We start from the raw sequence: 81,640 nt of genomic DNA, 5'->3' as shown, positions 1-81,640 counted from the left end.
GACCCCTCGGCCCGGCCCGCGCCGGACCCCTCGACCCGGCCCGCGCCGGAGGGTGCGGCCGGCGCCCCGCGCGCCCGGCCCCGGCCGCGTCCGACCGCCGCCGAGCGTCGCGCGACCGCCTGAGACCGCCGCCCGCCGGTCAACCCGCCGCGGCGACCAGCTCCGCGATCCGGGTCAGCGGCTCGGCGTACGCGGGCCAGTCCAGGCCGTCGACGCTGACCTCGGCCCGCCGGCGTACGCCGTCCACCGCGCCCGCCCGGGTCACGATCTCGGTCAGCACGGCGTACGACCACTCGGGGCGGAGCAGGTCGCGTAGGGCGGGCACCTCGGGGCGCAGCAGCGCCAGCGCACCCACCAGCGCCGCGGCGGCCCAGTTGGACGTGCCGCCGACGAGCAGCGCGTCGCAGCCGACCACGCAGTGGATCCGCTCGCCCCGGTCCACCACCCGGCCCACCAGCTCGGCCGGCAGTCGGCCCATGCCGAGCTCGTTGCCACCGTCGCCGATGCCGATCCGGTAGCCGGAACCGGCGGCGTAGAGCCGGTCCAGCGGCGCGGTGTGGGCGCCGATGTCCTCGCCCCGCATGTTGCGCGGGCACCCGTCGAGGCAGGGGCCGACCCGCTCGCAGGCGATCAGGTGCGAGAGCGCGGCGTAGCGGGGCAGGACGGTGCCGGCCCAGTCGTCGTACCCCTGGACCGGCGCCACGTCCAGCGGCACGTCCGGTGCGGCGGCCTCGAGCGCGGCGGCGACCACCGGCGCGCAGGGGGCGTCGGTGACCAGCCGGACCTCGCCGCCGAGCGCCCGCAGCGCGGCGGCGAGCTGGACCGCCCCGATCGGACCGTCGGTCTCCGCCGCGGGTGGGTCGGCGGCGGGAATGTAGAACCCGGTGAGAACGGCGGCGTCGGGCGCGGCGGCGAGCGAGCGGGCGGCGGCGAGCAGGCCGCCGGCCGCCGGTACGGCCAGCCGCTCGCTGCCCCGGCCCACCTCCCGCGCGGCCGTCCGCTCCAGCTCCGCGATGGTCTGCGCCAGCCGCATGTCGGACCTCCTGCCACCCGGGGGACCGGCCCAGCGTAGGGCGAGCGGTCCAGCCGGCCGCCGCCCTGCGGAATGAGTCGCGGATCGGTCCGATGTCCACCGAAAGGGCTGCGAAGGAGGAGGTCCGCCCCGGAAACCGCACCGGGCAGGTTGACGCGCTGTCAGGCCGCCACCCCGGCTGGGCTACACAGTGACAGTTGTCCCTGTCGTCGGCTGGTGGAAGCGTGCGAGGAACGCGAATCCGCCGCCGCTGAAGGGTGCGACGATGACCTCCGACGACCTGCTGGCCCGACACCGGGCCGTGCTCCCGTCCTGGATGCCGCTCTACTACGCCGAACCGATCGAGCTGGTGTCCGGCTCGGGTCGCCGGGTGACCGACGCGCAGGGCCGGACCTATCTGGACTTCTTCGGCGGCGTGCTGACCAACATGATCGGCTACGACATCCCGGAGATCCGGGAGGCGGTGGAGCGCCAGCTGCGCACCGGCATCGTGCACAGCTCCACGCTCTACCTGATCCGCCAGCAGGTGGAGCTGGCGGAGAAGATCGCCCGGCTCTCCGGCATCCCGGACGCCCGGGTCTTCTTCACCAACTCCGGCACCGAGGCGAACGAGGCCGCCCTGCTGGTCGCCACCAACCACCGCCGCTCCCACCAGATCCTGGCGGTGCGCAACAGCTACCACGGCCGGTCGTACGCGGCGATGGGCGTCACCGGCAACCGCGGCTGGTCGGCGAGCGCGCTCAACCCGCTCCAGGTGGCCTGGCTGCACTCCGGCGAGCGGCTGCGCGGCCTGCTGGCCCGCCTCGACGCCGACGACCGGATCGACGCGGCGGTGGAGGACCTGCGCGAGGTGCTGGCCACCCAGACCGCCGGCGACGTGGCCTGCCTGATCGCCGAGCCGATCCAGGGCGTGGGCGGCTTCGTGGCCCCGCCGGACGGGCTCTTCGCGGCCTGGAAGAAGGTCCTCGACGAGCACGGCATCCTGCTGATCTCCGACGAGGTGCAGACCGGCTGGGGGCGTACCGGCGAGCACTTCTGGGGCTACCAGGCGCACGGCGTCACCCCGGACCTGCTCACCTTCGCCAAGGGTGTCGGCAACGGCTTCGCCCTCGCCGGCGTGGTCGGCCGGGCCGACGTGCTGGAGTCGGTGCCGGCGATCAGCTTCTCCACCTTCGGCGGCAACCCGATCTCCACCGCCGCCGGCAACGCCGTCCTGGACTACCTGCGCGACCACGACCTGCAGGCCAACGCGGCCCGCACCGGCGCGATCCTCGCCGACGGCCTGCGCGCCGCCGTGGCCGGCCTCGACTGCGTCGCCGAGGTACGCGGCAAGGGGCTGATGCTCGGCGTCGAGTTCGTCCGGCCGGGCGGCACCGAGCCGGACCCGGCGCTGACCACCCGCGTCTTCGAGGCGTGCCGGGCCGGTGGGCTGCTCGCCGGCAAGGGCGGCCTGCACGGCAACGTGCTGCGGATGGGCCCGCCGCTGACGCTGACCGAGGACGAGGCCCGCGAGGGGCTGGCCATTCTCGTCGACGCCATCCGCTCCTGCGCCTCGGCGGAGGTGGCGGCATGAGCGGGACGGACGACGTGACGGTCATCGGGCACTTCGTCGACGGCAAGCGGGTCTCCGGCGGCTCGCCGCGGCGCGGGGACGTCTTCGACCCGGCCACCGGCCGGCGTACCGGGGAGGTGGAGCTGGCCTCGGCCGCGGACGTCGCGGTCGCGGTGGAGGCGGCCGAGCGCGCGGCGCGGGCCTGGCGGGACGCGTCGCTGGCGAAGCGCACGGCGGTGCTGTTCGCCTTCCGGGAGCTGGTGCACGCCCGCCGCGACCGGCTCGCCGCGGTGATCACCGCCGAGCACGGCAAGGTGCTCGCGGACGCCGCCGGCGAGGTGCAGCGCGGCCTGGAGGTGATCGAGTACGCCTGCGGCATCCCGTCCGCGCTGCGCGGCGGCTTCAGCGAGAACGTCTCCACCGAGGTCGACTCGTACAGCCTCCGGCAGCCGCTGGGCGTGGTGGCGGTGATCTCGCCGTTCAACTTCCCGGTGATGGTCCCGCTGTGGTTCGTGCCGGTGGCGGTGGCCTGCGGCAACGCGGTGGTGCTCAAGCCGAGCGAGAAGGACCCGAGCGCCGCGCTGCTGCTGGCCGAGTGGTTCGCCGAGGCGGGCCTGCCCGACGGCGTGCTGAACGTGGTCAACGGCGACAAGGAGGCGGTCGACGCGCTGCTGGACCACCCCTCGGTGCGGGCGGTGTCGTTCGTCGGCTCCACCCCGGTCGCCCGGTACGTGCACCAGCGCGGGTCGATGGCCGGCAAGCGGGTGCAGGCGCTCGGCGGGGCGAAGAACCACATGGTGGTGCTGCCCGACGCCGACCTGGACCTGGCCGCGGACGCGGCGGTCAACGCCGGCTTCGGCTCGGCGGGGGAGCGGTGCATGGCGATCTCGGCGCTGGTCGCCGTCGAGCCGGTCGCCGACGCCCTGGTCGCGAAGATCGCCGAACGGATGTCCGGGCTGCGCACCGGCGACGGGCGGCGCGGCTGCGACATGGGTCCGCTGGTCACCGCCGCGCACGCCGAGCGGGTCCGCTCCTACGTGGCGTCCGGCGTGGCGGCCGGCGCGGTGCCGGTGGTCGACGGCCGGGACGTCACCCCGGACGGGGACTCCGGCGGTTTCTGGCTCGGGCCGACCCTGTTCGACCGGGTCACCCCGGACATGTCGATCTACACCGACGAGATCTTCGGCCCGGTGCTCGGCGTCGTCCGGGTCGGCTCGTACGACGAGGCGGTCGAGCTGGTCAACGCCAACCCGTACGGCAACGGCACGGCGATCTTCACCGACGACGGCGGCGCCGCCCGCCGCTACCAGCACGAGGTCGAGGTCGGCATGGTCGGGATCAACGTGCCGATCCCGGTGCCGATGGCGTACTACTCGTTCGGCGGGTGGAAGTCGTCCCTCTTCGGCGACCTGCACGCGCACGGCGAGGACGGGGTGCGCTTCTTCACCCGGGGCAAGGTGGTCACCAGTCGCTGGCTCGACCCGCGCCACGGCGGGGTCAACCTCGGCTTCCCCACCCAGACCTGAGCAACCGCAGCACGCCCGCCCCGGCCAGGTACGTCACCAGCGCCGGGACGGGCGTGCCGAGCGGCTCCGGGGCGGCCTTCGGGGTGGCGCTGTTGACCAGCAGCCCGCCGATGACGGCGGCGTACCCGGCAACGGTCAGCACCGCGCGGACCCGGCCGGCCCGGCGAATCCGCCGCCCGGTGCGGTGCCGGGCGCTGCGCGTCTCGATCGGGCCGAAGACGGCGACCAGCACGGCCAGCACCACGGCGAGCAGCAGCAGCCAGGGCACCCGCCAACCCCACCAGGCGGCCGAGCCGACCGGCGGGGTGGGCAGCAGGCCGACGGCGTCGAGCAGCCCGATCAGCAGCACGGCGGCGGTCAGGTGCCAGAGGAATACCGTCAGTACCACCAGGTTGACCCCGATCACCACCCGCCACGGTCGGGGCCGGCCCAGCCAGCGCCGCGCCGGGGCGCGCAGCAGCAGGATCAGCCCGAGCTGGGCCGCGGCGAGGGCGAGCAGCGCCAGGCTCGGCGGCGAGGCGTTGTCCAGCCGCTCGCCGGGCACTTTCAGCATCGCCACCGGCCACGGCCCGACGACGGTGAGCAGGATCAGCGCGGTCAGGCCCCCGACCAGCAGCGCCAGCGCCACCGGCCGGGAGGTGGGCAGGCGTCGCCGGCGTACCCCCGGCCGGTCGGACCCCGACGCCGGGTGCGGCACGGCCGTCTCTGCCGCGGGTGGTGCGGTCTCGGACGGCTCCGAAGGCCCGGACGGCGGCCCGGTCGCGGGGGTGCGGGCGTCGTACCAGGCGAAGCCGAGCTGGTGCACCGCCAGCCAGCCGAAGAGGTAGTTGCCGGCGGCCAGCGTCGCCGGCCCGGTCAGCCGGCCGAGGTCGCCCAGCGCCACCAGGGCGACGAGCGCCAGCGGCACGGCGAGCCCGTAGCGGCGGTGCAGCGCGTACATCGGCGGGGTGAGGGCCACGACCACCAGGTAGGCGACCAGGAACCACAACGGGATGGTGGCGTACCAGATCACCGTGCGCAGGTGGGTGAGGTCGGTGCCGCGCAGCCGGCCCAGCGCCGCGGCGACGGTGAGCACCAGCAGCAGCGCGCTGGTGGGGCGGACCAGCCGGGCGCTGCGGTCCAGCAGCCAGCCGGCCGCGTCGCCGCCGCGGGCCCGGTGGCGGGTCAGGGACGCCGCGTTGGCGTAGCCGCCGACCAGGAAGAAGACCGGCATCACCTGGGCCAGCCAGGTGAGCGGGTACGCCCACGGCAGGTCGGCGAGCGCGGAGTGCCCGGTCGGCCGGCCGGCCGGGTCCCGGCCGAGCACGGTGGCGCCCCAGTGGCCGGCGACGACCATGGCGATCGCGAGCGCGCGGAGCAGGTCGACGTAGCGTTCCCGTCCGGCCGGGGTCCGCTCCGCGAGCTGGCCCAGGCGGCGCATGCGCTCAGGCTATGCCAGCCCGGTCCGGCCGGTGGTGATAACGGATCGGCCGCCGGGTCTTGAAGTCGGCGCGCTCCTGCCGTAGAAATTCTTCAGCAACAACAGGCAAACTGAAGAGAATCAACGTGCCTCGACCGGCGGACGCCACCGGATGTCATCGGCGATCCGCCCCACCCGAACCGAGGAGAGCTGATGAACAGGCGTGAGATCCTGCGGCGTACCGCCGCCGCCGGCCTGCTGGCCACCCCCGCGGCGGGCCTGCTCGCCGGCTGCGCCACCGGCGGTGGCGACGACAAGGCCGACGGCGGCACCTACCAGGGCACCAAGAGCGAGCAGAACCCCCTCGGGGTCAAGGAGGACGCTCCGCTCGAGGTGGTGATCTTCAACGGCGGCTTCGGCGAGGAGTACGCCAAGGCCCACGAGGCCATGTACAAGGAGAAGTACCCGAAGGCCGAGATCAAGCACTCGGCCACGCAGGAGATCAGCAAGACCCTCCAGCCGCGCTTCGTCGACGGCACCCCGCCCGACGTGGTCAACAACTCCGGCGCCGGCCAGATCGACTTCAACGGCCTGGTCTCGCAGAACGCCCTCGCCGACCTCGGGGAACTGCTCGCCGCCCCGAGCCTCGACATCCCCGGCAAGACCGTCAAGGACACCCTGCTGCCCGGCGCGGTCGAGGTCGGCTCGTACGACGGCAAGTTCCTGGTGTTCAACTACACCTACACCGTCTACGGCATCTGGCACTCCACCAAGCTGTTCGGCGAGCGCAACTGGTCGTACGGGAAGACCTGGGACGACCACATCGCACTCTGCAAGCAGATCAAGGCCGCCGGGATCGCCCCCTGGACGTACGCCGGCCTGCACCCGCGCTACATGAGCTGGCCGCTGATCTCCACCGCGATCAAGTTCGGCGGACCGTCGGTCGCCACCGCGATCGACAACCTGGAGCCGAACGCCTGGAAGTCCGACGCGATGAAGGCCGCGGCCGACGCCTGGCACCAGATCGTCAAGGACAAGTACATCCTGGAGGGCTCGCCCGGCCTGGACCACAAGCAGTCGCAGACCGCCTGGTGCCAGGGCAAGGCCGCCTTCATCTCCTGCGGTTCCTGGCTGGAGAGCGAGCAGAAGGACGTCACGCCGGCCGGGTTCAACATGACCGTCCAGCCGACGCCCAGCCTGGGCAGTGGCGACAAGCTGCCGTTCGAGGCGGTCCGGGGCACCGCGGGTGAGCCGTTCATGGTGCCGGCGAAGGCGAAGAACGTCGCCGGTGGCCTGGAGTACTTCCGGACCATGCTGTCCAAGAAGGGCGCCCAGGACTTCACCAAGAAGGTCTCCAGCCTCACCGTGGTCGCCGGCGCCACCGACGGCGTCGAGCTGCCGTACGGGCTGAGCACCGTGGTGAAGGCGCTGGACGCCTCCGGCACCAACGGCTTCAACTGGGTCTACAACAACTACTACCGCAAGCTGGAGCGCAACCTCGTCGACGCCGCGTGCGGCGAGTTCTTCAGTGGCCGGATCGGCCCGGCGGAGTTCCTCGACCAGTGCCAGAAGGGCGCCGACTCGATCGCCCAGGACAGCTCGGTCAAGAAGTACAAGCGCACCGCGTGACAACCCGGCCGGTGGGGACCGTCCACGGTCCCCGCCGGCCGACCGCCGGGAGTTGGGGCCCACCGTGAAACATGGCAAGTACCCGCTGATCGTCACCTTCCTGGTGCCGCCGGTGCTGCTCTACGTCATCTTCGTCGTATCGCCGTACCTGCAGGCGTTCCAGATCTCCACCACCGACTGGCTCGGCTACTCCGCCGACGCCAACTCCGTCGGGCTGGCCAACTTCCGTGCGCTCTGGCACGACGACTACGTCTGGAACGCGCTGAAGAACAACGCGATCCTGCTGGCCCTGGTGCCGGTGCTGACGATCGTCCTCGGGCTCTTCTTCGCCACCATGCTCAACATGGGCGGGCGCAAGGGCCGGGCCGGGGTGACCGGGGTACGCGGCAGCGCCCTCTACCGCACCGTCTACTTCTTCCCCCAGGTGCTCTCGGTGGTGATCATCGCGCTGCTCTGGAAGGAGGTCTACCACCCCAACAAGGGCCTGCTCACCAGCGCGCTGCACGGGGTGGGGCTCGGCTCGCCCACCTGGCTCGGCGACCCGCGGACCGCCTTCTGGTGCGTGCTGGCCGTGATGGTCTGGAGCAACGTCGGCTTCTACGTGGTGCTCTTCGGCGCCGCGATGTCGGCCGTGCCGAAGGAGATCTACGAGGCGGTGCTGCTCGACGGGGCGTCCCGGCTGACCACCCTGCGCCGGGTCACCCTGCCGCTGCTCTGGGACACCGTCCAGGTCGCCTGGGTCTACCTGGCCATCTTCGCCCTCGACGGGTTCATCCTGGTGCAGCTGATGACCAACGGCGGCCCCAACTTCTCCACCGACGTGATCGGCGTGCGGATGTACGACACCGCGTTCGGCAGCGAGACCAAGTTCGGCTACGCCTCGGCGATCGGCGTGGTGATGTTCTTCCTGACCCTGTCGGTGGCGGTGCTGTCCCTGCGCGCCGGCCGACGCGACCGAATCGAGTACTCTTGACCACCCTGGACGAGGCCGCCCCGGTCGCCGCGACGACCGCGCGCTCGGCCGACCGCCCGGTCCGCCGCGAACTCGGCGTCGCCAACGTCTTCTCGCATGGCTTCCTGCTGGTCTGGACCGCGCTGACGGTGCTGCCGCTGCTGTGGATGTTCGTCAGCTCGTTCAAGAGCAACGGCGAGATCCTCGGCGACCCGTGGGGGCTGCCCGAGACGCTGCGCTTCGACAACTGGGCCCGGGCCTGGACCGGCGCGCACATCGGCCGGTACTTCCTCAACAGCCTCGTGGTGGTGGCCGGCTCGGTCAGCCTGACCATGCTGATGGGCGCCACCGCCGCGTACGTCTTCGCCCGGTACGAGTTCCGGGGCCGGCAGTTCGTCTACTACCTCTTCGTCGGCGGCCTGATGTTCCCGGTCTTCCTCGCCCTGGTGCCGCTCTTCTTCGTGGTCCGCAACGCCGGGCTCTTCGGCACCTGGACCGGCCTGATCCTGGTGTACGCGGCGTACTCGCTGCCGTTCACGGTCTTCTTCATGACCGCCTTCTTCCGCACCCTGCCGACCTCGGTGGCGGAGGCGGCGCTGGTCGACGGCTGCGGCCACTTCCGGCTCTTCTTCCGGGTGATGCTGCCGATGGCCCGTCCGGGACTGATCAGCGTGGCGATCTTCAACTTCCTCAGCCACTGGAACCAGTTCCTGCTGCCGCAGGTGCTGATGCAGGGCGACGAGTCGAAGTGGGTGCTCGCCCAGGGGCTCTTCGCGCTCTCGGTCAGCCAGGGTTACGCCGGTGACTACGCCCGGCTCTTCGCCGGCCTCACCATCGCGGTGCTACCCGTGCTCGCCGTCTACGTGGCCTTCCAGCGGCAGGTCCAGTCCGGCCTGACCGCCGGTCAGCTCAAGTGACGCCTGTCCGATACCGATCATGATGAACGGCGACCCTCGGCGGAAGGTGCGCGGCCCGGTCGCCGCCACCCCTCCCGACCCCCGGCTTGACCGGTAGGAAAAGTCCTACCTATGGTGGGCGCATGACCGTGACCCATGTGCAGCTGCTCTCCGTGCCCGTCAGCGACCAGGACCGGGCCCGTGACTTCTACGTCGACGTCCTCGGCTTCGACCTGGTGTGGGACAACCCGATGGGCCCGGGCGGGCGCTGGGTGCAGGTGGCCCCGAAGGGCGCCGCCACCGCCCTCACCCTGGTCACCTGGTTCCCGACCATGCCGCCCGGCTCGCTCAAGGGCCTGGTGCTGGAGACCGACGACCTCGACGGCGACGTGGCCACCCTGCGCGACCGGGGCGTCGACTTCGAGAGCGACATCCAGGTCGCCCCGTGGGGGCGCTACGCCACCTTCCACGACCCGGACGGCAACGGCATCGTGCTCCAGTCCACCCGTGTCTGAGACCGACGTCTTCGCGGCACTGGCCAACCCCACCCGCCGCGAGGTGCTCCGGCTGCTGCGCGAGCGTGGCGAGCAGCCGGTGCAGCGGCTCGCCACCCACTTCGACATGCGCCGGCCCAGCCTGTCGGAGCACCTGCGGGTGCTCAAGGACGCCGGCCTGGTGACCGAACGCCCCGTCGGCCGGCAGCGGCTCTACGCGTTGCGCCCGGAGCCGCTGCGCGAGGTGGCCGACTGGCTCACCCCGTACGAGCGGTTCTGGCGGGCGAAGCTGGCCGAGCTGCGGGACGTCCTCGACGGGCTGCCCGATGACTGAGCCCACCACGACGATCCGGGTCGATGAGTTCCTGCCGCACCCGCCGGCGAAGGTGTGGCGGGTGCTGACCGAGCCCGACCTGCTCGCCCGCTGGCTGATGCCGAACGACGTCGCGCCGGTCGTCGGGCACCGGTTCACGTTCCGTACCGAGCCGCGGCCGGCCCAGGGCTTCGACGGCGTGGTGCACTGCGAGGTGCTGGAGGTGGACCCGCCGCGCCGGCTGCGCTGGGCCTGGCGCGGCGGGCCGCTCGACACCGAGGTGAGCTGGACCCTCGCCCCGGAGGGGCGGGGCACCCGGCTCTTCCTGGAGCACAGCGGCTTCGATCCCGACGACCCGGTCCAGCAGCGCACGGCCACCCTGCTCGGCGGCGGCTGGCGCTCGCACGTCTGGCGCCGGCTGGAGGAGATCCTGGCCGCCGACTGACGGGCGTGGTTCCGGCTGCGCGGTGCGCGGGACGCCCTCGGCGGCCGGCCCGCGTCGATAGGAGGTGGGCCGGCCCGGCCCGCGTCGAGCCGAGGCGGCGGGGTCAGGCGGTGGCGGGGACCAGCAGGGCGTGCAGCGCGACGGGATCGGTCACCTCGGGCAGCTCCCGGGCGGCGAGCCAGGCCGCCCCGGCCGCCCCGTCGCCGGCCGGGCGTACCGGGGCGTCCGGCCAGTGCCGGTGCGCCTCGGCGCGGACGGCCGCCGCCAGCGGGGTGTCCTCGGTGAGCAGTCCGCCGCCGAGCACGATCGGCGTGACCGCGCCGTCCGGCCGGATTCGCCCGGCGCTCTCGACCAGGTGCGCGGCGGCCCGTTCGATCAGTGCGACCGCCGCCGGCTCGCCCTCGACGGCGGCGGCCACCACCAGCGGCGCGACCCGGGCCAGCTCGACCGGGGGCCGCCGGGTCACCGCCTGGATGAGCGCGTCGACGGTGTCGCGGGGGCGCTCCGCCACCTCGGCGGTGCCGAGCAGTTCGGTGAGCAACCGGCGGCCCAGCGGGCCGGGTGCCCCGGCGCTGTCCAGGGTCGCCAGCAGCCGGCGGACCGCCTCCCGGCCCAGCCAGAAGCCGGAGCCGGCGTCGCCCAGCAGCCAGCCGTGACCGTCGGCGACCCGGTCCAGCCGCAGGTCGCGTACCTGGGCGGCGATCGCGCCGGTGCCGGCGATCAGCACGGTGCCGTCCGGGGCGGCGGTGCCCGAGGCGTACGCGACGAGGGCGTCGCCGTGCACCGCGTACGGGCAGCGCAGGCCGGCCTCGGCCCAGGCCCGGTCGAAGGCGGCCCGCCCCGCCGGGTCGGCAAGCAGGCGGGCGGCGCCCGCGAGGCCGATCGTGCCGGCGCGTACCCGGGCCGGGTCGACCCCGGCGAGCGCGCCGCGCAGCGCGGTCAGCAGCTCGGCGGCGGCGCGGTCGGCGCCGTGACTGGTCGGGTTGCCGCCGCCGGCCCGGCCGGTGCCCAGGCGTGCGCCGCCCAGGGTCAGCGCGGTCGCGCGGGTGGACGTACCTCCGACGTCGAGACCGACCACGACGGTGTCGGACATGCTCACGGGCCTCCCGGTGCGGCGGTACGGGTGGGTTCATGCTGGTCCGATCCGGGCCCGCAAGGCAAGATCGGCGGTCGGCGCGGCCGGTGTGCGCCAGGTAACAGTTTGAAAACTTCGCCCACGCTATTGACACGGAGGGGCCTTCAGTAAGAACTTTTACCACTAACAGTAAACACTCTTTTCCGAAAGGCGCTCCGATGGTGGATCATGAGGTGGACACTTCCGCGGGGACCGCGGTGGTCGACGCCGACACGGTCGACCGGCGGGGCGCCGACGGGGTGCTGGCCCGGGTCCGGGCCGGCGCGGGTGAGCTGACGGGGGCGTTGCGCCGGGTCGCCGAGCACGTGCTCAGCGACCCGGAGGCGGCCGCCCGGGCCACCATCGTCGAGCTGGCCGAGCGCAGCGGCACCTCGCCGGCCACCATCACCCGGTTCTGCCGCGCCATGGGCTTCGACGGCTACGCCGACCTGCGGCTCGGCATCGCCTCCGAGACCGGCCGGGCCCGGTCAGCCGGGTGGACCGTCGACATCGGCCGCGAGATCCAGCCCAGCGACCCCCTGGAGCGGGTGCTCGGCCAGATCATGGCCGCCGACACCCGCGCCATGCACGACACCGCCAGCCTGCTCGACCTCGCCGAGGTGGAACGGGCGGCGGTGGCCATCGCCGGCGCGTCCCGGGTGAACATCTTCGGCGCCAGTGGCAGCGCCCTGGTCGGTGAGGAGATGCAGTTCAGCCTGCACCGCATCGGCGTGGCCGCCTGGGCCTGGAGCGACGTGCACGAGGGGCTGGCCAGCGCGGCGCTGCTCGGCGTCGGGGACGTCGCGCTCGGCATCTCGCACACCGGGCAGACCCGGGAGACCATCGAGATGCTCGCCGAGGCCGGCAGCCGGGGCGCGACCACCGTGGCGCTGACCGGCTTCCCGCGCTCGCCGCTGGCCGAGCTGGCCGACATCGTGCTGGTCACCGCCAGCCAGGCCACCACCTTCCGGCCGGACGCGCTCTCCGCCCGGCACCCGCAGCTCGTCGTGCTCGACCTGCTCTACATCGCCGTGGCGCAGCGCACCCACGACCGCGCCCACGCGGCCTTCCGGCGTACCGCCCAGGCCGTCGACGGGCACAAGGCCGCGAAGGGGGCCGCCTCATGATCAGCGCTCAGGGGTACGCCGAGGCGGTCCGCCCGGTGCTCGACCGGGTGGTCGACTCGCAGACCGAGGCGATCGGACAGGCCGCCGACCTGATCGTGGCCAGCCTGCGGGCCGGCGGGGTGCTCCAGGCCTTCGGCGCCGGGCACTCCGAGGCGTTCGCCGCCGAGCTGGTCGCCCGGGCCGGCGGGCTGGTCCCCACCAACCGGCTCTCCCTGCACGACCTGGTGCTGCACGGCGACGCGCCGCGCGACCTGCTCGCCGATCCGAAGCTGGAGCGCGACCCGGCCGTCGCCCACCAGCTGTACGCCCTCGCCGACCCGCACCCGGCCGACGTCTTCGTGGTCGCCTCCCAGTCCGGCATCAACGGCTCGGTCGTCGAGCTGGCGCTGCTGGTCAAGTCGGGCGGCCACCCCTTGATCGCGGTCACCTCGGTCGCCCACACCGCACGGGTGGCCCCGCGCCACCCGTCCGGCCACCGGCTCGCCGATCTCGCCGACGTCGTGCTGGACAACGGCGCGCCGTACGGCGACGCACTGCTGCCGCTCGAGGGCGGCGGCGCGGTCTGTGCGGTCTCCTCGGTCACCACCGCGCTGCTGGCGCAGCTGTTGACCGCGGAGGTCGTACGACGGTTCCACCAGGCCGGAGAGGTCCCCCCTATCTACCTCTCCGCCAACGTCCCCGGTGGGGACGAGCACAACCTCGCCCTCGAGTCGCGGTACGCCGGGCGTCTCCGGCGAACCGCCTGACCCGACACACAAGGAGAGACGACGATGTCATTTACCCCCGAAACCCCCGGCGACCTCAACCGCCGGACCCTGCTGCGGCGGGCCGCCGCGGCGGGCCTTCTGGTCACCCCGGCCGCCGGCCTGCTCAGCGCCTGCGCCGGCAGCGAGCCGAGCAAGTCCGACAACGGCGGCACGGCGAAGAGCAAGGACAACCCGTTCGGCGTGAAGGACGGCAGCGCCGTCAAGGTGGTCGTCTTCAACGGCGGCCTGGGCGACCAGTGGGCCAAGGAAGACAAGGTCATCTTCAACGCCAAGCACCCGAACATCACGGTCAACATGTCTTCCACCCAGAAGATCAAGACCGAAGAGCAGCCGAAGATGGCGACGCAGCCGAGTGACCTGGTCATGAACTCGGGCGCCGACATGATGGACCGCAGCACGCTGATCAACGAGGGTGCCATCGAGCCGCTCGACGACCTGCTCACCGCACCCGCCTGGGACAGCGAGGGCACCGTGGCGGACTCGCTCCTGCCGGGCACGGTCGGCGACGGCACCCAGAACGGCAAGTTCTACGTCGTGAACGTGGCGTACACGGTGTGGGGCAACTGGTACAACGCGGCGCTGTTCAAGAAGGAGGGTTGGCAGGCGCCAACCACCTGGGAAGAGTTCTTCGCCCTGGCCCCGAAGATCAAGGCCAAGGGCATGGCACCGTACGTGCACGACGCCGTGCACGGCTACTACCCGCGCTGGGCGCTCATGGCCAGCATCTGGAAGACCGCCGGCAAGCAGGTCGTCATCGACATCGACAACCTGAAGGAGAACGCCTGGAAGGCCGACGGCGTGCTCAAGGCGCTGGAGCCGTGGGAGAAGCTGGTCAAGGACCGGCTGCTGCTGCCGGGCAAGCTCGACCACACCCAGTCGCAGCAGGCCTGGCTCGACGGCAAGGCGGCGTTCATCCAGGTCGGCACCTGGCTGAAGAACGAGATGTCCGCCACCATCCCGCCGGGCTTCGAGATGACCCTGTCGGACTACTGGCACAACGCCGACGACAAGGCGCCGAAGGACGTGTTCGCCGCGTCGGGCGAGGGCTTCGTCGTGCCGAGCAAGGCCCCGAACAAGGAGGCCGCCAAGGAGTTCCTGCGGGCGATGCTGTCGAAGGCCGGCTCCGCCAAGTTCGCCGAGCTGACCAAGTCGCTGGCCTCCACCAAGGGCTCCGGCGACAACGTGCAGGACACCGCGCTCTCCAGCGCCAACACGCTGATGAAGAACGGTGGCAGCGAGCTGATCTCGGTCAAGTTCCAGGACTTCTACGCCGACCTGGACAAGGAGAGCCAGAACCTCTCCGAGGAGCTGATGGCCGGCCGGCTCACCGCCCAGCAGTTCGTCGACAAGATGCAGGCGGCCGCCGACAAGGTCGCCAAGGACTCGTCGATCAAGAAGCAGACCCGCACCGCCTGACCGACGGAGAGAGTGAGTCCAATGCGGCACGGAGTCGCGCGTTTCGTCACGGGCTTCCTGGCCCTGCCCGTTGCGCTGTACCTGTTCTACGTGGTGTGGCCGTTCGCGCAGGCGGCGGGATACTCGCTGACCGACTGGGGAGGGTACTCGGATTCCCAGCGTTTCGTCGGGCTGGACAACTACGTCCGGCTGTTCTCCGACGAGCTGATCAGGAAGGCGTTCTGGCACAACGTCTTCTTCCTGGTCACCGTGCCGCTGTTCACCATCGCGCTGGCCCTGTTCCTCGCGTTCCTGCTCAACGTGGGCGGACGCGAGGACAGGGCCGGCATCCGCGGGGTGTTCGGGTCGAGCATTTACAAGGTCATCTTCTTCTTCCCGCAGGTGCTGTCGCTGGTGGTCATCGCCGTCATGTGGCAGCAGATCTACCGGTCCGACCAGCAGGGCCTGATCAACGGCCTGCTGACCAAGATCGGCCTGGTCGACCCGCAGAACCCGATCGCCTTCACCGCCGACCCGGAGCCGTTCCTCGGCGTCCCGGCGGTGCTGTGGTGGCTGCTGCTGATCGCGGTGTGGAGCGGCGCCGGCTTCTACATGGTGCTCTTCTCGGCGGCCATGCAGTCGATCCCGAGGGACATCTACGAGGCGGCCCTCCTCGACGGCGCCGGCCGCTTCCACACCTTCTTCCGGGTCACCCTGCCCCTGCTCCGGGACACCATCTCGGTCGCCTGGGTCTACCTGGGCTTCATCGCCCTGGACATGTACGCCCTGGTCTTCGTCATGACGCCGAGCCAGGGCGGCCCGAACCACGCCAGCGAGATCTTCGCCTCGGTGATCCAGTTCAACGCGTTCCAGAAGGGCCAGTTCGGCTACGCCTGCGCGATCGCCGTGGCGCTGGCCATCTTCACCATCCTGCTGGCCGCCCTCCAGCTGAGGATTACCCGCCGTGAGCGGATCGAGTTCTGAGGAGGCCTGGACGATGAGCACGGTGACCCACACCTCCGGCCAGCGGCGACCCGACGCGGTGCCGCCGGCCGGTCCGGCCGCGAGCCGACGGGCGGAAGCCGCCGCCAAGAGCGTCGGCGGCCGGATATTCAACGGCTTCTCGCACCTGTTCCTCGCGGTGTGGGCGATCATGGTGGTCTACCCGCTGTTCTGGGTGGTGATGTCCGCACTCAAGACCGACTCCGAGGTGATCCGCGAGCCGCTGTCGCTGTTCCCGGAGTCGCTGCAGTGGGACAACTTCGCCCGGGCCTGGACGGCCGGGATCGACAGCTTCTTCCTGAACACGCTGCTGGTGCTCGTCTTCAGCGTGACCCTGACGATGCTGCTGGGCTCGATGGCGGCGTACGCGCTGGCCCGCTACGAGTTCCGGGGCAACCGGCTGATCTACTGGATGTTCCTGTCGGGGCTGACCCTGCCGATCTACCTCGCCGCGGTGCCACTGTTCAAGGGCGTCTACAACATGAACGTGGTGTTCCCGCTGCTCGGCCCGAACAAGCACCTCACGCTGATCCTGGTCTATGTGGCCTGGTCGATGTCGTTCACCGTCTTCTTCATGCATTCGTTCTTCCGGACGCTGCCCAACTCGATCGCCGAGGCGGCCCAGGTCGACGGGGCCTCGCACACCCGGACCTTCTTCAGCGTCATGCTGCCGATGGCCAAGCCGGGCCTGATCAGCATCGGCATCTTCAACGTGCTGGGCCAATGGAACCAGTGGTACCTGCCGACCCTGCTCATGCAGTCGGTCGCCGGCGAGCCGAAGCACCAGGTGATCGCCCAGGGGCTGATCGAGCTCTCGGTCAACCAGGGCTACAAGTCCGACTGGTCGGGGCTGTTCGCCGGCGTCACCATGGCGATGCTGCCGGTGCTCATCGTCTACGTCGTCTTCCAGCGCCAGGTCCAGTCCGGCCTCACCGCCGGCGTCAGCAAGTAACCCCGTCCCACCTCCGGTCGACGCACTTGCACGGAAAGAGTGGCTATCCCGCCGCGGATAGCCACTCTTTCCGTGCAAGAGGGAACGTGCCCGGGGGTCAGGGGTGCCAGGAGCGCCAGAGGGCGGCGTAGGGGCCGTCGGCGCGGACCAGGTCGTGGTGGGTGCCGATCTCGGTGATCCGGCCGTCGGACAGCACGGCGACCCGGTCGGCGTCGTGCGCGGTGTTGAGCCGGTGCGCGATCGCGATGACGGTGCGTCCGGTGAGCACGGCCGCGAGGGCCCGCTCGGTACGCCGGGCGGTGGTCGGGTCGAGGGCGGCGGTCGCCTCGTCGAGGATCAGCGTGTGCGGGTCGGCGAGCACCAGCCGGGCGAGGGCGAGCTGCTGGGCCTCGGCCGCGCCGAGTTGCCGGGCCCCGTCGCCGAGCGGGGTGTCCAGGCCGTCGGGGAGTGCGGCGTACCAGTCGGCCCCGACGGTGCGCAGCGCGGAGCGCATCTGCTCGTCGGTGGCGTCCGGCGCGGCGAAGGCGAGGTTGTCGCGTACCGAGCCGATGAAGACGTGGTGCTCCTGGGTGATCAGGGCGATCCGGCGGCGGCGCTCGGCCGGGTCGAGGTCGGTGACCGGGCAGCCACCGATGCTGACCACGCCCTGGCGGGGCGCGTCGATCCCGGCCAGCAGCCGGGCCAGGGTGGACTTCCCGGCCCCCGACGGGCCGACGACGGCCAGCCGCTCGCCGGGCCGGACCTCCAGGTCGATGCCGTGCAGCACGTCGTGGCCGGCGGCGTAGGAGAAGCGGGCCCCGCGTACGACGAGTCGCTCGTCGCGGGGGGTGCGCGCGGTGCCGGGCGCCTCCGGCGGCACCAGGCCGACCCCGAGCACCCGGGCGAACGAGGCGAAGCCGCGCTGCGCCTGCTCCGTCCAGAGCAGGAGCCGGTCCAGCGGTTCGATGGCCTGTTGCAGGTAGAGCGCGGCGGCGACCACCGCACCGAGCGAGACGTCCCCCCGGGCGAGCAGGTACCCGCCGACGAGCAGCGCCGCGGCGACCGGCAGCGGATAGCTGGCCTCCACCACGCTGAAGAAGACCGTCCGCAGCCCGAGCGTCGCCCGCCGCGCGGCCCACAGCCGGGCGATCCGCGCGGTGCCGCGGGCGATCCGCTCGTCGGCGAGCCGGAACGCCTCGACGGTGCGGGCGCCCTCGGCGGTGCTGGTCAGCGTCTCGGTCAGCGCGGCGGCCGACGCGCCCTCGGCCAGGTACGCGGGGCTGGCCCGCCGCAGGTACCAGCGGAGCGCCGCGCCGATCGACGGCAGCCCGGCCAGCGCCGCCAGGCCGAGCAGCGGGTGCAGCAGGAAGACCGCCCCGAACAGCAGCGTCAGCTGCACCGAGGCGATGACCATGGTGGGCACCACGTCGCGGACGGTGGTGCCGACGGTGGACACGTCGACCGAGCTGCGGGTGGCCAGTTCGCCGGAGCCGGCCCGCTCGACGACGGAGACGGGCAGTTCGAGCGTGCGGTGGACGAAGTCCTCGCGCAGCTCGGCCACGGCCCGCTCGCCGAACCGGTGGCCCGCGTACTGGGCGTACCGGGAGAGCACCGCCTGCACCAGGACCGCCCCGCCGATCGCCAGCGCCAGCCGGTCGACGGTGGCCACCCCGGCACCCCCGGTGACCCGGTCGACGATGCGGCCCAGCAGCCACGGCGGGGCGAGCCCGGCGACCGCGGCGGCGCCGTGCAGCGCCAGCACGCCCAGGACGGCGCGCCGGTGCCGGCCGAGCAGGTCGCGCAGCGCCCGACGTACGGCGCCGCGGTCGGCCACCGGCAGTCGGCTCACCGGAGGGCCCCCTCGGCGTCGGTGGGCCGGTCGACGTCCGGCTCGGCGCTGTCCCGGGCCACCAGCCGCCGGTAGCCGGGATCCCGGTCGAGCAGGTCGGCGTGGCCGCCGGTGCCGACGATCCGGCCCCCCTGCAGGTGGGCGACCGTGTCGGCCCGGCCGAGCAGCAGCGGCGACGTGGCCAGCACGAGGGTGGTCCGCCCGGCCCGCGCGGCCCGGAGCCGCTCGGCGATCCGCGCCTCGGTGTGCGCGTCCACGGCGGACGTCGGGTCGACGAGGATGAGCACCTCCGGCTCGGCGAGCAGCGCCCGGGCCAGGCGCACCCGTTGGCGCTGGCCGCCGGAGAGCGTCCGGGCCCGGGCGTCGAGCGGGGTGTCGAGCCCGTCCGGCAGCGCCTCGGCGACGTCCTCGGCGGACGCGGCGCGCAGCGCCGCCACCACCGGCTCCTCGTCGGTTCCCGGCCCGCCCCGGTCGTCCTCGCCCGGCCGGGTGCGCAGGACCTCGCGCAGCGTCCCGGCGAACAGGTACGAGTCGTGGTCGGCGACCAGGATCCGGGCCCGGACCTCGTCCAGCGCGATCCCGGTCAGCGGCACGCCACCCCAGGTGACGTCGGAGGCGACGTACCGGCCGAGCCGGTCGGCGAGCGCCAGCGCCTCGGCCGGGTCGTCCGCGGCGACCCCGGTCAGCCGCCCGGCGCGCACGGTCAGCCCGGTCACCGGATCGTGCAGGTCGGCGGGACCATCGGGCGCGGGCACCGCCGCCGGCCGGCGGGCCGCCGGCACCCGACCCGGCTCACCGGACCCGGTCCGGGGACCGCCGACGTCGTCCGGGACCAGGTCGAGCAGGGCGACGATCCGGCGGGCGGCCACCCGGCCACGGATCAGTTCGTGGCTGCCCTCCAGCAGGAACCAGACCGGCACGACGAGGGTCGCCACGTATCCGTAGACGGCGACCAGCTCGCCGATGCTGATCTCGCCGGTGACCGCCATCCGGGCGGCCAGCCACACCACCGCCGCGAGGAACAGCCCGGGGATGGCGACCGTGGCCGCGTCGATCCAGCTGTTGACGGCGCCGACCCGGTAGCCCTCGGCGCGCAGGTCGCGGGACCGGGCGGCGTAGCGGCGGGCGAACAGGTCCCGGCCGCCGACCCCGGCGAGGACGCGCAGCCCGGCGACGATGTCGCCGGAGCGGGCGGTGAGGGCGCCCTGCTGCTGCCGGTAGACCGACTCGGCGCGGTCGAGGCGGCGCAGCAGCGGCCCGACCACCAGCCCGACCGCCGGCACGCCCACGAGCACGCAGAGGGCGAGGAAGGGGGAGACCGACCAGAGCACCACGGCGATGACCGCGTAGGCGATCACCGCGCCGACCCCTGGGCCGGTCAGCGTCAGCACCTGCGCCGTCCAGTCGATGTCGGAGCCGCCGACGGTGGCCACCTCGCCCGCGGCGACCCGGCGCGGCAGCACCGCGCCGATCCGGGACAGCTGCCGCAGCAGGACGGCGGCCGAGCGGGCCTTGGCGTCCTCCCGGATGAAGGTCATCGTGCGGTGCCGCATGATGCCCAGGTAGGACAGGCCCACCCCCGCGACGACGATCGCCGCGACCCAGAGCCACAGGGCGCGGTTGTCGTGGGCGCGCAGCCCGTCGTCAACCGCGCGGGCGATCAGCCAGGGCCGCACCGACAGCCCGACCATCCAGGCCGTGCCGAGCAGGCTGCCGCGCAGCACCCGCCAGGGCTGGCAGCGGACCAGCCACCACAGGTAGCGCAACGGCCCCCTGGTGTCCGGAGTGCCGGGCTCGGAATGGGGGATCTGCGGGGGCACCCGCCCACGCTACCGACCAGCGCGAAGATCCACCGACCCGTTTATCGGCGTCCTGGCCTGCCCCGCCACCGCTTCCTGCTCGGCCGGTCGGCCAGACGCGGCAAGCCGGCTCGCCCCGCCGCTGCCTTCGCAGCCGGCCGAGGACGCCCCGCCGGCAAGGGGCTCGGCGAAGGCCCGACGCGAGGTGCGGGCGGGCGGGTCGGTCGGTGTCACAGGGGCGAGGCAGAATCGCATCCGTGCTGGTGGCGGTGGTGGCGGACGAGCGGGGCGGGGGAGTCCTCCAGCCCCTCGACGCCCAGGGGCGTCCCGTCGGCGCGGCCGGCGCCGTCGACGACCTCGCCGCCGCGATCGCCGCCCGGGAGGCCGCCGAGCACCCGCGCTGGGTCTGGGCCTCCGGCCTCGCGCTCTATCCGGCGCTGCTGCGCGCCGGGGTGCGGGTGGAGCGCTGCCACGACGTCGAGCTGACCGAGGCCCTGCTGCTCGGCCACGCCGGCCGCTGGGGCGAGCCGCGTTCGCTCGCCGCCGCGCACGCCCGGCTCACCGGGGCCGCCGTGCCGCCCGACCCGCCGCCCCGACCGCCCGCGCCGCCCGGGCACGGCCAGGGCGCGCTCTTCGACGCCGTCCCCGGGCCGCCGGGCCCGGGCATCGAAGCCCTGGTCGAGGTGTACGCCGACCAGCTCGCCCGGATCGCGGCCACGCCGCACCCGGGCCGGTTCCGGCTGCTGGTCGCCGCCGAGTCGGCCGGCGCGCTGATCGCGGTGGAGATGGGCGCCGCCGGCCTGCCCTGGCGCGTCGACGTGCACGACGCGATCCTCGACGAGCTGCTCGGCGAGGCGTCCCCGGTCGGCGGTCCGCCCCGCCGGCTCGCCGAGCTGGCCGCCCGGATCGCCGACGCCTTCGGCGTACGTCAGGTGCACGCCGACTCCCCGGCGGAGCTGCTGCGGGCGTTCGCCCGGGCCGGGGTGGAGCTGCCCAACACCCGGGCCTGGGTGCTGCGCGGCGTCGACCATCCGGCCGTGCCGCTGGTCCTGGAATACAAGGAGCTCTACCGGATCTGGACGGCGCACGGCCGGGCCTGGCGGGACGCCTGGGTCTCCGACGGCCGCTTCCAGCCGGAGTACGTCCCCGGCGGGGTGGTCTCCGGCCGGTGGGCCACCCGGGGTGGTGGCGCGTTGCAGATCCCCAAGGTGATCCGGCGGGCGGTGGTGGCCGATCCGGGCTGGCGGTTCGTGGTCGCCGACGCCGGCCAGCTGGAGCCCCGGGTGCTCGCGGCGGTCTCCGGCGACGCCCGGCTCGCGGCGGCCGGCGGGGCGGGCGACCTCTACGCGGCCCTGGCCCAGGACGCCTTCGCCGGTGACCGGGCCCGGGCCAAGGTGGCCCTGCTCGGTGCGATGTACGGCCAGACCGGGGGGTCGGCCGTCCCCGCGCTGGCGGTGCTCAAGCGCAGCTACCCGACCGCGTTCGGCTACGTGGAGGCGGCGGCCCGCACCGGCGAGGCGGGCGGCCTGGTCCGTTCCTGGCTCGGGCGTACCTGCCCGCCCGGCACGGCGGGGTTCGTCGACGGCGACGACGCGGGCGTCGACCCGGACGCCGGCGCCGACCCACAGTCCCCGCGCGCCCGGGCGGCCCGGTCCCGGGGACGGTTCACCCGCAACTTCGTCATCCAGGCCACCGCCGCGGAGTGGGCCTCGACGCTGCTCGCCACGCTCCGCGGCGAGCTGGCCGGCACCGCCGCCGAGCTGGTGTTCTTCCAGCACGACGAGGTGATGGTGCACTGCCCGGCCGAGCAGGCCGAGGCGGTCGCCGAGGTGGTCGGTCGGTCCGGCGAGCGGGCCTCGGCGCTGCTGTTCGCGGACACTCCGGTCCGGTTCCCGCTGGATCTGTCCATCGTCGACTGCTACGCCGACGCGGCATAGCGCACAAATTTTCCTATTTGCCCCGCTACCCGGTGCCGGGGGCGCTCGTTGGGTCCGATGTGCGCAACGGGCCGGGCAGCTCTGCTCGGTCCGTCTTCACGACGGAGGTGGCGCAGCTGAACCGGATCGCAGGGATGATCATCGCAGCGGGCGGGGGACGCCGGATCGGCGGACCCGAGGCGCTCCTGCACCAGGGTGGCACGCCCCTGGTGAGCCAGATGATCGACACGATGACCGAGGCGGGCTGCGAGCAGATCGTGGTGGTCCTGGGCGCGGCCGCCGACCAGGTGCGGGAAACCGCCGACCTGAGCCGCGTCACGGTGGTGGTCAACCGCGCCTGGGGCACCGGCGTCGGCTCCTCGATCCGGGCCGGCCTGGCCGCGCTCACCGACGAGGGGGTCGAGGCGGTGGTGGTCGTCCCGGTGGACATGCCGGGCCTCACCCCCGCCGCGGTACGCCGGGTGGCCGCGCTGCCGTACCCGGACGTGCTGGTCTGCGCCACCTACGACGGGCTGCGCGGCTACCCGATGCTCTTCGGCCGGCGGCACTGGTCCGGCATCGCGACGCTGGCCAGCGCCGACGTCGGCGCCCGGCCGTACCTGCTCGCGCACAAGGACCAGATCGTCGACATCGCCTGCGACTCGGTGGCCGACGGCAGCCGGGTCGACACGCCGGAGCTGATGGCGCTCTACGGCCTGACCGTCCCGCCGCAGCGCGTCGGCGTCTGAGCCGTCCCCGGCACCCGGCCCGCCGCGGCCGGCGGCCCCGTCAGCCGGTCTGGTCCTGGTGCCGCGATCCGGAGTGGATCACCCGACGGGTGGCACCATCGTTCGCTCCAGGTCGAACAGGGCGGCGGCGCCGTCCCAGCAGACCGCGCGCAACCAGTCCTCGCCCAGGTCGAGCCGGGCCAACCCGGCCAGTTGCTCGGCGTACGGGTAGGGGATGTTCGGGAAGTCGCTGCCCAGCAGCACCTTGCCGGCCAGCCCCAGCTCGCGCAGCCGGGGCAGCTCACCGGCGGGGAAGGGCACGAACCGGTCGAAGAACGGGGTGAACGCCATGGTGGTGTCGAGCCGCACCCGCTCGTACCGCTCGGCGAGGTCGAGGAAGGCGGCGTAGTCGGGCGCGCCGAGGTGGGCCACGATCGCGCTCAGCCGCGGGTGCCGGGCCAGCAGGGCGGCGAAGCCCGCCGGCCCGGTGTGCGTGGTGCCGACCGGGGCGTGCCCGGCGTGCACCACCACCGGCACGGCCGCGTCGGCGAGCAGCCCCCACACCGTGTCCAGCGCCGGGTCGGTCGGTGCGAACCCGCCGACCTGGACGTGCACCTTGAACACCCGGGCGCCGCCGTCCAGCGCCTCGGCGACGTACCGGGACGCGTCCGGCTCGGGGAAGAAGGTCGCCGAGGGCAGGCACTCCGGCGTGGCCCGGGCGAAGTCCAGCGTCCACCGGTTCAGCTCCGCCGCCATCCCGGGCCGGTGCGGGTACGCCAGCGCGCTGAACGCCCGTACGCCCATCCGCCGCAGGTGCGCCACCCGGTCGTCGTCGCTCCACCGGTACCGGATCGGCCACTCGGTACCCACCAGCGGCCCGGCCGCGTCGAAGTACGCCCACACCCGGCGCAGCAGCCGGGGCGGCAGGAAGTGCACGTGTACGTCGGCCAGCCCGGGAATGCCCAGGTGCCGGCAGAACGCCGGAACGTCGTCGTCGTCGGCCGGCACCGGCCCGCTGGTGGTCACACCTCGATATTGAACCGGTGCAGCACCGACGGTGCCACCAGCCCGACCGCGGCGAGCACGGAGAGCACGGTCAGCGCGGTGCGCAGCACGATCACCTCGGCCTTGCTGCCGGTTCGCAGCGCGATGCCGTTCGGCAGGCCGACCATCAGCCACATCCGCCGTTTGATCGGGATGGGCCAGAGGATCGGCACCCCGGCCTTGGTGATCATGTCGCCGAGGATGTGCACGAAACAGCCCACCCCGACGGCCAGGCCGATCATCGGATAGCCCCGGTCGCCGGGCAGGTTGGCGAAGGTGAACCAGGCGGCGGCGGCCGAGGCCAGCGTGACGATGACCCAGCCGGCGCGCTCGGCCCACTCGTCGAAGAGCCCGCGCAGGGCCAGACCGATCATGAAGAACAGGATGCTCACCACGGCCCACTTGCCGTACGCCGCGCAGAGCGCGGTGGTGCCCCAGCCGACGAGGACGGTGAACGGCAGGGTGTGGGTCAGCGTCCGGTGGCCGTTGTTGCGGCGCGGGTCCCGGCTCAGCTTGGTGGCGTAGTAGACGCCGAGCGAGATCTTCTCCATCACCTCGGCGATGAAGAGCGAGAAGACCCCGAAGGTGCGGGCCACCGTCGCGCCGCCCTGGTTGCGGGTGACCTTGCCGGAGAGGTCGAGGTCGGGGAAGAGCGCCCCGCCGGCGCAGACCGCGGTGCCGACGGCCAGCGCCAGCGGCGACTGGTGGTAGTCGGCGAACTGGTCCAGCGCCCACGAGCCGGTCAGCCACACCGCCGCGCCGGACAGCGCGTGGGACGGTCCCATCATGTCGCGTCGCCCTCCCCAGGTTCTTGATCGACAAAGCTACGCCACTGTGTCAGAGCCGCCGCCGGAGGGGCAATCACCCGGACGGTCCACAGGGGAGGGCGTCAGGCGGCGGGCCGGAAGCTCTGCCGGATCATCAGGAAGTATGTCGCGTTGACCTGCCAGTCGAACTCTTCTGTCAACCATGAGACGGTGTAGGCCCGGCCCGCCGCGACCGCCACGATCAAGCGGGCGGTGTGCACCTGCACCCCGGCGGCGTTGAGCCAGGAACACTCCCACAGCGCCCCGCCCCGGAACAGGTCCAGCCGGGAGATGTCCACCCGGCGGTAGCCGGGCAGCGCCCCGTCGCCGGTCAACCGTCGCTCCTCGGCCCGCCAGTGGGCGACCGGGTCCGCCGGCGCGACGCCGGGGGCCACGCTGAGCACCCGTCCGCCGCCCGGCTCCCGGAAGCAGGTCACCGGGCCGTCGGTGAAGCGCAGCCAGCGGGCCGGGGCGGCGATCCGGAAGCCGCTCGCGTCCTCGTACCAGGTCCAACCCGCAACCAGCGCGGGCTCGCCGCTCGGCGGTGGCACGGAGGGGACCGGGGTGGCGTCCGCCGGGGCGGGCGTGCCGCAGGGAAAGGCGACGGGCCGGACGGCGGTCGCGCCCCCGCCGCCGCCGGGGGAGGGCGACGCCCGGTCGCCGCCCCCGCGCAGCGCCGCCGCGACGCCGGCGCCGACCAGCAGCGTGCTCGCCACGGCGACCGCGACCAGCTCCTGCCGCCGGCGGCGCGCGCCGCCCCGGCGCGGCGCGACGACCGGGGCGGGTGCGGCGGCGGCCGACGGCACGACGGCGTCCCCCGGTGCCGGTGAGCCTCCGGCCCGCTCGCCGCCGTCCCCGGCCGGAGCGTCCGTCGACGTCGGAGCGTCCGTCGACATCGGGGCGTCCGCCGGTGTCGGTGCGCCGCCCGCCGCCGGACGGCCGGCCTTCCATGACACGGGCAGCGCGGCGGCTGGGACCGCACCCGGCCGTGTCCCGGCATCCGGAGTGGCGGGACGGGTGCCGTCGGACGCCGGCCGGTCGATCGCCGCGGGGCGCCGGCCCGCCGGCGGCAACCCGGAATCGGGGGCGGCGAGCGCCGCCCGCAGCAGCCGTTCGGCCTCGACCGCGGTCAGCCGACGCCACGGGTCGCGCTGCAACAGCCCCTCGAGCACCGGCCGGAGCGGCCCGGCCCGGCGGACCGGGTCGGGCGGCTCGGTGGCCAGCGCGCTCAGCGTCGCCATCGCGGTGGGCCGGGCGTACGGGGACTGGCCCTCCACGGCCGCGTACAACGTCGCGCCCAGCGACCACAGGTCGGTACGCGAGTCGGAGACGCCGTCCCGGGCCCGTTCCGGGGCGACGAACTGCGGTGAGCCGAACACCAGGCCCGGGCCGGTCATCAGGCCGTCGCCACCGTCGAAGGTGGCCAGCCCGAAGTCGGTGAGCATCACCCGCCCGTCGTCGGCGACCAGCACGTTGTGCGGCTTGACGTCGCGGTGCAGCACCCCGGCGGCGTGCGCGGCGCGCAGCGCGGCCAGCACCGCCAGCCCGATCCCCGCGGCCCGCCCCGGCTCCAGCGGTCCCTCGGTGGTGAGGATCTGCTGCACCGAGCGGGACGGCACGTACTCCATCACGATCCACGGGCTGTCCCGGTCGTGCACGACGTCGTAGAGCCGGACCACGTTGGGGTGGTTCAGCCGGGCCGCGGTGCGCGCCTCGCGCAGCGTCCGCCGTCGCAGCTCGTCCCGTTCGGCCTCGTCGAGCCAGTTGGGTGGGACGACCTCCTTGACCGCGACGTCCCGGTGCAGCATCTCGTCGCGGGCCAGCCAGACCCGGCCCATCCCGCCGCTGCCGACCAGGTCGAGCAGCCGGTACCGCCCGGCGACCAGCAGTTGCTGCACGACGCTCCCTCTCGGCTACCCCCGATACACGATATCCAGCGGCCTGCGGTTTCTCATCCACAGCGCGGTCCGGTCCGGGGGCCCTCAGGTCGGCGAGACCACCTCGGTGACCCGGCCGCGGAAGCTCTGCCGCACCACGGTGAACTGCCCCGTCGCCGCGGCCCAGTCGTCGTCCGCCGTGCTCCAGCCGAGCAGCCACCCGCCGGCCTCGTCGCCGGGCAGCAGCCGCAGCGCGTGCTGCCGTTCGCCGAACGGGGCCGTCCAGCGACACTCCCACAGCGCACCCCGGCCGGCGGCCGCGCCGATCCGCACCTTGGCGTACTTCGGCAGCGTGCCGGCGTCGACCAGCCGGCGCTCCTCCGACCGCAGCCAGGCGACCGGGTCGGGGTGCTCGGCGGTGACCGGCTCGACGCTCAGCGTGCGCAGACTGGACGGGTCCCGGAAGCAGGCGACCCCGTTCTCGGTGAACCGCAGCCAGCCGACCGGCACCGTGACCCGCCAGCCCTCCTCGACGTGCCAGGTCCAGCCGGCCGGTGGGCGGAAGCCGCCGTCGGCGGTGCCGGGCCGGGCGACGATCGGCTCGCCCACCGGGTGCGGCCGCAGGCAGGGGAAGGGCGGGGGGTGCGGCGGAGGGCCGCCGTCCGGCGGCGGCGGTCGGCCCGGTCCCCGGCCGTACGGTCGGTCCGGCCCGCCGTCCACGGTGGAGGCGGATCCGCTGACCGGCGTCGCGGTCGGCGAGCCGCCCGGCTCGTCGTCGACGATCGCGAAGGCGGTGCCGATCCCGGTGGCCGCCGCCACGCCCAGCGCCGTCACCACCAGCGCCACCCGGCGCGGGGCGAGCCGCAGCCAGGCCAGGACGCGCGCGAGCACGGCGCCGAGGTCGACCCGCACGGACGGACGGTCGCCGGCTGCGGCGGCGGCCTGGCCGGCGCGGGTGGCGGGGCCGTTCGCCTCCCCGGAGCCGGTGGCGGTCCCGTCGGTCGCCCGGGCCGTCGGGTCGGTGGCCGCCGCCTCCCGGGCGGCGCGGGTGGCCCCGCCCTCCGCTTCGCCGGACCCGGCCGGGCTCTCCTCGGCGGCGGGCTGCGAGGTGCCGGAGCGGCCCGGCGGGGCGTACGGCGACGACAGTCCACCGGACGATCCCGTGCCGCCGCTGCCGGCTCCCGACGGGTCCAACACGCCGGGCCAGGGCGGCGGTGGAGCCACGAGGGCCGCGGAGCGGGCGACGGAGCGCGCCACGGTGGGCGGCTCGGTGGCGGGCGGGACCGGCGGGTGCGCGGCGGCCGCGATCAGCCGGTCGGCCTCGTCGTGGCGGATCCGCCGGCGCGGGTCCCGGCGCAGCAGCCCTTCCAGCGCCGGCCCCAGCGGACCGGCGTGCGGCGCCGGGTCGGGTGGCTCGGTGGCCAGTGCCGCCAGGGTCGCCATCGCGGTGCTGCGGGCGTACGGCGAGCGCCCCTCGACGGCGGCGTGCAGGGTGGCGCCGAGCGACCAGAGGTCGGCCTCCACGCTGGACACGCCCTCGGCGGCGCGTTCCGGGGCGACGAACTGAGGGGAGCCGAGGACCATGCCGGGCCGGGTCATCAACCCGTCGCCACCGTCGAAGGTGGCCAGCCCGAAGTCGGTGAGCATCACCCGCCCGTCGTCGGCCATCAGCACGTTCTGCGGCTTGACGTCGCGGTGCAGCACCCCGGCGCTGTGCGCGGCGCGCAGCGCGGCCAGCAGCGCCCGCCCGATGCCGGCCGCGCGCACCGGGTCGACCGGGCCGGTGTCCTCCAGGACGGCCTGCAACGTCCGGGAGGGGACGTACTCCATCACGATCCACGGGTGGTCGTCGACCTGGACCACGTCGTAGACGCGGACCACGTTGGGGTGGTTGAGCCGGGCCGCGGTGCGCGCCTCGCGCAGCGTCCGCAGCCGCAGCTCGTCGCGCTCCGCCTCGGCCAGCCAGTGCGGTGGTACGACCTCCTTGACCGCCACCTCGCGGTGCAGGATCTCGTCCCGGGACCGCCAGACCCGGCCCATCCCGCCCCGGCCCACCAGTTCCACCAGGCGGTACCGGCCGGCGATCACTTCTCGCTGCACGGTTCTCCTCACCGTTGGCCGACGTACACCGTAGCCAATGGATCGGGGGAGCCCTATCCGTCGTGGGGATTCGGCGGTTCAGCAGGCCGCTTCGTCCATCGCCAGCAGGTTGCCCTCCGGGATGGGGATCCGCGCTCGCCCGCCGGCCAGCAGCGCGGCGGCCCGCCGGGCCTGGAAGGTGCCGTGCTCGCGTCGGGCGGCGGCGTAGCTGTCCGCGGTGCGGGCCGCGATGGTCGCCCAGCCGTACCGCCGGCTGACCATGGTGCGGGCGCGGCGGGCCACCCGGCGGGCGAAGACCTCGTCGCGGAGGAGTTGGTCCACCGCGCCGGCGAGGGCGTCCGGGTCGCTGTGCGGGAAGGTCACCCCGGTGACACCGGGCTCGACGATCTCGGCCAGCCCGCCGGTGCTGGCCACCGCCAGCGGCGCGCCGGCCGCCGCGGCTTCGAGGGCCACCATGCCGAACGGCTCGTAGAGGCTCGGCACCACGGTCGCGTCGGTGGCTGCCAGCACCGCCGGGAGCTGGGTGGCGTCCATGAAGCCGGCGAAGCGGACGGTGTCGCCGAGGTCGAGTCGCCGCGTCTGGTCCACCAGCTCCTCCCGGTACGGCCCGTCGCCGGCGATCACCACCCGCAGCCCCGGGTGTCGCCGGCGCAGGTGCGGCACCGCGTGCACCAGGTGCTGGACGCCCTTCTCGTAGACCAGCCGGCCGGCGTAGCCGACCAGGGGACCGTCCCCGGCGAACCGGGCGCGGGCCGAGGCGACCGCCCGGGGGCGGGCGTGCCAGGCCCGGTCGTCGACGCCGTTGGGCACCGCGTCGACCCGCCCGGCCGGCACCTCGAAGAGCCGGGTCACCTGGTCGCGCATGTAGCCCGAGCAGGCGATCACCCGGGCGGATGCGTTGCTGAGCCAGTGCTCGACGCCGTGGATGGTGCGGTTCATCTCCTCCGGCAGCCAGCCCTGGTGCCGGCCGGCCTCGGTGGCGTGGATGGTGCTGACCAGCGGGACGTCCAGGTGCTCGCGCAGGGTCATCGCGGTGTGCGCGACGAGCCAGTCGTGAGCGTGGATCACGTCGTACGAGCCGGACTCGGTGGCGCGCAGCGCGGCCCGGGTCAGGGTGTGGTTGAAGGCCATCGTCCAGGCCAGCAGGGAGCCGGTGGCCAGCGGGAAGGTCACCGGGTCCTCGGCGGCGCGCAGCACGCGTACGCCGTCGGCGTACTCCTCCAGGGGCGCGCCCTCGGCGTGCCGGGTGACGACGGTGACCTCGTGCCCGGCGGCGGCCAGGGCCACCGACAGCGCGTGCACGTGCCGGCCGAGTCCGCCGACGAGCACGGGCGGGTATTCCCAGGAGAGGATCAGCACCCGTTGGTGCCGGGCGGGGTGGATGTCGATCACGTCGGCGTCAGGTGACATGAAGGCCCCCTTGGAGTTGTCCCCCGTACGTGCGGCGGAAGGCACCCCACCGGGTGCCCGCCGTCTCGCCTGGGTCGGGGCCCATCCTGCCGACCGCTGGATAACCAGCGGAGACGCCGCCGTTGCCGGTGTGTAACGCGTGCCTATCGCGGCCGGCGGACGCGCAGCAGCTCGGCCACCGACCACGCCTGGAACGGGCAGCCGGTGGCGGCGTACGGCGGGGTGCCGTCGGCCGTCTCGCTCACCGATCCTAGGCCATAATCGCCCAAATGGCCCTCAAGCCCGACCAAAAGGTCATCGGTAGGTAGACCGCCCTTCCGGTACGCGTCGACGAACGGTCCGATCAGCCACGGCCAGACGGTCCCCTGGTGGTAGGCGGTGTCCCGCTCGGCCGGCCCGCCCCGGTGCCGGGCGGCGAAGTCGGGGGAGTCGGGGGAGAGGCTGCGCGGGCCGAGCGGGGTGAACAGCCCGGCCGCCACCCGGCGCAGCACCGCCGGGTCCGGCTCCAGCGGGGCGTACGGCAGGGACCAGGCCAGCAGCTGGTTGGGGCGCAGCAGGTCGTCGTCGTGGTGCGCCGCCCCGCCCAGCGGATAGGCCGGCGCCGGCGCGTCCACCACGTCGTGCAGCCAGCCGGCCGGCGACGGGAACCGCTTGCCGAACGCCTCCCGAGCCCGGGCGTGCAGCCGCCACAGCTCGGCCGCGTCCCGGCCGGCCAGCTCGGTCAGCTCGGCCAGACCGGCCAGGCCGTTGACCCAGAGCGCGTTGACCTCGACCGGCTTGCCGGTGCGCGGCGTCACCGGCACTCCGTAGACCCGCGCGTCCATCCAGGTGAGCGCGGTGCCCGGGGTGCCGCCCTGGGTGAGCAGGCCGTCGGCCGGGTCGACCGCGATGCCGTACCGGGTGCCGGCCAGGTGCGCCTCGACCACCCCGTGCAGCGCCGGCAGCAGCTCGGCCGCGAGGTCGTCGTCCCCGGTGCGGGTCACGTGCCGGCTCACCGCGTGCAGGAACCACAGCGTCGCGTCGACGGTGTTGTACTCCACCCGGCCGGTGTCGGCGGTGTTCGCCAGCATCCCCTCCGACAGCGTGGCCGCGTACGACCGCAGCAGCGCCCGCCCCTCGTCGGCCCGCCCGGTGCACAGGAACAACCCCTCGTACGAGGTCATCGTGTCCCGCGACCAGGCCCCGAACCAGGGGTAACCGGCCACCACGTCGGGCCCGGCACCGGTGCGCACCACGAAGGCGTCCGCGGCCAGGGTGAGGGTGGCCTCGACCGGGTCGGCCGGCTTCGCCGCCGCCACCACCGCCCGGTGCCGCCGCCGGGCTGCCGCGACCACCTCGGCCGCCGGCGGCGGCTCGTCGGCGAGGTCGCCGGCCCAGGCCAGCACCGACACCGTCTCGCCGGGGCGGTCCAGCGCGCCGGCGAAGCGGCCCGCGTACCAGAGGTCCTCCTCCGGGTGCAGCCCGCGCGCGGCCTCCGCGCGGTGGTGCACGCCGAGCCACCACTGCCCCTCGGGCGTCCAGTCCGGCCCGGCCAGTCGGAACGAGCCCTCGACCACCGCGCCGCCGTCGACCGGCTCCATCACCGGCGCCGGGCCGTCCGCGCGGCGCTCGCCGTGGGTGTCCCGCCAGGTGCACGCCGCCGAGAGCTCCAGCCGGACCGGGCCGCCGGCGACCAGCCGGTGCACCACCGCCACGCCGGGGCGGCCGTGGGTCATCGCCAGCTCCCGCTCGATCACCACGTCGCCGATCCGCCAGCGCCAGCGCGGCAGCCCGTCGACCAGCTCGAAGCGCTCCAGCAGCTCGAAGCCACGCGGGTCGACCACGCCCGAGGACCACTCGTGCGCGCCGAGCCGGACCCGCGCCCCGGTGGGCAGGGTCACCGCCGGGTCCAGGCTCACCAGTCCCACGCGGCGTCTCGCCGGCGTCTCGCCGGCCACCACCAGCAGGCCGTGGTAGCGCCGGGTGCGCAGCCCGCTGACCGTGCCCATCGCGTACCCGCCCAGGCCGTCGGTGACCAGCCACTCCCGGGTGGCCCCGCCGGCCAGTTCGCCGCAGACCTGCGGACCGAAACCGATCTCGATCAACTACTTTCCTCCTGCGGCCGCGAGGTGTGACGCGCCACGACGACAATGGCCCTTGTGGTGAAGTACCCGGGCGGCGTCGAAGATGTGCACGTGTTCACCGACTCCTCGCCCTCCGACGCACCGTCCCCCGACGCCGAGCGGCTCCGGCTGGCCCAGGCCGATGCCGGGGAGCAGGACTGGCGCGCATGGGGTCCCTATCTGTCCGAGCGGGCGTGGGGGACGGTCCGGGAGGACTACAGCGAGCACGGTACGGCGTGGGACTACTTCCCCCACGACCACGCGCGGTCCAGAGCCTACCGGTGGAACGAGGACGGCATGGCGGGCGTCTGCGACGACCGGCAGACCTTCTGCTTCTCCCTCGCGCTCTGGAACGGCGTCGACCCGATCCTCAAGGAGCGGATGTTCGGCCTCGGCGGCGACGGCGGCAACCACGGTGAGGACGTCAAGGAGTACTGGTGGTACGAGGACTCCACGCCCACCCACTCCTGGATGCGCTGGCGCTACCACTACCCGCAGGCCGCCTTCCCGTACGACGAGCTGGTCGCGGTCAACGCGCTGCGCGCGCGGGACGAGACCGAGTACGAGCTGGTCGACACCGGAATCTTCGACGACGACCGGTACTGGGCGGTGACCGTCGACTACGCCAAGGCCTCGCCGACCGACATGTGCATCCTCGTCACGGTCGCCAACCGGGGCGACGAGGCGGCCACCCTGCACGTGCTGCCGCACCTGTTCTTCCGCAACACCTGGGCCTGGGGGCTGCCCGGCGCCGACCGGGTGCCGCGGCTGGTCGGCGAGGGCACCCGGCTGGTCGGTGAGCACGGGGTGCTGGGCCAGGTCCTGCTGGAGGGCGATGGCGGGCCGACCCCGCTGCTCTGCGACAACGACACCAACGCCGAGCGGCTCTGGGGGCTGCCGGGACGGTCGCCGTACCCGAAGGACGGCATCAACGACCACGTCGTGACCGGCGCGGCCACGGTCAACCCGGCGCGCGAGGGGACGAAGGGGGCGCTGCACTACGTCCTCGACGTGCCCGCCGGCGGCCAGCGGCAGATCCGGCTGCGGCTCACCCGCACCGCCCCGCCGCCCGGCACCGCTCCGCCGCCCCCGGCGGACCTGCGCGACGGCTTCGACGCGGTGATCTGGGCCCGCCGGGCCGAGGCCAACCGGTTCTTCGCCGGGGTCATCCCGGCGGCGGCCAGCGCCGACGAGGCCCTGATCGCCCGGCAGGCCATCGCCGGGCTGATGTGGGGCAAGCAGTTCTACCACTTCGACGTCAAGCGGTGGCTGGAGGGCGATCCCGGCTCCGCGCCGCCGCCGGCCGGCCGCCGGCACGGGCGCAACAGCGCCTGGTGGCACATGAACAGCTTCGACGTGATCTCCATGCCCGACCCCTGGGAGTACCCCTGGTACGCCGCCTGGGACCTGGCCTTCCACTGCGTCAGCATCGCCCGGGTCGACCCGGGTTTCGCCAAGGACCAACTGCTGCTCCTGCTCCGCGAGTGGTACCTGCACCCCAACGGGCAGATCCCGGCGTACGAGTGGGCGTTCGGCGACGTCAACCCGCCGGTGCACGCCTGGGCGGCGCTGAAGGTGTTCGAGATCGACGGCGGGCGCGACCACGAGTTCCTGGCCCGGGTGATGCACAAGCTGCTGCTCAACTTCACCTGGTGGGTCAACCGCAAGGACACCGGCGGCAACAACGTCTTCGAGGGCGGCTTCCTCGGGCTGGACAACGTCGGCCCGTTCGACCGGTCGGCCGCGCTGCCGGTGGCCGGGGTGCTGGAACAGTCCGACGGCACCGGCTGGATGGCGATGTACGCGCTCAACCTGCTGGACATGGCCATCGTGCTGGCCGAGCACGACCACGCCTACGTCGACACCGCCACCAAGTTCTTCGAGCACTTCGCGTACATCGCGGCGGCCGCGTACTCGCAGGGGCTCTGGGACGAGGAGGACGCCTTCTTCTACGACGTGCTCCGGCTGGCCGACGGCAGCCAGGTGCCGCTGCGGGTGCGGTCGGTGGTCGGCCTGCTGCCGCTGGCCGCCACCACCCGGCTCACCGCGAAGACCCTGCAGCGCCTGCCCGAGCTGGGCGCCCGGCTGCGCTGGTTCCTCACCCACCGCCCCGAGTACGCCGACGTGATCGGCGCCCGCCGGCTCGGTCCGGACGGCCGCCAGCAGCGGCTGCTCTCCATGGTCGGCCCGGAGCAGGTGGTCCGGCTGCTCGCCCGGATGCTGGACCCCGACGAGTTCCTCTCCGACTTCGGCCTGCGTACGCTGAGCCGCGCCCATCTGGACAAGCCCTTCTCGGTGACCCTCGGCGGGCAGGAGTTCTCCGTCGGGTACGAGCCGGCCGAGTCGACCAGCGGCCTGTTCGGCGGCAACTCCAACTGGCGGGGCCCGATCTGGATGCCGACCAACTTTCTGCTGATCAGCGCGCTGCGCGACTACGCCGCGTTCTTCGGCGACGACCTCCAGGTGGAGTACCCGACCCGCTCCGGGCGCAAGTGCACCCTGGACGAGATCGCCGACGACCTGTCGGCCCGGCTGATCTCGTTGTTCACCCGGGACGACTGGGGACGGCGGCCGATCTACGGCGCCGCCCAGCTCTTCCAGACCCACCCCGACTGGCGGGACCTGATCTCCTTCCCGGAGTACTTCCACGGCGACAACGGCGCCGGCCTGGGGGCCTGGCACCAGACCGGGTGGACCGCGCTGGTTGCGGACCTCATCCTCACCCTGCGGCGCTGACCGCCCGGGGGAGAGTCGCCAATCCGTCACCGGACAGTGACCATGGGTGGCCTTCGCTAGCGTCGACCGGGTGTCGCCCACCGACGGCCCGGACGCCGAGCCGGCCGAGTCGAACGAGCCGACCGAGCCGGCTGGTTCGACCGAGCCGGCCGAGCCCACCGAGCCGGCCGAGCCGGCCCGGGTCGTGGCGGCCGCCCGGCAGCTGGCCGAGGCCGAGGGGTGGGCGGCGGTGACCCGCCGCCGGCTGGCCGAGCGGACCGGGGTCGACATCGAGAAGCTGTACCGCCGCTTCCCCGATCCGGCCGCGCTGGTGGCCGCCGTGGCCCTGCGCGGCTTCGCCGACCTGGCCGCCGCCCTCGCCGCCGCCCGGGAAGCGGCCGGCGGCGAGGGCGCCTGGCCGGCGGTGGTGACGACGTACCTGGACTTCGCGTACGCCAACCCCGAGGTGTACGACGCCATGCTCGCCCACACCCCCGACCTCACCCTCGGCCGGGATCCGGCGCCCGGCGCGCCCCGCGCCGCCTTCGCCGAACTGCGCGCCGCGCTGGCGCCGCTGGCCGCCGGCCGCGACCCCGACACGCTCGCCGAGATCGGCTGGGCCCTCCTGCACGGCACGGTCATGCTGACCCGGGGCGGCCGGCTGCGACCGGAGACCCAGGAGCAGAGGGAGGACCTGATCGCGGCCGGGCTGTTCGCCGCGCCCTGACCGGGCGGGGGCGACGACCGGGCGGGCGCCACGCGGCGGCGTAACCCGGATGACCTTCGGCGGCGGCGCGCAGTAGCGTGTCCCGGACGCCAGACCCGGGAGGGGAACCCATGGAACAGCGCCGGGACGCGGCGGTGCTCGTCTTCGACGCCGACGACACGCTCTGGGAGAACAACGTCGTCTTCGAGCGGGTGATCGACGACTTCCTGGACTGGCTGGAGCACCCGACGCTGGACCGGGCGCAGATCCGGGCGGTGCTGGACGACATCGAACGCGCCAACGCGGTGGCCCACGGGTACGGCAGCAAGGTCTTCCTGCGCAGCCTCGGCGAGTGCCTGGAGCGGCTGCGCGAGCGGCCCGCCACCGAGCGGGAGCGCCGGGAGATCGACGAGCTGGCCGCCGCGCTCGTCGCCCATGAGGTGGAGCTGATGCCCGGCGTCGCCGACACCCTGGACGCCCTCGCCGGCCGGTACGACCTGTTGCTGCTGACCAAGGGCGACCGGGAGGAGCAGCAGCGCAAGCTCGACGCCTGCGGGCTGCTGCACCACTTCGACGCCGCGCACATCGTGATGGAGAAGGACGTCGCCACCTACCGCTGGCTGGCCCGCGAACACGGCTTCGACCCGGCCCGCGCCTGGATGATCGGCAACTCCCCGAAGTCCGACATCCTGCCCGCCCGGGCCGCGGGCATGAACGCGGTGTTCATCCCGAACGACAACACCTGGGTGCTGGAGCACGACGAACTCGACCCGGCCGACGAGGGCGTACTGCGCCTGACGGAGTTCACCGACCTGCTTCGGTACTTCTGAGCGCACGCGGGCGGTAACGTCCGGTAGGTGCCCCTGACGTTTCCCTCGCACCTGGCGCCGGTGCTGCCGCTCAAGCTGTGGCGACCGCGCTGGTTCGACGGGGTGGCGCTGGCCACCGGCGCGGTGTCGCCGGACGTCGCCTACCTGTTCACCGGCACCGGGATCGAGCTGGGCGGGCACACCCACACGGCCGGCGGGGTGCTCTGGTGGGGCCTGCCCGTCGCGCTGGCCTACGCCTGGATCGTCCGCCGCACGGTGGCCGGGATCGCGGTGCACCTGCCCGGCGACCGGTTCTTCGCCTGGCGGGACCACGCCGCCCTCGGCGCCGTCCGGCACCCCTGGCAGGTCACGGTCTGCTCAGCGCTGATCGGTGCGGCCAGTCACGTGCTCTGGGACCGGGCCACCCACACCGAACGCTGGCTGCGCCTGGTCGGGATCGACGACTTCCACGCGCGCACCGGCATGTACTGGTGGCTCTTCTCGGACCTGGTCAGCAGCGCGGTCGGCGGCGTCGTGGTGGTCGCCCTGGCGGTGCGGGTAGCCCGCCGGGGTGAGATCTTCCAAGGGGTACGACCGCCTCCGCCGCCGGCGCGGCCCGCCGTCTTCTGGGCAGTGGCCCTGCCGGTCACCGCCGCCGGTGCGACGGTGCTGCCGCTGCTGCCGGCGGCCACCGTGCCCGCTCCCGCCGGGGTCCGCCTCCTGCACCTGGCGGCCCTCGCGCTCATCGCCGGCGCCGGCGCGGCGGGAGCGCTCTCCGTCGCCCGGACGTCCGACGTTCGCACGGGTCGCTTCGAGGAGAAACAGCGTCAACCCGGGTAGCCGCGTTACGCGGACATGCCGCATTTCAGGATTGGTATCAATCACATTCGGCGCAGCCCCGGATTGCTTGTCCGAGCGGCGGCCGGATGCCTAACCTGGGCGCGCGTTCACGGCTCTTCGGGGTGAGTCGGGAACGCACCGAAGTCCGGTAGTTGGGCACCGTGGAGCTGAGTGCAGGCGGGCCGGCTCGCCGTGCTGAGCCCGGCGTGGGCGGCGTGCCACGCCCGCCGTGCTCGCAGCGGCGATTCCGCTACCACACCGGACGGCTGGTGGTCAGGGCCGGGGAGTTGCGGACCCGGTCCTGACCCGCCACCAGAACTGTTTACACGCGATCCCTCTTCTCCACCGGAAAGAGAAAGCGTCGCGAGCCTCTCCCGCGTTACATCGACCCGCCGAAATTGTGCGACGAGATCCGTCACCATTTCCGGGACCCCGGAAAGGTGGCCGGGATGCGATCATCTGGCGAATGGAGCCGACACCAGTCGCCGGTGCCCCCGTCGGAACGACGACGGGCCGGGCGAAGCCGATCCCGCCGCCCAACCGGGCCTCCCGGTTGACCACCCTGCCCGCCGCGACCACCCAGGTCGTCGTCGTGACCGGTGACAGCTACAGCACCACCTACGCCACGCTGGAGACCTTCCACAAGGTGGGCGGCCACTGGGTGGCGGTCTCGGCGCCGTTGCCCGCCAGGGTCGGCTCGAAGGGCTTCAGCGACAACCACCTGGAGGGCGTGCCGACCACCCCCACCGGGGTCTACTCGTTCGGCCCGACCATGTACGGCATCGGCGCCAATCCCGGGGTGCGCTACCCCTACCACCAGGTCGTGCGAGACGACTGGTGGAACGAGAATCCGAACTCGTCGGCGTACAACACGTTCCAGCACACCGCCACCAACCCGGGCGGCTACAGCGAGGCGCTGTGGACCGAGACGCCGGCGTACACCCACTTCGCCGTGATCACGTACAACATGCCGCCGAACGTGGCCAAGCCCGTCGCCGGGGCCGGCAGCGGGATCTTCCTGCACGAGTACAGCACCTCCGGCGGCAACGCCACCGCGGGCTGCGTGAGCATGTCCCACGCCAACCTGGTCTCGGTGCTGACCTGGCTCGACCCGGCCCGCTCGCCGCGCATCGTCATCAGCCCGGTGCAGAACCTCGGCCGCTACTAGCCGGAGACGGCGCCAGCGGACGCAGACCGACCGCGCCGGCCCCGAGGGTCGGCGCGGTCGGCGTACGCCTGTGTCAGGAGACCTCGCTGCGGACGATGGCCACCGCCACCCGGCAGAACTCGTCCATGTCCGGGTTGAACCCGGCCGCGATGTCCGGGTGCAGCCCGGCGCGGGTCTCGTCGAGCAGCCGCTGGCAGACCTGCTCGATCGGCTCGCCGGCGTAGCTGGCCCGGACCCGTTCGGTGGCCGCCTGCAGGGCCGAGGTCAGCTGATCCTCCAGCGCGCCGCGCAGCTTTTCCTGCACGGGATCCAGCGCGCTCGGATCGAGCGTGACATGTGGCTCCGACATCGGCGCTCCCTTCGTCGGCGTCCGCGGTACCCCACCGCGGTCGTCGGTCAAACCCCGGCCGGTACGGCGGCCACCCGGACCTGGTACGAGAAGTCCTCCGCGGGCTCCTCCGCGTACGACAGCCGCCGGATCTGCCGGTCGTCGTCGTAGAGCGCGACGTCGACCAGGACACCGAGATGGGCCAGCCCGATGTTGGCGACCCGCTTCTTGTCCTGGAGCACCGCGCACACCCCGCCGAGCAGGGTGCTGGCGTCCGAGGTGCGGTGCCCGGGCGGGCAGCGCAGGATCAGGTCGACCTCGACAGGCCCGGCCAGCGGTGTCCAGCCGGTGTGCTGGGCCGCGGCGCAGGCCGCCTGGAGCAGGGCGCGGACCCTCGTCGCCTGCCGGTGTCCGGCGGCGAAGATGGACAGCGCCTCGGTCTTGACCGGTGGCAGGCCGCTCACCTCGAACGTCAGGGCGAGAGCGCGGGTGTCCTGCACGACGGCACCTCCTCGTGGGGACGATCCTGCCCAACCGGTGGATCGGCGGAGGGAAGTTCGCGCGAGAACCAACCGATCGGGCGGGCTGGGGTCGGCCGGAGGCGTATCGACTTCGACGGCGACGCGCTGGCTGGTGAAGCTCACCTGACGCTAGTCGACCCGGCGGGCGCGGGGTAGCCCCACCGCGCCCACCTGCTGGGAACGCCCGCCGGTCAGGCCGGCCGGCGCGGAGCGAAGGCGCAGAACTCGTTGCCCTCCGGGTCGGCGAGCACCCACCAGCTGATCTCGGCGTCGGGCTCGCGCAGCAGCGTCGCCCCGGCGGCGATCAGCGCGGTGGCGTCCGGGCCGGTCAGGTCGACGTCCCAGTGCACCCGGTTCTTGACCCGCTTGCGCTCCGGCACGGGGTCGAAGACCCAGTAGTCCCAGGGGAAGCCGGTTGCGCCGACCACCGAGGCGTGGCCCTCCGCCGTGGTCTTCACCCGGCCGCCCACCACGCCCGCCCACCAGGTGGCCTGGGCGATCGGGTCGGCGCTGTCCACGACCAGCTCGAACGGCCCGGGCCGCCTACCCTCGCGGGGCGCGAACGCGCAGAACTGGTTGCCCTCCGGGTCGGCGAGCACCCACCAGCTGATCTCGGCGTCGGGCTCCCGCATCAGCCGGGCGCCCGCGGCCAGCAGCGCCGCCCGCTCCGCGTCGGCCAGTCGCAGGTCCAGGTGGACCCGGGTCTTGCCGGTACGCGGCTCGGGCACCCGGTTGACCCAGATCGACTCCGGCCCGGCCCCGCCCGATCGCGGGTCGACCCGGAAGTCCCCGTCACCGGTGTCGACCACCTCGCCACCGAGGACCCGGGCCCAGAACCCCGCCAGCGAGCGGGGGTCGGCGGCGTCCATGCAGAGATCCTTGAAGCGCGCGATCATCCGGTCATCATGCCGCCCCGCCGACCCTCATGATCCACGCGGTGTGCGGCGTGTCGCGGTCTCCCGCGGGCAGGACACCGCGACACGCCGCGAACCGTGAGCCGGGGGCCGGGGGAGGTCAGCGGCGGCCGCGCTTGACCTCGTGGAAGGCCGGCAGCCGCAGCAGCGGCAGCAGCGAGTCCCAGATGGTCAGCGCGTCGTCGAGCTCGGGCACCTCGGTCAGGATCGGCCCGTGGATGCCGCGCTCCGCGCCGGGCACCATCAGCACCGGCGCGCCGATGTCCGGGCCCGCCGAGGCGTACGCCAGGGCGTGCGACTCGCGTACCGCCTGGTCCCAGCGCTCGTCGTCAAGGGCCGGCGCCGCCTCGCCCAGCCCGGCCGCGTCGACGGCCGCGGTCACGATCGACGCGGCGAGCGGGTTGCCCGCGTCGTGGCTGCGCGCGCCGAGTTCGGCGTAGAAGCGGGCGACGTCCTCGGGACGGCCCTGGGCGCGCAGCGCCTCCACCAGCCGCAGCGCCCGGCTCGACGCGGTCAGCACGTCGGCGAACTGCGGCGGGACGTTGCCCTCGTTGAGGATCGCCAGGCTGAACGCCCGCCACTCGACGCTGAGCCCCCGGGCCTCGGCTACCCGCACCAGCCAGCGCGAGGTGCGCCAGGTCCACGGGCAGGCGGGGTCGAAGAAGAAGGTCGCACCCATCGGCCGAGCCTACGGCGGGGCCGACCGGCGTGCACCGCGATGATCCCGCGCACACCCGCGCGACATGCGCGTCGTCACGCTGAGGTTTCGCGCCGTCGCGGGTCGGGCACTGTGGGCGCACGAAACGCCCGGACTTGGCGCGATTCCGCCGCCCACCGCCCGGGCCGTCTCGCCGTGCGCCGGGGCACGGGCCTTTCCCCGGTCACTCGCCGAGGAAAGGGGGAGGGCGATGACGACAGACCCCGAAGCGATCCGACATCGGCGCCGTCCGGGTGTCCGGCTCGGGGCGGCGGCCGCCGCGCTGGCGCTGGTCGCGCCACTGGCGGCGTGCGGCTCCGATGGCGGAAGCGGCGGTACGCCCACGATCAACCTGTACTACCCGCCGGAGCAGAACCTCCAGAAGGTGGTCGACGACTGCAACGCCCAGGCACAGGGGCGTTACCGGATCGCCTACCGGGTGCTGCCGCGGCAGGCCGACGACCAGCGGGTGCAGCTGGTCCGTCGGCTGGCCGCGCAGGACACCGGGATGGACGTGCTCGGCCTCGACGTCACCTGGACCCAGGAGTTCGCCAGCGCCGACTGGATCCGCGAGTGGACCGGCCAGGACAAGGCCGAGGTGGAGCAGGGCACGCTGACCGGCCCGCTGGAGACCGCCCGGTACGAGGGCAAGCTCTACGCCGCCCCGAAGAACACCAACGTGCAGCTGCTCTGGTACCGCAGTGACCTGGTGCCGCAGGCCCCGACCAGCTGGGACGACATGATCAAGGCAGCCCAGGACCTCAAGGGACAGGGCAAGCCGTACCAGGTGCTCACCATGGGCGCCCAGTACGAGGGACTGGTCGTCCTCTACAACACCCTGGCCGAGAGCGCCGGCGGGAAGATCCTCAGCGACGACGGCAAGCAGGCCGTGATGGACGACGGGACGGTCAAGGCGCTCGACCAGCTCAAGCGCTTCGCCACGTCGGGCGTGGCCTCGCCGTCGTTCAGCAACGCCACCGAGGACCCGGTACGGCTGGAGTTCCAGGCCGGCGGCGGCGCCTTCCAGGTCAACTGGCCCTTCGTCTACCCGGCGTTGCAGGAGGCGGACCCGGAGCTGGCCAAGAAGGTCAAGTGGGCCCGGGTGCCGGGCATCGACGCGAACACCCCGAGCAAGGTCACCATCGGCGGGGTGAACATGGCGGTCAGCGCCTACTCGAAGCACCCGACGGAGTCCTTCGAGGCGGCCAGGTGCATCCGCAACGAGAAGAACCAGAAGTTCTCCGCCATCAACGACGGCGTGCCGCCGACCATCGAGAAGGTCTACGACGACCCGGAGATGGCCGAGGCGTACCCGATGAAGGAGACCATCCTCGACGAGCTCAAGGACCCGGCGGTCCGACCGCTGACCCCGGCGTACCAGAGCATCTCCACGGTGATGTCGGCGATCCTGTCGCCGCCGTCGGGGATCAAGCCGGAGCGGACGGCCGACGAGTTGCGCGACGCCATCTCCGACGCCCTCCAGTCCAAGGGGGTCCTGCCGTGAGCGAGCGAACCCAGCGCCGCACGGCCAGCGGTGATTCTGCGGAGGTGACGGCATGAGCATCAACGCCACTCCCCCCGGGGCGGAGGTCGCGGCCGAGGCCGAGCGGCCCACCGGCCGGCACGCGGCGGTGCCCGCCCAGCGGGCCGGCCGCCGGGCGAGGACCCCGCTGAGCGAGAACAAGAAGGCCGAGCGCCGGCTGGGCTGGCTGCTCTGCGCCCCGGCCGCGCTGGTCATGCTGCTGGTGACCGCCTACCCGATCATCTACTCGGTCTGGCTGTCGCTGCAGCGCTTCGACCTGCGCTTCCCCGACCAGCGCGAGTTCATCGGGCTGGAGAACTACGCCACCGTGCTGACCAACGAGTTCTGGTGGACCGCGTTCGGCGTCACCATGCTGATCACGGTGGTCACCGTCGCGGTCGAGCTGGTGCTCGGCATGGGGCTGGCGCTGATCATGCACCGGACGCTGATCGGCCGGGGCATCGTCCGCACCTCGGCGCTGATCCCGTACGGGATCGTCACGGTGGTGGCCGCCTTCTCCTGGCGGTACGCCTGGACGCCCGGCACCGGCTACCTGGCCAACCTCTTCGACGGCAGCGCACCGCTGACCGAGCGGGCCAGCTCGCTGGCGATCATCATGCTGGCCGAGATCTGGAAGACCACCCCGTTCATGGCCCTGCTGCTGATGGCCGGGCTGGCGCTGGTGCCGGAGGACCTGCTCAAGGCCGCCTCCACCGACGGGGCGACCGCCTGGCAGCGGTTCACCAAGGTGATGCTGCCGGTGATGAAGCCGGCGATCCTGGTCGCGCTGCTGTTCCGCACCCTGGACGCGTTCCGGGTCTTCGACAACATCTTCGTGCTGACGGCGGGCGGCAACGAGACCTCCTCGGTGTCGATGCTCGCCTACAACAACCTGATCCGGGGCCTCAACCTCGGCATCGGTTCGACGATGTCGGTGCTGATCTTCCTCACCGTGGCGATCATCGCCTTCGTCTTCGTGAAGCTGTTCGGTACCGCTGCCCCGGGCAGCGACGACTCCGAGAGGCGCTGACATGGCCGAAACCACCACCCGGGCGAAGCTGCGCTGGGGTCTGCTGGACGTCATCGTCGTCGTCTTCGCGCTGATCCCGGTGCTCTGGATCGCCTCGCTGTCGTTCAAGACCCCGGCCACCCTCACCGACGGGAAGTTCATCCCCCGCGAGTGGACGCTGGACAACTACCGGACGATCTTCGACACCGACCAGTTCGTCCGGGCGCTGGTCAACTCGATCGGCATCGCGCTGATCGCCACGCTGATCGCCGTGGTGCTCGGGGCGATGGCCGCGTACGCGATCTCGCGGCTGGACTTCCCCGGCAAGAAGCTGCTGGTCGGCGTCTCCCTGCTGATCGCGATGTTCCCGCAGGTGTCGCTGGTGTCGCCGCTGTTCGAGATCGAGCGGCAGCTCGGCCTCTTCGACACCTGGCCGGGCCTGATCCTGCCGTACATCACCTTCGCGCTGCCGCTGGCGATCTACACGCTGTCGGCCTTCTTCAAGCAGATCCCGTGGGACCTGGAGAAGGCGGCGAAGATGGACGGTGCCACCCAGGGCCAGGCGTTCCGGCGGGTGATCGCCCCGCTGGCCGCGCCGGGCCTGTTCACCACGGCGATCCTGGTCTTCATCTTCTGCTGGAACGACTTCCTCTTCGCGATCACGCTCACCTCCACCGAGCGGGCCCGCACGGTGCCGGTGGCGCTGTCGTTCTTCACCGGCGAGTCGCAGTTCGAGGATCCCACCGGGGCGATCTGCGCCGCCGCCGTGGTGATCACCATTCCGATCATCCTGTTCGTGCTCTTCTTCCAGCGCCGCATCGTCTCCGGACTGACCTCCGGCGCAGTCAAGGGATAGGTGGTAGTCGTGGCTGACATCGTGCTCGACAAGGTGAGCAAGCGGTTCGCGGACGGGACCGTGGCGGTGCAGGACGTCGATCTGGAGATCGCCGACGGCGAGTTCGTCATCCTGGTCGGCCCCTCCGGCTGCGGGAAGTCCACCACCCTCAACATGATCGCCGGGTTGGAGGACATCAGCTCCGGCGAGCTGCGCATCGCCGGGCAGCGGGTGAACGACAAGGCGCCCCGGGACCGGGACATCGCGATGGTGTTCCAGTCGTACGCGCTCTACCCGAACATGACCGTCCGGGAGAACATGGCCTTCCCGCTGCGGCTGCAGAAGCTGGACAAGGAGACCATCAACCAGAAGGTGGAGGAGGCGGCCAAGGTCCTGGAGCTGACCGCGCTGCTGGACCGCAAGCCGGCCAACCTCTCCGGCGGCCAGCGCCAGCGGGTGGCGATGGGTCGCGCCATCGTCCGCCAGCCCAAGGCGTTCCTGATGGACGAGCCGCTGTCCAACCTGGACGCCAAGCTGCGGGTGCAGATGCGCACCGTGGTGTCCCGGCTGCAGAAGCAGCTCGGCACCACCACCGTCTACGTCACCCACGACCAGACCGAGGCGATGACCCTCGGCGACCGGGTGGTGATCATGCGGGGCGGCGCGGTGCAGCAGGTCGGCCCGCCGCAGGAACTCTACGACCACCCCCGCAACCTCTTCGTCGCCGGTTTCATCGGCTCCCCGTCGATGAACTTCCTGCACGCGGCGGTCTCCGACGGCACCCTGCGGACCGCGCTCGGCGACGTGCCGATCGGCGACCGGCTCCGCCGGCAGCTCGACGGGGCCGATGCTCCCCGCGAGCTGATCCTCGGCATCCGTCCCGAGCACTTCGAGGACGCCGAGCTGGTCGACGACGAGACCCGCCGCCGGGGCATGGAGTTCGAGGCGCCGGTGGACATCGTCGAGTCGATGGGCTCGGACAAGTACGTCTACTTCACCGTCGAGGGGGAGCGGGCCAGCGCCGCCGAGCTGGAGGAACTGGCCGCCGACGCCGGCGCCGCCGACTTCACCGGCACCGGCGCCAGCCTGGTCACCCGCCTGTCGGCCGAGTCCCCGGTGACGGAGGGCACGAGCCGCCGGGTCTGGTTCAACCTGGAGAAGATCCACCTGTTCGACCCGTCCAGCGGGCGCAACCTGACCCTGCACGAGGGCCGGGCCGCGGGCGCGCTGGCCGACTGACGGTCGTCGCCGAGGGGCCGGTGGGTGTGCACCCCCGGCCCCTCTCGCGTTGCCGCCCCAGCCCCGCCCCAGCCCCGGCCTTGCCGCGGCCCACCACCCCGGCCTTGCCGCGGCGGCCAAGAACACCGGCGCCGGCGGCATGTTTGATGAACAACCTGTATGCCGGCAGTAAGAGGATGGTCGACGGTGAGGGCTCCAGCGGCACCATGGGCGCGTCGGAGGGGAGGGACTGGTCAACAAGATGGAGATCGTTGAACTGGAGATCGCGGGACACGACTGGAAGTCCCTGCGGTGCGGGTGTGGCAGGTCGGCGGCGCACCTGGCCGGTGACTTGTTGAAGCTTGCCCGGGCTCAGACCGACAGTGACGTGGACCGCGTTGCGCTGGACGACCATGTCATGGTGCCCCCGGGCCTGCTCGTCGAGCCGGCGCTGCCGGTGGTCTCCGTGGCGCTGGCGGCTCTGGCCGACGAGACCTCCCCGAAAGCGCGCTTCACGTTCCTGAAGACGCTACTGCTCCTGGCTGGGGGCGGCGAAGGTCAGACGTTCGAACTCGATCGCCAAGGCAGGGATCTTCCGGCCGAGTGCGCTGCTGCCGCTCAGAACGGCATCTGGCTGCTGTACCGCGAGGTCTTTTCGGGCCCGACCATGGGAGCGGTGAGCTACGCCTACGAGATCCTGACTCTCATCGATGATGATGAGGAGCGTCTGGACCGGGTAAGGGTCGCTGCCGGCGCCCGATTGAGCGAGGACCTGCGCTAAGAGGGCGCCTTTGTCGACAGCCGTTGGTGCATTGGATGGCTCACGCTTGGGTGAGCGTTGGAATCCCTTCTGGTGGTGTTTCCGTCACCACTTGCACTCGATGCCATGGCCGAGGAAGTCGGCGTACCGGGTGAGGGCCGCCTCGACCCGGCCCCGCATCGAGTCGTCGAACGGGGTCAGCTGCCGCACGGTCACGCTGACCCGGGCCCGGCCGATGGTGCGCTTCCAGGTGCCGAGCACCCGGCCGCCCCGCACGATCGTGGACTGGAAGACGCCGTTGCCGCCGGGGACCACGGCCTGCCGGTGCGCCGGGTCGAGCATCAGCGTGCGGTCCTTGTAGCCGAGCAGGTACTCGTCGAACCCGGGCAGCGCCAGCACGTCGTCGCGCGCGGTGCGGGGCGCGTCGAGCAGCGCCGCGTCGAGCACGGCCGGCACCCCGTCCACCTCCACCGTGGCCAGGTCGTCGCCGGCGACTGCGATGCCCCGCCGGGCGTCCGCCGCGGTCAGCCCCGTCCACCCGGCGAAGTCCTGCCGGGTGGTCGGCCCGTGGGACCGGAAGTAGCGCAGCGCCAGCAGACCCAGCGCCTCGTCGCGCTCGGGGCGGCGCGGCTCGGGCGCCCACTCGTCGAGCAGGGCGAAGGTCTGCTCGGTCCCGACGTGCGGGGCGATGCAGGTGACGCCGCGCTGGCTGGCGTACCAGAGCAGGTGGTAGCCGCGTTGGCCGGCCGGGTCGAGGCCGGCAGCGGCCAGGGTGGCCAGGCACTCGGCGCGGGTGAGCCGGCCGCCGCCGGCCAGCGCCGCCCCGAGCACGTCGGCCGCCCGGTCGGCGTCGGCCTCGGTGAGGCCGAGCGCGGCCCGGCGGGCCGCCGCGCCGCTCAGCGCCCGCACGCCGGTCACTTCGAGCATCCAGCGGGCGTCCCGCGGGGGTACGAGGTGCACCGTGCCCCGCATCGGCCAGGTCCGCAACGCCTCCCGGCGCTCCAGCGCCGCCCGCACGTCCGCCACCGTCCACCCGGGCAGCCGGCTGCCCAGCGACCACAGGCCGCTCGCCGCGTCCTGCGCCTGCATCGCGCCGAACCACTCGACCACGCCGGCGACGTCCCGCGGCCGGCTGCGCGGGTGCTCCCGCAACAGCAGGCTGGTCATCCGTAACGCCAACGCCTCGCCGCCGGTCAACCGCACAGTGCCGCCCTTCGCCCGGAAACGACGGTCAGCCTAGGCGGCGGCACCGACACCGACGCGGACACGCCGCCGGGCGGGCGGGCCCTGGCCCACCCGCCCGACGTCCACGATCTCCGACCGTGGCGTCGCGGTCAGCGCCGCCGGCGTGCCGGCTCCGGCACGTCCGCGTCGACCCGCTCGCGGCGGACCTGCGCGTCGATCGGCTCGTCCTCGACGATCTCGTCCTTGGTCAGCCGGACCCGCTCGACCGGCACCTGGTCCTTGCTGACCACCGGCCGCTCGGCGCGCAGCTCCATCTCACGCTGCTCGTCGCGGATGTCCGGCCGGACGTCGCCGCGGTTCGCCGCGGTGATCGGCTCGCGCACCACGTGTACCTCGTCGTGCTCGACCGGCACCGTGGTGTGCACGTCCTCGGTCACCACGTGCTTGTTCAGCCGAGCCTTGCCCGCCGGCTCGCTCTGGGTACCGACCCGCAGCCGCTCCTCGGACCGGGTCAGCTCCGGCGCACCGGGCCGCCGCTGCGGCTGCTCCTGCTGCTGCTGGAGCTGGTAGTGCCGGTAGAGCTGGGCGAGCTGGTCCGCGCCGAGCGGCGCCTCGGTGCCCGACTCGACGGCGGGCGCGCTGCGCACGGTGGCCTTGTCGTACGGCACCCGCAGGCCACCCTCGGCCATCCCGGCCCCGGCCAGCGGTGCCATGGACTCGTGGTGGCCCATCACGCCGGTCTTCACGCTGACCCAGGTGGCCTCGCCGGCGGGATCGGCCCAGACCTGGGCCACGCTACCGATCTTGGCGCCCGAGCGGTCCTGGACGTCCTGCCCGTACAGCGAGCGGACCTGCTGTTCGGTGAGTCGCATCGTTCGTCCTTCCTCTCGTGGGTCACGACCCGGCTACCCGGCCCGTGCGGAGCGCATTCGCGGGGACGGCCGTGGATAGCAGCAGCGGGAGGAGCGGGTGCCGAGGGGACGCATAAGTGTCGGGACATCGGGGATGCGCCCTCCGGGACCGTAGCGAAGAATGCGAGGTATGAGATGACCGCGTCCAGTGAGCCCGCCCCGCGCGCCCGCCCTGCCGGAGGTACGCCGGCCAAGACCAGCGCCGCCGCCACCTTCGCCCTGGTGTTCGGCGTGGCGGCGCTGTTCAGCGTGCTGACCGCCATCCTCGCCTGGATCGGTCTACTGCTCGGGATCATCGGGGTGATCCTGGGGATCGTCGGGCTGAAGATGAGCCGCCGCCCGGGGGTGACCGGGCGGGGGGTCGCGATCGGTGGGCTGGTGCTCAGCGTGCTGGCGGTGCTGCTCGGGTTGGCCCTCGCGGCCGGGATCAGCACCTTCGTCAACGACGAGGGTGCGGTGGACCGCCTCCAGCAACAGGTCGACGACCTGCGCGACCGGCTTGACGACTGAGCCGGACGCGGGCCGCCGACCCGGTGGGGCCCCGGCTGACCCGGGCCCTGATCGCGCTACGCCCGCAGTCGCGGGCGGAGCGCGATCCCCCGTTCAGGTCCACTGTGCTTCGGCGGTGTCCGGGCCGCCGGCACCCGTGCGCCCAGGATCCCGCTCGGCGAGGCCGGCGGGGACCGCCCCGTTGGGAACTTGCGCAAATCTTGAGTCGGCTACATCCCGGCGCCGGGAGGGTGAACGCGGCCGAGGAAGTCGCGCATCAGGGACACCACCTCGTCGAGGTGGGTCTCCAGCAGCCAGTGGCCGCCGTCGAGCAGGTGCAGCTCCGCGTCCGGCAGGTCGCGCAGGTACGCGCGGGCGGCCCCCTCGGGCATGTACCCGTCGTGCGGCCCCCAGACGATCAGCGTGGCTGGCTGGTGCTCCCGCAGGTACGCCTGCTGACGCGGGAACCAGTCGACGGTGCTCCGCTGGTCGGCGAGCAGGTGCACGAGGTGGTCGGGGCCCGGCGGCCGGCCCACCTGCGCCCAGGAGAGCGTCCACAGGTCGGGGCTGATCCGGTTGGCGATCTCGCCGGGTACCTCGCCCAGGAACTCGGCGCGGAAGCCGCTCTCCGAGACGTGTTCGGCCACCTCGGCCAGCGCCTGCGGGCTGGGGTCGGCCCACATCTTCTTCAGCGGCGCGTACTTCGGCCCGTGCTGGTCGGCGTAGATGTCGCCGTTCTGGATGATGAGTGCCGCGACCCGGTCCGGCGCGCTCATGGCCAGCCGCAGCCCGAACTGGGAGCCGTAGTCCTGCAGGTAGATGGCGTAGCGACGCAACCCGAGGACGTCGGTGAACCGGCGCAGGAAGTCGGCGTACCCGTCGAAGGTGTAGGCGAACGGCGCGGCGTCGGCCCGCGTGTAGCCGAAGCCCGGCAGGTCGGGGGCGAGCAGCCGCCAGCGGTCGCCGAGCGCCGGCATGAGATTGCGGAACTGGAACGACGAGGACGGGTAGCCGTGCGGCAGCAGCACCACCGGGGCGTCCACCGGCCCGGCTTCCCGGTAGAACGTGCGGATGCCGTCGACGTCGACGACCCGGTGCGCCACGGGAACGGCTCCCATGGCCCCGCCCTTCCCGCCCCCGACCTCGGCAAACCCCGCCGACGCGGGAGAGCCGCCCCGGATGGCTTGGGACGGCTCTGCCCTGTCACGTCGGGGTCAGCAGCCGCAGGTGTAGAAGAGGATGTCCCAGTGGCACCGTGCCGTGCCGCCGCCGGTTCAGCGCCGGTCGGCGGCGACCAGCTCGCGGACTGCCGGCACCACCTCGGCGGCGAATCGGCGCAGGTCGTCCGGGTCGTCGCTGCCGAGGATGAAGACGCTGACGCCCTCGCTCAGGGCCAGGTCCGCCAGCTCCTCGGCCCACTGCTCCGCGGGCCCGTCCAGCGGGCCGCGACCGACCGCGCCGAACCGTCCGGTGATGTTGAGCAGCCGCCGGACGTCCCGGGGCGACCGGCCGGCCTGCTGCGCGGCGTCGTCGATGATCCGGTTGCCGGTGGCCAGGTCGCCGGTTTGCAGGTAGCCCAGCGACGGGAGCCAGCCGTCGGCCCGTCGGCCGGTGAGGGCGAGCATCCGGGGCTTGTAGGCGCCCAGCCAGATCGGCACCGGGTGGGCGGGGGCCGGGCCGCGCTTGGCGCCGTGCACCCGGTGGAACTCGCCGTCGACCCGCACGCCGCCGCGCGCGCCGGCGTCCCACAGTTGGCGGATGACGTCGACGGCCTCCGCCAGGGCCCGCACCCCCTGCGCGGGGGTGAGTCGGCGGCCGCCCATCGCCTCGATGGCGTCCCAGAACGCGCCCGCCCCCAGGCCCAGCCGGACCCGGCCGCCGCTGAGCAGGTCGAGGCTCGCCACGCTGCGCGCGAGGACCGCCGGCGGGCGTAGCGGAAGGTTCGTCACGTTCGCCGACAGGCCCACCGTGCTGGTCCGCGCGGCGACGTAGCTCAGCAGCGTCCAGGTGTCGAGCAGCCTCGGCTGGTACGGGTGGTCCTGGAAGGTGACCAGGTCCAGCCCGACCTGCTCGGCCAGGACGGCGAGGGCGACGGTGCCCGCCGGGTCGTCGCTCGCCGGTGTGGTGAAGGATCCGAACAGCAGCGGGTGACCGTAGTCGTTCACCGCCGGTCGGCTCCTGCGTAGGGCGGGCACGAGGGCCGGCGCGTTCCGATGCTCATCCGCCTCTCCTTCCCGTCCCGGCCGCGGGCAGTCCATCGATCCGGGTGCCGGAATACCGGCCTCGACCAGGGCAGTCGCCCCGCAGCCGCTCGATCTTGTCAGTTTGACACGGCATGCGACGGGTAGTCGCGAGAGCTGATCCGAACCGAGGAGGGACGTGCCGATGGACGGCCAGGTCAAGGTAGCGGTGATCTACTACAGCGCGACCGGCATCACCTACCAGATGGCGCAGGCGGCCTGCGAGGCCGCCGGCGAGGCCGGCGCCGACGTGCGCCTGCGCAAGGTACGCGAGCTGGCGCCCGACGAGGCGATCCGCTCCAATTCGGGCTGGCAGGCCCACCACCTGGAGACGCAGGACGTCCCCGAGGCCCAGCTCGACGACCTGTCCTGGGCCGACGTGATCATCTTCGGTTCGCCCACCCGCTACGGCATGATCGCCGCCCAGCTCAAGCAGTTCATCGACACCACCGGCCCGCTCTGGTCGCAGGGCGCCCTGGTGGACAAGGTCTACAGCGCCTTCACCTCCACCGCGACCTCGCACGGCGGTCAGGAGTCCACCCTGCTGTCGCTGTTCACGATCATTTACCACTGGGGCGGCATCGTGGTGACCCCCGGCTACACCGACCCGAGTCAGTTCGCCGCGGGCAACCCGTACGGCGCCTCGCACACCAGCAACAACGGGGAGACCGCCCCGGACCAGCTGGCGCTCGGCGCCACCGCCCTGACCGCCAAGCGGGCGGTGCGCCTCGGCGCCGCGGTCAAGCGCGGCCTGGCCGCCGGCTGACCCACTGCGGCGACCGGTGGTCCGGGCGGGGGCTCTCGGCCCGTCCGGTCCACCGGTCGCCGCAACCCCTACCCGCGATCGGCCGATCCATGCGCGGTCAGCGCCGGACGGGCCAGCAGGTGCCCGAGCAGGTCCGCCAGGACGGCCAGCCCGTCCCGGCTGAGCACCGACTCCGGGTGGAACTGCACCCCGGCGAAACCGGGGCCGCGCAGCGCGTGCACCGCCCCGTCGGCCGGGTCGCGGGACAGCTCCACCGGCCCGTACCGGGTGCCGAGCCGGTCGCGGTCGGCCAGGGCGGTGAAGGTGGAGTAGAAGCCGACCCGCCGGGACGTGCCGAAGACCGCAACGTCCCGCTGCAGTCCCTGGTACGGCGCCTCCCGCCGGTGCAGGGGCAACCCGAGCAGGCCGGCGAGCAGCTGGTGGCCGAGGCAGACCGCCAGCGTGGGCAGGCCGGCGGCGAGCCGGCCGGCCAGCAGCGCCCGTAGCGCCGCCATCTTCGGCTCGGCGACCGCGCCCGGGTCGCCCGGCCCGGGCCCCACCACCACCAGGTCGTACCCGTCGAGCGGGGCGGCCCGTTGCCACGGCCGGACGTCCACGGCGAGACCCAGGGCGCCGAGTTGGTGGGCGAGCATCCCGGTGAAGGTGTCCTCGCCGTCCACGATCAGCGCCCGCTTACCAGCCAGCCCGGCCAGCGTGGTCGCCCCGGGCACCCGCTGGTCGAGCCAGAACCGGGCCAGCGGTGTGTTCCGCGCGGCGAGCACGGCCCGCACCTCGGGGTCGTCGGCGAGGCGTACCGCCCGGGCGGGGTCGGCGGCCGGTGCCTGCGGAGCCAGCCCCAGCGCGGCGAGCACCCCGGCCGCCTTGGCGTGCGTCTCGGCGACCTCGCCGGCGGCGGTGGAGTGCCGCACCAGGGTCGCCCCGACCGGCACCCGCAGCTCACCGGTGGGGGAGATCTCCGCCGTCCGGATCAGGATCGGCGCGTCCAGCGTCTGCCGGCCCGCGCCGTCGCGCCCGAGCAGGGCCAGCACGCCGGAGTAGTAGCGCCGCCCGGAGCGCTCGTGCCGGGCGATCACCCGGCAGGCGTTCTCCATCGGACTGCCGGTGACCGTCGGGGCGAACATCGTCTCCCGCAGCACCTCCCGGACGTCCTTCGAGCCGCGCCCGGCGAGCAGGTACTCGGTGTGCGCGAGGTGCGCCATCTCCTTCAGGTACGGCCCGACCACCTGGCCGCCGTGCTCGGCGACCGTGGCCATCATCTTCAGCTCCTCGTCGAGCACCATGTACAGCTCCTCCACCTCCTTGGGGTCGCGGAGGAAGCGCAGCAGGGCGGCGCGGTCGAGGGTCGCGCCGGCGTGCCGGAAGGTGCCGCTGATCGGGTTCATCATCACCAGCCCGTCGTCGACGCTGACGTGCCGCTCCGGGCTCGCGCCGACCAGGATCCGGTGCCCGGTGCACACCAGGAACGTCCAGTACGCGCCCCGCTCGCCGACCAGCAGCCGGCGCAGCGCCGCCAGCCCCGCCCGCAGCGGCGATCCCTGCACCGTCGCCCGCAGGGTGCGGTGGATGACGAAGTTGGCGCCCTCGCCGCGGCCGATCTCCTCGGCGAGCACCCGCTCGACGGTGCCGGCGTACTCCTCGTCGGCGACGTCGAACGCGGCGCCCGTGGTGACCACCGGCGCCTGCGGGAGCGCCGCAAGCGCGTCGGCCAGGGCGATCCGCGTGTGCCCGGCTATCGCCAGGTACTCCAGCGGCGTGCCGTCGTCGACGCACTCGAAGCCCCGCTCGGCGATCTGCCGGTACGGCACCAGGGCCAGTGTGCGCGGGCCGGCCGCCCCGTCCGGCAGCGGCAGGTCGGCGAGCCGGTCGGCGGTGCGGACCGTACCCGTGAAGAGGTCGAGGTGCGCGGCGCCCTCGCGACGGACGAGCGCGAACGGGCCGGGGTCGGCGTCGTGCGCGAGGGCGGCGAGCAGGTCGTGCGGGCGGTTCATCGGTGTCTCCTCCGGGCCGTCGGCGCCGCCCGTCGGGGCGGCCCGGGAGCCGGGGAGAGACCGGCGGCCGCCTCGTCGGGCGGCCGCGTGGAAGCTACGCGCGGAAGGTGGCCGCCGGGTCGGCGGGCCACCAGCAGGACAGGTGCGCGAGCATGTCGACCACCCTACGCGGCCCCCGGCGGGCGCGGAAGCCGTCCGAGGTACGTGTCGCGCGCCGGCCCGCGATCGAGGCTTCGCCGGGCCGGTCGGCGGGTACCGTGACCGGCGATGAACATTCTCGCTCTCGACCTCGGCACCTCCTCGGTACGCGGGCTCGTGCTCGACGCCGACGCGGAGCCGCGGCCGGGTGCGCTGGCGCGGCGCAAGGTGCACGTGAGCATCGGCGACCGCGGCTCAGGCACCCTCGACCCCGCGCAGTACCTGGCCTGCCTGGTGGAGTGCCTGGACGAGCTCGCCGCCGCCGGGCACCTGCGCGACGTGCAGCTGGTCGCGGTCTCGGCGCAGTGGCACTCGGTGCTGCCGCTCGACCCCGCCGGTGCGCCGCTCGGGCCGGTCCTGACCTGGCTGGACACCCGCGCCATGGCGGCCCCCGGCAACGCCGGTCCGGCCGATCCGGACGCCTACCACGAACGGACCGGTGGGTGGTGGCACCGCGGCTACTGGCCGCTCCGGCTGCCCTGGCTCCGGGCGCACTACGGCGGCCGGATCTCCCGGTTCGTCGGCCTGGCCGAGTACGTCCTCGGCCAGCTGCTCGACACCGCGCCGATGTCGGTCTCCATGGCCTCCGGCACGGGGCTGCTCGACCTGCGCACGCTGACCTGGGACGCCGAGGCCTGCGAGCTGGCCGGGGTCCGCCCGGGCGAGCTGCCCGAGCTGGCGCCGACGGGGTGGAACGGGCGACTGCGCGCGGAGCACGCCGGTCGGTGGCCGCAGCTGGCCGGCGTGGCGTGGTCCGTCCCGGTCGGTGACGGGGCCGCCTCCAACGTGGGTTCCGGTTGCGTGGACGGGCGGCGCGCGGCGGTGACCGTGGGCACCTCCGCGGCGGTCCGGCTGCTGCATCGGCTGCCGGCCGGTGAGCCGTTGCCGCCGCTGCCCGAGGAACTCTGGCGCTACCGGGTGGACCACGAGTACGTGGTGACCGGGGCGGCCTACTCCTGCGGCGGCAACCTGTACACCTGGGCCAAGCGGGAGCTGCGGCTGCCCGAGGGCCCGGAGCTGGCTGCCGCGCTGGCCCGCGTGCCGCCGGACGGCGGCGAGGTGACGGCCGACCCCCGCCTGGGCGGCGACCGGCCACCCGGCTTCGCGCCGGCCGGTGTCGGCGAGCTGCGAGGGGTCGGCTTCGCCACCACCGGGGTGGAGATCCTGGCCGGACTGATGGCCGGCCTGTGCCGGATGGTCGCCGACGATCTGGCCGTGTTGGAGTCCACCGTCGAGACGCCGATGGAGGTGGTGCTGGGTGGGGGAGCGATGGCGGCCTCCGCCTGGTGGCGCTCGGCGTTCGCCACGGCGCTGGCGCCCCGCCCGGTGCGGCACCGCGCCGAGCCGGAGATCGGGGCGATCGGCGCGGCGCTGGTGGCGCTGGGCCGGGTGGCCGAGGCGGGGCGGCTGGCGATGACCGAGCCGCCCGACGAGGGACGCTCGCCGGAGCGCTCCGGCGCCGCTTCCTGACCGGAGCGCTGCCACGCCCCGTTGACACAGCTCGCGGGCCTGGTTGGATGGACCCCGCTCCCTGACGCGGGGGAGGCGGGGGACCGAGGAGGCAGGTGTGGGCGCAGGTCCCGACCCGAGGCAGGGCGAGCAGGGTGGTCGGAGCCGGGGGGCCGTCCGGGTCGTACCCCACCGGCGGCGCTCGCCGTTCCGGCTGCGCGACTGGCGGATGCGCACCAAGCTCGCCACCGTGCTGGTCATCCCGTCCGTGGCCTTCCTGGTGCTGGCCGGCGTGCAGACCGCGGCGCTGGTCGGGCAGACCACCGCGCTGAGCGACTTCGCCCGGCAGGTCGGCATCGGCCGGCAGATCACCGGCGTGGTGGACCGGCTCCAGCAGGAGCGGGACCGCTCCGCGGGGGAGCTGGCCGAGCTGCGCCGGGCCGGGAGCCAGGCCGACCGGGACGCGGCGGTCAGCGCGCTGCGGCCGTTGCAGGCGGCCACCGATCGGGCCGTCAGCGAGCTGCGCGGGGCCGCGCAGCCACTGGCCGACGCCGACGCGTCCTGGCGGCTGGCGTACGGCGAGGCGCTGGAGGCGTACGACCAGGTGGTCTACATCCGGGCCGCGGTGCCGCCGGCGGTGCTCAACAGCGACACCATCCTGAGCAACTACCACCGGGCCATCGAGGCGCTGCTCAACCTGCTGGCGGAGCCCTCGCCGGGGGAGCAGCAGCCCGTACTCACCGACGCGGTGCTGCGGTACGTGCAGCTCGCCCGGGTCAAGGAGCTGTCATCGCGGATCCGCGGGCAGCTCTACGCCGCCGCCCGGGCCGGCCGCTACGACCTGGACGACCAGGTGACCCTCACCGACCTGCGGGCGCAGCAGCTGGCCGCGCTCGGCGCGTTCCGGGTCGCCGCCACCAACGATCAGGTCCGGCTCTACGACCGGACCTCGGTCGATCCGGCGTTCGTCGCGGCGATGAAGCTGGAGGAGAAGAGCCTGCCCACCGGCGGCGCCCGCGCCGAGGTGCTGCCCGCGCCGCAGTGGTGGGCCGCCAGCGAGCAGCGGCAGGAGCTGCTGCGCCAGCTGGAGGCGCGGGTGCTGGACGACGCGGTGACCCGGGCCGACACGGTCAGCGGCGACCGGCTGCGCACCACCCTGCTGGTGGTCGGCGGCATCGTGGTGGTGCTCGGGCTGGCCGTGCTGCTCGCCCTGCTCATCGGCCGGTCCATCGCCAACTCCATGCAGCGCCTGCGCGGGCAGGCCCTGCGGATCGCCCAGGTCGACCTGCCGGACGCGCTGGACCGGCTCCGCTCGGTGCAGGGCGGCGTGCCCACCATCGACGTGCCGCCCCCGGTCGTCCGGTCCTCCGACGAGATCGGCGAGCTGGCCGAGGCGTTCGTGGCGGTGCACCGCAGCGCGGTCAGCGTCGCGGTGGAGCAGGCGGAGACGCGGCGCACCGTCAACGCGATGTTCGTCAACCTGGCCCGACGCAGCCAGGTGCTGGTGGAGCGGCAGCTGGAGCTGCTCGACGACCTGGAACGGGAGGAGGCCGACCCGGACCAGCTGGAGAACCTGTTCAAGCTGGACCACCTGGCCGCCCGGATGCGCCGTAACGACGAGAGCCTGCTGGTGCTGGCCGGCACGGAGTCGACCCGGCGGTGGAACCGCCCGGTCGGTCTCGGGGCGGTGCTGCTGGCCGCCAGCGCCGAGATCGAGCAGTACCAGCGGGTCCGCCGCGAGTCGGTGGCCGACCTGTACGTGGTCGGGCACGCCGTCGGCGAGCTGGTGCACCTGCTGGCCGAGCTGCTGGAGAATGCCACCGCCTTCTCGCGGCCCGACACCGTGGTCCGGGTGGGCGCCCGGATCGAGGGCGGCAGCGCGGTGGTGGAGATCGTCGACCAGGGGTTGGGGATGAGCCCGGCGGCGCTGGAACAGGCCAACATCGTGCTGGCCTCCCCGCCGGCCGCTGACGTGGCCGCCTCGGAGCGGATGGGTCTGTTCGTGGTCAGCCACCTCGCTGCCCGGCACGGCATCCGGGTACGCCTCAGCGGCGGCGCCCAGGGCCTGGTCGCCCGGATCGAGCTGCCCACCGCGCTGCTGGCCGCCGCGCCCCCGGCGGAGCTGGACGGGCCGGTCTCACCGCGGATGCTGACCACGGCGGTGGCCGGCGCGACCCGGCCCGGCGGGCCGCGACGGCCGGCCGGTGCGCCGGCGCCGACGGAGCTGCCGGTGGCCGGCCGTCGTCCCGACCCGGCTCCGGTGATGCCTGTGCAGGGGCGGCCGGTGCCGGTCCGCGCCGAGGATGTGCTGTCGCCGGCGGCGGGGGCCTCGGCGGCCAGCGGCTGGTGGTCCCGCCAGGGGCCCGCGTCGTCCGCCGCGGTGCCGGCGGGTGATGTGACGCCCGCGCCGCCCGCGACGCCTGTCATCGGGGGCACCAACGATCGGGGCCTGCCGGTGCGGGTGCCGATGGCTCAGCTCTCCGCGGTCACCGAGCCGGCCCGTCCGGAGGTTGCGCCCGCACGGGACGACCCGGACCCGGAGGCGGTCGGTGGCATGCTGTCGCGGCTGTACAGCGGCGTTCGCCGGGCCGAGGCCGAGGAGACCCGGGAGATAATCTTGCCGCCGTCGGGTGGGCACAGCGAAGGGGGACGACAGTGACGACGACCTTGAGCCAGGAGGCGCGGGACCTCAGCTGGCTGGTCAACGCGTTCGCGGAGCGGGTGCCGGGGGTGGCCCACGCCGTGGTGGTCTCCTCCGACGGGCTGCTGGTCGCGATCTCGGCGCACCTGCCCCGCGACAATGCCGACAAGCTCGCCGCGGTGACCTCCGGCCTGATGAGCATCACCGCGGGAGCGGCCCAGATGTTCGACGGCGACATCGTCAAGCAGACGGTCGTCGAGATGGGGCGCGGCTACTTCCTGGTGATGCAGATCCGCGACGGCTCGATCCTCGCCACGCTGGCCGCCTCGGACGCCGACATCGGCGTGGTCGGCTACGAGATGGCCCGGCTGGCCAAGCAGGCCGGTGAGATGCTCACCCCGGCGCTGCGCGCCGAGTTGCAGCAGGCGCTGCCCCGCTGACGACGACCGCTTCCGCCGCCCCGGCGGGCCGGTCCCGCTCGGCCGGGCCCGCCCGCCCCGGCGGGTCGGACCACCGGACCGCCCCCACGCGGTCCGGTGCGCCGGTCCCGGCCGGCGGGTGGCTCAGAGGCCGTTGTCGCTGATCACCTGCCGGTACCAGTGGGCGCTGCGCTTGGGGATGCGGCGCTGGGTGGCGTAGTCCACGTAGACCAGTCCCCAGCGCTGGTCGTAGCCCTCGGCCCACTCGAAGTTGTCCAGCAGCGACCAGACGTGGTAGCTCTCCAGCGGCACGCCGGCGGCGATCGCGCGGTGCGCGGCGGCGAAGTGGTCCCGCAGGAAGGTGATCCGGCCGGTGTCGTCGACGGTGCCGTCGGCGCCCAGGACGTCCGGGCACGGCAGGCCGTTCTCGGTGACGGTGATCGGGACGGGGCCGTAGTCGCGGGTGACCCGGGTCAGGATGTCGTACATCCCCTCGGGGTAGATCTGCTGCCACTCCGCCTCGGAGGTGGCCCAGCGCCGCACGGTGCCGCCGTCGGCGGTGACGTAGATCGGGGTGTAGTACTGCACGGCCAGCAGGTCGACCGGGCTGGAGATGATTTCCAGGTCGCCGTCGGCGATGCCCCGGACCAGCCGGCTCTCCTCGCCGAGGTCGGCCAGCACGTCGGCCGGGTACGCCCCGGTGAGGACGGAGTCCAGGTACAGCCGGTTCTCGTACCCGTCGTAGAGCCGGGTCGCGGCCGCCGCGGCCGGGGTGTCGTCGGCCGGGTAACACGGGTGCAGGTTGAACGCCGGCCCGATCCGCGCGGCGGAGCCGGTGGCCCGCAGGGCGCGCACTGCCAGCCCGTGCGCGAGCTGGAGGTGGTGGGCGACCAGGTACGCGGCGTCCGGATCCTGCCGGCCCGGGGCGTGGTGGCCCCAGAGGTAGCCGTTCTGCACCACGGTTTTCGGCTCGTTGACGGTCAGCCACACCGGCACCTGTTCACCCAGGCCCCGGAACACGGCGTCGGCGTACTCGGCGAAGCGGTACGCGGTGTCCCGGTTCTCCCAGCCGCCCGCGTCCTGCAACGACTGGGGCAGGTCCCAGTGGAAGAGGGTGACCATGGGCGCGATGCCGCGCTCGTGCAGGCCGTCGACGAGCCGGCGGTAGAAGTCGAGGCCGCGCTGGTTGGGTCGGCCGGTGCCGTCGGCCTGGATGCGGGGCCAGGAGACGGAGAACCGGTAGCTGCGCAGGCCGAGGTCGCGCATCAGGTCCAGGTCCTCCGACCAGCGGTGATAGTGGTCCGCGGCCACGTCGCCGGTGTCGCCGTTGCGGGTCCGCCCCGGGGTACGGCTGAAGGTGTCCCAGATCGACTCGCCGCGCCCGTCCTCCTTGGCGGCGCCCTCGATCTGGTAGGCCGAGGTGGCCGCGCCCCAGCCGAAGTCGCGTGGGAAGCGTAGGGTGCCCGCGCCGGGGGTGGCGGTCGGGTCCCCGTCCGGCGGGGTGTCGCAGCCCGCCGTCACGGCGGCGGCCGCGCCGGCCACGGCCGCCCCGACCGGGGAGAGCCCGGCGGTGGCGGTGGCGGAGAGCGCGGCGCGGTGCAGCAGTCGCCGTCGGGTGAGTATCGACATCGGTGTTTCTCCTCAGGGTGCGGGCCACCCCGACGGCCGGGAGCGCTCCCAGCACCGGCATGCGGCGTTCCGGCCGCCTCGGGGGCGGACCGCCAGCCTAGAGGGCCGCGCGGAGGCGGCCGGGATGGGGGAAGTGAAGGTGTGACGGGCGCCGTCGGTCGTCCGACGCGCCGGGCGGGGCGCAGATAGCGAGCGAGGCCGGCCGGGCGGCGTACGCGCCTGTCCCGTCGGCCTCTTTTCCCGTCGACTACGGGGGTTTAGTGTGGGGACGGGGGAGGGCAACCCCCGTCCCCACCTTGGTGCACACACGCACGAGTCGAATTGGCGTCCGCCGTGCGTGTCGCGCGGGAGCCGGGCCACGCGAGTGGCTCTGGTTCCACCTCCCTCCGTCACTGGCGGGTGTCGGCTGGCGACGGTGTCCGGGCTGGCCCGTCGTCAGCCTCGTGGCTTGCGCCGCGGCCGGGCGACCACGGTCGACGAAACAATTGCATCTCCGTCGATGGAAGCGCTCCCATCGGCGATGCAGCGACTGTAACGCCCGTCACCGGTTTGTGAAAGCCCCAAAACGAGATCGAAACATCGGTCGCCGTCCTACCTGCGGTGTTGTCGTGGGAGCGCTTCCGCGACAGACTGTCGAATCGACGCAGCGGAGCCAGCTCGCGTGAGCGTGGGTCGCCGAGGGCATCCGGATCTCCGGACGGCACTCCGAGGAACCGCCACCGATGCCGCCCCAGGGCGGCAGGCCGGCGCAGTTCCGCACCGACCACCTTCCCGGGCACCTCCGTCCCCCCGCGTTCCCTGCTCGCGTGGAGGCGCCTCGCCGGCGGCCCAGTCAGGCTCCGGCCCTCCTGCGAGGAGACACCGCGCACATGAGACTTCGCCAAGGTCGAGTTATACCGAAACGGCCTACTGGTCAACACCGACACCACTGCCCCGTACGGCTACACACTGGAGGACCTGCCGGCCGGCAGCTACCAAGATGCGGGCAGTGCTCCGCCCTTTAGGGCGGGGGTGAAGGCCCGCGCGGGATGGCCGCCAGGCCCGAGCGTGCTCTAGCCGGGACGGTTTTGCTGCTCGATGTACTGGCGCAGGACGGTCAAGGGTGCGCCGCCGACGGAGCCGGCGAAGTACGAGGCTGACCACCGCTTGTTGGCTCGGTCGTAGTGGCGGACCAGGTCGGGGAACTCGTGTCGGATCCGCCGCGAGGACATGCCCTTGAGGGTGTTGACCAGCTTCGACAGGGCGACCTTGGGCGGAAAGTTGACCAGCAGGTGTACGTGCTCGCCCTCGCCGTTGAACTCGACCGGTCGTCTCGAAGTCGGCGCACGCCGCCCGCATGATTGCTCCAGGCGGGCCAGGTGCCGGTCACCGAACACCTTGTGCCGAAACTTGGTGACGAAGACCAACTGGGCGTACAGGGTGAAGACCAGTGTCTGCCAGTGCGGACGTTCGAGAACCCAGCCATAGACCAATGACGGACTGTCCCATGTGCAGCTTCGGTACAACTACCGCGTATACCCGACGCCCGCTCAGCAGGCTTCGCTGGCGCGGGCGTTCGGGTGCGCGCGGGTGGTGTTCAACGACGGGCTGCGCGCACGCCAGCAGGCGCGCGAGGCGGGCGAGGCGTACCTGTCGGATGGTGACCTGTCGAAGCGGGTCATCACCCAGGCCAAGCAGGCGCCTGAGCGGGAGTGGTTGGGCGAGGTGTCGGCGGTGGTACTCCAGCAGGCCCTCGCGGACCTTAACGTCGCGTACCGGAACTTCTTCACCTCGATCAGCGGCAAGCGCCAGGGGCGCAAGGTCGCCCCGCCGAGGTTCCGGTCCCGCAAGGACAACCGGCAGGCGATCCGGTTCACCGCGAACGCCCGGTTCAAGGTGCTCGACAACGGCCGGCTCAGGTTGCCGAAGATCGGCGACCTTGCGGTGTGTTGGTCCCGGCATCTGCCGGCCGCACCAACCTCGGTCACGGTCATCCGGGACGCGGCTGGTCGGTACTTCGCCTCGTTCGTTGTGGTCGCCGCCGACGAAGCCAAACTCCCATGGTCGGGCCGGGGTGGGTCGACCGTCGGCGTCGACGCAGCGATCGGACGATCCACCCCACCGTTCGCCGCAGCGTGCATCGGGGAAAAGCCGCGAAAAAAGAGGGCGTCGTGGGATCACACGACGCCGCGCGACGGAGTACCGTGTTTCTCGGAGAGGCCGCTCCCCCCGTGGCGGCCTCTCCCTTAATTTTTCCCCCGGGTTCAGCTTCCGTCCGGGGTGACCGGGTGCCGCAGCCCCGGATGGCCGGCCGGCAGCGCGCGCCGGATCACCACCCAGCTCACCGTCAGCGCCGCCGCCACCAGCGGCCAGGTCAGCGCCGCCCGGGCCACCGTCAGCGCGACCACCTGACCGCCGAGGTACAGCGGCAGGAACACCGCCACCCGCAACGCGTACGTCGCCGCCCAGACCCAGCTGCCCCGCGAGTACGCCCGCAGCAGCGTCCGGTCCCGCCGCCACCGGCCCCGCTGCCGCAGCGCCACCCCGACCACCACCCCGAGCAGTGGCCAACGCACCACGATGCTGACCACCCAGACCAGCGCGCTGGCCGCGTTGGAGAAGAGCTGCACCAGGAAGAAGTCGGCCGCCCGTCCGGTGTAGAGCGCGATCAGGGCGGCGACGCAGACGGCGAGCAGCCCGACCAGCACCGACCTCGGCCGGTCGCCCCGGCGCAGCCGCCACCCGGCCACCGCCGTGCCGGTCAGCACGGCCGCCGCCACCCCGCCGGCGATCGATCGCCCGGTGAGCAGCCAGCCGAGGGTGAACGCCACCGGTGGCAGGGTCGCGTCCACCGCGCCGCCCCGCCCGCCCAGCAGGTCCGCCAGCGACTCCGGCCGCTCCGCGACCGCCGGCTCCCGTTCCGCCGTACCGCCCACCGTCACCTCCCGTGGTCCGGCCCCAACCTAGCCGGGACGTACCGGTGGCCCGCCGAGCGACCTGCCGGGGATGCCGTTACGGTGTGCGGGTGCGCGCGACGGCAAGAGGTTGGACCGCGGTCTGGTTGGTCGTACTGGCTCTGGTCCAGACGGCCGCTCTCGTGGTGCTCTGGCGCTTCGCCGTGCACACCGGGACCGGCCAGTGGCTGGACACCGTCGCGTTGACCGGCAACCAGATCGGCCAGGACCGGATCGACGGGCCGGTCAGCCGGATCCTCAACGCGATGTCGGTGGTGTCGCTGCTCGCCGCCACGGCCGTGATCGGCTTCATCGCCCTGATCCGTGGCCGCAAGGCGCTCGCCGTCGCGGCCACCCTGCTGATCGCGGGCGCGAACGTCAGCACGCAACTGCTCAAGTACATCATCGACCGGCCGGCGCTGGGCATCGACCCGGAACGGGACGCCGCCGGCAACAGCCTGCCCAGCGGGCACGCCACCATCGCCGCCTCGGTGGCGTTGGCGCTGATCCTGGTGCTGCCGCCCAAGGTGCGCCCGCTCGGGGCGTTCCTCGGCGTCGCGTACGCCGCCAGCGCCGGCGTGGCCACCCTCTCCGCCGGCTGGCACCGGCCCAGCGACGCCGTGGCGGCGTTCCTCGTGGTCGGCGTCTGGGCCGCGCTGGCCGGGCTGCTCCTGCTGGTCTTCCAACGGGAGCAGGCGCAGGTCTCCGCCGAGGACGCCCACCGGGTCGCCGCGGCCCTGCTGGGGCTGGGCGGCCTGGCGGCCGTCGTCGCCAGCGGGCTGGCCCTGTCCTGGCTGCTCGACCAGCAGCAGGTGCCGGTCGACGAGCTGGGCCGCCGTCCGCTCTTCATCGGGTACGCGGGCAGCGCCGCCGGCATCGCCGGCACGATGGCGGTGGTGGCCGCGCTGGTGCTGCTCCCGATGCACCGCCTGGTGCCCCGCTACAAGGGCTGATCAGCGCCGGTACGTCCCGACCATGGTGCCGCTGGCCAGCTCCCGGCCGGCCAGTGCCGCGTGCACGTCGGCGGCCTGCGGGGCGCCGGCCAGGTCGACCGGGCGTTCCAGGGCGTACAGCCGGAAGAAGTAGCGGTGCGCCTCGTCGCCCTTCGGCGGGTGCGGTCCGCCCCACCCGGTGGTGCCGAAGCCGTTGGGCCACTCCTGGCCCCCCTCGGGGACCATGCCCTCCCCGACCCCGCCGGAGGTCGGGGAGATCCCGGTGACCAGCCAGTGCAGGAACGGGCTCCGCCCGGCGTCCGGGTCCTCGACCAGCAGCAGCAGCTCGGTCGCGGACTCCGGCACGTCGGACCACTCCAACGGCGGTGACGCGTTCCCGCCGTCTCGCGAGAACCGCCCCGGCAACTGGTCGTGGTCGTTGAACGCGGTACTGCGCAGCATGATGCCGGCCATCTGTCGCCCGCCCCCTCTCGTCGGCCCGGCGCGTACCCGCGACCGGCCGTCCGAAACCGACGTGGCAGGGTACGAGCACGGACGACGGCGGGGGAGGATCGGCCCGGTGGAGACGGTACGGACGGCGTTCCGGGACGAGTGCGCCCGGCTCGACCAGGTGCTGCGCACCCTGACCGAGGCGGACCTGGACCGCCCGACCCCCTGCCCACCCTGGGCCGTCCGCGACCTCGTCGCCCACGTCAGCACCGGCGCCGGCCGCCTGGTCGACATGCTCGCCGCGCCGGCCCCGCCCCGGGCGGAGGTGGACCCCGCCGGTTTCGGCGCGGCGAAGTTCACCCCGGAGGTCGACGCCGCGCGAATCGACAGCGCCCGCCGGGAGGCCCGTCGACCGGCCGACGCGGCGGCGACGGCTGAGGTCTTCACCGCCGCCTGGCGGGGCACCGACTCGGCCGTCGCGGCGCAGCCCGCCGACCGGGTGGTCCGTACCCGGCACGGCGACGCGATGACCCTCGCCGACTTCCTGGTCACCCGGGTGGTGGAGGTCGGCGTGCACGGCCTCGACCTGGCCCGGGCGCTGGACCGGCGGCCGTGGCTGGCCCCGACCGCCGCGCGGGTGGTGGCCGACCTGCTCACCGGCGGCCGGCCCGTACCGGCGCGGCTGGGCTGGGACCCGCTCACCCTGATCGGCAAGACCACCGGCCGGCTGCCGCTCACCGAGGCCGAGCGCGCCGAGATCACGGCGGCGGACTTCCGCTGGCTCTCCTTCGCCGGCTGACCCGTCCACCGGCCGGCCGGGTCGCCGGCTCGGCGCCAGGCTCGCACCCACCGTGCCGGGCAGGACGGTGGGTCGCGGCGCCGGGAGGGCAGGTGGGTCGCCGCGCGGGGCAGGGCAGGCCGGTCGCCGCGCCGCGCCGGGCAGGTCAGGTGGGTCGACTGCCGGGGCAGGGGCGGGTCGCCGTGCCGGGCGGGGGCGGGTCGCCGTGCCGGGCGGGGGCGGGTCGCCGTGCAGGGCAGGGCGGGTCGCCGTGGACCGGGTCAGTCGCCGATGCGGGGCGCGGGGATCGCGGCGACCGTGCGGCGCAGGTGCGCCAGGACGATCGGATCGATGTGCCCCGGCACCAGCCGTTCCTCGAGGTTCTCCCAGCCCGCCCAGGAAGCGAGCGCCTCCTCCAGCGCGGGCCCGGCGACCGTGGCGGGCGCCGCGGCGCCCACCGGGTGGACGGCGGCCGTCAGCCCGACGCCGCCGACCGGGTAACCGGCGGCGGCCAGCAGACCGGCCACCTCGTCGGCGAGCGGGCCGGCCAGCTCCAGCAGGGTGGCCGGGTCGGGCTTGCCGAAGAGCATGGTGTGGATGTCGAGCAGCCGGTGCAGCTCCCCGACCGGGTCCAGGTGGTCGTCCACCCGCAGGTCGACCAGGTTGTCACCGGTGCCCGCGTACCCACCGCCGCGCTGGACCACCAGGAGGGCCGCGCTCTGGCGACCGCGCCGGTCGCCCCCGGCCTGCTCACCGGCGCGCAGGGCGGCGAGCAGGCGCTGCGGGAACGGCAGCGCCTGCCCGGCCAGCCAGCCGTCGCGCACCGCCGCGACGACCTGCGGGCCGGCCAGGATGTTGCCCTGGGCCGCCCAGCCGTCGCCGGCCAGGCCACCGGCCCAGCCGCCGCAGCGCGGGCCGGTCCAGGTGGCGCCGGGGCCGGTGGCGCCGACCACACCGAGCTGCCGGTCGTCCCGGCCCGGATCGGCGGCGACCAGTTGGGCGATCACGTCGGCGGCGGGGACGCCGGCGCGCAGCAGCGCCAGCCCGCTGGGCCGGTAGGAGAGGTTGGCGTGGGCCTGGCTGGCCACCGCGCCCACCTCGGCCTCGGCCCCCGGCACCAGGGCGCCGGCGGCGAGGAACCTGCTGGCCACGGCGACGCCGTGCAGGCGGCCGTCGGCGGACCGGGCGACGAGGGAGAAGGTCACCGGTGAAGGTTAGCGTCGCCGTGGGACAGCCGGGAGTACCCGAAGGTCGGCGGCGGCCGGCGGCCCCGACCGGTGTGGCGGACGCCACCGACCGGCGCTGGCCGGCCCGCCCGACGGGGGAGCCCGGCCGAGCCTCCGGTGGCGGCCCCGGCAGGCCCGGCGAGCCTCCGGTCCCGGCCCCGGTAGGGCCGGCCGAGCCTCCGGTGGCGGCCCCGGCAGGCCCGGCCGACGGCGGGACATTTTCGTCCGTCTCTGCCGGGGCCCGGGACCGGGGCGGGCGCCGCCGGGGCGATCCCGACCCTTGTCCGCGGGCGGGCGAGCGGGCACGATCGACCGGATGACGAACCGATGGGGCATGACGGTGCCGCTGGGCGGCGTCCCGCTCGCCGACCACGCCGCGGTCTACGCGGCCCTCGACCGGGCCGGGTTCACCGACGTCTGGTCGTCGGAGGTCAACGGCGCCGACGCGTTCACCCCGCTCGCCCTCGCCGCCGCCTGGCAGCCGCGGCTGCGCCTGGGCACCGCGATCGCCCCGGTCTTCACCCGGGGGCCCGGGCTGCTGGCGATGAGCGCCGCCGCGCTCGCCGAGGCCGCCCCGGGGCGCTTCGCGCTCGGCATCGGCGCCTCGTCGCCGGTGCTGGTCGACGACTGGAACGCGATCGGCTTCACCGAGCCGTTCCGGCGTACCCGGGACGTGCTGCGCTTCCTCCAGACGGCGCTGCGCGGGGAGACGGTGGACGGGGCGTTCGACACCTTCGCCGTCCGCCGGTTCACGCTTGAACGCCCACCGGCGGTGCCGCCGGCGGTGCTGCTGGCCGCGCTGCGCCCCGGGATGCTCCGGCTGGCCGCCGCGGAGGCCGACGGGGTGATCCTCAACTGGCTCGCCGCCGACGACGTGCCGAAGGCCCTCGCCGAGCTGGGCGGGCGTGGCCCCGGCTTCGAGGTGGTCGCCCGGATCTTCGTCTGCCCCACCGAGGACGCCGGCTACGCCCGCACCCTCGGCCGGCGGCTGATCACCAGCTACCTGACCGTGCCGGCGTACGCCGAGTTCCACCGCTGGCTGGGCCGGGAGAGCGCGCTCGGCCCGATGTGGGCGGCCTGGGCCGCCGGGGACCGGCGCGGCGCCGGCGCGGTGGTGCCCGACGAGGTGGTCGACGCGCTGGTGCTGCACGGCTCGCCCGAGCACTGCCGCGCCGAGGTGCGCCGCTACGCCGAGGCGGGGGTGGACGTGCCGGTGCTCGCGCTGCTGCCCACCCCGGAGCTGACGTCCGGCGGCGCTGCCGCGCTGGGCGACCTGATCGCCCGGCTCGGGCCGGCAAGGGAGGAGCGGGCGTGAACCTGACCGACCGGGTGGCGGTGATCACCGGAGCGGCCGGCGGCATCGGCTCGGCGCTGGCGCGCCGGTTCGCCGCCGAGGGCGCGGCGGCGCTGGTGCTGGCCGACCTGGACGCGGCCGCCACCGGCGCGGTGGCCGAGAGCGTCGGCCCGATCGCCCGGGCCGTCGCCGTGGACGTCACCGACGAGGACCAGGTCCGCGAGCTGGTCGCCGACACCGAGCGACGGTACGGCCGGATCGATCTGTTCTGCGCCAACGCGGGCGTGGCCACCGGCGGGGGCGTCGAGGCGGCCGACGCGGAGTGGGACCGCTCCTGGCGCGTCAACGTGCTGTCCCACGTGTACGCCGCCCGCGCGGTGCTGCCGGCGATGCTGGCCCGGGGTGAGGGCTACCTGCTGCACACCTGCTCAGCGGCCGGGGTGCTGACCGCGGTGGGCGACGCCCCGTACACCGCCACCAAGCACGCGGCGGTCGGGTTCGCCGAGTGGCTGGCGATCACCTACCGCGACCAGGGCGTCCGGGTCAGCGCGCTCTGCCCGCAGGGGGTGGACACGCCGATGCTCGCCGACGGGCTGGCCGCCGGCCACCTCGGCGCCCGGGTGATCGCGGCCTCCGGCCCGGTGCTCACGCCCGACCAGGTGGCCGACGCCGCCATCGCCGGGCTGGCCGAGGAGCGCTTCCTGATCCTGCCGCACCCCGAGGTCGCCGCGTACGCCCTGCGCCGCGCCCAGGACCCCGACGGCTGGCAGGCCGGCCTCCGCAAACTCGTCCGCCGCCTCCGCGCCTGAACCCTCCCGCCCGCGCTCCCGCCCCTCTCGCCGACTCGGCCCGGTGATCAAGAAGTTTGCGTCTCAGCGGGCCGGTTTCTCGACGCAAACCTCTTGATCACCGGGCACCGAGCCGCGCCCGGCTCGCCCCTGGGGCGGGTTGCCGGGGGTCAGGGGCGCCAGCGGAGGGGGCCGGGGTGGACCGACCAGAGCAGGCGGCGCCAGCGGGGGCGGGCGGCGCGCAGGGCCGCCACGTACTGCTCGGCGAGTGCCGACGCCCGGTCGGCGTGGGCGGGGATGGCGCTACCGGGCGCGAAGGCGACCTGGTTGAGCAGGACGGCCAACTCGTCCACGTCAGGTCCGTCCACCATGGCGGGTGCGGTGGCGACGGCCGGGCCGTACCCGGCGTGGTCGGTCTCGCCGGTCGCGGAAGCGGTCGGGTCGCCGGTCGCAGGAGCGGTCGGGGGAGCGGTCCGGTCGGCGGTCGTGGTGGCGCGGGCCTCGGCCAGGGTCCGTCGGGCGTGCCGGGCCACCTCCGTGGCCGCCAGGTCGTCGCCGACCGGCCGGCCCGCCAGGCGCAGCGCGTCGGTGACCTCCCGCCAGGCGCCGGCGATCCGCTCGCCGGGGTCGCCTCGTTCGCGGCGGGCCCGGGCCTGCGCCCGGCGCATCCCGGCCAGCGTCGCCAGCGCCGCCCCGACCAGCAGCAGCAGGCCGGCGACCGCCACCGCGACCAGCACCGGCGTCGACAGACCGCGGTCACCGGCGGGACCGTCCGCGGCGGCCACCGCCGGCGGGGTCACGGTCGGCTCCACGGTCGGCTCGGGCACCTCCGACGGGGGCGGGTCGTCCGGCGTCGGCCGGAAGTCCTCCTCCACCGGGCGGGGCTCGGTGTCCGGCCGGGGCAGCGGGTCGAACGGCACCCAGCCGACGCCGGAGAAGAGTACCTCCGGCCAGGCGAACGCGTCGGCGGCCCGGACCGGACCGTCGCCGCGCGACTCGAAGCCCACCACCACCCGGGTCGGCAGGCCGGACAGCCGGCCCAGCACCGCGAACGCCGCCGCGAACTGCTCCGACGTGCCGCGCTGCCCCCCGCCCCCGCGCGGTCCGAAGAGGAAGAAGTTCAAGTTCGGGTACGCGTGCCCGCTCGGCGCGTCCGCCACCACCCGGTAGTGCTCGGCGAGGAACTGCTCGATCGCGGCGGCCCGCGCGTACGGGGCGCCGTTGTCCTCGGCGAGCTGGCCGGCGAGCTTGCGCAGCGGCTCCGGCGTTCCGTCGGCGACCCGCAGCACCCGCGCCACCTCCGCACCGGCCGGCACGTCGGCGGTGGCGAGCAGGTTCGGGTCCGGCCGCTCCCGCGCCGAGGTGACCGTGTACCGCAGTCCCGGGCTCAGCCCCTCCGGGCGGATCAGCGTCCCGGTCGCCGGGTCGTACGCCACCCGCGCCCCGGTGACCTCGCGCGGGGTGGCCACCGCCGGCAGCAGCCGTCCGGTCAGGTCGGCCACCGTGATGTCCTGCCGGACGGTCTCCACCGGCCCGGCGCCGGGCGCCGCGGCGGGCAGGACCCGCCCCGCGTTGCGGTAGGTCGCGCCGACCCGCCAGGTCACCCCGTCGTAGTCGCTGAGCACCGCCAGCCGGATCCGGCTCTCGGTCCCCGCCGGCGCCCGCGTGGTCACGTCCAGCAGCTTCTGCTCCGGGTTGAGCGCCCAGCCGGATATCCGGATCAGCGGGTTCTCGTCCAGCGACTCCACCCGTGGCGGCTCCACGTACCGGCGCGGGTCCACCGGCCGGTCGTCGACCCGGGCGGCCAGCAGCGGGCCGAGCAGAGCGGCCAGGCCCACCACCACCGCCAGGCCGAGCGCGGTGCCCGCCACCAGCCGGGCCCGCACGGCCGCCCGGACCGACGGGGCCAGCCCGGCGGTCGGGTCGGCCGCCCCCGGCGCGCCCCGCCGGTCGGACGCGGCCAGCCCCAGCGCGACCGCGCCGGCGAAGGCCACCGACGGCCAGGTCGCCGGGTCCGCGTTCGGCCCCACCACGTAGAGCGCGCCGGCGTAGAGCAGCGTCGGCGGCAGGAAGCCGAGCAGGACCCGGCCGGCGCGCAGCGCCACCTCCGCGCCGGTCAGCCCGGCCAGCCAGGCCGCCACCAGCGGCACCAGCACGGTGTCCGGCGCCGGCTCGACCGGGATCATCGCGGTGAGCAGCCGGGGGATGCCGTTGCGGGCCGCGTCGGCGACGATCGGCCCGAAGCCGCCCGGCAGGTCGGCGTGCCGGGCGGCCAGGTGCAGCGAGAGCGCCGTCCAGCCGGCCATCGCGGCCACCGACACCGGCGCCACCAGCCAGGAGGGCAGCCGCCGGGCGGCCACGCTGACCAGCACCGAGCCGACCGCCGCGCCGAGCATCAGCCGGGTCAGCAGGTCGTCGGCGTACACCCGACCGAGCACCACCCCGGCCAGCGCGGTCAGCACGACCAGCGCCACCGGCACCGGCACCGCGCGCAGCCCCCGCCGTACCGTCGCGCCCGGACCGTCGTCCGGCGGCGCGGCCGGGCCGGGTGCGGCCGGGCGCGCCTGCGTCGTCACCACCGGCGGACCCCGTCCCACTCGGCGGCGAACCCGGCGCCGTCGGCCACGTCCAGCACCACCAGGCCCGCCGCGGCGGCCGGCGTCGGCCCGTCCGCGCTGAAGACCGCCACCACCACCGACGGGTACGCCCCGCGCAGCGCGCCCACCTGCCCCAGGTCACCCCGGCCGCCCGGCCCGGTGAGGAAGACCAGCGTGTCGCCCGCCCGATCCTGCCGCAGCCGGCTCGCCGAGGTACGCAACGTGTCGGCATCGCCGTCGGTCAGCTCCACGGCGGCCAGCCGGTCCAGCGGCGGCTCGCCGGCCCGGTCCGCGCCGGGCGCCACCAGCAGCAGCGCCACCGGCAGGTCCTCCCGGACAGCGGCGGTGACCACCGAGGCGGCCGCCTCGCAGGCGGACTCGAAGGACTCGGCCACCCCGTCCACCCGCTGCGGGTGGGCGGCGGACCGGTTGTCCAGCAGCACCACGATCCGGGGCAGGCTGGTGTCCACGTTCTCCCGCACCATCAGCTCTCCGACCCGGGCGCTGGTGCGCCAGTGCACCCGGCGCAGCTCGTCGCCGACCACGTACTCGCGGAGCGAGTCGAAGGTGATCGACCCGTGCGGCACGCTGTCCGACCGGCCGTCGAGGCTGCGCCCCGCGCCGGTGGGCACCGCGGTCAGCGGGTGGATCCGCGGGTGCACCCAGACCGGCACCGGTGCACCGTACGGGCGGGAGAGCGCCACCAGCCCCAGCGGGTCGCGCCGGGTCACCCGCAGTGGACCGACCGGCACCACGCCCCGGCGTCGGGTCGGCACCTCGTACCGAACGGTGGTGTCCCGCCCGGGACGCAGCCGCAGCACCGGCACGGGCACCGTCGCCGCGCCGCACCGGTCCTCGGCCAACAGGTTCGCCACCCGCAGCCGCCCGGCATTGCGGACCGTGACCGTCATGTGGGCCGGCTCGCCCCGGGCCACCCGGTCCGGGTCGGCGCTGCGGGAGACCACCAGCCGGGGCCGCCAGGCGGCGGTCACCACGGCGTAGCCGACCGCCACCGCGGCCGCCGCGCCGAGCAGCGCCAATTCCGGGTACGCGAAGCGGAAGCCGACGCCGAGCAGCAGCACGGCGGCGACGAGCAGCCCGACGCCCCGGGCGGTGATCCCCATCGGCGGACGGCCGTCAGCCGTGTGCCGGGGCCGGCTGGCCCGACGGCAGCGGCACCGGCACCGACGCGATCGCCTGGCGCAGCACCTCGGCGGGGGTCACCCCGCGCACCTGCGCGTCCGGGGTGAGCAGCAGCCGGTGCGCGAAGACGGGCTCGGCGAGGGTCTTCAGGTCCTCCGGCATGATCCAGCCCCGGCCGTCGATCAGCGCGTACGCGCACGCCGCGCGGGTCAACGCGATCACGCCCCGGGGGCTGACCCCGACCCGTACCTGCGGATGGTTGCGGGTCGCGGCGGCCAGCCGGACCGCGTACGCGTAGAGCGGCTCGGCGATGTGCACCCGGCGGGCCATCCGGACCATCTCCCCGACGGTGGCGGTGTCGGTGACGGCGCTGAGCGAGTCGGGGGAGCGGACCGTGGCGCCGCGCAGCACCTCCACCTCGACCGCCTCGTCCGGGTAGCCCACCGAGAGCTTCACCAGGAAGCGGTCCAGTTGTGCCTCCGGCAACCGGTAGGTGCCGTCCATCTCGACCGGGTTCTGCGTGGCCACCACCAGGAAGGGCTGCGGCACCGGATGCCGGACGCCGTCCACGGTGACCGTGCGCTCCTCCATCACCTCCAGCAGCGCCGACTGGGTCTTCGGCGAGGCCCGGTTGATCTCGTCGGCGATGACGATGTTGGCGAAGACCGGCCCCGGGTGGAACTCGAAGCCCCGGGTGGCCTGGTTGAAGATGGTCACCCCGGACACGTCCGAGGGGAGCAGGTCCGGGGTGAACTGGATGCGGCGCCACTCACCCTTGACCGTCGCGGCGATCGCCCGGGCCAGGGTCGTCTTGCCGACGCCGGGCACGTCCTCCAGGAGGACGTGCCCCTGCGCGAACAGCGCGGTCAGCGCCAGCCTGACCACCTGCGGTTTGCCCAGCACGACCGCGTTGACGTTCTCCGCCAGCCGGGCGGCGAGGGCGGCGAAGCCCTGCACCTCCGGGTGGGTGAGCGGTTCCTGGGTGCTGTTCACGGTGGTGGTGCTCCTCGACTGGCTGGTGCGGCGTCAGCAGGTGGGCAGGACGTTGATGTCGTCGCCGCCCTCCAGGTTGAGCCAGGCCCACGGGATGTAGTTGCGCCCGGAGTACTCGACCTGCACCCACCACGTGCTCTGCTTCTGGCTGTTGTAGATCCAGGAGTCGACGTTCTCGCCGGACCTCTTGCAGTACGCCTTGAGCCGGGTGCCCGGCTTGGCCCAGCCGACCTGCTTGTCGTTGTCCTGCCGGGTGACCGAGAAGATCTCGTTGCCGTTGCGGGCGTCGACGTCCTTGTCGCAGTACGTGCGCTGGTCGCCCGAGGGGCCGTTGTTGCAGGTGGCGACGCCGTACAGCGGGTCGGTGGTCTGCGCCCGGGTCGCGGTGCCCTTGCCGGCGGCGTTGCTCGCCGTGACCGTGAACGTGTACGCCGTCCCCGGCGTCAGGCCGGGCATCGTGATGCTGGAACAGGGACCGGACCTCGCCGCCTCACCGGCAGTGCTCAGCGTGCAGGTCGCCTGCCCGCCGCCCGCGTCGACCGTGAAGGTGACGGTCGCCGCGGTGGCGGTCGCCGAGGAGCCGGTCACCGTCACCCGGGGCGCCGCGACCGTCCGCGCGGTGGTGCTGGCCTCCGGGCCGGGCCCGGCCTCGTTGACCGCCTTCACCTTCACCATCACGCTCTGCCCGTCGTCCAGCCCGCGCACCGTGGTCTGCGTGTCGGTCACCTCGCTGACCCGGCCCCCGACGTCGACCAGGTACGTCGTCACCGGGCGGCCGTTGTCCAGCGCCGGCGACCACTGCACGGCGACGGTGCCCCGCTGGTCGGCGACGGTGGTGGCCCGCAACTCGGCCGGCTGCCCCGGCGGGGCGAACGGCACCACCGTGTTGCTCACCGGCGAGGCCGCCGAACCGGCGCCCTTGTCGTTGACGGACACCACGGTGAAGGCGTACTGGGTGCCGTACTCCAGCTCACCGGCCGGCACCACCAGCTCCGTCTTCGCCGACTCGCCGGCCGGGGCGTTCGTGCCGGCCGAGGTCGCGGTCACCGCGTACTTCGCGATGGTGTTGCCCTGCCCGTTCGCGGCCGGCCACGTCACCAGCACCGTGCCGTCCGGCCGGGCCTCGGCGGTCACGCCGGCCGGCGGGTCCGGCACCGCCGCCGTCGGGGTGACCGGGTTGCTCCGCCGGGCCGGGCCGGCGCCCTTGGCGTTCACCGCGTGCACCGCGAACGTGTACGACTCACCGTTGGTCAGGCCGGTGATCTCCACCGCCCGCTGGTTGGCGCCCACCTCGTGCTGCTGGCCGCCGCCCTCCACCACGTACCGGGTGATCTCGGCGCCGTTCGCGGCCGCCGGCTTCCAGCTCACCCGGGCCCGCGCGTTGCCGGCGGACGCGGTGACGCTGCGCGGCGCGCTCGGCTTGCCCACCTTCGGCTTCTTCGGCGGAGGCGGTGGCGGGGGAACCGGCGGCGGGTCGCCGCCGAGCACGTCGTTGGCGTACTTGTTGACCTCGCGCACCTGGTGCTTGTCGTCGACCACCCGGGCGGTCGACGAGTCGGGCGCGTTGATGAACAGGTGGTTCTCCCGCACGTCCAGCTCCAGCGGGCCGGTCATCCCCTTGCCCCGGATGGTGTCGACCAGCCTGCCGGCGCCGTCGAACGCGTAGACCGTCCCGCTGGCCTCGTCGGCGCAGTAGAACCGGCCGGCCCAGGCCACCGCCGCGTTGAGCCGGGCACCGCTGCCCGGCACGGTGAACTGGCGTACCTCGCCGCCGTCGGCGACGACGTGCACCCGCCGCTCGCCACCCACCGTGACCGGCACGGCCGGGCCGCTGGTCCGAGCCGGCAGCGTGCCCGCGGACGACATGGCCAGCGGGGTGCGCACCGTCTCGCCGGCGCGGACGGTGACCAGCGACGCGGAGGTGCGGTCCAGCACCGCCACCCCGTCGTCCAGCGTGGACACCACCAGCTCGTGGCTCGGCTCCGCCACCGTGTACGTCTCGACCTGCTTCGGGCTGAGGCCGCCGCCATCGGCGGGGGCGGAGGGCAGCTCCGCCGCGGTGACCGCCGAGACGGTGCCCTCGCTGGGGATCGCGATCCAGAGCCGGCCCTTGCCGTCGAACGCGCCGCCGGTGATGCCCGGCGGGTAGCGCACCGGCTCACCCACCGGGGTGAGCGAGCGCGGGTCCAGCTGCCGGACGATGCCCTGCACGGCGTCGACGACGAACGCGGCGTCCTCGTGCAGCACGACGTTGACCCCGAGACCGGGGGTGGTCCGGGTGGTCGCGGTGATCTGGAGGGTGGCCAGGTCCAGCGAGCTGACCTGGCCGGTGTTCAGGTCGCGCAGGATGAGCAGCCGATCGGTCTGGGTGACCTGCATCGGGTGCCGCCGCGCGCCGGGAATCTCCATCCGGGTGTCGACCCGCGCGGTGATGCCGTTGACCCGGGCCATCTCGCTGCGCGCCGCGCTCCACAACCAGCTGCTCGCGTCGTAGTTGGCCACGGCGTTGTCGGCGGCGCCCAGCCCGAGCACCGTCAGCCCCATCGCCGCCAGCAGCGCGCCCACCGTGCCGATGGTGACCAGCCCGCCGCGCATCCGAGAGCGGCGTGGCGGTGCGGCGGTGTCGGTCACGGTGCTCCGCCCCGGGTCGTCGATGGTGGCCACGTCCGGCTGCCTCCCCGTCTGGCTGTCCAGGTGGCGCGCCGTGTCCCCGGCGACCCTCCCCTGAGCCGTGGGACATCATATGGGCCGCGCCGGCACCGGGGAACCCGCTGGGTCCCCCTGTGGACACCCAGCGTGTGCGCCGTCGACAGGCGGTCAGCCCGTCGGCGTCCGCCGCTCCCGGTCCGTGCAGACCTGTCCCGAGGTGGCGAAGGCGTCCGTGGAGTACACCGCCAGCACCGTGAAGCAGTAGTCCACCGTGGAGCTGAGCCCGTTCACGGTGTAGGTCGTCTGTCCGGGGTCGACGGTGGCCATCACGCCGAGCGCCTTACCGGCGCGCCCGCCGGCGACCATGAACGGCACCCCGCCACCCGCCGGGTCGGACCAGGTGATCGTGACGCTCGTCCCGTCGTCGCGCAGCTTCAGGCCGGTGGGCGGGGCGCCGGTCGCCTTCACCGCTCCCGGCGTGCCCCCGGTCGACGCCGGCGGCACGCCCGGCTCGTCGCGGTCCAACGCCACCGCGCCGACCACCCCCGCAACCCCCAGCACCACGACGCCCGCCACGACGGCCAGCACCACGCGACCCCGCCCGCGCCGCTCCGGCGGCGCCTCGACCGGGTACGCCGACGGCTGGTACACCGGCGGATACATCGTCTCCTGGCGCGCCTGCTCGACCGGGGCGTCGGCCGCCTCCTGCACCACCTGCGGCGGCATGTCGTACGCGACCAGCGGCTCGTCGACGAGTTCCAGCGGCCGGTCGATGTCGGTCTGGCTGCTGGCGTCGTCGTCCTCGGCCGGCTCGTCACGGGCGGGGGAGGTGCTCAGCGGCTGCGGCGGCGCGACGCTGCTCCACGGGGGAGCGGTCAGCCCCCACGGTGGCGCGCTGACCGGCGGGGTGCTCACCGGCGTGGCGCTCACCGGGTGGTGCGGTGCCGGCGGCGCGCTGGTGACGGGCGGCATCGGCGGACGGTGCACCTGGTGGGCCGCCGGGGTGGTCACCGGGTGGTGCGGCGCCGGCCGGGTGCTGACGGGGTGGTTCGGTGCCGGCGGGGTGCCGGCGGGGTGGCTCGGTGCTGGTGGCGTGCTGACCGGGTAGACGGGTGCGGGCGGGCCGCTGGCCACGGGGGGCGCGTTGAGGTGGTGGGCCGGCGGGGTGACCGGATGGTGCGGGGTCGGCGGGGGGCTCACCGGGTTGGCCGGGGTGCTGGGCGCGGGGGCCGCGCTGACGGGGTGGGTCGGCGGGGCGATCGGACGGTGCGGTGGTTGCGGGGCGCTGATCGGGTGCGCGGGAACCGGGACGGGCGGCGCGCTGATCGGCGGCGCGGGCGCCGGCGGGACCGGCGGCGTGACCGGTGGTGCGGGTGGTGCGCTGATCGGTGGTGCGGGTGGTGCGCTGACCGGTGGGGTGGCGTTGAACGGTGGCGTGCTGACCGGCGGGATGGGGGCCGCGCTGACCGGCCGCACCGGGACCGGGCGAGCGCTGACCGGGTGGGCGGCGGCCGGGGGAGCGCTGAGCGAGTGCCCGGTGGCCGGGTGCGCGTTGGCGTGTGGTGCGTTGACGACCGGCGGCACCGGTCGGGCGGTCGTGGGCGGTGGGGGCACCGGTGGTGCGCTCACCGGCGGCGCGCTGACGGGCTGGGATGCCCCGGCGTGCGGCGGCGCGCTGACCGGGCCGGTAGTGACCGGGCCCGCGCTGACCGGCGGGGCGCTGACCTGTGAGGCGCTGACGGGGGGCGTGCTGACCGGGGCGTTCGTCGGTCGGGTCGTCGCCCGCGGCGTCGCCGCCTGGCGCTGGGCCTCCTCGCGCAGGAGCGGATCTATCTGCTGGACCTGGATGGTCGGCCGGTCCCAGCCGTGCGCCTTCGGGACCGACGGCCGCAGGACCTCCGTGGCGCGCGCCTCGGTCGACCTGTCGGGTGGCGTGACCGGTGACGCAAGCGACGCGGTGGCGCCGGTGGTCACCGGACCCGGCACGGTCGCGCTGGTGATCACCGGGCTTGACGTTCCTGTGGTGGTCACCGGGTTCGGCGTGGTGCCTCCGGTGGTCCCCGGCGTACCCGTGGCGGGCCGGTGGTCCGGCGGAGGCGGAATTGGCGTCGGCGCTGCGTCGGCCGGCGGCGCTGGAACCGTTGGCGGCCGGCTCGGCACCTGGGGTGCCGGTGGCACGACCACGGGCGCGGTCACCGGCCCGGGCGGTATCTGTGCCCGCGGGGGCACGGGGGGCGGCGGCATCGCCGCGGACGGCGCCGGGCGCGGAGCCGGCGGCGTCGCGGCGGCGGGCCCGGGCGCCGGCGGCAGGGTCGGCGTGGCGTCGGGTCCCGATCGCGCATCCGCCGGCCCGGTCGTCTGGTGCGGCGTGGTCGAGGGCACGGCCGGGGCCCGCAGGTGCGGCGGCGCCCACGGTGACGTCGTCGGGGCGGCGGCGTCGCCGTGCGCGGGCGGCCCAGGTCGGGGCGGGGTGGGAGCGGGTACCACGGACGGCTGCGGGGTCGGCCGGGCGGGCGGATGCGGCGCGGGCGGGGCCGACCGGGGCACCGGCACCTGGGGTGCCGGCGGCACGGAGAACTGCCGGTGCGGCGCGGGCGGCAGCTGCGCGGCCGTGACGGGCGGCGGTGGTGCGGGTCGGGCCGGCGCGGGCGGCACCTGGCGTGCGGGCGGGGCCTGCGGTGGTGCGGAGACCTGTTGAGCGGGAGGCGGCGTCTGGGGCGCCGGCGGCACGGTCCGCTGCGGGGGCACGGGCGCCATGGGTTGCTGCCGCACCGGCGGTACGGCCGGCCTCTGCTGCGGCATACCGGGCGTGGGCGCGGAGAACGCGCCGCCCGTACTCGGTGCGGTGCTCGGCGGTCCGGCCTGCCGAACGCCGGGCGGCCCAGAGGGCCGGTGCGGGGCCGGTCCGGGTTGCGGGGCCGGTCCGAGCTGCGGGGCCGGCCGGGGCGGGGCGACGGGCGGGGGCATCGCCGGTGCCGCGCCGCCGAGGTACTGCCGGGCCGCCCGTACCGCGGGGTGGTGCTCACCGAGCACGGCGGGCCCGGCGGTGGCCACCCGGGTGTAGTTACGGCGGGCCTCGTGCCGGTTGCCGAGCTCCTCGGCCACCGACCCCAGATCGAAGGAGATGGCCAGCATCAGCGGCTCGGCGCCGGTCCACCGGCGCTCGCCTGCGGCGTACGCCTCCTCCAGCACCCGCCGGGCGGCGGTCGGATCGTCGGCCTCGCGGTGCATCCTTGCCAGCAGGTGGGCGGTGCCCAGCACCTCCGGGTGGTCCTCGCCGTACGCGGGCCGGACCGAGGCGATCGTGTCGGCCAGCAGCCGGCGGGCGGCGGGCAGATCACCGGCGGAGCGGAGGGCGAGCGCCCGCTGCTGGGCGGCGACGAGGGGGGCGGGGTGTGACACGTGAGCCATGCTGCCGGTAGACGGTGCCCGGACGCTACCCGCCCGACCGCGCGCCCCGCCGGTGCCTCCCGCTGTATGGCCCTGACCTGGGCAGATGCCGCGACATTGCACCGGGCCGGCGGCGATGTGCATGATCCATCTCGGCCGTGTACAGTAATGCCCCGTGCGGCCCACCAGGGGCGGCTGACCGGCGGGAGAGCCGGCGACGCCGACAGGGTAGGCTGGACGAGCAGGTCCGGGTGGCGGAATGGCAGACGCGCTAGCTTGAGGTGCTAGTGCCCGTATAGGGCGTGGGGGTTCAAGTCCCCCCTCGGACACCAATTGTCGCGGAAATCCACGAGAGATCATGAGACTGTGGTCTCTCGGGGATTTGACCGCGGATGGCACCCAGGTTCATGAACACCGGGGGACGCTGCCGGCTGCCCTGACACCGCTGCGGGCCATCCCCGGCAGGGCGGCCATGAGCGGGCGCCGACCTCCACGTCGCCGGCAGGGTGAGCAGCTGGTCGAAGCGCTCGTGCCCAGCCCACTGCCGGTCGCCTCGCCGGAGCCGGCACCCATGCCGACGCTGCCCCCGCCCGCTGACGAGTCCGCCGCGGGAGTGCTGTTCGACGTGGCCCGTCCCGACACTGCGGGGCGTGTCACCGCCCGTGCCCTGCTGCGCGCTCTCGAGTGGACCCCCGGCACCGCGCTGCGCGTCGACATCAGCCACGGCGCGGTGCTCGTCACCCCCGCCGCTGCCGGTGCGCACGTCGTGGGCGCCCGCGGGGAACTGCCGCTGCCAGCCGCCGCCCGCCACCTGTGCGGCATCACGCCCGGCCAGCCGGTGCTCCTGGCCGCCGTCCGCTCCCGGAACCAGATCCTCGTGCACCCCTCACACACCATCACCGTGCTCCTGACGGATCTGCACGCCCGCATCCTCGGACGGCCCTGATGACCGCTGACCCCGACCGCGTCACCACCGCCCGAGCACTGCTCGACCACCTCGGACTCCGGCCCGCCGACCTCACCGACCCCGACGCCCCCGCGCGGGCGGTGCCCACCGTCGCCGACTACCTGCCGCGCGTCGAGGCGGCCGCGAGCCCCGGCACCCGGCGCAGCTACCGCAGTTCCTGGAACCGCATGGCCGCCGCCCTCGGCGACCGCCGGCTCGATCAGGTGACCGCCAGCGACATCGAAGCCCTCATGCGCCAAGCCACCGCCGGCGCCCGCTCCCGCCGCAACTCCCACCACGGCCGCCACGCCGGCGAGCACCTCATCGCCGCCGCCCGCGCCATCTACCGCCGTGCCATCGCCGACGGCTACCTCACCGCCGCCGACAGCCCCGCCCACCGCTATCGCCGTCACCGGCCGAGTAGTTGGGCGGGCCTACAAGTACCTGGAATGGGTGAACCAGGCCCGCCGGCAGCTGCGCAGGCAGATCCGCCCCGTCGTACGTCCCCCGGCACCCAAGCGGGCTCACCATGCGAGGTCAAGCGAGGTCTGTTGCTCTCCGTGGGCGTGTCTGCACCAGCAAGGGTGGAGGCGGGGGCTGTCTCGCTAACGGTGTTTCCGGCGATCTTGGTTAGTAGGTTTCAGCGGCCGGGAAGCGGTCGCTGAAGGTGATGGCGAAGGCGTTCAACGCGGGTTTCCAGCGCATCGTCCATCGGGTTCTGCCTGCTCCGGTGGGGTCCAGGGATCGGGTCACCAGGTACAGACACTTCAACGCGGCCTGCTCGTTGGGGAAGTGGCCGCGGGCCTTCACGGCCCGCCGGTAGCGGGCGTTCAATGATTCGATCGCGTTGGTGGAGCAGATGACGGTGCGGATCTCGAGGTCGTAGTCGAGGAACGGGATGAACTCGGCCCAGGCGTTGTCCCACAGGCGGATCACCGCCGGATACCGGCCGCCCCACTTGTCGGCCAGGTCGTCGAAGGCGGCCCTGGCGGCGGTGGCGTTGACGGCGGTGTAGATCGGCTTGATGTCACGCTTGATCTCGTCCCAGTACTTGCGGGAGGTGAGCCGGAACGTGTTGCGGATCAGGTGGATCACGCAGGTCTGCACCACCGTCTGCGGCCACACGTTCGTGACCACCTCGGGCAGGCCTTTCAACCCGTCGCAGACGAGGAAGAACACGTCCTTCACGCCGCGGTTGCGCAGGTCGGTCAGCACGCTCATCCAGAACTTCGCGCCCTCACCACCCGTGCCGGCCCACAGGCCGAGGATGTCCTTCTCGCCGTCAAGGGTGACCGCGATCGCGGCGTAGAACGGCCGGTTGGCGACCTGCCCGTCGCGGACCTTGGCTCTGTCGCCGA

At 74.1% G+C, this 81,640-nt stretch carries 67 protein-coding genes, 1 tRNA gene and 3 pseudogenes; 39 read left to right on the top strand and 32 right to left on the bottom strand.

Annotation, left to right across the window (positions count from 1 at the left end; genetic code table 11):
* Positions 1-139: 139 nt before the first annotated feature.
* The gene (locus tag V6U89_RS25080; protein ID WP_334574123.1) at positions 140-1,033 is read right to left on the bottom strand and encodes a glutamate cyclase domain-containing protein; all 894 of its coding nucleotides are present in this window, start codon (positions 1,031-1,033) and stop codon (positions 140-142) included.
* A gap of 265 nt (positions 1,034-1,298) precedes the next feature.
* Here V6U89_RS25080 and V6U89_RS25075 point away from each other — a divergent pair, with 265 nt between their 5' ends.
* Both V6U89_RS25075 and V6U89_RS25070 read left to right on the top strand, forming a co-directional pair.
* On the top strand, positions 1,299-2,606 hold the full coding sequence (locus V6U89_RS25075; RefSeq protein WP_334574121.1) for an aspartate aminotransferase family protein: 1,308 nt from the start codon (positions 1,299-1,301) through the stop codon (positions 2,604-2,606).
* A gap of 14 nt (positions 2,607-2,620) precedes the next feature.
* Positions 2,621-4,111 (top strand): CoA-acylating methylmalonate-semialdehyde dehydrogenase, encoded by a 1,491-nt coding sequence (locus tag V6U89_RS25070; RefSeq protein ID WP_334574142.1) that lies wholly within the window; start codon positions 2,621-2,623, stop codon positions 4,109-4,111.
* Here the strand turns inward: V6U89_RS25070 and V6U89_RS25065 are convergent.
* Complete coding sequence (locus V6U89_RS25065) at positions 4,083-5,531, bottom strand: acyltransferase family protein (RefSeq protein WP_334574119.1); 1,449 nt, start codon at positions 5,529-5,531, stop codon at positions 4,083-4,085. The two genes, V6U89_RS25070 and V6U89_RS25065, sit on opposite strands and share 29 nt — an antisense overlap.
* Before the next feature lie 192 nt (positions 5,532-5,723).
* Between V6U89_RS25065 and ngcE (V6U89_RS25060) the strand changes: the two genes are divergently transcribed.
* From ngcE (V6U89_RS25060) to V6U89_RS25035, 6 genes are all read left to right on the top strand, one after another.
* The gene (ngcE, locus tag V6U89_RS25060; RefSeq protein ID WP_334574117.1) at positions 5,724-7,139 is read left to right on the top strand and encodes an N-acetylglucosamine/diacetylchitobiose ABC transporter substrate-binding protein; all 1,416 of its coding nucleotides are present in this window, start codon (positions 5,724-5,726) and stop codon (positions 7,137-7,139) included.
* A 64-nt stretch (positions 7,140-7,203) separates the two neighbouring features.
* Positions 7,204-8,112 (top strand): carbohydrate ABC transporter permease, encoded by a 909-nt coding sequence (locus V6U89_RS25055; protein WP_334574114.1) that lies wholly within the window; start codon positions 7,204-7,206, stop codon positions 8,110-8,112.
* Entirely contained in the window at positions 8,109-9,008 is a 900-nt protein-coding gene (locus V6U89_RS25050) for a carbohydrate ABC transporter permease (RefSeq protein WP_334574112.1), read from the top strand. The genes V6U89_RS25055 and V6U89_RS25050 overlap by 4 nt, the downstream gene beginning before the upstream one ends.
* Before the next feature lie 122 nt (positions 9,009-9,130).
* Positions 9,131-9,502, top strand: coding sequence for a VOC family protein (locus V6U89_RS25045; RefSeq protein WP_334574110.1), 372 nt, complete (start codon positions 9,131-9,133; stop codon positions 9,500-9,502).
* Positions 9,495-9,815 (top strand): ArsR/SmtB family transcription factor, encoded by a 321-nt coding sequence (locus V6U89_RS25040; RefSeq protein ID WP_334574108.1) that lies wholly within the window; start codon positions 9,495-9,497, stop codon positions 9,813-9,815. The genes V6U89_RS25045 and V6U89_RS25040 overlap by 8 nt, the downstream gene beginning before the upstream one ends.
* Complete coding sequence (locus tag V6U89_RS25035; protein WP_334574106.1) at positions 9,808-10,239, top strand: SRPBCC family protein; 432 nt, start codon at positions 9,808-9,810, stop codon at positions 10,237-10,239. Before V6U89_RS25040 ends, V6U89_RS25035 begins: the two co-directional genes overlap by 8 nt.
* A 103-nt stretch (positions 10,240-10,342) precedes the next feature.
* On the opposite strand, the gene V6U89_RS25030 is transcribed toward V6U89_RS25035, so the two are convergent.
* Positions 10,343-11,332: an N-acetylglucosamine kinase gene (locus V6U89_RS25030; RefSeq protein ID WP_334574103.1), complete on the bottom strand. Its 990-nt coding sequence runs from the start codon at positions 11,330-11,332 to the stop codon at positions 10,343-10,345.
* Positions 11,333-11,532: 200 nt separating this feature from the next.
* On the opposite strand from V6U89_RS25030, the gene V6U89_RS25025 reads away from it, so the two are divergent.
* The 5 genes from V6U89_RS25025 to V6U89_RS25005 are packed head-to-tail and all read left to right on the top strand — an operon-like array spanning position 11,533 to position 16,596.
* A complete protein-coding gene (locus V6U89_RS25025; RefSeq protein ID WP_334574101.1) occupies positions 11,533-12,480 on the top strand; it encodes a MurR/RpiR family transcriptional regulator in 948 nt (315 codons plus the stop codon).
* Positions 12,477-13,226: a sugar isomerase domain-containing protein gene (locus V6U89_RS25020; protein WP_154936112.1), complete on the top strand. Its 750-nt coding sequence runs from the start codon at positions 12,477-12,479 to the stop codon at positions 13,224-13,226. The genes V6U89_RS25025 and V6U89_RS25020 overlap by 4 nt, the downstream gene beginning before the upstream one ends.
* A gap of 24 nt (positions 13,227-13,250) precedes the next feature.
* Positions 13,251-14,663: an N-acetylglucosamine/diacetylchitobiose ABC transporter substrate-binding protein gene (gene ngcE / locus V6U89_RS25015; RefSeq protein WP_334574098.1), complete on the top strand. Its 1,413-nt coding sequence runs from the start codon at positions 13,251-13,253 to the stop codon at positions 14,661-14,663.
* Positions 14,664-14,684: 21 nt separating this feature from the next.
* Positions 14,685-15,626, top strand: a complete 942-nt coding sequence (locus tag V6U89_RS25010) for a carbohydrate ABC transporter permease (RefSeq protein WP_334574096.1) — start codon at positions 14,685-14,687, stop codon at positions 15,624-15,626.
* Positions 15,627-15,639: 13 nt separating this feature from the next.
* Positions 15,640-16,596 (top strand): carbohydrate ABC transporter permease, encoded by a 957-nt coding sequence (locus tag V6U89_RS25005; RefSeq protein WP_334574093.1) that lies wholly within the window; start codon positions 15,640-15,642, stop codon positions 16,594-16,596.
* Positions 16,597-16,693: 97 nt separating this feature from the next.
* Here the strand turns inward: V6U89_RS25005 and V6U89_RS25000 are convergent, their stop codons facing one another.
* Both V6U89_RS25000 and V6U89_RS24995 read right to left on the bottom strand, forming a co-directional pair.
* On the bottom strand, positions 16,694-18,424 hold the full coding sequence (locus V6U89_RS25000) for an ABC transporter ATP-binding protein (RefSeq protein ID WP_334574091.1): 1,731 nt from the start codon (positions 18,422-18,424) through the stop codon (positions 16,694-16,696).
* Complete coding sequence (locus V6U89_RS24995) at positions 18,421-20,148, bottom strand: ABC transporter ATP-binding protein (RefSeq protein WP_334574139.1); 1,728 nt, start codon at positions 20,146-20,148, stop codon at positions 18,421-18,423. Before V6U89_RS24995 ends, V6U89_RS25000 begins: the two co-directional genes overlap by 4 nt.
* Positions 20,149-20,480: 332 nt before the next feature.
* On the opposite strand from V6U89_RS24995, the gene V6U89_RS24990 reads away from it, so the two are divergent.
* Complete coding sequence (locus V6U89_RS24990; RefSeq protein ID WP_442933983.1) at positions 20,481-22,160, top strand: bifunctional 3'-5' exonuclease/DNA polymerase; 1,680 nt, start codon at positions 20,481-20,483, stop codon at positions 22,158-22,160.
* A gap of 134 nt (positions 22,161-22,294) precedes the next feature.
* On the top strand, positions 22,295-22,888 hold the full coding sequence (locus V6U89_RS24985; RefSeq protein WP_334574086.1) for a nucleotidyltransferase family protein: 594 nt from the start codon (positions 22,295-22,297) through the stop codon (positions 22,886-22,888).
* 78 nt (positions 22,889-22,966) lie between these two features.
* Here the strand turns inward: V6U89_RS24985 and V6U89_RS24980 are convergent, their stop codons facing one another.
* The 6 genes from V6U89_RS24980 to V6U89_RS24955 all read right to left on the bottom strand — a co-directional run bounded on the left by V6U89_RS24980 (position 22,967) and on the right by V6U89_RS24955 (position 32,188).
* The gene (locus V6U89_RS24980) at positions 22,967-23,893 is read right to left on the bottom strand and encodes an amidohydrolase family protein (protein WP_334574084.1); all 927 of its coding nucleotides are present in this window, start codon (positions 23,891-23,893) and stop codon (positions 22,967-22,969) included.
* Positions 23,890-24,699 (bottom strand): metal-dependent hydrolase, encoded by an 810-nt coding sequence (locus V6U89_RS24975; protein ID WP_179805676.1) that lies wholly within the window; start codon positions 24,697-24,699, stop codon positions 23,890-23,892. The genes V6U89_RS24980 and V6U89_RS24975 overlap by 4 nt, the downstream gene beginning before the upstream one ends.
* Positions 24,700-24,800: 101 nt before the next feature.
* A complete protein-coding gene (locus V6U89_RS24970; protein ID WP_334574079.1) occupies positions 24,801-26,615 on the bottom strand; it encodes a serine/threonine-protein kinase in 1,815 nt (604 codons plus the stop codon).
* 84 nt (positions 26,616-26,699) lie between these two features.
* Positions 26,700-28,694 (bottom strand): serine/threonine-protein kinase, encoded by a 1,995-nt coding sequence (locus V6U89_RS24965; protein WP_334574075.1) that lies wholly within the window; start codon positions 28,692-28,694, stop codon positions 26,700-26,702.
* A gap of 78 nt (positions 28,695-28,772) precedes the next feature.
* Positions 28,773-30,104: a glycosyltransferase family 4 protein gene (locus tag V6U89_RS24960; protein WP_334574073.1), complete on the bottom strand. Its 1,332-nt coding sequence runs from the start codon at positions 30,102-30,104 to the stop codon at positions 28,773-28,775.
* Between the two features lie 143 nt (positions 30,105-30,247).
* The gene (locus tag V6U89_RS24955) at positions 30,248-32,188 is read right to left on the bottom strand and encodes an amylo-alpha-1,6-glucosidase (protein ID WP_334574070.1); all 1,941 of its coding nucleotides are present in this window, start codon (positions 32,186-32,188) and stop codon (positions 30,248-30,250) included.
* A 45-nt stretch (positions 32,189-32,233) separates the two neighbouring features.
* Between V6U89_RS24955 and V6U89_RS24950 the strand changes: the two genes are divergently transcribed.
* From V6U89_RS24950 to V6U89_RS24930, 5 genes are all read left to right on the top strand, one after another.
* Positions 32,234-34,942 (top strand): MGH1-like glycoside hydrolase domain-containing protein, encoded by a 2,709-nt coding sequence (locus V6U89_RS24950; RefSeq protein ID WP_334574068.1) that lies wholly within the window; start codon positions 32,234-32,236, stop codon positions 34,940-34,942.
* A gap of 46 nt (positions 34,943-34,988) precedes the next feature.
* Positions 34,989-35,648 (top strand): TetR/AcrR family transcriptional regulator, encoded by a 660-nt coding sequence (locus V6U89_RS24945; protein ID WP_334574066.1) that lies wholly within the window; start codon positions 34,989-34,991, stop codon positions 35,646-35,648.
* A gap of 110 nt (positions 35,649-35,758) precedes the next feature.
* Complete coding sequence (locus tag V6U89_RS24940) at positions 35,759-36,457, top strand: HAD family hydrolase (RefSeq protein ID WP_334574064.1); 699 nt, start codon at positions 35,759-35,761, stop codon at positions 36,455-36,457.
* 27 nt (positions 36,458-36,484) lie between these two features.
* Complete coding sequence (locus V6U89_RS24935; protein WP_334574062.1) at positions 36,485-37,276, top strand: DUF4184 family protein; 792 nt, start codon at positions 36,485-36,487, stop codon at positions 37,274-37,276.
* Positions 37,277-37,742: 466 nt separating this feature from the next.
* Positions 37,743-38,444, top strand: coding sequence for a L,D-transpeptidase family protein (locus V6U89_RS24930; RefSeq protein ID WP_334574060.1), 702 nt, complete (start codon positions 37,743-37,745; stop codon positions 38,442-38,444).
* Between the two features lie 73 nt (positions 38,445-38,517).
* Here V6U89_RS24930 and V6U89_RS24925 read toward each other — a convergent pair whose 3' ends face one another.
* The 4 genes from V6U89_RS24925 to V6U89_RS24910 form a co-directional block, all read right to left on the bottom strand.
* Positions 38,518-38,793 (bottom strand): hypothetical protein, encoded by a 276-nt coding sequence (locus tag V6U89_RS24925; protein ID WP_334574058.1) that lies wholly within the window; start codon positions 38,791-38,793, stop codon positions 38,518-38,520.
* A 47-nt stretch (positions 38,794-38,840) separates the two neighbouring features.
* Entirely contained in the window at positions 38,841-39,272 is a 432-nt protein-coding gene (locus tag V6U89_RS24920; protein WP_154936135.1) for a RusA family crossover junction endodeoxyribonuclease, read from the bottom strand.
* Between the two features lie 212 nt (positions 39,273-39,484).
* On the bottom strand, positions 39,485-40,189 hold the full coding sequence (locus tag V6U89_RS24915) for a VOC family protein (RefSeq protein ID WP_334574054.1): 705 nt from the start codon (positions 40,187-40,189) through the stop codon (positions 39,485-39,487).
* Between the two features lie 118 nt (positions 40,190-40,307).
* Entirely contained in the window at positions 40,308-40,886 is a 579-nt protein-coding gene (locus V6U89_RS24910; RefSeq protein WP_334574051.1) for a mycothiol-dependent nitroreductase Rv2466c family protein, read from the bottom strand.
* 229 nt (positions 40,887-41,115) lie between these two features.
* Here V6U89_RS24910 and V6U89_RS24905 point away from each other — a divergent pair, with 229 nt between their 5' ends.
* The 5 genes from V6U89_RS24905 (at position 41,116) to V6U89_RS24885 (ending at position 46,269) form a co-directional block, all read left to right on the top strand.
* A complete protein-coding gene (locus tag V6U89_RS24905) occupies positions 41,116-42,408 on the top strand; it encodes an ABC transporter substrate-binding protein (RefSeq protein WP_334574048.1) in 1,293 nt (430 codons plus the stop codon).
* 52 nt (positions 42,409-42,460) lie between these two features.
* A complete protein-coding gene (locus V6U89_RS24900; RefSeq protein ID WP_334574046.1) occupies positions 42,461-43,456 on the top strand; it encodes a carbohydrate ABC transporter permease in 996 nt (331 codons plus the stop codon).
* A 1-nt stretch (position 43,457) separates the two neighbouring features.
* Positions 43,458-44,291, top strand: coding sequence for a carbohydrate ABC transporter permease (locus V6U89_RS24895; RefSeq protein ID WP_280838339.1), 834 nt, complete (start codon positions 43,458-43,460; stop codon positions 44,289-44,291).
* A gap of 9 nt (positions 44,292-44,300) precedes the next feature.
* A complete protein-coding gene (locus V6U89_RS24890) occupies positions 44,301-45,509 on the top strand; it encodes an ABC transporter ATP-binding protein (protein WP_334574041.1) in 1,209 nt (402 codons plus the stop codon).
* A gap of 241 nt (positions 45,510-45,750) precedes the next feature.
* A complete protein-coding gene (locus tag V6U89_RS24885) occupies positions 45,751-46,269 on the top strand; it encodes a hypothetical protein (protein WP_334574039.1) in 519 nt (172 codons plus the stop codon).
* Positions 46,270-46,353: 84 nt separating this feature from the next.
* On the opposite strand, the gene V6U89_RS24880 is transcribed toward V6U89_RS24885, so the two are convergent.
* Together V6U89_RS24880 and V6U89_RS24875 are read right to left on the bottom strand one after the other, a co-directional pair.
* Positions 46,354-47,415: a winged helix DNA-binding domain-containing protein gene (locus V6U89_RS24880; RefSeq protein WP_334574137.1), complete on the bottom strand. Its 1,062-nt coding sequence runs from the start codon at positions 47,413-47,415 to the stop codon at positions 46,354-46,356.
* 167 nt (positions 47,416-47,582) lie between these two features.
* Positions 47,583-48,305 carry a YsnF/AvaK domain-containing protein gene (locus V6U89_RS24875; protein ID WP_334574037.1) on the bottom strand — a complete coding sequence of 241 codons (723 nt, stop codon included), beginning with the start codon at positions 48,303-48,305 and terminating at the stop codon, positions 47,583-47,585.
* 174 nt (positions 48,306-48,479) lie between these two features.
* Between V6U89_RS24875 and V6U89_RS24870 the strand changes: the two genes are divergently transcribed.
* A complete protein-coding gene (locus V6U89_RS24870; protein WP_334574035.1) occupies positions 48,480-48,854 on the top strand; it encodes a hypothetical protein in 375 nt (124 codons plus the stop codon).
* Between the two features lie 209 nt (positions 48,855-49,063).
* On the opposite strand, the gene V6U89_RS24865 is transcribed toward V6U89_RS24870, so the two are convergent.
* Positions 49,064-49,951: an alpha/beta fold hydrolase gene (locus V6U89_RS24865; RefSeq protein WP_334574033.1), complete on the bottom strand. Its 888-nt coding sequence runs from the start codon at positions 49,949-49,951 to the stop codon at positions 49,064-49,066.
* Between the two features lie 156 nt (positions 49,952-50,107).
* Complete coding sequence (locus V6U89_RS24860) at positions 50,108-50,998, bottom strand: LLM class flavin-dependent oxidoreductase (RefSeq protein ID WP_334574031.1); 891 nt, start codon at positions 50,996-50,998, stop codon at positions 50,108-50,110.
* 220 nt (positions 50,999-51,218) lie between these two features.
* Here V6U89_RS24860 and wrbA point away from each other — a divergent pair, with 220 nt between their 5' ends.
* The gene (gene wrbA / locus V6U89_RS24855; RefSeq protein WP_334574029.1) at positions 51,219-51,839 is read left to right on the top strand and encodes an NAD(P)H:quinone oxidoreductase; all 621 of its coding nucleotides are present in this window, start codon (positions 51,219-51,221) and stop codon (positions 51,837-51,839) included.
* A gap of 68 nt (positions 51,840-51,907) precedes the next feature.
* Here wrbA and V6U89_RS24850 read toward each other — a convergent pair whose 3' ends face one another.
* Positions 51,908-53,827, bottom strand: a complete 1,920-nt coding sequence (locus V6U89_RS24850; protein ID WP_334574026.1) for a chorismate-binding protein — start codon at positions 53,825-53,827, stop codon at positions 51,908-51,910.
* A 267-nt stretch (positions 53,828-54,094) separates the two neighbouring features.
* On the opposite strand from V6U89_RS24850, the gene V6U89_RS24845 reads away from it, so the two are divergent.
* From V6U89_RS24845 to V6U89_RS24835, 3 genes are all read left to right on the top strand, one after another.
* On the top strand, positions 54,095-55,495 hold the full coding sequence (locus V6U89_RS24845) for an FGGY family carbohydrate kinase (protein WP_334574024.1): 1,401 nt from the start codon (positions 54,095-54,097) through the stop codon (positions 55,493-55,495).
* 97 nt (positions 55,496-55,592) lie between these two features.
* Complete coding sequence (locus V6U89_RS24840; protein ID WP_334574022.1) at positions 55,593-58,133, top strand: sensor histidine kinase; 2,541 nt, start codon at positions 55,593-55,595, stop codon at positions 58,131-58,133.
* Positions 58,130-58,555, top strand: coding sequence for a roadblock/LC7 domain-containing protein (locus tag V6U89_RS24835; RefSeq protein WP_442933982.1), 426 nt, complete (start codon positions 58,130-58,132; stop codon positions 58,553-58,555). Before V6U89_RS24840 ends, V6U89_RS24835 begins: the two co-directional genes overlap by 4 nt.
* Positions 58,556-58,678: 123 nt before the next feature.
* Here V6U89_RS24835 and V6U89_RS24830 read toward each other — a convergent pair whose 3' ends face one another.
* A complete protein-coding gene (locus V6U89_RS24830; RefSeq protein ID WP_334574020.1) occupies positions 58,679-60,163 on the bottom strand; it encodes a GH1 family beta-glucosidase in 1,485 nt (494 codons plus the stop codon).
* A gap of 879 nt (positions 60,164-61,042) precedes the next feature.
* Between V6U89_RS24830 and V6U89_RS30260 the strand changes: the two are divergent.
* Positions 61,043-61,138 (top strand): annotated as a pseudogene (locus tag V6U89_RS30260) (Ig-like domain-containing protein); the annotation flags it as partial.
* A 77-nt stretch (positions 61,139-61,215) separates the two neighbouring features.
* Here the strand turns inward: V6U89_RS30260 and tnpA are convergent.
* Positions 61,216-61,635, bottom strand: coding sequence for an IS200/IS605 family transposase (gene tnpA, locus V6U89_RS24825; RefSeq protein ID WP_442933981.1), 420 nt, complete (start codon positions 61,633-61,635; stop codon positions 61,216-61,218).
* Between the two features lie 16 nt (positions 61,636-61,651).
* On the opposite strand from tnpA, the gene V6U89_RS24820 reads away from it, so the two are divergent.
* Positions 61,652-62,392 carry an RNA-guided endonuclease InsQ/TnpB family protein gene (locus V6U89_RS24820; protein WP_334574018.1) on the top strand — a complete coding sequence of 247 codons (741 nt, stop codon included), beginning with the start codon at positions 61,652-61,654 and terminating at the stop codon, positions 62,390-62,392.
* A gap of 14 nt (positions 62,393-62,406) precedes the next feature.
* Here the strand turns inward: V6U89_RS24820 and V6U89_RS24815 are convergent, their stop codons facing one another.
* The gene (locus tag V6U89_RS24815) at positions 62,407-63,078 is read right to left on the bottom strand and encodes a DUF3159 domain-containing protein (RefSeq protein ID WP_334574016.1); all 672 of its coding nucleotides are present in this window, start codon (positions 63,076-63,078) and stop codon (positions 62,407-62,409) included.
* Between the two features lie 83 nt (positions 63,079-63,161).
* Between V6U89_RS24815 and V6U89_RS24810 the strand changes: the two genes are divergently transcribed.
* The gene (locus V6U89_RS24810; RefSeq protein WP_334574014.1) at positions 63,162-64,049 is read left to right on the top strand and encodes a phosphatase PAP2 family protein; all 888 of its coding nucleotides are present in this window, start codon (positions 63,162-63,164) and stop codon (positions 64,047-64,049) included.
* On the opposite strand, the gene V6U89_RS24805 is transcribed toward V6U89_RS24810, so the two are convergent.
* A complete protein-coding gene (locus V6U89_RS24805) occupies positions 64,050-64,490 on the bottom strand; it encodes a YbhB/YbcL family Raf kinase inhibitor-like protein (RefSeq protein WP_334574011.1) in 441 nt (146 codons plus the stop codon).
* 109 nt (positions 64,491-64,599) lie between these two features.
* Between V6U89_RS24805 and V6U89_RS24800 the strand changes: the two genes are divergently transcribed.
* Entirely contained in the window at positions 64,600-65,277 is a 678-nt protein-coding gene (locus V6U89_RS24800; RefSeq protein WP_334574132.1) for a maleylpyruvate isomerase family mycothiol-dependent enzyme, read from the top strand.
* A 260-nt stretch (positions 65,278-65,537) separates the two neighbouring features.
* Here V6U89_RS24800 and V6U89_RS24795 read toward each other — a convergent pair whose 3' ends face one another.
* The gene (locus V6U89_RS24795) at positions 65,538-66,461 is read right to left on the bottom strand and encodes a DUF1028 domain-containing protein (protein ID WP_334574008.1); all 924 of its coding nucleotides are present in this window, start codon (positions 66,459-66,461) and stop codon (positions 65,538-65,540) included.
* A 355-nt stretch (positions 66,462-66,816) separates the two neighbouring features.
* Between V6U89_RS24795 and V6U89_RS24790 the strand changes: the two genes are divergently transcribed.
* A complete protein-coding gene (locus tag V6U89_RS24790) occupies positions 66,817-67,797 on the top strand; it encodes an LLM class F420-dependent oxidoreductase (protein ID WP_334574130.1) in 981 nt (326 codons plus the stop codon).
* The gene (locus V6U89_RS24785; RefSeq protein ID WP_334574006.1) at positions 67,794-68,585 is read left to right on the top strand and encodes an SDR family oxidoreductase; all 792 of its coding nucleotides are present in this window, start codon (positions 67,794-67,796) and stop codon (positions 68,583-68,585) included. Before V6U89_RS24790 ends, V6U89_RS24785 begins: the two co-directional genes overlap by 4 nt.
* 149 nt (positions 68,586-68,734) lie before the next feature.
* Here V6U89_RS24785 and V6U89_RS24780 read toward each other — a convergent pair whose 3' ends face one another.
* The 6 genes and pseudogenes from V6U89_RS24780 to V6U89_RS30250 form a co-directional block, all read right to left on the bottom strand.
* Positions 68,735-71,161: a transglutaminaseTgpA domain-containing protein gene (locus V6U89_RS24780; protein WP_442933980.1), complete on the bottom strand. Its 2,427-nt coding sequence runs from the start codon at positions 71,159-71,161 to the stop codon at positions 68,735-68,737.
* The gene (locus V6U89_RS24775) at positions 71,137-72,285 is read right to left on the bottom strand and encodes a DUF58 domain-containing protein (protein WP_334574004.1); all 1,149 of its coding nucleotides are present in this window, start codon (positions 72,283-72,285) and stop codon (positions 71,137-71,139) included. Before V6U89_RS24775 ends, V6U89_RS24780 begins: the two co-directional genes overlap by 25 nt.
* A gap of 13 nt (positions 72,286-72,298) precedes the next feature.
* The gene (locus tag V6U89_RS24770) at positions 72,299-73,297 is read right to left on the bottom strand and encodes an AAA family ATPase (protein WP_334574002.1); all 999 of its coding nucleotides are present in this window, start codon (positions 73,295-73,297) and stop codon (positions 72,299-72,301) included.
* Between the two features lie 33 nt (positions 73,298-73,330).
* Positions 73,331-75,892, bottom strand: coding sequence for a fibronectin type III domain-containing protein (locus V6U89_RS24765; protein WP_334574126.1), 2,562 nt, complete (start codon positions 75,890-75,892; stop codon positions 73,331-73,333).
* Between the two features lie 222 nt (positions 75,893-76,114).
* Positions 76,115-76,585 (bottom strand): annotated as a pseudogene (locus V6U89_RS30255) (fibronectin type III domain-containing protein); the annotation flags it as partial.
* Positions 76,586-79,126: 2,541 nt separating this feature from the next.
* Positions 79,127-79,357 (bottom strand): annotated as a pseudogene (locus V6U89_RS30250) (tetratricopeptide repeat protein); the annotation flags it as partial.
* Between the two features lie 224 nt (positions 79,358-79,581).
* On the opposite strand from V6U89_RS30250, the gene V6U89_RS24755 reads away from it, so the two are divergent.
* The 3 genes from V6U89_RS24755 (at position 79,582) to V6U89_RS24745 (ending at position 80,947) form a co-directional block, all read left to right on the top strand.
* Positions 79,582-79,668, top strand: a tRNA-Leu gene (locus V6U89_RS24755).
* A gap of 197 nt (positions 79,669-79,865) precedes the next feature.
* On the top strand, positions 79,866-80,282 hold the full coding sequence (locus tag V6U89_RS24750) for a hypothetical protein (RefSeq protein WP_334573997.1): 417 nt from the start codon (positions 79,866-79,868) through the stop codon (positions 80,280-80,282).
* Positions 80,282-80,947: a hypothetical protein gene (locus tag V6U89_RS24745; protein ID WP_334573995.1), complete on the top strand. Its 666-nt coding sequence runs from the start codon at positions 80,282-80,284 to the stop codon at positions 80,945-80,947. Before V6U89_RS24750 ends, V6U89_RS24745 begins: the two co-directional genes overlap by 1 nt.
* Here the strand turns inward: V6U89_RS24745 and V6U89_RS24740 are convergent.
* Positions 80,913-81,640 (bottom strand): IS256 family transposase (locus V6U89_RS24740; RefSeq protein ID WP_334573993.1); only part of this gene is annotated, 728 nt, incomplete at its 5' end. The genes V6U89_RS24745 and V6U89_RS24740 overlap by 35 nt on opposite strands.

The organism is Micromonospora sp. CPCC 206171 (assembly GCF_036906755.1).
Classification (GTDB): Bacteria; Actinomycetota; Actinomycetes; order Mycobacteriales; family Micromonosporaceae; genus Micromonospora; species Micromonospora purpureochromogenes.
This window is presented reverse-complemented; position numbering and strand designations above follow the sequence as displayed.

Excerpts from the sequence above, each read along its gene's own strand:
- V6U89_RS25080 (WP_334574123.1), bottom strand. The coding sequence starts at position 1,033 with ATGCGGCTGGCGCAGACCATCGCGGAGCTGGAGCGGACGGCCGCGCGG.
- V6U89_RS25075 (WP_334574121.1), top strand. The coding sequence starts at position 1,299 with ATGACCTCCGACGACCTGCTGGCCCGACACCGGGCCGTGCTCCCGTCC.
- V6U89_RS25065 (WP_334574119.1), bottom strand. The coding sequence starts at position 5,531 with ATGCGCCGCCTGGGCCAGCTCGCGGAGCGGACCCCGGCCGGACGGGAA.
- ngcE (WP_334574117.1), top strand. The coding sequence starts at position 5,724 with ATGAACAGGCGTGAGATCCTGCGGCGTACCGCCGCCGCCGGCCTGCTG.
- V6U89_RS25045 (WP_334574110.1), top strand. The coding sequence starts at position 9,131 with ATGACCGTGACCCATGTGCAGCTGCTCTCCGTGCCCGTCAGCGACCAG.
- V6U89_RS25035 (WP_334574106.1), top strand. The coding sequence starts at position 9,808 with ATGACTGAGCCCACCACGACGATCCGGGTCGATGAGTTCCTGCCGCAC.
- V6U89_RS25030 (WP_334574103.1), bottom strand. The coding sequence starts at position 11,332 with ATGTCCGACACCGTCGTGGTCGGTCTCGACGTCGGAGGTACGTCCACC.
- V6U89_RS25025 (WP_334574101.1), top strand. The coding sequence starts at position 11,533 with ATGGTGGATCATGAGGTGGACACTTCCGCGGGGACCGCGGTGGTCGAC.
- V6U89_RS25020 (WP_154936112.1), top strand. The coding sequence starts at position 12,477 with ATGATCAGCGCTCAGGGGTACGCCGAGGCGGTCCGCCCGGTGCTCGAC.
- ngcE (WP_334574098.1), top strand. The coding sequence starts at position 13,251 with ATGTCATTTACCCCCGAAACCCCCGGCGACCTCAACCGCCGGACCCTG.
- V6U89_RS25010 (WP_334574096.1), top strand. The coding sequence starts at position 14,685 with ATGCGGCACGGAGTCGCGCGTTTCGTCACGGGCTTCCTGGCCCTGCCC.
- V6U89_RS25005 (WP_334574093.1), top strand. The coding sequence starts at position 15,640 with ATGAGCACGGTGACCCACACCTCCGGCCAGCGGCGACCCGACGCGGTG.
- V6U89_RS24985 (WP_334574086.1), top strand. The coding sequence starts at position 22,295 with ATGATCATCGCAGCGGGCGGGGGACGCCGGATCGGCGGACCCGAGGCG.
- V6U89_RS24975 (WP_179805676.1), bottom strand. The coding sequence starts at position 24,699 with ATGATGGGACCGTCCCACGCGCTGTCCGGCGCGGCGGTGTGGCTGACC.
- V6U89_RS24960 (WP_334574073.1), bottom strand. The coding sequence starts at position 30,104 with ATGTCACCTGACGCCGACGTGATCGACATCCACCCCGCCCGGCACCAA.
- V6U89_RS24950 (WP_334574068.1), top strand. The coding sequence starts at position 32,234 with ATGGCCCTTGTGGTGAAGTACCCGGGCGGCGTCGAAGATGTGCACGTG.
- V6U89_RS24940 (WP_334574064.1), top strand. The coding sequence starts at position 35,759 with ATGGAACAGCGCCGGGACGCGGCGGTGCTCGTCTTCGACGCCGACGAC.
- V6U89_RS24930 (WP_334574060.1), top strand. The coding sequence starts at position 37,743 with ATGGAGCCGACACCAGTCGCCGGTGCCCCCGTCGGAACGACGACGGGC.
- V6U89_RS24925 (WP_334574058.1), bottom strand. The coding sequence starts at position 38,793 with ATGTCGGAGCCACATGTCACGCTCGATCCGAGCGCGCTGGATCCCGTG.
- V6U89_RS24915 (WP_334574054.1), bottom strand. The coding sequence starts at position 40,189 with ATGATCGCGCGCTTCAAGGATCTCTGCATGGACGCCGCCGACCCCCGC.
- V6U89_RS24910 (WP_334574051.1), bottom strand. The coding sequence starts at position 40,886 with ATGGGTGCGACCTTCTTCTTCGACCCCGCCTGCCCGTGGACCTGGCGC.
- V6U89_RS24905 (WP_334574048.1), top strand. The coding sequence starts at position 41,116 with ATGACGACAGACCCCGAAGCGATCCGACATCGGCGCCGTCCGGGTGTC.
- V6U89_RS24900 (WP_334574046.1), top strand. The coding sequence starts at position 42,461 with ATGAGCATCAACGCCACTCCCCCCGGGGCGGAGGTCGCGGCCGAGGCC.
- V6U89_RS24895 (WP_280838339.1), top strand. The coding sequence starts at position 43,458 with ATGGCCGAAACCACCACCCGGGCGAAGCTGCGCTGGGGTCTGCTGGAC.
- V6U89_RS24885 (WP_334574039.1), top strand. The coding sequence starts at position 45,751 with ATGGAGATCGTTGAACTGGAGATCGCGGGACACGACTGGAAGTCCCTG.
- V6U89_RS24880 (WP_334574137.1), bottom strand. The coding sequence starts at position 47,415 with ATGACCAGCCTGCTGTTGCGGGAGCACCCGCGCAGCCGGCCGCGGGAC.
- V6U89_RS24875 (WP_334574037.1), bottom strand. The coding sequence starts at position 48,305 with ATGCGACTCACCGAACAGCAGGTCCGCTCGCTGTACGGGCAGGACGTC.
- V6U89_RS24870 (WP_334574035.1), top strand. The coding sequence starts at position 48,480 with ATGACCGCGTCCAGTGAGCCCGCCCCGCGCGCCCGCCCTGCCGGAGGT.
- V6U89_RS24865 (WP_334574033.1), bottom strand. The coding sequence starts at position 49,951 with ATGGGAGCCGTTCCCGTGGCGCACCGGGTCGTCGACGTCGACGGCATC.
- wrbA (WP_334574029.1), top strand. The coding sequence starts at position 51,219 with ATGGACGGCCAGGTCAAGGTAGCGGTGATCTACTACAGCGCGACCGGC.
- V6U89_RS24850 (WP_334574026.1), bottom strand. The coding sequence starts at position 53,827 with ATGAACCGCCCGCACGACCTGCTCGCCGCCCTCGCGCACGACGCCGAC.
- V6U89_RS24845 (WP_334574024.1), top strand. The coding sequence starts at position 54,095 with ATGAACATTCTCGCTCTCGACCTCGGCACCTCCTCGGTACGCGGGCTC.
- V6U89_RS24830 (WP_334574020.1), bottom strand. The coding sequence starts at position 60,163 with ATGTCGATACTCACCCGACGGCGACTGCTGCACCGCGCCGCGCTCTCC.
- V6U89_RS24805 (WP_334574011.1), bottom strand. The coding sequence starts at position 64,490 with ATGCTGCGCAGTACCGCGTTCAACGACCACGACCAGTTGCCGGGGCGG.
- V6U89_RS24790 (WP_334574130.1), top strand. The coding sequence starts at position 66,817 with ATGACGGTGCCGCTGGGCGGCGTCCCGCTCGCCGACCACGCCGCGGTC.
- V6U89_RS24775 (WP_334574004.1), bottom strand. The coding sequence starts at position 72,285 with ATGGGGATCACCGCCCGGGGCGTCGGGCTGCTCGTCGCCGCCGTGCTG.
- V6U89_RS24765 (WP_334574126.1), bottom strand. The coding sequence starts at position 75,892 with ATGCGCGGCGGGCTGGTCACCATCGGCACGGTGGGCGCGCTGCTGGCG.
- V6U89_RS24745 (WP_334573995.1), top strand. The coding sequence starts at position 80,282 with ATGACCGCTGACCCCGACCGCGTCACCACCGCCCGAGCACTGCTCGAC.